The organism is Marinobacter flavimaris (assembly GCF_002933295.1).
Lineage (GTDB): Bacteria > Pseudomonadota > Gammaproteobacteria > Pseudomonadales > Oleiphilaceae > Marinobacter > Marinobacter flavimaris.
The window spans coordinates 1-109,987 of sequence record NZ_PSSW01000001.1 but is presented as its reverse complement, the minus strand read 5'-3'; the positions used below and the strand labels follow the sequence as shown (position 1 = coordinate 109,987).

At 58.0% G+C, this 109,987-nt stretch carries 111 protein-coding genes and 4 pseudogenes (1 of these 115 cut by a window edge); 64 read left to right on the top strand and 51 right to left on the bottom strand.

Annotated elements, in window-relative coordinates; translation table 11 throughout:
• The 8 genes from MDHKLMBL_RS00570 to MDHKLMBL_RS00535 form a co-directional block, all read left to right on the top strand.
• Positions 1 to 237, top strand: the 3' portion of a protein-coding gene (locus tag MDHKLMBL_RS00570; protein WP_041645418.1) for a Na+/H+ antiporter subunit B. The gene continues 189 nt to the left of window position 1, outside the view; only the last 237 of its 426 coding nucleotides appear in the window; the start codon falls outside the window, past its left edge; it ends in the stop codon at positions 235 to 237.
• 34 nt (positions 238 to 271) lie between these two features.
• On the top strand, positions 272 to 619 hold the full coding sequence (locus MDHKLMBL_RS00565; RefSeq protein ID WP_014577872.1) for a Na+/H+ antiporter subunit C: 348 nt from the start codon (positions 272 to 274) through the stop codon (positions 617 to 619).
• The gene (locus MDHKLMBL_RS00560; protein WP_014577873.1) at positions 616 to 2,130 is read left to right on the top strand and encodes a Na+/H+ antiporter subunit D; all 1,515 of its coding nucleotides are present in this window, start codon (positions 616 to 618) and stop codon (positions 2,128 to 2,130) included. Before MDHKLMBL_RS00565 ends, MDHKLMBL_RS00560 begins: the two co-directional genes overlap by 4 nt.
• Entirely contained in the window at positions 2,127 to 2,600 is a 474-nt protein-coding gene (locus MDHKLMBL_RS00555; RefSeq protein WP_014577874.1) for a Na+/H+ antiporter subunit E, read from the top strand. Before MDHKLMBL_RS00560 ends, MDHKLMBL_RS00555 begins: the two co-directional genes overlap by 4 nt.
• Before the next feature lie 9 nt (positions 2,601 to 2,609).
• Positions 2,610 to 2,882, top strand: a complete 273-nt coding sequence (locus MDHKLMBL_RS00550) for an MrpF/PhaF family protein (protein ID WP_014577875.1) — start codon at positions 2,610 to 2,612, stop codon at positions 2,880 to 2,882.
• Complete coding sequence (gene mnhG, locus MDHKLMBL_RS00545; RefSeq protein ID WP_014577876.1) at positions 2,875 to 3,282, top strand: monovalent cation/H(+) antiporter subunit G; 408 nt, start codon at positions 2,875 to 2,877, stop codon at positions 3,280 to 3,282. The genes MDHKLMBL_RS00550 and mnhG overlap by 8 nt, the downstream gene beginning before the upstream one ends.
• Before the next feature lie 70 nt (positions 3,283 to 3,352).
• The gene (gene ppnP, locus MDHKLMBL_RS00540; RefSeq protein WP_088827498.1) at positions 3,353 to 3,634 is read left to right on the top strand and encodes a pyrimidine/purine nucleoside phosphorylase; all 282 of its coding nucleotides are present in this window, start codon (positions 3,353 to 3,355) and stop codon (positions 3,632 to 3,634) included.
• A gap of 187 nt (positions 3,635 to 3,821) precedes the next feature.
• Entirely contained in the window at positions 3,822 to 5,465 is a 1,644-nt protein-coding gene (locus MDHKLMBL_RS00535) for a fatty acid--CoA ligase (RefSeq protein ID WP_092033635.1), read from the top strand.
• A gap of 53 nt (positions 5,466 to 5,518) precedes the next feature.
• Here the strand turns inward: MDHKLMBL_RS00535 and MDHKLMBL_RS00530 are convergent, their stop codons facing one another.
• The 4 genes from MDHKLMBL_RS00530 to MDHKLMBL_RS00515 all read right to left on the bottom strand — a co-directional run bounded on the left by MDHKLMBL_RS00530 (position 5,519) and on the right by MDHKLMBL_RS00515 (position 8,521).
• Positions 5,519 to 6,772 (bottom strand): D-amino acid dehydrogenase, encoded by a 1,254-nt coding sequence (locus MDHKLMBL_RS00530; protein ID WP_104269876.1) that lies wholly within the window; start codon positions 6,770 to 6,772, stop codon positions 5,519 to 5,521.
• A gap of 143 nt (positions 6,773 to 6,915) precedes the next feature.
• Complete coding sequence (locus MDHKLMBL_RS00525; RefSeq protein WP_104269875.1) at positions 6,916 to 7,272, bottom strand: translation initiation factor Sui1; 357 nt, start codon at positions 7,270 to 7,272, stop codon at positions 6,916 to 6,918.
• A gap of 34 nt (positions 7,273 to 7,306) precedes the next feature.
• Positions 7,307 to 7,834: a DUF4136 domain-containing protein gene (locus MDHKLMBL_RS00520; RefSeq protein WP_169702224.1), complete on the bottom strand. Its 528-nt coding sequence runs from the start codon at positions 7,832 to 7,834 to the stop codon at positions 7,307 to 7,309.
• 81 nt (positions 7,835 to 7,915) lie between these two features.
• Positions 7,916 to 8,521: a YigZ family protein gene (locus MDHKLMBL_RS00515; RefSeq protein WP_008173946.1), complete on the bottom strand. Its 606-nt coding sequence runs from the start codon at positions 8,519 to 8,521 to the stop codon at positions 7,916 to 7,918.
• A 12-nt stretch (positions 8,522 to 8,533) separates the two neighbouring features.
• On the opposite strand from MDHKLMBL_RS00515, the gene MDHKLMBL_RS00510 reads away from it, so the two are divergent.
• Positions 8,534 to 8,734: a hypothetical protein gene (locus MDHKLMBL_RS00510; protein ID WP_008173944.1), complete on the top strand. Its 201-nt coding sequence runs from the start codon at positions 8,534 to 8,536 to the stop codon at positions 8,732 to 8,734.
• Here MDHKLMBL_RS00510 and MDHKLMBL_RS00505 read toward each other — a convergent pair.
• Positions 8,690 to 10,012 (bottom strand): sensor histidine kinase, encoded by a 1,323-nt coding sequence (locus tag MDHKLMBL_RS00505; protein WP_104269874.1) that lies wholly within the window; start codon positions 10,010 to 10,012, stop codon positions 8,690 to 8,692. The two genes, MDHKLMBL_RS00510 and MDHKLMBL_RS00505, sit on opposite strands and share 45 nt — an antisense overlap.
• Complete coding sequence (locus MDHKLMBL_RS00500) at positions 10,009 to 10,695, bottom strand: response regulator transcription factor (protein ID WP_104269873.1); 687 nt, start codon at positions 10,693 to 10,695, stop codon at positions 10,009 to 10,011. The genes MDHKLMBL_RS00505 and MDHKLMBL_RS00500 overlap by 4 nt, the downstream gene beginning before the upstream one ends.
• 139 nt (positions 10,696 to 10,834) lie before the next feature.
• Between MDHKLMBL_RS00500 and MDHKLMBL_RS00495 the strand changes: the two genes are divergently transcribed.
• Genes MDHKLMBL_RS00495 through MDHKLMBL_RS00485 form a run of 3 tightly spaced genes read left to right on the top strand, consistent with a single transcriptional unit; the run spans position 10,835 to position 13,175 of the window.
• Entirely contained in the window at positions 10,835 to 11,239 is a 405-nt protein-coding gene (locus MDHKLMBL_RS00495) for a hypothetical protein (protein ID WP_104269872.1), read from the top strand.
• A gap of 56 nt (positions 11,240 to 11,295) precedes the next feature.
• Positions 11,296 to 12,462 carry a GNAT family N-acetyltransferase gene (locus tag MDHKLMBL_RS00490; RefSeq protein WP_104269871.1) on the top strand — a complete coding sequence of 389 codons (1,167 nt, stop codon included), beginning with the start codon at positions 11,296 to 11,298 and terminating at the stop codon, positions 12,460 to 12,462.
• Positions 12,463 to 12,509: 47 nt separating this feature from the next.
• Positions 12,510 to 13,175: a hypothetical protein gene (locus MDHKLMBL_RS00485; protein ID WP_104269870.1), complete on the top strand. Its 666-nt coding sequence runs from the start codon at positions 12,510 to 12,512 to the stop codon at positions 13,173 to 13,175.
• 11 nt (positions 13,176 to 13,186) lie between these two features.
• On the opposite strand, the gene MDHKLMBL_RS00480 is transcribed toward MDHKLMBL_RS00485, so the two are convergent.
• A complete protein-coding gene (locus MDHKLMBL_RS00480) occupies positions 13,187 to 13,402 on the bottom strand; it encodes a dodecin (RefSeq protein WP_008173934.1) in 216 nt (71 codons plus the stop codon).
• A 192-nt stretch (positions 13,403 to 13,594) separates the two neighbouring features.
• Here MDHKLMBL_RS00480 and MDHKLMBL_RS00475 point away from each other — a divergent pair, with 192 nt between their 5' ends.
• Positions 13,595 to 14,368, top strand: coding sequence for a DUF3750 domain-containing protein (locus MDHKLMBL_RS00475; protein ID WP_104269869.1), 774 nt, complete (start codon positions 13,595 to 13,597; stop codon positions 14,366 to 14,368).
• 134 nt (positions 14,369 to 14,502) lie between these two features.
• On the opposite strand, the gene MDHKLMBL_RS00470 is transcribed toward MDHKLMBL_RS00475, so the two are convergent.
• From MDHKLMBL_RS00470 to MDHKLMBL_RS00460, 3 genes are all read right to left on the bottom strand, one after another.
• Positions 14,503 to 15,819: an SPM autocatalytic domain-containing protein gene (locus tag MDHKLMBL_RS00470; protein WP_104269868.1), complete on the bottom strand. Its 1,317-nt coding sequence runs from the start codon at positions 15,817 to 15,819 to the stop codon at positions 14,503 to 14,505.
• Between the two features lie 88 nt (positions 15,820 to 15,907).
• Entirely contained in the window at positions 15,908 to 16,219 is a 312-nt protein-coding gene (locus MDHKLMBL_RS00465; protein ID WP_008173928.1) for an AzlD family protein, read from the bottom strand.
• Complete coding sequence (locus MDHKLMBL_RS00460) at positions 16,209 to 16,955, bottom strand: AzlC family ABC transporter permease (RefSeq protein ID WP_104269867.1); 747 nt, start codon at positions 16,953 to 16,955, stop codon at positions 16,209 to 16,211. Before MDHKLMBL_RS00460 ends, MDHKLMBL_RS00465 begins: the two co-directional genes overlap by 11 nt.
• A 371-nt stretch (positions 16,956 to 17,326) precedes the next feature.
• Between MDHKLMBL_RS00460 and MDHKLMBL_RS00455 the strand changes: the two genes are divergently transcribed.
• Together MDHKLMBL_RS00455 and MDHKLMBL_RS00450 are read left to right on the top strand one after the other, a co-directional pair.
• The gene (locus MDHKLMBL_RS00455; protein WP_104269866.1) at positions 17,327 to 18,424 is read left to right on the top strand and encodes a Glu/Leu/Phe/Val family dehydrogenase; all 1,098 of its coding nucleotides are present in this window, start codon (positions 17,327 to 17,329) and stop codon (positions 18,422 to 18,424) included.
• A gap of 90 nt (positions 18,425 to 18,514) precedes the next feature.
• Positions 18,515 to 19,927, top strand: a complete 1,413-nt coding sequence (locus MDHKLMBL_RS00450; protein WP_104269865.1) for a sodium-dependent transporter — start codon at positions 18,515 to 18,517, stop codon at positions 19,925 to 19,927.
• 7 nt (positions 19,928 to 19,934) lie between these two features.
• Here MDHKLMBL_RS00450 and MDHKLMBL_RS00445 read toward each other — a convergent pair whose 3' ends face one another.
• The 4 genes from MDHKLMBL_RS00445 to MDHKLMBL_RS00430 form a co-directional block, all read right to left on the bottom strand.
• On the bottom strand, positions 19,935 to 20,837 hold the full coding sequence (locus MDHKLMBL_RS00445; RefSeq protein ID WP_014577903.1) for an NAD-dependent protein deacetylase: 903 nt from the start codon (positions 20,835 to 20,837) through the stop codon (positions 19,935 to 19,937).
• A 15-nt stretch (positions 20,838 to 20,852) separates the two neighbouring features.
• Positions 20,853 to 21,584: a polyamine aminopropyltransferase gene (locus tag MDHKLMBL_RS00440; RefSeq protein ID WP_104269864.1), complete on the bottom strand. Its 732-nt coding sequence runs from the start codon at positions 21,582 to 21,584 to the stop codon at positions 20,853 to 20,855.
• 4 nt (positions 21,585 to 21,588) lie between these two features.
• Positions 21,589 to 22,149: a DUF1415 domain-containing protein gene (locus tag MDHKLMBL_RS00435; RefSeq protein WP_104269863.1), complete on the bottom strand. Its 561-nt coding sequence runs from the start codon at positions 22,147 to 22,149 to the stop codon at positions 21,589 to 21,591.
• A 180-nt stretch (positions 22,150 to 22,329) separates the two neighbouring features.
• Entirely contained in the window at positions 22,330 to 23,916 is a 1,587-nt protein-coding gene (locus tag MDHKLMBL_RS00430; protein ID WP_008173914.1) for an ABC-F family ATPase, read from the bottom strand.
• Between the two features lie 183 nt (positions 23,917 to 24,099).
• On the opposite strand from MDHKLMBL_RS00430, the gene MDHKLMBL_RS00425 reads away from it, so the two are divergent.
• Together MDHKLMBL_RS00425 and MDHKLMBL_RS00420 are read left to right on the top strand one after the other, a co-directional pair.
• Complete coding sequence (locus MDHKLMBL_RS00425; RefSeq protein ID WP_104269862.1) at positions 24,100 to 24,378, top strand: peptidylprolyl isomerase; 279 nt, start codon at positions 24,100 to 24,102, stop codon at positions 24,376 to 24,378.
• Positions 24,378 to 25,328 (top strand): succinyl-CoA synthetase subunit beta, encoded by a 951-nt coding sequence (locus tag MDHKLMBL_RS00420; protein ID WP_104269861.1) that lies wholly within the window; start codon positions 24,378 to 24,380, stop codon positions 25,326 to 25,328. Before MDHKLMBL_RS00425 ends, MDHKLMBL_RS00420 begins: the two co-directional genes overlap by 1 nt.
• Here the strand turns inward: MDHKLMBL_RS00420 and MDHKLMBL_RS00415 are convergent.
• Positions 25,325 to 26,506, bottom strand: coding sequence for a M24 family metallopeptidase (locus MDHKLMBL_RS00415; protein WP_104269860.1), 1,182 nt, complete (start codon positions 26,504 to 26,506; stop codon positions 25,325 to 25,327). The genes MDHKLMBL_RS00420 and MDHKLMBL_RS00415 overlap by 4 nt on opposite strands.
• A gap of 97 nt (positions 26,507 to 26,603) precedes the next feature.
• Between MDHKLMBL_RS00415 and MDHKLMBL_RS00410 the strand changes: the two genes are divergently transcribed.
• Positions 26,604 to 27,683, top strand: a complete 1,080-nt coding sequence (locus MDHKLMBL_RS00410; RefSeq protein ID WP_104269859.1) for an MBL fold metallo-hydrolase — start codon at positions 26,604 to 26,606, stop codon at positions 27,681 to 27,683.
• Here MDHKLMBL_RS00410 and MDHKLMBL_RS00405 read toward each other — a convergent pair.
• On the bottom strand, positions 27,655 to 28,485 hold the full coding sequence (locus MDHKLMBL_RS00405; protein WP_104269858.1) for a DUF2059 domain-containing protein: 831 nt from the start codon (positions 28,483 to 28,485) through the stop codon (positions 27,655 to 27,657). The two genes, MDHKLMBL_RS00410 and MDHKLMBL_RS00405, sit on opposite strands and share 29 nt — an antisense overlap.
• A gap of 99 nt (positions 28,486 to 28,584) precedes the next feature.
• On the opposite strand from MDHKLMBL_RS00405, the gene MDHKLMBL_RS00400 reads away from it, so the two are divergent.
• Positions 28,585 to 29,292, top strand: a complete 708-nt coding sequence (locus tag MDHKLMBL_RS00400) for a transglycosylase SLT domain-containing protein (RefSeq protein WP_104269857.1) — start codon at positions 28,585 to 28,587, stop codon at positions 29,290 to 29,292.
• Between the two features lie 6 nt (positions 29,293 to 29,298).
• Here the strand turns inward: MDHKLMBL_RS00400 and MDHKLMBL_RS00395 are convergent, their stop codons facing one another.
• The gene (locus MDHKLMBL_RS00395; RefSeq protein WP_014577912.1) at positions 29,299 to 30,198 is read right to left on the bottom strand and encodes a LysR family transcriptional regulator; all 900 of its coding nucleotides are present in this window, start codon (positions 30,196 to 30,198) and stop codon (positions 29,299 to 29,301) included.
• A 148-nt stretch (positions 30,199 to 30,346) separates the two neighbouring features.
• On the opposite strand from MDHKLMBL_RS00395, the gene MDHKLMBL_RS00390 reads away from it, so the two are divergent.
• A complete protein-coding gene (locus tag MDHKLMBL_RS00390; protein WP_039882018.1) occupies positions 30,347 to 30,541 on the top strand; it encodes a hypothetical protein in 195 nt (64 codons plus the stop codon).
• 117 nt (positions 30,542 to 30,658) lie between these two features.
• Here the strand turns inward: MDHKLMBL_RS00390 and MDHKLMBL_RS00385 are convergent, their stop codons facing one another.
• Together MDHKLMBL_RS00385 and MDHKLMBL_RS00380 are read right to left on the bottom strand one after the other, a co-directional pair.
• On the bottom strand, positions 30,659 to 32,341 hold the full coding sequence (locus tag MDHKLMBL_RS00385) for an AMP-binding protein (protein WP_104269856.1): 1,683 nt from the start codon (positions 32,339 to 32,341) through the stop codon (positions 30,659 to 30,661).
• A 341-nt stretch (positions 32,342 to 32,682) separates the two neighbouring features.
• On the bottom strand, positions 32,683 to 33,111 hold the full coding sequence (locus MDHKLMBL_RS00380; RefSeq protein WP_014577916.1) for an Lrp/AsnC family transcriptional regulator: 429 nt from the start codon (positions 33,109 to 33,111) through the stop codon (positions 32,683 to 32,685).
• A gap of 118 nt (positions 33,112 to 33,229) precedes the next feature.
• Here MDHKLMBL_RS00380 and MDHKLMBL_RS00375 point away from each other — a divergent pair, with 118 nt between their 5' ends.
• Both MDHKLMBL_RS00375 and MDHKLMBL_RS00370 read left to right on the top strand, forming a co-directional pair.
• The gene (locus MDHKLMBL_RS00375; RefSeq protein WP_241956149.1) at positions 33,230 to 34,351 is read left to right on the top strand and encodes an arginine N-succinyltransferase; all 1,122 of its coding nucleotides are present in this window, start codon (positions 33,230 to 33,232) and stop codon (positions 34,349 to 34,351) included.
• Positions 34,341 to 35,147, top strand: a complete 807-nt coding sequence (locus MDHKLMBL_RS00370; protein WP_014577918.1) for a DUF1338 domain-containing protein — start codon at positions 34,341 to 34,343, stop codon at positions 35,145 to 35,147. The genes MDHKLMBL_RS00375 and MDHKLMBL_RS00370 overlap by 11 nt, the downstream gene beginning before the upstream one ends.
• A 22-nt stretch (positions 35,148 to 35,169) precedes the next feature.
• On the opposite strand, the gene MDHKLMBL_RS00365 is transcribed toward MDHKLMBL_RS00370, so the two are convergent.
• Entirely contained in the window at positions 35,170 to 35,826 is a 657-nt protein-coding gene (locus tag MDHKLMBL_RS00365; RefSeq protein ID WP_053112769.1) for a protein-L-isoaspartate(D-aspartate) O-methyltransferase, read from the bottom strand.
• 190 nt (positions 35,827 to 36,016) lie between these two features.
• Between MDHKLMBL_RS00365 and MDHKLMBL_RS00360 the strand changes: the two genes are divergently transcribed.
• On the top strand, positions 36,017 to 36,682 hold the full coding sequence (locus MDHKLMBL_RS00360; protein WP_008173893.1) for an AbiTii domain-containing protein: 666 nt from the start codon (positions 36,017 to 36,019) through the stop codon (positions 36,680 to 36,682).
• A 17-nt stretch (positions 36,683 to 36,699) separates the two neighbouring features.
• Here the strand turns inward: MDHKLMBL_RS00360 and MDHKLMBL_RS00355 are convergent, their stop codons facing one another.
• Complete coding sequence (locus MDHKLMBL_RS00355) at positions 36,700 to 37,476, bottom strand: TSUP family transporter (protein WP_053112770.1); 777 nt, start codon at positions 37,474 to 37,476, stop codon at positions 36,700 to 36,702.
• Positions 37,477 to 37,572: 96 nt separating this feature from the next.
• Here MDHKLMBL_RS00355 and MDHKLMBL_RS00350 point away from each other — a divergent pair, with 96 nt between their 5' ends.
• From MDHKLMBL_RS00350 to MDHKLMBL_RS00315, 8 genes are all read left to right on the top strand, one after another.
• Positions 37,573 to 39,450 (top strand): methyl-accepting chemotaxis protein, encoded by a 1,878-nt coding sequence (locus MDHKLMBL_RS00350; protein ID WP_008173889.1) that lies wholly within the window; start codon positions 37,573 to 37,575, stop codon positions 39,448 to 39,450.
• Positions 39,451 to 39,535: 85 nt separating this feature from the next.
• Complete coding sequence (locus MDHKLMBL_RS00345; protein WP_104270127.1) at positions 39,536 to 40,597, top strand: PA0069 family radical SAM protein; 1,062 nt, start codon at positions 39,536 to 39,538, stop codon at positions 40,595 to 40,597.
• Between the two features lie 63 nt (positions 40,598 to 40,660).
• Positions 40,661 to 42,349: a L,D-transpeptidase family protein gene (locus tag MDHKLMBL_RS00340; RefSeq protein WP_104269854.1), complete on the top strand. Its 1,689-nt coding sequence runs from the start codon at positions 40,661 to 40,663 to the stop codon at positions 42,347 to 42,349.
• Positions 42,350 to 42,381: 32 nt separating this feature from the next.
• A complete protein-coding gene (locus MDHKLMBL_RS00335; RefSeq protein WP_104269853.1) occupies positions 42,382 to 42,834 on the top strand; it encodes a hypothetical protein in 453 nt (150 codons plus the stop codon).
• Positions 42,821 to 43,756, top strand: coding sequence for an alpha/beta fold hydrolase (locus tag MDHKLMBL_RS00330; RefSeq protein ID WP_104269852.1), 936 nt, complete (start codon positions 42,821 to 42,823; stop codon positions 43,754 to 43,756). The genes MDHKLMBL_RS00335 and MDHKLMBL_RS00330 overlap by 14 nt, the downstream gene beginning before the upstream one ends.
• Entirely contained in the window at positions 43,753 to 44,043 is a 291-nt protein-coding gene (locus MDHKLMBL_RS00325) for an Rdx family protein (protein ID WP_008173882.1), read from the top strand. The genes MDHKLMBL_RS00330 and MDHKLMBL_RS00325 overlap by 4 nt, the downstream gene beginning before the upstream one ends.
• A gap of 105 nt (positions 44,044 to 44,148) precedes the next feature.
• Positions 44,149 to 45,249: an oxidoreductase gene (locus tag MDHKLMBL_RS00320; protein ID WP_008173879.1), complete on the top strand. Its 1,101-nt coding sequence runs from the start codon at positions 44,149 to 44,151 to the stop codon at positions 45,247 to 45,249.
• 105 nt (positions 45,250 to 45,354) lie between these two features.
• The gene (locus tag MDHKLMBL_RS00315) at positions 45,355 to 46,140 is read left to right on the top strand and encodes a ZIP family metal transporter (RefSeq protein ID WP_008173877.1); all 786 of its coding nucleotides are present in this window, start codon (positions 45,355 to 45,357) and stop codon (positions 46,138 to 46,140) included.
• On the opposite strand, the gene MDHKLMBL_RS00310 is transcribed toward MDHKLMBL_RS00315, so the two are convergent.
• A complete protein-coding gene (locus MDHKLMBL_RS00310) occupies positions 46,127 to 47,035 on the bottom strand; it encodes a LysR family transcriptional regulator (RefSeq protein WP_014577928.1) in 909 nt (302 codons plus the stop codon). The genes MDHKLMBL_RS00315 and MDHKLMBL_RS00310 overlap by 14 nt on opposite strands.
• Positions 47,036 to 47,221: 186 nt before the next feature.
• On the opposite strand from MDHKLMBL_RS00310, the gene MDHKLMBL_RS00305 reads away from it, so the two are divergent.
• From MDHKLMBL_RS00305 to MDHKLMBL_RS00295, 3 genes are all read left to right on the top strand, one after another.
• Positions 47,222 to 48,733: a CoA-acylating methylmalonate-semialdehyde dehydrogenase gene (locus MDHKLMBL_RS00305; RefSeq protein ID WP_062781598.1), complete on the top strand. Its 1,512-nt coding sequence runs from the start codon at positions 47,222 to 47,224 to the stop codon at positions 48,731 to 48,733.
• Positions 48,734 to 48,761: 28 nt separating this feature from the next.
• Positions 48,762 to 50,432 (top strand): GMC family oxidoreductase, encoded by a 1,671-nt coding sequence (locus MDHKLMBL_RS00300; protein ID WP_104269851.1) that lies wholly within the window; start codon positions 48,762 to 48,764, stop codon positions 50,430 to 50,432.
• Positions 50,433 to 50,522: 90 nt separating this feature from the next.
• Positions 50,523 to 51,143 carry a LysE family translocator gene (locus MDHKLMBL_RS00295; protein ID WP_104269850.1) on the top strand — a complete coding sequence of 207 codons (621 nt, stop codon included), beginning with the start codon at positions 50,523 to 50,525 and terminating at the stop codon, positions 51,141 to 51,143.
• A 5-nt stretch (positions 51,144 to 51,148) separates the two neighbouring features.
• Here MDHKLMBL_RS00295 and MDHKLMBL_RS00290 read toward each other — a convergent pair whose 3' ends face one another.
• A complete protein-coding gene (locus MDHKLMBL_RS00290; protein WP_104269849.1) occupies positions 51,149 to 51,820 on the bottom strand; it encodes an NAD(P)H-binding protein in 672 nt (223 codons plus the stop codon).
• A gap of 137 nt (positions 51,821 to 51,957) precedes the next feature.
• Here MDHKLMBL_RS00290 and MDHKLMBL_RS00285 point away from each other — a divergent pair, with 137 nt between their 5' ends.
• Positions 51,958 to 52,749 carry a M48 family metallopeptidase gene (locus tag MDHKLMBL_RS00285; RefSeq protein WP_104269848.1) on the top strand — a complete coding sequence of 264 codons (792 nt, stop codon included), beginning with the start codon at positions 51,958 to 51,960 and terminating at the stop codon, positions 52,747 to 52,749.
• A 69-nt stretch (positions 52,750 to 52,818) separates the two neighbouring features.
• Positions 52,819 to 53,331, top strand: a complete 513-nt coding sequence (locus tag MDHKLMBL_RS00280; protein WP_104269847.1) for a DUF2244 domain-containing protein — start codon at positions 52,819 to 52,821, stop codon at positions 53,329 to 53,331.
• Positions 53,332 to 53,354: 23 nt separating this feature from the next.
• Here the strand turns inward: MDHKLMBL_RS00280 and MDHKLMBL_RS00275 are convergent, their stop codons facing one another.
• Both MDHKLMBL_RS00275 and MDHKLMBL_RS00270 read right to left on the bottom strand, forming a co-directional pair.
• A complete protein-coding gene (locus MDHKLMBL_RS00275; protein ID WP_053112779.1) occupies positions 53,355 to 54,137 on the bottom strand; it encodes a substrate-binding periplasmic protein in 783 nt (260 codons plus the stop codon).
• A gap of 211 nt (positions 54,138 to 54,348) precedes the next feature.
• Positions 54,349 to 55,257 carry a diacylglycerol/lipid kinase family protein gene (locus MDHKLMBL_RS00270; RefSeq protein WP_053112780.1) on the bottom strand — a complete coding sequence of 303 codons (909 nt, stop codon included), beginning with the start codon at positions 55,255 to 55,257 and terminating at the stop codon, positions 54,349 to 54,351.
• Between the two features lie 79 nt (positions 55,258 to 55,336).
• On the opposite strand from MDHKLMBL_RS00270, the gene MDHKLMBL_RS00265 reads away from it, so the two are divergent.
• Positions 55,337 to 56,227: a haloalkane dehalogenase gene (locus MDHKLMBL_RS00265; protein WP_039882028.1), complete on the top strand. Its 891-nt coding sequence runs from the start codon at positions 55,337 to 55,339 to the stop codon at positions 56,225 to 56,227.
• 26 nt (positions 56,228 to 56,253) lie between these two features.
• On the opposite strand, the gene rarD is transcribed toward MDHKLMBL_RS00265, so the two are convergent.
• The 5 genes from rarD to MDHKLMBL_RS00240 form a co-directional block, all read right to left on the bottom strand.
• Positions 56,254 to 57,144 carry an EamA family transporter RarD gene (rarD, locus tag MDHKLMBL_RS00260; RefSeq protein ID WP_104269846.1) on the bottom strand — a complete coding sequence of 297 codons (891 nt, stop codon included), beginning with the start codon at positions 57,142 to 57,144 and terminating at the stop codon, positions 56,254 to 56,256.
• 26 nt (positions 57,145 to 57,170) lie between these two features.
• Positions 57,171 to 58,058, bottom strand: a complete 888-nt coding sequence (locus tag MDHKLMBL_RS00255) for a DMT family transporter (protein WP_053112783.1) — start codon at positions 58,056 to 58,058, stop codon at positions 57,171 to 57,173.
• Positions 58,059 to 58,161: 103 nt separating this feature from the next.
• Complete coding sequence (locus tag MDHKLMBL_RS00250; protein ID WP_104269845.1) at positions 58,162 to 60,357, bottom strand: hypothetical protein; 2,196 nt, start codon at positions 60,355 to 60,357, stop codon at positions 58,162 to 58,164.
• Positions 60,354 to 61,088 carry a TVP38/TMEM64 family protein gene (locus MDHKLMBL_RS00245; protein ID WP_008173851.1) on the bottom strand — a complete coding sequence of 245 codons (735 nt, stop codon included), beginning with the start codon at positions 61,086 to 61,088 and terminating at the stop codon, positions 60,354 to 60,356. The genes MDHKLMBL_RS00250 and MDHKLMBL_RS00245 overlap by 4 nt, the downstream gene beginning before the upstream one ends.
• A 59-nt stretch (positions 61,089 to 61,147) precedes the next feature.
• Positions 61,148 to 61,387, bottom strand: a complete 240-nt coding sequence (locus tag MDHKLMBL_RS00240; RefSeq protein ID WP_008173849.1) for a TIGR02647 family protein — start codon at positions 61,385 to 61,387, stop codon at positions 61,148 to 61,150.
• 55 nt (positions 61,388 to 61,442) lie between these two features.
• Between MDHKLMBL_RS00240 and MDHKLMBL_RS00235 the strand changes: the two genes are divergently transcribed.
• Positions 61,443 to 62,141 carry a pseudouridine synthase gene (locus MDHKLMBL_RS00235; RefSeq protein ID WP_008173846.1) on the top strand — a complete coding sequence of 233 codons (699 nt, stop codon included), beginning with the start codon at positions 61,443 to 61,445 and terminating at the stop codon, positions 62,139 to 62,141.
• Between the two features lie 77 nt (positions 62,142 to 62,218).
• Entirely contained in the window at positions 62,219 to 63,568 is a 1,350-nt protein-coding gene (locus MDHKLMBL_RS00230) for a dicarboxylate/amino acid:cation symporter (RefSeq protein WP_104269844.1), read from the top strand.
• Positions 63,569 to 63,603: 35 nt separating this feature from the next.
• On the opposite strand, the gene MDHKLMBL_RS00225 is transcribed toward MDHKLMBL_RS00230, so the two are convergent.
• On the bottom strand, positions 63,604 to 64,080 hold the full coding sequence (locus tag MDHKLMBL_RS00225) for a hypothetical protein (protein WP_088556610.1): 477 nt from the start codon (positions 64,078 to 64,080) through the stop codon (positions 63,604 to 63,606).
• A gap of 78 nt (positions 64,081 to 64,158) precedes the next feature.
• A complete protein-coding gene (locus MDHKLMBL_RS00220) occupies positions 64,159 to 64,683 on the bottom strand; it encodes a shikimate kinase (RefSeq protein WP_104269843.1) in 525 nt (174 codons plus the stop codon).
• A gap of 179 nt (positions 64,684 to 64,862) precedes the next feature.
• Between MDHKLMBL_RS00220 and MDHKLMBL_RS00215 the strand changes: the two genes are divergently transcribed.
• From MDHKLMBL_RS00215 to MDHKLMBL_RS00175, 9 genes are all read left to right on the top strand, one after another.
• Positions 64,863 to 65,564, top strand: a complete 702-nt coding sequence (locus MDHKLMBL_RS00215) for a lytic transglycosylase domain-containing protein (protein WP_104269842.1) — start codon at positions 64,863 to 64,865, stop codon at positions 65,562 to 65,564.
• A 23-nt stretch (positions 65,565 to 65,587) separates the two neighbouring features.
• Positions 65,588 to 66,520: a LysR family transcriptional regulator gene (locus MDHKLMBL_RS00210; RefSeq protein WP_104269841.1), complete on the top strand. Its 933-nt coding sequence runs from the start codon at positions 65,588 to 65,590 to the stop codon at positions 66,518 to 66,520.
• 68 nt (positions 66,521 to 66,588) lie between these two features.
• Positions 66,589 to 67,404, top strand: a complete 816-nt coding sequence (locus MDHKLMBL_RS00205; protein ID WP_008173834.1) for a putative hydro-lyase — start codon at positions 66,589 to 66,591, stop codon at positions 67,402 to 67,404.
• Positions 67,405 to 67,454: 50 nt separating this feature from the next.
• Positions 67,455 to 68,420, top strand: coding sequence for a TRAP transporter substrate-binding protein (locus MDHKLMBL_RS00200; RefSeq protein WP_104269840.1), 966 nt, complete (start codon positions 67,455 to 67,457; stop codon positions 68,418 to 68,420).
• 59 nt (positions 68,421 to 68,479) lie between these two features.
• Positions 68,480 to 68,998, top strand: coding sequence for a TRAP transporter small permease (locus MDHKLMBL_RS00195; RefSeq protein WP_008173829.1), 519 nt, complete (start codon positions 68,480 to 68,482; stop codon positions 68,996 to 68,998).
• Positions 68,998 to 70,305: a TRAP transporter large permease gene (locus MDHKLMBL_RS00190; RefSeq protein WP_104269839.1), complete on the top strand. Its 1,308-nt coding sequence runs from the start codon at positions 68,998 to 69,000 to the stop codon at positions 70,303 to 70,305. Before MDHKLMBL_RS00195 ends, MDHKLMBL_RS00190 begins: the two co-directional genes overlap by 1 nt.
• 31 nt (positions 70,306 to 70,336) lie before the next feature.
• Positions 70,337 to 71,071 (top strand): 5-oxoprolinase subunit PxpA, encoded by a 735-nt coding sequence (locus tag MDHKLMBL_RS00185; RefSeq protein ID WP_008173825.1) that lies wholly within the window; start codon positions 70,337 to 70,339, stop codon positions 71,069 to 71,071.
• Positions 71,068 to 71,760 (top strand): 5-oxoprolinase subunit PxpB, encoded by a 693-nt coding sequence (gene pxpB / locus MDHKLMBL_RS00180; RefSeq protein ID WP_104269838.1) that lies wholly within the window; start codon positions 71,068 to 71,070, stop codon positions 71,758 to 71,760. Before MDHKLMBL_RS00185 ends, pxpB begins: the two co-directional genes overlap by 4 nt.
• Positions 71,750 to 72,688 carry a 5-oxoprolinase subunit C family protein gene (locus tag MDHKLMBL_RS00175; protein ID WP_008173820.1) on the top strand — a complete coding sequence of 313 codons (939 nt, stop codon included), beginning with the start codon at positions 71,750 to 71,752 and terminating at the stop codon, positions 72,686 to 72,688. The genes pxpB and MDHKLMBL_RS00175 overlap by 11 nt, the downstream gene beginning before the upstream one ends.
• A gap of 38 nt (positions 72,689 to 72,726) precedes the next feature.
• Here the strand turns inward: MDHKLMBL_RS00175 and putA are convergent, their stop codons facing one another.
• Together putA and MDHKLMBL_RS00165 are read right to left on the bottom strand one after the other, a co-directional pair.
• Positions 72,727 to 76,356 carry a bifunctional proline dehydrogenase/L-glutamate gamma-semialdehyde dehydrogenase PutA gene (gene putA, locus MDHKLMBL_RS00170; protein WP_104269837.1) on the bottom strand — a complete coding sequence of 1,210 codons (3,630 nt, stop codon included), beginning with the start codon at positions 76,354 to 76,356 and terminating at the stop codon, positions 72,727 to 72,729.
• A gap of 170 nt (positions 76,357 to 76,526) precedes the next feature.
• Positions 76,527 to 80,021: an NAD-glutamate dehydrogenase gene (locus MDHKLMBL_RS00165; RefSeq protein ID WP_104269836.1), complete on the bottom strand. Its 3,495-nt coding sequence runs from the start codon at positions 80,019 to 80,021 to the stop codon at positions 76,527 to 76,529.
• A 159-nt stretch (positions 80,022 to 80,180) separates the two neighbouring features.
• On the opposite strand from MDHKLMBL_RS00165, the gene MDHKLMBL_RS00160 reads away from it, so the two are divergent.
• A complete protein-coding gene (locus tag MDHKLMBL_RS00160; RefSeq protein WP_008173814.1) occupies positions 80,181 to 80,633 on the top strand; it encodes an Lrp/AsnC ligand binding domain-containing protein in 453 nt (150 codons plus the stop codon).
• A 32-nt stretch (positions 80,634 to 80,665) separates the two neighbouring features.
• On the opposite strand, the gene paaY is transcribed toward MDHKLMBL_RS00160, so the two are convergent.
• The gene (paaY, locus tag MDHKLMBL_RS00155) at positions 80,666 to 81,265 is read right to left on the bottom strand and encodes a phenylacetic acid degradation protein PaaY (protein ID WP_104270126.1); all 600 of its coding nucleotides are present in this window, start codon (positions 81,263 to 81,265) and stop codon (positions 80,666 to 80,668) included.
• Positions 81,266 to 81,649: 384 nt separating this feature from the next.
• On the opposite strand from paaY, the gene paaG reads away from it, so the two are divergent.
• From paaG to paaZ, 11 genes are all read left to right on the top strand, one after another.
• The gene (paaG, locus tag MDHKLMBL_RS00150) at positions 81,650 to 82,441 is read left to right on the top strand and encodes a 2-(1,2-epoxy-1,2-dihydrophenyl)acetyl-CoA isomerase PaaG (protein WP_008173811.1); all 792 of its coding nucleotides are present in this window, start codon (positions 81,650 to 81,652) and stop codon (positions 82,439 to 82,441) included.
• A gap of 3 nt (positions 82,442 to 82,444) precedes the next feature.
• The gene (paaH, locus tag MDHKLMBL_RS00145) at positions 82,445 to 83,965 is read left to right on the top strand and encodes a 3-hydroxyacyl-CoA dehydrogenase PaaH (RefSeq protein WP_092033845.1); all 1,521 of its coding nucleotides are present in this window, start codon (positions 82,445 to 82,447) and stop codon (positions 83,963 to 83,965) included.
• Positions 83,962 to 84,408: a hydroxyphenylacetyl-CoA thioesterase PaaI gene (gene paaI, locus MDHKLMBL_RS00140; protein ID WP_104269835.1), complete on the top strand. Its 447-nt coding sequence runs from the start codon at positions 83,962 to 83,964 to the stop codon at positions 84,406 to 84,408. The genes paaH and paaI overlap by 4 nt, the downstream gene beginning before the upstream one ends.
• Complete coding sequence (gene pcaF, locus MDHKLMBL_RS00135) at positions 84,405 to 85,652, top strand: 3-oxoadipyl-CoA thiolase (RefSeq protein WP_273045465.1); 1,248 nt, start codon at positions 84,405 to 84,407, stop codon at positions 85,650 to 85,652. Before paaI ends, pcaF begins: the two co-directional genes overlap by 4 nt.
• A 59-nt stretch (positions 85,653 to 85,711) precedes the next feature.
• On the top strand, positions 85,712 to 87,022 hold the full coding sequence (gene paaK / locus MDHKLMBL_RS00130) for a phenylacetate--CoA ligase PaaK (RefSeq protein ID WP_014577966.1): 1,311 nt from the start codon (positions 85,712 to 85,714) through the stop codon (positions 87,020 to 87,022).
• A gap of 327 nt (positions 87,023 to 87,349) precedes the next feature.
• Positions 87,350 to 88,342 (top strand): 1,2-phenylacetyl-CoA epoxidase subunit PaaA, encoded by a 993-nt coding sequence (gene paaA / locus MDHKLMBL_RS00125; RefSeq protein ID WP_008173802.1) that lies wholly within the window; start codon positions 87,350 to 87,352, stop codon positions 88,340 to 88,342.
• 17 nt (positions 88,343 to 88,359) lie between these two features.
• Positions 88,360 to 88,641, top strand: a complete 282-nt coding sequence (paaB, locus tag MDHKLMBL_RS00120; protein ID WP_014577967.1) for a 1,2-phenylacetyl-CoA epoxidase subunit PaaB — start codon at positions 88,360 to 88,362, stop codon at positions 88,639 to 88,641.
• A gap of 12 nt (positions 88,642 to 88,653) precedes the next feature.
• Entirely contained in the window at positions 88,654 to 89,418 is a 765-nt protein-coding gene (gene paaC / locus MDHKLMBL_RS00115) for a 1,2-phenylacetyl-CoA epoxidase subunit PaaC (RefSeq protein ID WP_008173798.1), read from the top strand.
• Positions 89,402 to 89,971, top strand: a complete 570-nt coding sequence (paaD, locus tag MDHKLMBL_RS00110; protein ID WP_008173796.1) for a 1,2-phenylacetyl-CoA epoxidase subunit PaaD — start codon at positions 89,402 to 89,404, stop codon at positions 89,969 to 89,971. The genes paaC and paaD overlap by 17 nt, the downstream gene beginning before the upstream one ends.
• 13 nt (positions 89,972 to 89,984) lie before the next feature.
• Entirely contained in the window at positions 89,985 to 91,064 is a 1,080-nt protein-coding gene (gene paaE, locus MDHKLMBL_RS00105) for a 1,2-phenylacetyl-CoA epoxidase subunit PaaE (protein WP_104269834.1), read from the top strand.
• An 87-nt stretch (positions 91,065 to 91,151) separates the two neighbouring features.
• Positions 91,152 to 93,197, top strand: a complete 2,046-nt coding sequence (paaZ, locus tag MDHKLMBL_RS00100; protein ID WP_104269833.1) for a phenylacetic acid degradation bifunctional protein PaaZ — start codon at positions 91,152 to 91,154, stop codon at positions 93,195 to 93,197.
• Positions 93,198 to 93,317: 120 nt separating this feature from the next.
• Here paaZ and MDHKLMBL_RS21100 read toward each other — a convergent pair whose 3' ends face one another.
• From MDHKLMBL_RS21100 to MDHKLMBL_RS00075, 6 genes and pseudogenes are all read right to left on the bottom strand, one after another.
• On the bottom strand, positions 93,318 to 94,022 hold the full coding sequence (locus MDHKLMBL_RS21100; RefSeq protein WP_041646303.1) for an ABC transporter ATP-binding protein: 705 nt from the start codon (positions 94,020 to 94,022) through the stop codon (positions 93,318 to 93,320).
• Positions 94,023 to 94,232: 210 nt separating this feature from the next.
• Positions 94,233 to 94,661: pseudogene (locus MDHKLMBL_RS21095) on the bottom strand (hemerythrin domain-containing protein); the annotation flags it as partial.
• 38 nt (positions 94,662 to 94,699) lie between these two features.
• Positions 94,700 to 95,458 carry an ABC transporter ATP-binding protein gene (locus MDHKLMBL_RS00090; protein WP_008173788.1) on the bottom strand — a complete coding sequence of 253 codons (759 nt, stop codon included), beginning with the start codon at positions 95,456 to 95,458 and terminating at the stop codon, positions 94,700 to 94,702.
• Positions 95,455 to 96,462, bottom strand: coding sequence for a branched-chain amino acid ABC transporter permease (locus MDHKLMBL_RS00085; protein WP_014577971.1), 1,008 nt, complete (start codon positions 96,460 to 96,462; stop codon positions 95,455 to 95,457). Before MDHKLMBL_RS00085 ends, MDHKLMBL_RS00090 begins: the two co-directional genes overlap by 4 nt.
• Positions 96,462 to 97,337: a branched-chain amino acid ABC transporter permease gene (locus MDHKLMBL_RS00080; protein WP_014577972.1), complete on the bottom strand. Its 876-nt coding sequence runs from the start codon at positions 97,335 to 97,337 to the stop codon at positions 96,462 to 96,464. The genes MDHKLMBL_RS00085 and MDHKLMBL_RS00080 overlap by 1 nt, the downstream gene beginning before the upstream one ends.
• An 82-nt stretch (positions 97,338 to 97,419) precedes the next feature.
• The gene (locus MDHKLMBL_RS00075; protein ID WP_053112794.1) at positions 97,420 to 98,577 is read right to left on the bottom strand and encodes an ABC transporter substrate-binding protein; all 1,158 of its coding nucleotides are present in this window, start codon (positions 98,575 to 98,577) and stop codon (positions 97,420 to 97,422) included.
• Between the two features lie 273 nt (positions 98,578 to 98,850).
• Between MDHKLMBL_RS00075 and paaX the strand changes: the two genes are divergently transcribed.
• On the top strand, positions 98,851 to 99,819 hold the full coding sequence (gene paaX / locus MDHKLMBL_RS00070; RefSeq protein ID WP_008173782.1) for a phenylacetic acid degradation operon negative regulatory protein PaaX: 969 nt from the start codon (positions 98,851 to 98,853) through the stop codon (positions 99,817 to 99,819).
• A gap of 8 nt (positions 99,820 to 99,827) precedes the next feature.
• Here the strand turns inward: paaX and MDHKLMBL_RS00065 are convergent, their stop codons facing one another.
• The 4 genes from MDHKLMBL_RS00065 to MDHKLMBL_RS00050 all read right to left on the bottom strand — a co-directional run bounded on the left by MDHKLMBL_RS00065 (position 99,828) and on the right by MDHKLMBL_RS00050 (position 103,322).
• Positions 99,828 to 100,337 (bottom strand): acyl-CoA thioesterase, encoded by a 510-nt coding sequence (locus tag MDHKLMBL_RS00065; RefSeq protein WP_008173781.1) that lies wholly within the window; start codon positions 100,335 to 100,337, stop codon positions 99,828 to 99,830.
• A 43-nt stretch (positions 100,338 to 100,380) separates the two neighbouring features.
• On the bottom strand, positions 100,381 to 101,565 hold the full coding sequence (locus tag MDHKLMBL_RS00060; protein WP_053112795.1) for a YbfB/YjiJ family MFS transporter: 1,185 nt from the start codon (positions 101,563 to 101,565) through the stop codon (positions 100,381 to 100,383).
• Between the two features lie 30 nt (positions 101,566 to 101,595).
• Positions 101,596 to 102,162 (bottom strand): elongation factor P-like protein EfpL, encoded by a 567-nt coding sequence (gene efpL, locus MDHKLMBL_RS00055; protein WP_008173777.1) that lies wholly within the window; start codon positions 102,160 to 102,162, stop codon positions 101,596 to 101,598.
• 74 nt (positions 102,163 to 102,236) lie between these two features.
• The gene (locus MDHKLMBL_RS00050; protein WP_227507924.1) at positions 102,237 to 103,322 is read right to left on the bottom strand and encodes a threonine aldolase family protein; all 1,086 of its coding nucleotides are present in this window, start codon (positions 103,320 to 103,322) and stop codon (positions 102,237 to 102,239) included.
• Between the two features lie 196 nt (positions 103,323 to 103,518).
• Between MDHKLMBL_RS00050 and MDHKLMBL_RS00045 the strand changes: the two genes are divergently transcribed.
• The gene (locus tag MDHKLMBL_RS00045) at positions 103,519 to 105,156 is read left to right on the top strand and encodes a LemA family protein (RefSeq protein ID WP_241956148.1); all 1,638 of its coding nucleotides are present in this window, start codon (positions 103,519 to 103,521) and stop codon (positions 105,154 to 105,156) included.
• A gap of 1 nt (position 105,157) precedes the next feature.
• Here the strand turns inward: MDHKLMBL_RS00045 and MDHKLMBL_RS00040 are convergent, their stop codons facing one another.
• Together MDHKLMBL_RS00040 and MDHKLMBL_RS00035 are read right to left on the bottom strand one after the other, a co-directional pair.
• The gene (locus MDHKLMBL_RS00040; protein ID WP_008173771.1) at positions 105,158 to 105,856 is read right to left on the bottom strand and encodes a crotonase/enoyl-CoA hydratase family protein; all 699 of its coding nucleotides are present in this window, start codon (positions 105,854 to 105,856) and stop codon (positions 105,158 to 105,160) included.
• Between the two features lie 127 nt (positions 105,857 to 105,983).
• Positions 105,984 to 106,217, bottom strand: coding sequence for a hypothetical protein (locus tag MDHKLMBL_RS00035; RefSeq protein ID WP_008173769.1), 234 nt, complete (start codon positions 106,215 to 106,217; stop codon positions 105,984 to 105,986).
• A gap of 151 nt (positions 106,218 to 106,368) precedes the next feature.
• On the opposite strand from MDHKLMBL_RS00035, the gene MDHKLMBL_RS00030 reads away from it, so the two are divergent.
• Together MDHKLMBL_RS00030 and vapC are read left to right on the top strand one after the other, a co-directional pair.
• A complete protein-coding gene (locus tag MDHKLMBL_RS00030; RefSeq protein ID WP_008173767.1) occupies positions 106,369 to 106,563 on the top strand; it encodes a type II toxin-antitoxin system VapB family antitoxin in 195 nt (64 codons plus the stop codon).
• On the top strand, positions 106,560 to 106,961 hold the full coding sequence (gene vapC / locus MDHKLMBL_RS00025) for a type II toxin-antitoxin system VapC family toxin (protein WP_008173765.1): 402 nt from the start codon (positions 106,560 to 106,562) through the stop codon (positions 106,959 to 106,961). Before MDHKLMBL_RS00030 ends, vapC begins: the two co-directional genes overlap by 4 nt.
• Positions 106,962 to 107,517: 556 nt before the next feature.
• On the opposite strand, the pseudogene MDHKLMBL_RS00020 reads toward vapC, so the two are convergent.
• From MDHKLMBL_RS00020 to lspA, 4 genes and pseudogenes are all read right to left on the bottom strand, one after another.
• Positions 107,518 to 108,128, bottom strand: a pseudogene (locus tag MDHKLMBL_RS00020) (transposase); the annotation flags it as partial.
• Positions 108,107 to 108,475 (bottom strand): annotated as a pseudogene (locus MDHKLMBL_RS21090) (heme lyase NrfEFG subunit NrfE); the annotation flags it as partial. The pseudogenes MDHKLMBL_RS21090 and MDHKLMBL_RS00020, both read right to left, overlap by 22 nt.
• A 108-nt stretch (positions 108,476 to 108,583) precedes the next feature.
• A pseudogene (locus MDHKLMBL_RS00010) lies at positions 108,584 to 109,221 on the bottom strand (peroxiredoxin).
• Between the two features lie 99 nt (positions 109,222 to 109,320).
• Complete coding sequence (gene lspA / locus MDHKLMBL_RS00005; protein WP_008173757.1) at positions 109,321 to 109,833, bottom strand: signal peptidase II; 513 nt, start codon at positions 109,831 to 109,833, stop codon at positions 109,321 to 109,323.
• Between the last annotated feature and the right edge of the window lie 154 nt (positions 109,834 to 109,987).

The window sequence follows — 109,987 nt, the reverse complement described above, 5'->3', positions numbered from 1 at the left end:
CTGCGTGTCAGCCCCCGGGATATTCTGGCGGCCGGGTTGCTCTTCGGTCTCGCCTCAACAATCCCTGCCTTCTGGACTGGCCAGGCCATGCTTACCGCACTCTGGTGGGAGGTTCCACTCCCCGGTGAAGGCTACCTGAAACTATCAACCGTTCTGATTTTCGACATTGGCGTGTACCTGGCCGTACTGGGCACGCTGATGACCTTTGTGATCAGCCTGATGGAGTCGGACGAATGAACCGTGCATTCATTGCCAGGGAGGGGGCTCAGTTATGGAAACCTTGATGGCCTATGTCGTTGGGCTGCTGTTTACAGCCAGCATATACATGATGCTGCGCCGCTCTATCGTCAAACTCGTCATTGGCCTGATCATTCTGAGCAACGCGGCCAACCTTCTGATTTTCGTGGTCGCGGGTTTGACCCGGGGCGCACCACCGCTGATTCCCGAGGGGGCGAGTGAAGTCGTTGGAGCAGTGGCCGATCCCCTGCCGCAGGCCCTTATTCTCACCGCCATTGTGATTGCTTTCAGCGTCCTGGCGTTCGCCGTGGTTCTGATCCGTCGTGCCTACGAAGTGGTTGGAACCGATGACCTGGACAAGATGAAGGATACGGATACTTGAACCCGGAACTCGTTCTCCCGATCCTGATACCCCTGACAGCCGGAGCTCTGTCCCTGGCATTCTGGCGCTCCATCACGCTTCAGCGGGTCCTTGCAGTTGTTGCCACCGGGCTGTTGCTGGCAGCCGGCATCTGGCTCATGAGTTCAACCATTGAGCAGGGTTTTCTGGTGGTTGAAATGGGCAGTTGGCCTGCGCCCTTCAGCATCGTGCTGGTGTCCGATGTTCTTGGCGCCATCATGATTGTGCTAACCGGCATTATCGGCCTTGCCATCGCAATCTATTCGCTGGCCTCAACACCGAAAGGTCATGAAAAATTCGGTTATTACCCCCTGATGCACCTGCTGCTCGCCGGCGTAGCCGGAGCCTTTCTGACTGGCGATATATTCAACCTGTTCGTCTGGTTCGAGGTGATGCTGCTGGCATCGTTTGCCCTCCTGACCCTGGGCGGAGAGCGAGCCCAGATGGAAGGCGCCATCAAGTACGTGACCCTGAACCTGTTCTCGTCGGCCATTTTCCTCTCCGCCGTGGGCCTGCTCTACGGGATGGTGGGCACCCTGAACATGGCGGACATCGCCCAGAAACTGAACAGCGTGGAAGACCCTGGCATGGTGACGGTGGTCTCGCTGATGTTCATGGTATCGTTCGGCATCAAGGCGGCGGCGTTTCCCCTGTTTTTCTGGCTCCCTGCCTCCTATCACACGCCGCAAGTCGCCGTCTCAGCGCTGTTTGCAGGGCTGCTGACCAAGGTAGGGGTCTACGCACTCTATCGGGTATTCACGCTGATCTTCACGCAGGACGTCGCCTACACACACACCATATTGCTCTGGGCCGCGGCCCTGACAATGCTGACCGGCGTTCTCGGCGCGGCGGCGCAGTTCGAATTCCGGCGAATCCTTTCTTTCCACATTGTCAGCCAGATCGGCTACATGCTGCTCGGGCTGGCGCTGTTCACGCCTCTGGCCCTGATTGGCGGCGTGTTTTACATCATGCACCACATCATTGTGAAGACGAATCTGTTCCTGGTGAGCGGTATCACCTACCGTCTGCTTGGGAGCTATGAGCTGAAGAACCTGGGCGGTGTTTACCGTCAGCGCCCGTACCTCGCTCTGTTGTTTTTGATTCCGGCGCTCTCGCTCGCCGGTATTCCGCCTTTGTCCGGTTTTTTCGCCAAGTTCATTGTGGTGAAAGCCAGCCTGGAGGCCAGTGAATATGTGATCTCTGCCATCGCTCTGCTGGTTGGCTTGCTGACCCTGTACTCAATGATCAAGATCTGGGCGGAAGTCTTCTGGAAAAAGGTTCCCGACCATGTGACCGATGTCGGCAGGCTCAACGGCGAGATTAAAAATACGCACAACTGGGCCTACTATGTGCCGGTGGTCGGGCTTGCGGCTTGCACGCTCATTATTGGCCTTTACGGCCAGCCAATTTACGTTCTGGCCGAGACGGCCGCAGACCAGTTGATGAACCCGCAGCTATACATAGAAGCGGTTCTTGGAGGGACGCCGAAATGATTGGCCTGTTCTGGAACCTGCTGCTTGCAATTGCCTGGGTGGTTCTCAGTGGCAGCGTCACTGCCATGAACCTACTGGCCGGCTTCTGCTTTGGCTACATTGCGCTCATGGTTCTGCAAAACCAGGTGCCCGCTTTGAAGGGCTACTCCCGGAGAATTCCGAGATTAATCGCCTTCCTGGCCTTTTTCCTGAAAGAGCTGGTGAAATCCAACCTGCGGGTTGCCTACGATGTCGCCACGCCGGTTTGGCACATGAAGCCCGGTGTGATCGCATTTCCGCTACAGGCACGTACCGATATGGAGATCATGTTCGTCAGTAGTGTGATCTCACTGACACCGGGGACCCTCAGCCTGGATGTTTCCGATGATCGACGGGTGCTTTTCATCCACGCCATGTTTCTTCAGGACGAGGAACAGCTGAGAAATGACCTGAGAGAACTGGAACACCGAATCCTCAAGGTTATGCGCTAGGAGCCCACCATGCTTGGAATCGCCATTAATATTGTGTATCTCATGCTGTCCCTGGCGTTACTTTTTGCCTTCATCCGTTTAACCCGGGGCCCTTCCCTGGCGGACCGCGTGGTTGCACTTGAGCTGATTGCTTCCGTGGTGGTTGGCTACGTTGGGGTTCATGCCATTGATACCGGTGTCTCCAGTTTTCTTGATGTGGCGATCGTGATATCCCTCACCGCTTTCCTCGCGGCAATAGGGTTCGCCAGGTTCCTGGAGCGTGGAGGCGTCAAGGATGAGTGAAATTTTCGTTTCCATCCTGTTGCTGGCAGGGGCCTCATTCATGGTGCTTGCGGCCATCGGCATCGTAAGACTGCCAGACCTGCCAACACGCATGCACGCATCCACCAAAGCAGGCGCGATGGGCGCGATACTCACGATGGCCGGGGTAGCACTGCACTTTTCAGACAGCGCGGTCGCGGCAAGGGCAATCGCCTTCATCGTGTTTATACTTCTGACCGCTCCCATCGCTGCTCATGTCATTGGACGGGCAGGTTACTTCACCGGAATTTCGCTCTGGAGCGGTACCACCAAGGACGAACTGCGGGAACGATACGATCCGGACACCCACAAGCTTTACAGCGGACTTGAAACCAAGACAGACCGAGCAGTGCCCGACAATAACAAGGACGGCTCAGGCTGATTATTTTGTCATTGGAAGTGCACGAAATTCCCGTATAGTAGGCTGCCCACAACATTCGAGGAGCCAGCATATGCTGCAAGTAAATGAATATTTCGACGGCCAGGCCAAGTCCATTTCCTTCCAGACCTCGACTCTGCCAGCCACCGTTGGCGTGATCAGCCCGGGCGAGTACGAGTTTGGTACCAGCAAGAAAGAAACCATGACCGTCATCAGCGGCGCCCTCACTGTGCTGCTCCCCGGCATGGAAGAGTGGATGACCTACGGTGCCGGCGAGAGTTTTGACGTAGCGGGTCAGGCCAGCTTCAAGGCAAAGACCGACATCGACACGGCTTACCTCTGCACCTACGAGTAATTCCGCACCTACGAGTAATATCGCTGCCCCTGAGGGGCGCGTCCGCAGAGCGAAACGGATTTCGCACCTAAGCCACCGTTCGCTCTGCATTTTTTCACCCTTTTCGGTTCCTGTTTCAGCCAATCTGTGTCAGATTTATTCCTGTTTCTCGCGATAACACCAACAACTGGGAAAGAGGACACACGTAATGGCACAGACACGCATTCTACCCCCGGCTGAAAACGCCTATGAGTACCCGCTGCTGATCAAACGACTCCTGCTCTCGGGCCCCAGGTACAATCCAGACCAGGAAATTGTCTACTCCAACCGCAGCAAGTACACCTATACGGATCTCGTCGAGCGCATTCACCGTCTGGCAAACGCATTGACCGATGCCGGCGTGAAACCGGGCGATACCGTTGCGGTCATGGACTGGGATACCCCCCGGTACCTGGAGTGCTTCTTTGCCATTCCGATGATTGGCGCCATTCTGCACACCGTCAACATCCGGTTGTCCCCGGACCAGATCGTTTACACCATGAATCACGCCGAAGACGATGTGGTTCTGGTTCACGACGATTTCCTCCCGATCATCGAGGCCGTCAAAGACGAGATCAAAACGGTCAAGACCTGGATCCAGCTCACCGACAGCGATGCCGCACAACAGGCACCTGTTGAGGCTGTCGGGGAGTATGAGGACCTTCTCGCCAGGGCCAATGACAAGTTCGACTTCCCCGATTTCGACGAAAACAGTGTAGCGACCACCTTCTACACCACGGGCACCACCGGCAATCCCAAAGGTGTCTACTTCAGCCACCGCCAGCTGGTACTGCACACGCTGGCCATGACGGGCACCGTGGCGTCATTCGACGAGATGCCGCTGATGCGTTCCTCGTCGGTCTACATGCCAGTGACGCCAATGTTCCATGTGCATGCCTGGGGCGTGCCCTATGCCGCCACCATGATGGGCATCAAACAGGTATATCCGGGCCGCTATGAGCCTGAGCTGCTGGTGGATCTGCTCAAGGAACACAAAGTGACTTTCTCTCACTGCGTGCCCACCATCATGCAGATGATGATGGCCACCGAATCCATCAAGACGGCCGACCTGAGCAACTGGCACGTCTTGATCGGCGGCAGCGCACTCACCAAAGGGCTTTGCGACGCCGGGGCCAAGCTCGGCATCAAACTTTACACCGCCTACGGCATGTCTGAGACCTGTCCGCTGCTCTGCGCGTCGCACCTGAAGCCCGAAGACCTGGAACTGCCTCTTGAGCAGCAAACTGCGATCCGGGTGAAGACCGGTATTGCGACGCCCATGGTTGAGCTGGAAATTGTGGACCCCGAAGGCAATCCGGTCCCCCATGATGGCGAGGCCAAAGGAGAGATCGTGGCCCGCGCGCCATGGCTGACCCAGGGTTACTTCAAGGAGCCCGAGAAAGGCGAGCAGCTCTGGGAAGGTGGCTGGCTTCACACCGGCGACGTAGCTTCCATGGAGCCGGACAACACAATCACCATCAAGGATCGCATCAAGGACGTGATCAAGACCGGTGGTGAGTGGCTGTCTTCACTGGATCTGGAAAACCTGATCAGCCAGCATTCCGCTGTCGCCGGTGCTGCGGTGGTGGGCGTGCCCGATGAGAAATGGGGCGAACGCCCGCATGCTCTGGTCACCCTGAAGCCGGGCGAGCAAGCCAGTGCCGAGGATATCCAGAACCATCTGAAGCAGTTTGTGGAAAGCGGCGAGATCAATAAATGGGCGATCCCGGAGCATATTGATTTCGTGGAAGATATTCCGAAGACCAGTGTTGGCAAGATCAACAAGAAACTGATTCGGGATCAGTTGCAGTAATCAGTGAGGCGTTTGGGAAGGGGCCAGATGACACACCTCATCTGGCCCCTTTTTTATAGGCCGGAAAACGTAAAATCCACCTCAGGCTTGCGGCCGTCAATAATGTCCGCAAGGGCCGCGGCGGAACCACAGGAATGGGTCCATCCAAGGGTGCCGTGTCCGGTATTCAGGTAGAGGTTGGCGAAGTGGCTTTTTCCGATGTACGGCACGTTGGAGGGCGTCGCAGGCCGTAAACCGGTCCAGAATTCCGCCTGATCCCAGTAACCTGCTTCGGGCATGACTTCCGCTGTGCGGCGCACGATAGCGCGGCAGCGGGTATAGTTCAGTTTCCGGCTGTAGCCGTTCAGTTCGGCCGTGCCCGCCACGCGCATGCGATCACCCAGGCGGGAATAAACCAGCTTGTACTCGTCGTCAGTGAGGCTGACATTGAACGCCGCCTCCTCGTTCTTCACCGGTACCGTAATCGAATAGCCTTTGGCCGGATAGATGTTGAGGAAAATACCGAGCTGACTGGCAAGCGCTGCACTGAAGCTGCCCATGCTCAGCACGTAGGCATCCGCGCGCAGCGTCTCATGATGGCCCTCCCGGAGCGTCTGGATACCGAGTACCCGCTCGCCGGCGCGTTCGAAGCTCAGGATTTCAGTGCCGTACCGGAACTCTACGCCGGCCTCCGCGCAGCGTTTTGCGAGGTTCTGGGTAAACATCCGGGCATCACCGGATTCGTCTTCCGAGGTGTAGGTTGCCCCGGCAATCCGGTTGCGGATCGGCTTGAGTGCCGGCTCCAGCTCTACCGCCCGGTCTGCATCGATAATCTGACGGTCACACCCCAGATCCTGCATGATCCGGGTCGGCTCCATGGCACCGTCAAACTCCGCAGGATTGGTGTAGAAGTGCAGGATACCCTTCTCGAGATGGTTGTACTCGATGCCCGCTTCCATACGCAGGGCCTGCAACTGGCTGCGGCTGTAGGTGCCGAGATTTACCATCTGGCGGATGTTGTGGGCAGCCCGGGCCGAGGTGCACTGCCCCAGAAAAGAGAGCGCCCAGCGCCACTGGGCGGGATCCAGTCTTGGCCGGAACAGCAGGGGCGCGTCGGGCTGGAACAGCCATTTCATGACTTTCAGAGGGGCGGACGGGTTGGCCCACGGCTCCGCATGGGAAACGGAGATCTGACCGCCGTTGGCATAACTGGTTTCCAGGCCGGCCTGGTTCTGGCGATCAACCACAGTTACCTGGTGCCCCTGCTTCTGCAGATACCAGGCCGTGGTAGTACCCACAACGCCTGCGCCCAAAACCAGTATATGCATGCTTGCCTCCGGTCGAACAGAATCCGCCATCCAACGGCATAATTGCAGGGATTTCTGGGCAGATTCCGGTTGGTATGAAAGTCGGGATTTGTTAACGCGGGCTCTATTGTAACGTGAGCGTGGGGGATTTGCGTGTTATACCATCAGCCACCGGCGCGCTTCACCGTCCACCCCTTTTGCTCAAGCAGCGGAACCAGAAGATCCCGCTGGTCGCCCTGGATTTCGACCACACCATCTTTTACTGTGCCACCGGTGCCGCATTTGGCTTTCAACACCTTGGCATAGGCTTTCAGTTCTTTGTCGTCCAGTGGAATGCCGGTAATCAGGGTGACACCCTTACCCTTGCGGCCCTTGGTCTCCCGGCTTACTCTGACAATGCCATCCCCGGCAGGCCGTGATGATGTACCGCAGGTACATTCATTCACGGGGTTACGGCAATCCGGGCACATACGCCCCTGCTCGGTCGAAAAAACCAGACCGCCCTCAGATCGCTTCTTCATTCTGTCTCCGTGCTATTCCTGTCTTGTAACGCCTTCAATCGAGACCAGGAGGATACTTGGTAAACATTTCGGCCACGACCTCGTCGATCAGTTCTCTTCGGGTCTCGGGTGACTGGTTTTCATTGAGATAGCGCCGACTGGCGGCGCGCCAGACAACTTCTTTCGACTTGCTGTCTGCCAGCTCTACAACCAGCTTTCCCTCTTCAATTTCACGTACCGGTGGCGGCGCAGACAGGGCCCATCCGAAATTCCCGCTGCCAAAACCAAATCCGAGTCCCAGCCCCGTCTGCTCAAGACGCTCCTCGGGCACGATCTGCCAGCTTACCAGCAAGTCGGCCTCTGCTTCAGGGACCTGTTTCAGCGCTTTGCGATTCAGCTCTCGCTCGACGGCACTGCGCACCCGAGTGCCGTCGAGTGAGGTAAAGGAAGACGAATCGGTGCCACCGGCAAACGCCCAGGAGGAATAATTACCGAAAACCACGGAAGAGTTGTAGTCGGTCACCACGTTGCTGGCACAACCGGTCATGGCCAGTGCAACAACCGCTAACATCAGAAAACGCATCATGATTCCTGTCCTCGATTGAGACTCAGATTTACAAACAGTATACGCCTCGCAGACGCACAACGATGCCCCCGGGATCCGTCACCTTTCTAAACTGTAATCCAGTTTATGGGCATCGCAGAAGGCTCCGAATGCCTCGACCTGATCCTCGGGAACCAGAACACCAGCCCGTACCGAGGCCCCGTAATCCACCGATTCCACCGATGCCCCGTTCATCTCACACCAGTGCCGCAGCGGTTGCTCGTCAGCAAAAGACAGGAGCACCAGCACGTCCACCATGGGCTTCTGGACCACCCGGTCAACAGCCGACAGCACGCTCTCTGCAGCTCCGGCATAGGCTCGCACCAGGCCACCGGCACCCAGTTTGATGCCACCAAAGTACCGCACCACCATCACCAGCACATCTCCCATATCCTTGTGCTGAATCACGTTGAGAATCGGCTTCCCGGCCGTTCCAGACGGTTCACCATCATCGTTCATACCAGCTTCGGCGGCAGACCCGGGACGCCCGATCTGGTAGGCCCAGCAGATATGCCGGGCGTCCGGATGGTCCTGGTGAGCCTGTTCCAGCCAGTCCTTCACCTCCTCCCGCGAACTCACCGGGGCTACCCGGGCAATGAACCGGCTTTTCTTCACTTCCGTTTCACGCTCAAGGTATCCTGCGGGAACGGGGTAATCTTTTTTCATGGACAACGACCTATGGCCTCTGAAGACGAATACAACAACCCGGGCACGGCAAAGCCCGCGAAGATTCGGAAAGCGGCCTGCGGAATCCGCTTTGACGAAGACGAGCTGCAGGAGGGTATCGACTTTTCCGGCGCCGAAAAACTGAAACCTTCCGACCCGGAGCCGGAGTCAGCCGCCCCCGAAAAACACCGGAAGGCGAAGCGTCACCCGTAAGCCGCCAGTTTCTCCCGCTGCTGCCCCGATCACGCCATCGTGGGCCGCTACGATGTCTCTGGCAATGGCCAGGCCAAGCCCCCAGCCCGTGCCCCCGCGAGACTTGTCTGCGCGGAAGAACGGCTCGAAAAGCTGGCCGATCAGCTCATCCGGAACGCCCGGCCCCTCGTCATCAACCGTTAGCATCAACCAGTCATCGGCCACCGTCACGGCCAGATGAACAGCCCTGCCAGGTGGCGTGTGGTCGAGGGCATTCTGCAGGATGTTGTCGATGGCTCGCTGTAAAAGCCCTTCATCACCCAGCACCGACGCCCTTGAACTTTCCGGCGACACCACGAGTTTGCAGTCCACACCCTGGTGCTCGGCATAGTCCGCTGCATCCTTGAGGACCTGATTGATCACATGCACCAGCCGGAGGGGCTCGCGCTCGATATCGCCGCCGGCTTCGGTAACCCGGTATAACGTCAGTATCTGACCGGTCATGGTTTCAAGCCGTTCGTTCTGGCGCAGAATGCTGGCCATCAGCTCTTCATCTGCACCGGCCTCGTTTGCCAGCTCAATGGCGATACGCTGGCGGGTGAGCGGCGTTCGCAAATCGTGGGAAATATCCCGAAGCAGATGTTTCTGGCGTTCCAGCAGACTGCAGAGCTGTTCGGTCATGGCATTGAAAGCCGTGGCCAGTTGCCCCACCTCATCCCGGCGTTGGGCGATCTTTTCGCTGACTCTCAGAGAATTATCACCGGCCGCAATCGCCTGGGCGGTGCTTTCCATGTGTTTCAACGGTCGCGATACCAGGCGGGCGATCCACCAGCACGCCAGTGAAATCATCAGCAGGGCCAGCCCGAGCTCGATGGCCCTGAAGAATCTCGGGTTGAGCCAGCCGGCGCCCTGCACCCGTGGCCAGGCCACCAACCGGTAACCGCCGCCAACGTCCAGTACCGCGGGTTTCTGCGGGTACCAGCCGGATTTCATGCGGTCGCGGATGAACGAGGGCAGCTTGCCATCGTTTTCATCCTGTTCGAGCAACACCAGAAACAGTTCAAGACGCTCGCCTTCATCCCGCAGAAAGCGCCACGCTTCGCCACGGTTACCAGCCTCACGGATTGCGATGGCTTCTTCCGCCAGATCCCTCAGACCTGCCTGGCGCTCAATCACTTCCCGCTCCCGGTCCAGAAGCATCCCGGTTGCAAGGCTACTGGCCACCACGGTGACCGCCATGGCCAGCCAGATCGACAGGAAGATCCGCCAAAACAGAGGGAACATGGGCCGCTGTTTCATTCTGGCACCCGATAGCTGTACCCCAGCCCCCTAACGGTTTCGATACGGGGCGGGTCGTCGTTGCCCAGTTTTTTGCGAAGGTTACTGATGTGCATATCAAGGGTGCGGTCGTAAGCTTCAAGGCGCCGGCCCAGCGCCCATTGCATGAGATCGGTTTTGCGGACCACGCTGCCTGCATGTACCAGAAGAACCTGCAGAACCTCGTACTCGGTGGCGGTCAGCTCCATCGCCACATCATTCTGGTAAATTCGGCGATGGCCCGGCTCGACACGGAGGTCGCCATAGGTCCGGGCCGCATTGACTTCGGTTTTCTGGTCCCAGGCAATCCGCCGCAACAACGCCTGCAAGCGCGCCACCAGCTCCCGTGGATTGCAGGGTTTGGGAATATAGTCATCGGCACCGACTTCAAATCCCACGATCCTGTCAGTTTCATCACCCCGGGCCGTCAGCAGCACAACCGGCAGGTGAGTCTCTGCCCTCAACTCCCGCAACACCTCAAGGCCACTGATGTCCGGCAGCATGATGTCGAGCACGACGATATCGCAGTCCTGACCAAGAGCCAGGGCCAGCCCGTCCCGACCGTTTGCCGCCTCGCGCACGGTAAACCCCTGATTGGTCAGGTAGCGGGCAAGCAGTTCCCGCAATTCATCATCATCCTCAACCAGTAGAACCCTGTTCTGCATACCGACTATCCACCCTCTGGGCTGACCAACATTTCTGTTTGCAGTCTAACACGCTCCTCACAAGCCGCTGATTCAGGGAGATTTCCTTTGCAGAACCTTTACAAACCACTGACGCTCGTTGACGAAAGACACCGGTACTATGGCAACCGTGAACTCAACCACTGTCAACACAGTCAATATCGGAGAAAACCTTATGAAAAGCCGTACACGTTCGTTTCTGGCAACCGGCGCTCTCGTGTCTGCTCTGTTCATGGCCAGCCCATACCTCATGGCTGACGAGCATCACAAGAAACATCATGGCGACCGAAAGGACATCGCAGAAATGTGCGAAGACTTCAAAGCAGGCAAGGGCCGCTTTGATAAACAAGAGCGCCGCGAAAAAATGCAAGAGCATCAAGCAGAACTGGCTGACCGCCTGAAGCTTGATGATGAGCAACGCGAAATCTGGAAACAAATCCACGACGAGCGTCGGGAGAAGCATGAGAAGCGTGCCGCGAAGTTTCATGAGAAACTGGAAAAGCGCTGCGCCGAACAGGAAGGGTGATCAAAAGCCGGGTTCTGACGTATGGTAACGGGTAGATCAAGGAGTACTACCCGACCATGCCAGAATCCGCGCTGTCCGACCTCACCCTGGAGACCTGCACCAGCATTGCCGATATCGACCGGAATGACTGGCGCAGGCTGGCTGGACTCAGCAACCCGTTCCTCCGCTATGAATTTTTCCAGGCGCTCGAGACTTCAAAATGCACGACGGAGGTGACCGGCTGGGCTCCAAGTCACCTGGTTTTCCGGAAAGCTGGCAGAGTCGTTGGCATTGCGCCGGCTTTCCTTAAAAACCACTCCATGGGCGAATATGTTTTCGACTGGGCCTGGGCCGATGCCTATCAACGCCATGGTCTTGATTACTATCCGAAACTGTTGATCGCCATACCCTTCACACCCTCTGCGGGTCCCCGACTTTTGCTGGAACCGGAGCTACGACAACAGCTGACGCCAGAGCAGATTCATGGCCTCCTGGACACCCTGACCGAGAAACTCGGCGCTCACTCCTGGCACCTCCTGTTTCCCGACAGCAACGACCAAAAACTGCTCCAACATGACCACGAGTTGCATCGACTCGGATGCCAGTTCCACTGGCACAACCACGGTTACCAGAACTTCGAGGATTTTCTGGCAGCGCTTAATTCCCGCAAGCGCAAGTCCATCCGCAAGGAGCGCCGGCAGGTGGCAGAGCAAGGCATTTCATTTGCCCGCTTTCACGGCCGAGACATTTCCGACCATGTCCTTTCCGCCTTCTACGTGTTCTACCAGGCAACCTACCTGAAGCGCGGCCAGCGCCCATACCTGAACAAGCAGTTCTTTGAATGGCTTCTGGAACAGCTACCGGAGCATGTGCACATCGTTATGGCGGTCCGCGAAGGCGAGATGATTGCCGGCGCCCTGTTCCTGGCCGGCGAAGACACTCTTTACGGCCGCTACTGGGGATGCCTTGATGAATACAATCACCTGCACTTCGAAACCTGTTATTACCAGGGCATCGAGCTGGCCATGGACCTGGGGCTGAGCCATATCGACGCCGGCGCCCAGGGTGAACACAAACTGGTACGTGGCTTTGAGCCGGTAATTACCCATTCATGGCATGGAATTCGGCACCCCGGCTTCCGCGAGGCCATCGAGAACTTCACCCACGAAGAAGCGGAACACGTCCTCGGTTATTTCGAAGACGCCAAATCCGTTCTGCCCTTCCGTCAGCAGGAGCAGGATTAGCTTCTATACTGAATTACCATACAGGATTTGCGCGGGGGTCAGAGATTATGGATACAGACCCAATATGGAACATATTATCGGCAGATAGTCTGCCGCTTCTGCTTTCGGTGGGGGCCTTCGGGCTGGCACTCATTGCTCTGTTTATCGGATCAGGGGCTCGACGCCGTAGCCAGGACCAGCTAGCAGCATTACGGGAACGTTCCGATACGCTGTGGCGGGAAGTGGACGACATACGGGTCGCGCAATTCAACCGTCCCGGCGAGGCAGGCAACGGCGTGTCAGGCTCACCGGTGGAGGAAGCCCGCTACCACACAGAAGTGGAAGCCTACAGCAAGATCTGGCCCCAGATATGGCACCTCCATGAACGCCTGGGCATGTTCCTGAGGGCTGTTGAAGCGGGTGAGGCCGCGGGCGAACTCCGTCTGGAAGCTCGCAATGCGGCCCTGGAGGCCCGAGAGCTGCTTAACCGGAACCGCCCCTTCTGCACAGAGTCCGTCGATGAACTGGTTACCCGGCTGATTGATGCCGAGATCAAGGCGCACCTTGCGGCCTGCCAGTATCTGGACCTGCTAAAAGATGTCCCCAGTGACTCATCCAATCACGACCGCCGGGTCTTGCAGGACAAATGCCACAGCCTGCACGAGGGCGAAGCCCGGGAGCTGATGAACCAGTTGGTCTCGTCCATTCGGCACCGGGCGATTCGCAGTAACTAGGGAGCGCCTGTTCAGCTGTTGGCGATACGGAAACCGACTTTCATTACGACCTGATAATGGCCCACCTTGCCATCAACGATATGGCCGCGGGTTTCGGTTACCTCAAACCACTCCATGTTGCGAACGCTTTTACCACATTCCTCAAGTGCATTCTCGATGGCGTCTTCAATGCTTTTCTTGGAAGACCCGACAATTTCCACTTTTTTATACACGTGATGGTCAGACATTAAAGCCTCCTGGGAGTTGCGATTTGTATTTCTGAGCCTAGAAGACAAGCGTCCTCACGGCAAACCACAGCCCGGTACAAGCCTCATCCGCCAACCCACGGCTGGCGTATCTGTCCCCTATAATCCAGGTAGTCGTGCGGAACTTTCTGTGCCTCAGAGGGTCCCGTCTACCCCACGCTTCGGACTGAGTTCATGAAACGATTTTTCAGATACACCGGCTGGTTCTTCGGCGCCGTGCTCCTGCTGCTGGCTGGCCCGATTCTGCTTGCCACCAGTGGCAGCCTGCAGGGAGCCGAGAGCTGGCAAACAGCCACCCGGGAAAGCGCCCGGATTGCCCCTCTGCCAGAACAGGCCGAGGAAGCCATCGTTCAGGTATATGGCGCCCGGGCCTGGAGTTGGCGAGGTTACTTTGCTGTCCATACCTGGATAGCCACCAAGGAAAAAGGGGCCAGCCATTATCGGGTTCATGAAGTGACCGGCTGGCGCAGCTACGTGGTCAATTCCCGGCCCGGTGAGCCCGACAGACACTGGTACGGTGCAAAGCCGAACCTCTATGCCGATATCCGCGGCGAAGAAGCCGAAAAGCTGATTCCCGACATCTACCAGGCAGTGGCGTCCTACCCCTACCCGACCGAATACGAAGCCTGGCCCGGCCCCAACAGCAACACTTTCGTGGCCTGGGTAATCAGGGAGGTTGAGGGTCTCGATGTGGCTCTGCCGAACCACGCGATCGGCAAGGACTACCTCGGCGACCGTATTATCGCAGAGGTTCCGGGTGGCGCGGGTTATCAGGTCTCGCTGGGCGGGTATTTTGGCGTATTGGCAGGCATTCGCGAGGGACTGGAATTGAACCTTCTAGGCCTCTCTTTCGGTATTAACCCGTTGGCGTTGGGGGTAAAACTACCCGGCATTGGAGAGCTGGCCCTGATAAATACCAATCCAATGACCAAGCCCTCCATGGAGTAAACAGACGGCCCGGCCGGGGGCAAGGCTCCCAAAAAACGCTGTGAATACGTCCGTGTACGCTTGGCTCCGCCATCCCTGGCTCCGCACATTTTTGGGAGCCTTGCCCCCGACCGGACCTGCCTCGGAGTCAATCCCTACAAGCTGGCAAACTCCAGATACCGGCTCGCCGCCTGCTTCTTCTCATCCTGGCTGTTCAGCATCTCCAAGCGCATCTTGTCGATCAGTTTCAGGTAATCGACGATGGGAGATTCCGGCTTACCGGAATCCTTTGACTCTTCGATAAATGCCTTCTGCTTCTCGCGGATTTCATTGAGCTTCTCAAGCGCGGAGCGGATCGCTTCCACCCGGGCCTCAACCAGACCGTTACCACCGCGATCCGGCGAGCCACTGTCGCGACTCAGTACCGTCTCGGCGGCCGGCGCGTCGGCGGTGTTCTGCTCGGCAAGATCAATTTCTTCCAGGGTGCGAACCTCACCGTCGGTCGTCAGATAGATTCCCGAACCCTTGATCTGGCCCAGCGGCACACCCTGACTGTTGGCCAGCGTGAAGCGGTCTTCTACATTGTCCACATAAAGCGCCTGAACGCCGACTTCTGAGAGAGATTTCAGAGCCTGTGAGCCGTCTGCGGCCTGGACCCACACGGACAACGACGCGAAGATCTCATCGTTGGCGTCAATCCAGCGGTTACCGTCGTCATCAAAACTGGCCAGCTCGCCAAAGCCGGAGCCGCTCCGGGGACCAAACAGTTCGGAGCCGTCGTCCACCTTGCCGTTGCCATTTCGGTCCAGCACCAGGTAGCCGCTACCGCTGCCCAGGGTGGCAAACTGCCCGGTTTCACCGTTACCGTTCAGGTCGAACTCGAAGAGGGTATCGGTCAGGCGGGCTGTGGCAGAGCCGAAGTTGATCACCAGAGGGTCGGTGAGTGGCCGTTCCTGAATCTGCACCAGTTCCGAGTACTCGTAGGTCCGGGACTGGGACTCTCGCAGTGACAGGGTGAAGTCGATGGTCTCACCATTCTCCAATGCGATGGTGCCAGTGGAGGCAAAGCTTCTGGATTCGCTCTCCGAGTAAAACATATAGCGTCCGGCAGAAACCGAGACACTGCCCCGACCCTCAACACCCGCATCACCACCGAGCGCGGCACGGCTAACGCTCAGTGCCTGCTGGCCCATCAGAAACAACTCTGAGGTTTTCTCGGCAAGCTGCGCACTGGTAAAGACGCTCTGCTGACCACCATCCGTCACGGTGCTGCTGCCGCTGAAGGCGAGCTGCTCCTGGCTGCTGTAACGATAGGCAGCCTGGCGCATGAGCGTTAACTCTGAGCCAACCGCGTTCTCATTGGCCTGCGGCGCAGCGGCAGATTGCCGGTTGATGCGAAGCTGCGTGCTGTCGAAAGCCGATACCTGGCGGGAACTGTCCTGGAAAAGCGAAATCTGGCTGGAGGAAATCATGGCTTTGGGCACCTGTAATTACTACACAGGCATATCGGCCGCAGACCCCCGGACTTGAGCACTTTTTAATCACTTCAGATTCGAGAGGTTAGGCCAGAAACCGCACGATTCCGGCAGCGGCAATCCCGGCGGCAATGGCCGGGAGAGGTTTACGCAACGCCAGCATGGTAACCGCCGTCGTGGTCAGGGCCGCCAGCGCACCAGCGTCCCCCGTCACGGCCATGGGCACAATGATGGCAATCAGGACCGAGCTGGCCATGGTGTTGATAAAGCTCTCGATACGAGGATTGATCTTCACGAACGACATGATGAACACGCCGCCAAAACGGGTTACCAGTGTAACGGCGGTCATGATCGCAATCAGGAACAGAATACCGGCTGTGGTGGTCTCAACGGTCATGGGTGCTGTCCTCCGCGTCAGAAGCGGGCGCAGGCTTTCGCTCGAGCCAGAAGAACCCGATCGCACCACCGGCGAGCGCGCCCACGACGACGTGGGTATTCGCCGGCAACCATTTCCAGGCCGCCAATGAAGCCAGCGCTGTAACGGTCCAGGCCACGAGCACTCTCGGGGATTTCTTGCCGCCCAGCGCCATGGCCAGCAGGAAACAGCCGAGAACCATGTCCAGGCCCAGGGATTTGGGATCCTGCAGAAGGCCACCAAAATAGACGCCCAGACCGGTCCCGATGATCCAGGCCAGCCAAAGAGCCAACCCGCCACCAAGGATAACCTCCAGGTTTCGTCGGCCACTCTGGTATTCCTGGGCCGAAACCGCCCAGTTGGCATCGGTCAGCAACAGCAAGAGACCATAGCGCTTGCCCGGCGAGACTTCTCTCAGCATCGGGTACAGCGAAGCGCCCATAAGCAGATGGCGGGAATTGATGGCAAAGACCACCGCGATCATCGGAAGTACAGATACCTCGGTGCCCCACATATCGACGGCGGCAAACTGGGAGGCGCCGGCAAACACCGTCGCACTCATCAGCACCGCCTGAAGCGGCTCAAGGCCTTTCTGGGTAGCTGCCAATCCAAAGGCAGCGCCAAACGCCACCACGAATAACGAGATGGGAAGCAGCCGGAAAAACTCCACCCGTACCCGGGCCGGCTGTAGCTGATAAGAATAGGAAGCGACAGACATCCGGGGAAACTAGGTCAGTTTCACCGATCCGCGTATAGGTAGTTTCCGCAGAAAGGGGCACATCTGCGACTAATGGACCAGATCCGCGCAACGCATGAGGGCATTTAACCTCATGATTGCCTCAAATGTTTACCGGGGAGGCGCCTGAAACCGGGGATGAGCCTTGTATCGGATAGTTCACTTCCGCATGTTGACGTTAACGTCAATTGCCGCTAGTTTGTTTTTCGTCCAGCCCCAAAAGGGCACTTTCGGTGGGCCACCCCCCAGCGGATATACCGGACACCTGAAATCGGAACGCCGGCCACAAGCCGGCAGACAAGAACAAGATACCCGCTCATGCCGAGATCCGGCCGGTGGGAGAGGATTTCACAATGCTATTCAGCCATCCCGAGTTCGATAATCACGAACATCTGTCCTTTTTCTGCGATCCCGAAACCGGCCTGAAGGCCATCGTTGCCATCCATAACACTTCCCGCGGCCCCGCATTGGGAGGCTGCCGAATGTTTCCCTATGCCTCCGATGAAGAGGCGGTTCGCGATGTCTTGCGGCTTTCGCGGGGCATGACCTACAAATCGGCCCTCGCCAACCTGGATCTGGGTGGCGGCAAGTCAGTGATTATTGGCGACCCGCGCAAACAGAAAACCGAAGCGCTGATGGAGGCCATGGGCCGCCATCTGGAAAGTCTTGGCGGGCAGTACATTGCGGCGGAAGACTCGGGCACCAGCGTACCCGACCTCAAGGTCATGGGCCGACACACCAGCCACGTTGCGGGAATTGCCTCGCGCACCGGCTTCGACGGCAACCCAAGCAACGGCGACCCGTCACCGGCGACAGCCTACGGCACCTTTATCGGCCTCAAAGCAGCAGTAAAACACAAACTTGGGCGCGACGACCTCAACGGTTTGAAGGTAGCCATTCAGGGCATCGGAAATGTCGGTTTCCGGTTGGCCAGACACCTGAAGGACGCCGGCGCTGATCTCTGGGTCTATGACATCCATGACGACAATATGCGGCGGGCCGTGGATCAGCTGGGAGCCAAGCCAGCGGCTGCCGAAGACATATTGTCACTGCCTGTGGACGTGGTAGCGCCCTGTGCCATGGGGGCAGTACTGAACGATGACAGCATTCCCCAACTGAAGGCCCGGATCGTCGCCGGCGCCGCCAACAATCTGCTGGAACACCCTGAGCACGATGCCATGCTGCGGGACCGGGGCGTTCTCTATGCACCGGACTTTGCCATCAATGCAGGTGGCATCATCGATGTGTTCTACGAGCGCGCCGGCGCCACACCGGAAACCGTTCGCGCCCACGTCGATACTATCGGCGATACCCTGACCGAAATCTTCAACCGTTCCGACCGCTCGGGGCGCCCCACCGGGGAGATTGCCAACGAGCTTGCCGAGGAACGGTTCAAAAAGCACATCGCCGGAGCCGGACAGGCGTCCGAGCGGTTGGCCCGCACCGGCTGAGCTGACACCGGCGCACCCCCAGGAAGCTGCGGATAGCTGCGGCTTCCCTCTTAAACCCTGATACAAAAACAAATACTTCGGGAGATAGTTATGTCCGTCACTTCTTCAGATTCCGCCGCTTATTCCGGGGCGCTTGAAGGTTCAAACGCCCAACGCGGGCTCTGGTCATCACGTCTGGCCTTTATTCTTGCCGCTACCGGCTCTGCCGTGGGCCTGGGCAATATCTGGAAATTTCCTTATGTCACCGGTGAGAACGGTGGCGGCGCCTTCGTGCTGGTGTATCTGCTGTGCATCGCGGTCGTCGGGATTCCTATCATGATGGCGGAAGTCATGATCGGTCGTCGCGGTGGCAGGAGCCCCGTCAAGAGTCTGAGCCTGATCGCCGAGCATGACCGACTCAAGCCGGCCTGGAAGCTGGTCGGTGCCATCGGCATTCTGGCGGGTTTTCTGATTCTGTCGTTCTACTCGGTCATCGGCGGCTGGGCCATTTCCTACGTAGGCACAACCGCCAGCGGCCAGCTTGCCGGGCAGTCTGCCGATGCCGTAGGCGCGATATTCTCGGGCCTTCTAAGCGATCCCACCAAACTGCTGGCCTGGCATACCCTGTTCATGGCTATGGTGATGGTTGTGGTAGTGCGAGGCGTTCGCTCGGGGCTTGAGCGGGCTGTCAGCATTCTCATGCCGGCCCTGTTCGTACTGCTGCTGATCGTGGTCGGCTATGCAATGACAACCGGGCACTTCGGGCAAGCCGCCGCATTCCTGTTCCAGCCCGATTTCTCCAAGCTCACAACATCCGGAATACTGGTCGCCCTGGGGCACGCGTTCTTCACCCTGAGCCTTGGTATGGCGGTCATGATGGCTTATGGCTCTTACCTGCCCAAGAACATTTCCATTGCCAAGACCTCGATCACCGTATCGGTCATCGACACCGGCGTGGCGCTGCTCGCAGGCCTGGCCATCTTCCCGATTGTGTTCGCCAACGGCCTTGAGCCGGGAGCGGGGCCGGGGCTGATCTTCCAGACCCTGCCGCTGGCCTTCGGCCAGATGCCCATGGGCTCCCTGTTCGGCACCCTGTTCTTTGTACTTCTGATCTTTGCCGCCTGGACGTCGGGGATTTCGCTGTTGGAGCCGATTGTGGAGTGGCTGGAAGAGCGTAAAGGCATGAACCGCACCGTCAGCACACTGGGCGCCGGTTTTGTCTGCTGGGGACTGGGCATTGCCTCGATTCTGTCCCTGAACCTCTGGTCCGACTTCGCACCGCTTGGCTTTGTCCCCATGCTGGAAGGCAAGACCATTTTCGACCTGCTGGACTTCTTCACCGCCAACATCATGCTGCCCCTGGGCGGACTGCTGGTGGCCCTGTTCGCGGGCTGGGTGATGTCACGTCAGGCCATGGAGCGTGAACTGGCACTGTCACCGGCCATGTTTAACCTGTGGCTGATCACCGTGCGTTTCATCACGCCGGTTGCCGTGGCAGTGGTGTTTATCTACAACCTGATGTAACCCACCGCTAAAGCTGATCGAGGGAGGCCTTCAGGGTCTCCCCGATCCTCGCGTTCAACTTCAAATCTACCAGATCTTCAGCCCGCGTCCGCCCCAGGTTCAGGGTGGCAATGGGCTTGTTCCATTCGTTGGCGTACCGGCAGAAACGGAACCCGGAATACACCATCAACGACGAACCGATTACCAAGAGGCCATCACTGGCCTTCAGCGTATCCAGGGCCGAATACACCCGGTCTTTTGGAACATAGTCACCAAAGAACACCACATCCGGCTTCAGAATCCCTTCGCACTTCGGACAATCCGCCAGCCGGAAATCCTCGAAATCCACATCCAGATCGGCATCGCCATCCGGCGCTGTCTCGGCGGTGTATTTCTGGAACCCCGGGTTCAGATCGGCGCAACGGTCGTGCACCTCATCCCGCGGGCAACGGTAGCCGCAACTCATGCACACCACCTCATCGGCCCGCCCGTGCAGGTCCGTCACCGCCCGGGTGCCTGCCTTCTGGTGCAACCGATCCACGTTCTGGGTAACCACCAGACTGCTGTGGTTGAGCAGTTCCAGGTCAGAGATGTAATGGTGGGAAGGATTGGGTCTGGCATTACGCATGACCGGCCAGCCAATCAGGCTCCGGCCCCAGTAGCGCTGGCGGGTGTAGACGTCTTCCATGAACGCCTTGTGCTGAACCGGCTGCTTGCGCTTCCAGGCGCCATCGCCGTCCCGGTAGTCCGGGATGCCCGAATCGGTACTGACCCCTGCGCCAGTCAGGATCAGCAAGCGAGGATGGCGCTGGATAAACTCCGCCAGCAACGCCCCGGCCTCCTCCGGCTCATGCAACACCGGCGGCTGCTCCGGCTCGGGCAGGCGCTGGCTGGAGCTGAAAGGTCGGCTGCGGTGCGTGGTTAAAGACATACAGGCTCCGGTTTCTCAGCCCGGCTTACGGGCCACATACACGGTGTTGAACGATTCCCTGTTCTGAAATGGATTGAAGAAGGATACGACATGGCAGGCCACATCGGTGAACACCTCGTTGAGAACGGCCATGAACTCGTCATCTTCGCCCTCGTTCGACCACATGGCAAACACCCCTCGGGGCTTCAGTTGTCGGGCCATCAGCCGCAGATTGTTGGCGGTGTAGAAGCTTGCACTGGAATCGTGCAGAAGCGCCCGGGGGGAATGGTCGATGTCCAAGAGGATGGCATCAAATTGTTTGCCGGGGCTCTCAGGATCAAAACCACCAACCTCAGGATCCGCAACCGCAAGGTCGAAGAAGCTGCCATGCACGTAACGGTTTCGCGGATCGCCGTTCAGGTCTTTTCCCAGAGGCACCAGCTCCTGCTGATGCCAGCCGATGACCGGTTCCAGGTATTCAACCACCAACAACTCGGCAACCCGCTCGTGCCTGAGCGCCGCCACCGCGGTGTAACCCAGGCCCAGGCCACCGACAACCACCCGGAGATCATCGCCCTCGGTTTCACCCAGCCCGATATCAGAGAGAGCCACTTCGGCATCCACGAACATGCTGGACATCAAGAATTCCTCGCCCAGCTTCACCTCGTAAATATCCCGGTCACCAATGGCCGGAATCCGGCGTCTGCGAAGCGTAATCTCACCAATCACCGAAGGCTGGCTGTCAATTTGCTCGAAAAGCAGTCCCATCTGTTCAGACCTTGCGAGTGGATTCATCAAGACAGGAACGCAGAATACTCCGCATCTTCTCCGAGCCCAGCTCGTTCATCAGTTCAATGTTTCTCTGCGGGATCCCATCCACATCGGGATAACTGTCAATCGCCGCTTCCAGACTGCCTTCCCGCAAAAGGTGCAGCATGGGAAATGGCGACCGATTGGTGTAGTTCTCCGCCGCATCGGGCTCGGTGCCCGCAAACCGGTAATCCGGGTGGAAACTGGCGATTTGGTAAACGCCTTCCATATCCAGATACGCCAGCAAACCATCAGCCGCATCAAGGAATTCATTGTAGGGCCCGAAGTCCTGCAATACACCCGGATGGATCAACAGCGAGGTTTCAATCTCCGGCTCATCTTCCAGACGCTGGAGCTCCGAATGCAGGGCCTGCAGCAGCTCGTCTTCCGTTTCGGCTTCAGAAACCACAAACCGTACCCGGTTCCGCACCAGTTCCCGTTTGGCGAACGGGCACAAGTTGTAGCCGACCACGACGTCTTCAACCCATTTGCGGGTAGCACTAATGACTTCAGTCTCGCCCATTTTTCCGTATCCGTTGTTTTGTTTGAGGCTCACTCACAGGTTAGAGCGGGCGTGTGGGACTGGCTTTCCTAAACTGTGCGGAGCCAGGGATGGCGGAGCCCAAGCGCCCCATGGATGGGCTGCAAGGAGCGTGTTTTGGAAAGCCAGTCCCACATGACCGCCTGCACCCAACCCTGAGCCTTAGAAGTACCCCTGGCTCCGAAGATAATCATCATAAGAGCCACTGAAATCAGTCACCCCATCAGCCTTAAGCTCAATAATTCGCGTAGCCAGCGAAGACACAAACTCCCGATCATGGCTGACGAAAATCAGTGTACCCGGATAGTTCTCCAGCGCCAGGTTCAATGCCTCGATGGACTCCATATCCAGGTGGTTCGTGGGCTCATCCATCAGCATCACATTGGGCTTCTGCAGAATCAGCTTGCCGAACAGCATCCTGCCCTGCTCGCCGCCCGAGATCACCCGCACCGATTTCCCGATATCGTCACCGGAGAACAGCATGCGGCCCAGAGTACCGCGCACCAGCTGTTCGCCACCCTTGGTCCACTGGGCCATCCAGTCGGTCAGGGTTTCATCCTCGGCAAAGTCCGCCGTGTGGTCCTGGGCGAAATACCCCACTTCCGCACTGTCGGTCCACTTCACCTCGCCACTGTCGGGCGTATAGGCCCCTGACATGCACTGCAGAAGCGTGGTTTTGCCGATGCCGTTGGGACCGATGATGGCGATTCGCTCGCCGGCTTCGACCTGCAGGTTCAGATTCTTGAACAGGGGCTTATCATCAAAGCCCTTGGTCATGTTTTTCAGGGTCACCGCCTGGCGGTGAAGTTTCTTGCCCTGTTCGAAACGGATAAACGGGCTCACCCGGCTTGACGGCTTCACCTCTTCCAGCTGGATCTTGTCGATCTGGCGGGCACGGGAGGTAGCCTGCTTGGCCTTGGAGGCGTTGGCCGAAAAGCGGCTGACGAACTGCTGCAGCTCGGCAATCTGCGCCTTTTTCTTGGCGTTGTCCGACAGCATACGCTCGCGGGCCTGGGTGGCGGCGGTCATGTATTCGTCGTAGTTGCCCGGGAACAAGCGCAGTTCGCCATAGTCCAGATCCGCCATGTGGGTGCACACGCTGTTCAGGAAGTGGCGGTCGTGGGAAATGATAATCATGGTGCTGTTACGGGCCACCAGTATGTTTTCCAGCCAGCGGATGGTGTTGATGTCCAGGTGGTTGGTGGGCTCGTCCAACAGCAACACATCGGGATCGGAGAACAGCGCCTGGGCCAGCAACACCCGCAGCTTCCAGCCCGGTGCCAGCGCGCTCATTGGGCCGTTGTGCTGTTCCAGCGGAATATCCAGGCCAAGCAACAGCTCGCCGGCGCGGGCATCGGCGGTATAGCCGTCCATTTCAGCGAACTGGACTTCCAGGTCCGCGACCGCCATCCCGTCTTCTTCGCTCATCTCGGGCAGGGAATAGATCCGATCACGCTCTTTCTTGACGTTCCAGAGTTCCTCATGGCCCATGATCACGGTATCGATCACAGAGCAATCCTCATAGGCAAACTGGTCCTGGCGCAGTTTACCCAGACGGACATTGGGCTCCAGCATGACCTGGCCGGCGGAGGGCTCGAGATCGCCACCCAGGATTTTCATCAGCGTGGACTTGCCACAGCCGTTGGCCCCGATCAGGCCATAGCGATTACCGTTACCAAATTTGGCGGAGACGTTTTCAAACAGGGGTTTAGCCCCGAATTGCATGGTGATATTGGCGGTGGAGATCAAGAAACAAACCTGTCGATGTGGGGCCGGGCGTGCGCCGGCGAAAAGAAAGCCGGCATTGTACAGGTTTGCCCGGTGGACTGTGAGGCCGCAGAAACACGGATAAAAAGGGCTTGCCTCTGACGAGCTCTGCGGGCAGCATTCCGGTTCTGATGTATACATTCATCCGACACAAGGACATTGATCATGGCACAGGCTACAGCGCGCCACATTCTGGTAGACAGCGAAGCGAAATGCGAAGAACTGAAAAAGGCGATTGAAGACGGACAGGACTTTGCCGAAGTGGCAAAGCAGCATTCCTCCTGCCCCTCCGGTCGCAACGGCGGAGATCTTGGCTCCTTTGGCCCGGGCCAGATGGTTCCCGAGTTCGACAAGGCGGTTTTCAACGGTGAAGTAAACACCGTTATCGGTCCGGTCAAGACCCAGTTTGGTTATCACCTGCTGGAAGTGACCAGCCGCAGCTGATGATTCCTGGTTCCATACCGGGACTGCAAACCACCGGCCGGCGGCTACCGCTGCTGGCCGGTGCCGCTTCTCTGCTCATCGCGCCTTTGCTGTTTGTCGGCGGGCCTGACTGGGCCTCGGGGCCACTCCTCAAATCGGCCTGGAACCTTGGCCACATCCTTCTGTTTGCACTACTCACTCTGGCGGTCAGACCCTGGCAGTGGTTGAGTGGCTGGCATCTCTGGCTCGCGGTTACCGTCGTCTTGCTGGTGCTCGGAATTGGTATCGAGTTGCTCCAGGGCGGACACAATCGCGACATGGATGGGCGGGACCTCCTGCGCAACCTGATTGGCAGTTGGCTCGTTATCGCATGGCGCCCCTTGCTTACATCAGAGCGGCGAAACTCTCTCGGCGAAGGCCTGGTGGCCGCATCCGTTGCGCTGCTACTGTGTTTTGAGCTGGGAGCTACCGGCATGGTGGCTGCCCGGCAATGGCAGGTACACCAACAACTTCCTCTGCTATACGATTTCACCCATCAGGATCCCGGCGCATTCTGGACCGGCAGGCTCACGGTCTCTGCCGACCACTCGCTGAATAATGCGCAGAGCCTGAAACTTGATCTGGGCACTGAAACCTACTCGGGGGTCTCACTCAACAATCTCCCGGCCGATTGGCGTGATTACGAGACACTGAGCATTACCCTGTTCAATCCCTCGACCGCTCCCCTGACGCTGACGCTTCGAATCAATGACGTAGCCCATGACCGCAGCGATCATGCCTACAACGACCGCTACAACACCCGCCTGACCCTGGGTCCTGGTGCCAATACCTTCACCCGGAAACTGGCCGACATCGAAAACGCTCCCGATGGCCGGTCCATGGATATGTCCCAAGTCAGAAGAATGGGGCTTTTTGCGGTTCGCCTGCCCGAGCCACGCACTGTTTATCTGTTGGATCTGAGACTGGACTAACCGAGCGTCCAGGGATTATCGGTTATCGGTTCGGCGCCAGCGTCGGTAACCAGAATCGTTTCACTACACCCAATGCCCCATTGCCCGGGAATACGCAAACAGATGGGCAGGTGGAAAACCATGCCCGGTCGGAATTCCACATTGCCACCCCTGGCGATGAAGCCCGAGCCCTCCACCCAGGATGGCGGGAACTGCGCGCCCACCGTGTAGCCAAATACCCCGGAGAAAAATACTTTTCCGGCCAATGGCTGAAGCGCCTTCTCGGCGTTCTGGGCGGCCTGGTCGAAAGTGACTCCCGGGCGGATCGACGTCAGCAGGGTATCCACAATCCGACGGCAGCCGTCATGGACCCGACGCATTTCAGCCGATGGCTCGCCACCAGCAACCACGGTCTGCATCATGGGTGCGGTGTAGCGGTTCCAGGCCGAGCCGAATTCGAGAAAAACAGGGTCGCCTTTCTGCACCACCGTACGTTTGTGATTGCAGTGGATCACGCTGCTGCGACGGCCGGTAACAACAATTGGCTGCATGCTCATGAATTCACTGCCGGCCGCCAGCAGCGCCCTCGCGCCTTCGGCGGCAATGTCATTATCAGTGACGCCCGGCTGGACCGCGGCCAAGGCCGCCCTGAAACCTTCGGCTGTTATCCGGGCGCTTTCACGCAGGCACCGGATTTCGGCATCGGACTTGACGATCCGGATCTGCTTCAACAGACCGCCGTTATTCAGAAATCTTACTCCGGGCATCCGAGCTTGCAGGCCTTCCAGCACGCCCTGGCGCAGAGAGCCATGCCAGGCATCAATACCCACGGTCTCCACGCCGTCGTTCAGGGCCTGAACCAGTGGTTCCAATACCTCGCCGATGCCTTCCCACCGGTATCCGCTGACCCGGGCGACCCGGGTTGTCATCATCGCAGGCCCCATCTCGATGGACGGCACCTGCAAAAGCAGGTCCTCCTGGGTAACCACCAGGGCCACGTGAACGGATACTTCAAAAGTGCTATAGCCGGTCAGGTAAAAAATATCCGAAGGATCGGTCAACAGCAGGGCGCCAAAATCCTCCCGGGCCATCCCATTCCGGACACGAGCAAGACGCTCGTCGAACTCCTGCTCCGGAAACGGACACTCCAGCCCCCTCAGTTGTGAGGACAAGGCTTCCTGATAGGCATTGAAATCCATAACGACACTCCTCACTCGCATATACTAGGGAGATTGGACCCTATTCTGGCTTTGCACAAATCGCACTCACCAAATAATTCAACAATCGGGAGAGCCTATGGACCGCGAGCAACAGGGTAACGGTGCCGTCCAGGTCAGTGTTGAATTGGGAGCGCTGACCAGCGTTGCCAACGACCCGCAAGTGGCAGTCCGTGTCGGCCCCGTGGTTGCCTCCCTGGTGAACGGTGTGTGTGGCGACCCGTTGTTGCAGCTCCGGCTTCTGCACCAATCCCGCAGCCTGCTGTTTGATCTGGGAGATACCGGTCGGATGCCGCTCAGGTCCGCGCATCAGGTGACCGACATTTTCATCACCCATTGCCACGCCGATCACATTGGCGGTTTCATGTGGTTCCTGCGCAGCAGGATCGGCTACTTTCCGCCCTGCCGGCTGTTCGGCCCGCCCGGCCTGATGCGGCACATTGCCGGAATGATCAGTGGCATCCTGTGGGATCGTGTGGAAGACCGTGGCCCCAGATTCGTGGTGCACGAATGCCATGGCGACCACCTGAAACGCTGGAAAATCACCGCTGGCGACACTGCTCCCACGCCTCTGGAAGACCAGGCCACACCAGACGGGGTTTTGCTCCGGGAACCGGACTTCCAGATTCGTGCAGCCATGCTCGACCACGGCACGCCTGTTCTCGCTTTCGCCTGGGAACCCTTTGGCAAGCTTCAGGTTCGCAACGACCAGTTGCAGGCTGAGGGCCTGAAACCCGGCGCCTGGCTGCACGATTTGAAAATGGCTGTGCTGCGCCAGCGGCCGGACGAACTGATCTCGCCGGACGCAGGGCGCACGCTGCGCGCCGAAGACCTGGCCAGGAAGCTGCTGATTCAGGCGCCGGGGGAAAAGGTGGTCTACGGAACGGATTTCGCCGATACGCCAGAGAACATCCGAAAAATGACGGAATTGGCGGAAGGTGCCCACACGCTGTTCTGCGAGGCCTCATTCATGGCTGCAGATGAAGCGCAGGCCCGGCACACCCACCACCTGACCACGAGGGCCTGCGCGCGCATCGCTGAAGCGGGACAGGTTCGGCAACTGATTGCCTTCCACTTCTCACATCGCTATGACCGGAGGCGGGACGAAGTATACCTGGAACTTAAGGGATTCACTGACCGCCTGGTGATTCCGGACTGAGAAACCGCGACATCTGCTTGCCTATGCTTTCCACCGGCTCGGTAATCGCCTGCTGGATGCTGTTGGTTACAACTTTCGAGAAAGCCGAGCCGGCAGAGCTCTCCAGGAACTCCAGATAGAGATCCATCTCCTGGGCACCGATGTTCTGGTAGGTATACAGATAGCTGTCGTAAACCTGCTGACCCACCACGCCTCTGAGCATGCTGCGCTGGCTTTCAATGCGTTGGCGCAGCTGCTCGTAGTTGGCCGAATCATTGCTGAACGCCGCCATTGCCGTTGCCAGGCCGAGCTGCACTGCGATCGTTGTATCCACCGCGCTTTCTGTGGCCCGCGCAGCCCGATCAAACCGATCGAACATTTCCGCTTTGCGCGTGCCCTTGTACCGGCTGTTCAATTCCATGGCACTGGATTGGATTTTCGCCCAGGCCGAGGGTTCCGAAGCTGCAATCTCGGCCGAAGAAATCTTTCTGGCCACAGGGGTTCCGTACCAGTCATGGACTGCCTGGAGCTGCGAATCCGTGAGTTTGGCTTGCAGATCGTTAATGATCTGCTGCTCGATATCCACGGAATTGAAACCGCTGCTCACGATGTTCCCGATGGTATTGGCCATCATTGGAGGAAGCTGACCATTCTGTTTGAGTCCTTCCCGGATTCCCTGGCTCATCATGGCGGGGTAACGGGCCACGATATCGTCAACAGGCGATACTTCCAGCACCTGGCGGGCATCCGGCGCTGCCTGTGCAGTACCAGTAACAAGAAGTGCTGTGATTAAAAGAGGTTTAATTATGGGAAATCGCATCATTTACCTATCATCCCGAGTGAATCATTGATTCCCTTATGCCACGGGTTCGAGGCAGGCAGCAAGCAATCCCGCGGCCCTGGAGATGACGGTTTGGTAGGAATGCGAAAGAAACGTACCCGCAAGACCAAAAGTCGGCAACTGGCTCTGGAAACCTGGAAAAGCCGGACAAGATGGTATGGGCTTCCAATGCTGGGGCTGCTGATGGGTCTCTGGGCAATGCTCCGCTTCAGCCTGTTGGCACCGGATCCTCCGGCAAACCCGGAGAACATCTGTGAAATCTTCCGGGAACACCCGGTGTGGTATGACTACGCCAACGACTCCAGGCAACGCTGGGGCACACCCATCGCCACCCAGTTAGCGTTTGTCTATTACGAGTCGTCATTCCGCAGCCATGCGCGCCCACCACGCACACTGCTCTGGGGCTTTATTCCCTGGACCAGGCCCACAACCGCATACGGTTATGCCCAGGCCCTCGACCCGGCCTGGCGGGAATACCTGCAGGCCAATGGCGAAGGCTGGTTCACCGTTCGCACCGACATGGAACACGCGCTGGATTTCGTGGGCTGGTACAACCAGCTAAGCCACCGGCAGCTTGGCATTCCCTTCTCGGCGCCCAGAAAGCTGTACCTTGCCTACCACGAAGGCCGGGGCGGATATGCCCGCAGAAGCTTCGAAGAGAAACCGGACGTGATGGATCTGGCCGCCCGGGTACAGACCCGGGCTTTCCGATACGACAATCAGCTGAAAACCTGCGAGCAGGAATTCCAGTGCTGGCGCTGGTACCAGTTTTGGCCGTTCTGCGGCTGACGCTCGTCAGAAAGCGGAAGAAATCTCCATCTGGGACTCCAGTGACTGCAGGCGCTCCACCAGATACTCCATAACGATACGGACCCGGGCCATTTGCTGGGTATCCTGGTTTACATGCAGCCAGAGATCCACGCTCTCACCCTCCAGAGGGTCCGACAGGCGGCGGAGTTCACGAGTGCTCTCCCCCAGGTAGCAGGGCAAAACCGCCAGGCCGGCACCGGCTTTCGCCAGCGCGTGCATGGATTGCAGGCTGTTGCAGCGAATGAAAGAGGTAACGTTCTTCAACTGTTTTCTGTACCACCGGCCCGTCGCCAGATGGCTGAAGGTTTCATCCGGTATGATCCAGAGGCAACCTTCCGGACGGTTTTCCACATCCATGTCACGATGCCGCCGGCAATAGCGGGCCGACCCGTAAACGGCGGATTCGATGGAGGCGATTCGCTCGCCTTCCAGAGTTGCCTGCGGCTTGTTCTCGGGCCGCAAGGTGAGATCCGCTTCCCGATGGCTGAGGTTCGCCACATCGTTATCAGTAAGCGTCTCCAGCTCGATATCCGGGAACTCCCGAACCAGCTCGGCCAGGATCGGGCTGAGCAGCGCGCTCATCATTGCGTCTTCCGCCGCCAGCCTGACTTTACCCACCGGCGCCGAATCCTGCCCGACCAGTTTGCGCTCGAGATTTTCCATCTCGATGGCCAGCCGATCCGCCTCCCGGAACGCGGTCTCCCCCACGGGAGTGAGCTGAAGTCCATCCCGGCTGCGTTCAAAAAACTGTACACCCATCGACTCTTCCATCTGGTCGAGTCGCCGTAAAACTGTGGTTTGGTGCACACCCAGTAATTCGCCGGCCTTGGCTAGCGTTCCGCCTATTGCCAGCGCACGTATATATCGAAGATAATCCCAATCCATAGTTACTGCATATTTGCAACGTGAGTACGGATTTTAACGTATTCAAACTGCAAATAAGAACCCTTAGAATCGCTTTTAAATTAAAGGTAGATCCCTAACTAACCTACCTACCAAAATCAATACACTCATTAAAAAGGAGGAAGGCGCTATGACTCAGAACCATATCGCAACCGTAAACCCGCTGCCGTCCAGTATCCTCCACAACAGTGCTGAGGTCAGGCGCCAGTATACCCGTGCTGCGGCAAAGCAGGCGGTACAGTTTTTCAGTCGCAAGATGCGGAGCTTCAACCGGAAAGCAGCAAACGTTGCTCCGGACATGAGCCAGATGCAGGGCGGCCACTAAAACGGCAGCAGAATCTGGCATGAGCGGGGAGATCGCTCAGGCTGAGAACAGAAAGAACATAAGGATTTGAAAACGCCGTTGGCTCCCAGGGAACCAACGGCGTTTTACGTTAGCGGATCAGAATTCCCAAACGACTTTTTTCTTCTGGCTGAACCAGTCGTCCATCTTCTGGTTGTAGAAATCTTCTATCACATTCCGCTTGATCTTCATGGTCGGCGTCAGCATGCCGTTTTCCATAGTCCAGGGCTCCCGAACCACCACGACAAAAGCTACCTTCTCGTGGGACTCGCACTCCGCGTTCACCGCCTCCAGTTCGGCCGCAAGTTCCTGCTCGAGCTCACCGCGATCCATTCCGGTCTCCAGTTCATCCCTGGCCTCTTCCGACAGCAGGACCATCAGGCAAGGCTGCGGCTGGTTGGCACCGGCCACACAGACCACTTCGGCCTTTGGATGATTAAACCGGTTTTCGATGGGCACCGGCACCACGTATTTGCCTTTGGAGGTTTTGAACAGATCCTTTACCCGGCCTGTGATACGGAGGGTGCCGTCCCGATCGATCTCGCCCATATCTCCGGTTTTCAGGAAGCCATCCTCGGTGAGGTCCTCCTTGGTTTTCTCCTCATTCTTGTAGTAACCCAGCATCTGGCCCGGGCTTTTCACCTGGACTTCTCCGCCCTCTCCGATGCGGTGCTCGACCCCTGGATTCGCCATACCTACCGAACCGGCGCGAGCCTGGCCTGGTCGGTTGGCGTGGGAATAGCCGAAGTTTTCCGACATCCCGTACACTTCCAGCAGCTCGAGCCCAAGGTTGCGATACCAGTTAACGATGTCCGCTGACAGCGGCGCTGCGCCGGTCAGGGCTGCCCGACAATAATCCAGCCCCAGCTGTTTCAAGACCTTCTTCTTCACAAGGCCGCTGATAATGGGGAGACTGAAGAGCAACTTCTGCTTTTTGGGCGGCAGTTTGGCGTTTACACCAAGATAGAACTTCATCCACAGGCGCGGGACCGAGAAAAACAGCGTCGGCCTTGCCCGCTGCAGGTCCTCCTGGAAGGTATCCAGGGAATTCGCAAAATAGAGATGAAAGCCATAGTAGAGGGACTGCGTTTCGACGGCTGCCCGCTCGGCCACGTGAGCCAGGGGCAGGTAAGAAAGCATGCGCTCGTCAGAGGAAACCGGGAACAACTGCTGCAGGCCATCAGCTACTGAAATCATGGTCCGGAAGCTATGCATGACGCCCTTGGGGCGACCAGTGCTGCCGGAGGTATAGACAATCGTGGCCAGGTTATCCGGATCCGGCAGCTTGGGCTGCGCAGGCGACCGTTCGGCCACAATATCCGACCACTTCGGAGTATCATCCCGTGGCGACAAGGGCAGGGAAATGAGCGGCAAATCTGCCGGAATGTGGTTCTTGATGTCGTTCCAGCCGTCCGCGGTCCCGTCCAGTTTTCCGAGGAACAGGAGCTTTGCCTCACTGTGCTCGAGAACGTAGGCAGCAGTATCTCCGTTGAGCGTGGGATAAAGTGGCACCGACACATGGCCTGCCGCCCAGATCGCCAGATCGGCCAGGATCCAGTGCGCGCTGTTTTTGCCGAGGATACTGATATTGCTAGGTTCCGGAAGCTTCAGGCTGTCCAGGTAAGCCGCCATGCGGGATACCTGATCGGCTGCTTCTCTCCAGGTAATATCTTCCACCCGGCCATCCGGGTAAGGCTGAGTAAGGTAAACGTTGTCGGGGGTTTCCTCTGCCCAGTAATACAGGCAATGGAGTGAGGTCTGCTTCCGGGGGTCTACCGCCATAAACGGCTCCTTTTTGTTATTGTCCTTCGTGTTTAGGTCATGCCATTGCGATTCATACTAGCGTCATTTCAGACCCGCTCAATAGCAATTAGTGCCCGCGCCATTGGCAAATTAATCCTCGCCCGAGAACTGTTACTCAAAATTTTTCGTAACATTTGTCAAGTTTGAGCTAGTGTGAAGGGTGTACACCCTCCTTTTCGAGCAAATTGGATGTAGCCATGAGCAAACCAAAACGTTCGTTTTTAATCTTTCCGGCCTGGGGCATCATTCTTCTGGGTTCCGGTGCCTTTTTCTACAGCGCCTATGCGGGCATGCTGGGCACCTGACCCGGGAAAACCGGTTTAACGCCGAAACCGGGTTTCGAGGACAACGGCAGAGTTGGTCCTCTCAACTCCCTCAAGGTTGCCAATGTCATCCAGTACGGCGCTCAGTTCCTCCAGGGACTGAGCTTGAACAATGGCAATTAGGTCGTACTCCCCACTGACGGAAAACAGCTGCGATACCTGGCTGATTTGCTCCAGGGCAGCATTGGTTCTGCCGGTGAGCTTCTGGAACACTTTGATCGATACGTGAGCCTCCACCTGGCTCGCCGAAAACTCACCCCCCAACTGAACCGAGTAACCACGGATGACACCGCTGGCCTCCAGCCGCGCGATACGGTTCTGCACCGTCGACCGTGACACATGCATGGCTTTGGCGAGCTCGGTGACACTGGCCCGGGCATTCTGCCGCAGCAGCATTAGCAGTTTCTGGTCCCGTGAACTGATCATATTGCCAAACCTACTTTACAGTTTGCATCCATTGTAGATCATTTCGATCATTCTGCAGCTGCATTATGGCCCTGACGGCTTTCATACTGGGCCCAAAACAATGCCCAGGAAGATCGCCATGATAATTCGACCGATTACCCCCAAGGATCTTGACGCCCTGATGCAGATCGCAGTGGAATCCGGCCCCGGCTTCACCTCGCTGATGCCGGATCGCGATGCCCTGAGCCGCAAGATCGATCATTCGGTTGAGAGCTTTGCACGGACTGTGACCACTCCCGGCGATGAGCATTATCTTTTTGTGCTTGAAGACAGTGCGACCGGCCAGATTATGGGGACCACCGGCATAGAAGCTGCTGCAGGCTTATCCCGCCCGCTCGTGCATTTCCGCCGTAACGCGGTTATCCATCACGAGGAAGATCCCCGGAAACGTCACGCCGAGGAAAGCCTTACCCGATGCCAGCATTACACCGGTTGCACCGAGGTATGCTCGCTGTATCTTCGGCCCGGATTTCGCCGGGCCAATGCGGGCAAGCTCCTGTCCCGGGTTCGATTTCTGTTCATGGCACTGCACCCGGAGCGTTTTGCGGACACCGTTATTGCAGAAATGCGCGGCGTTTCAGACCATGCCGGCCGATCCCCGTTCTGGGACTGGCTCAAACATCACGTAGCAGATCTTGATTTCATGTCTGCCACACAGCTGGCCTGCTGTGGCCAGAGCGGTTTTGTTGAACGCTTTATCCCCGCAACGCCATTGTTCACCCGGCAGATGACCGATGCAGCCAGGGCGGTTATCGGCCAGGTCCATGAAGATACGCGCCCTGCCCGACACATGCTGGAGCGCGAAGGTTTTCGCCACCGGGGCTTCGTGGATCTTCTGGATGGAGGGCCAACACTGGAGTGCGCCAGATCGGACATCGCCAGCGTGCGCGATACCCTTCTTACCCGCGCAAGGCTACAGAAAGGCAACCGGAGTTCCTGGAATATTGCTGGAAACACCGTTGGATCCGCTATAGTTGCCAATGCTGGCTGTTCAGGCTTCAGGGCTACGGTAACCGAGCAGGTCCTGCCGAACCCCGATGCCAATAGCCTGTCAGTGCCAGAGCAACTGGCGAACGAACTGAACCTTGGCGGATATAGCCTGGCCTGCTATCTGCCACTGAGCCAGTCCAGGGAAGAGTCACGGGGGCGTCAACAGCCCTGCCAAAAACCGGTTACTGAGGAGATTCGCTATGCACACTGATCCGGACACCCTGTTTGCGAGACTCTGGGAGTCCTACCGCCAGGTAACCCCTTCGGCCGATCGCATACATAAAATCCTGGGCGCCGAAGAGGGGCAGGCCATCGTCAACGACCACATTGCGCTTCGCACCTTCAACCTCGACCCTGTTCGGCTGGACGCTCTGGCAGAGCACTTTCTCAGTCTCGGCTATGAAGAAGGCGGCGAATACCACTTCGAGGCCAAAAAGCTTTATGCCCGCCACTATGAGCACCCCTCCCGGGAACTGCCCAAGGTGTTTATTTCCGAGCTGCTTGTAGAGCAATGCTCGCCGGAGCTGCAATCGGTGGTTAAAAGTCTTGTCGGCCAGGTAAAGCCGGAGGCGGTTACTGCTGATGATTTTCTCTATTCGGGACGCCATTGGGAGGTCGACTACGACACCTACCGCCAGCTGATGAAGGAAAGCGAGTACGCCGCCTGGATGGCCGCCTGGGGCTACCGCGCAAACCATTTCACGGTCAGCATCAACCATCTGGAACAGTTCGGTTCGGTTCCGGAAATCAATCAGTTGCTGAAAGATCATGGCTATACGGTGAATTCATCCGGCGGTGAAGTAAAAGGCTCCCCGGAAGACTTGCTGGAGCAGTCCTCAACCATGGCCGACCGGGTGCCGGTTACCTTTACCGACGAGACGGTAACCATACCCAGTTGTTTCTACGAATTTGCCCTGCGTTATCCGAAACCGGATGGCCGGCTCTACTCGGGCTTCGTAGCGGCATCGGCCGACAAGATCTTCGAGAGCACGAACGCCGGCAGCTGAGTCTGCGTGCAAAGACTCGCGGTCACGACCACCCCTGTTCACCGATCAGGGGAACGAACCGGACTGCGCCGAGGTCCTCGGTCCGGAATTCGTTCTCTGTCAGCCGGGTAATACGTTCCAGCGACTGAACCGAATGCTCCGACCCCACCGGTATGACCAGGTGCCCGCCAACCGCCAGCTGATGCTTCAATGATTCCGGCACCGATGGCGCACCGGCAGCCACGATGATGCCATCGAAAGGCTGGTGCTCGGACCAACCTATTGTGCCATCGCCACAGCGAACCCGGACATTGTCAAAACCCTCGGCGGCCAGCGTTCGGGCTGCGCGATCGGCCAGTTCCCGAACCCGTTCGATGCTGAACACCTCGCTTGCAATACAGCCCAGAACGGCAGCCGCGTAACCCGAACCTGTGCCGATATCCAGAACCCTTTCTCCACCCTCCAGATCCAGTGCTTCCGTCATCAACGCCACGATGTAAGGCTGTGAAATGGTCTGCCCCGCACCGATCGGAAGAGGACCATCATCGTAGGCGCAGTCCTTCATACGTTCTGGAATGAAGCGCTCACGCGGCACCCGACCCATGGCCTCCAGCACCAGCGGCGACCCGATTCCACGGGCTCGAAGCTGATAATCCACCATGGACGCTCTCTGCAACTCGAAGCCATTGTCCTGATTCATGACGCTCTTCCTGCCCCTGGTCTGGCTGCTTACCGGCCGTTACAAAGCAGTAACTTTTTTACAACGGCGCGCTTGAGATTATCTGTCTACTTTTTAGACATCGGTAATGACACATACAACCACCGAATGCCAAAAACAACAAACGGACAACGGGTCCACGAACCGGCCAACCCGTTGCCGAGGAGGAGAAATGTCGACATCCGTAAACCACCTCGACGAACGCACGCGGGACTCCGCAGAGCTGCTCGAAGAGATCATGCCCTCTGCCATTACCCTGGCCATGATGCTTCGTCACCGTAAAATGGCGGCCTGGCTACGCACCGAATTTGATGGATATCAGGATGTTGCTGCCGCACCGCCTTATCGTAGGCAGCTACACGGGCACATTGTTGCCAAATCCCCCCAGTATGGTTGGATCCCCGCTCCAGTAGATGATCAGCAAAAAGAGGAGTTTGGCTACATGGATCTGCTCGAGGGCGTGAAAGCTCTTGAGAAAACCTGTGTGAGTTGCAAAAAGGGCAACGGCAACCGGGTTTTGCTGGAAAAAGACGAGATGGCCGTGTTGCAGAAGCAGATCAACCTGACCGCCGAGCTGGCCATCAACCTGAGTCGCGACGTTTATTGCCGGCTCCTCAGGACCGTTCGGGCTGCAATCTACCTCTGGACCCAGGAACTGATGGCCGAGGGCATTGCCGGGGAGCACAACCACTACAGTCCGGACGAGCGCGCCAAAGTTGCGCATCTGGACGACCCCGAGAAGTTCTGGCGACGGGCCATGGACGAAGTCGACAGCCTGCCAATACCAGACGTGCGGGTGACCGGTTTCTTTGAACGGGTATTCGGGCGCGCAGGCTGAGCCTCGCGCCCTGGCTGCTACCAGAGCACGCTAACAATACCGACGCTGCTCACCAGCAGCAACACGGTTCCCAGCAGACGGAAGAACACCGGAGTCTCCGCCTGGAGAATACGGTCATGGGCGTAGAGCCCGATTACATGGCCGACGGCTGCGCATGGCAGCAGCCAGAGGTGATGGATAAGTTGCAGATCGATGCCGGCCCAGACGAAAGCGGCCATCTTGATCAGCACCAGAATGAACCAGAGCGCGAACAAGGTATCCCGCAGTTTTTCTTTGGGCAGGTGCTGGGCTGCCACGGCAATGATCAGGGGCGCACCGATCAGGGAAGTGCCACTGATGTATCCGCCCACCATGAGGAATATCGCGTCGACCGTTTTGCTGCCACTGCGAAAAGGTCGGTTGATGATGTAGGAAACAGAATAAAGCGCCACGATAACGAAAATGATGGCACTCAGGATGTCACTGGGCATGGTAATCAACCCGAATACACCAATTAGCTTGGGCACAATCATGATGGCGAGGATCCGCCACAGGTATTGCCAGTCGACAGTGCCCGAGCCCGCCTCACGTTGCTTGCCTGCCCCGGTGCGATTGTTCATCCAGATTGTCAGGGATGAAAACACCAGAAGGTGGACCGCAATGATCGGCAGAAAGACGAGCGGTTGATCAAGAACCAGCAACAGAAATGGCAGGGACAGAACGGCGCCACCGAATCCCAGCCCGGAGCGGACAAAACCACTCCAGACGAAAATCAGGGCAATCAGCAGATATTGGTAAATCGCGAGATCAGACATGGATTCCCGGTTGTCGTCAAAAGGGCCGTCGTTTATCCGGAACTGGTCTAAGCTCAGTTAGTTGCGAAGAAAAACAACATTCCCCGGAGGATGTGAATGGCCCTGTCATGGAAACAGAAGTTCCTGCTGTTGATTGTTGCAACGCTGATTGGTCTGGCGATTGCCACTCTGGCCTCCCTGAGCGGGCTCGGCAAGGTATCTGACGCTTATGAGGCCCGAAGCGAAGCAAGAGCCTATGAATCCGCGTCCCTGACCCTGCTGAACGACTGGCTGGCACTCGAGAGAACGAGTGAGAATCTGGAACCGAACCAGGTTGAGAACTATCAGGAGAGACTGGCGTCGCTCGCGGTCCAGTCGTCGGCGCTCAGTGAATCCGCCGGAACCCTGCCGGGTGACGCGGTAAAGACCACTGCACAACAAATCCAGGAGCAGGTTGCGGAGTATACCCGACTTCGCACCGAATGGCTGGCCCTGAATCAACAGCTGGGCCTCACTCCGTCCAGCGGTCTGAGAGCAACAATGTCCGAAGCCATAAACGACAGGCTTCGGCAAATCAGCATTTCCATCTTCAACGACGACATCAACACCATCGCCTCCACCTACCGCGACTACCTGTCTACCTTCGATGCGACCTACGCCGAGTCAACCCGTGAGGCCCTGGCGCGGATGCAGACCACCGTCACCGAGATGGACTGGCAGGAAATTGACATCGGCCAGGCTGTCCAGGCGTTCGCCAATGCCTTTTCCGATGCCGAATCGCTCATCGCCAACCTGTCTGCCATTGAGAACCAACTGTCAGCCACCGGCACCCGTATTCGCGATCTGATTGCCGAGCAGAACACCCTCCTCCGCCAGGACATTATTGTGGCAACCAGCCAGCAGGCCGAAGAGGCCCGCGCCGCCTCAACCTGGCTGATCATTGCAACCGCTGCTGCGGTGGTGATTATCCTTATCCTGACCCTGACGACCGCCTCAAGAACACTGGTGAAACGACTCAATGAGACCGTAAACCTTCTCACCCGGGTCGCCGGCGGTGACCTCAGTCAGCGCCTTGAGCCAGGCAGGAATCCGAACGATGAATTTAATCGCCTGGGCGAAGCGGCCAACAAGATGCTGGACGATGTCTCGGACGTTATCGGGCAAGTCGTCGAGGGTAACCGCACGCTGTCATCGCTTCAGGTTGAACTGGATGCTCTGGTAGAGCAGATGGGCAGAAACGGCGAGCAAGTTGAAGACGAGACCGAGCAGACCGCCACTGCGGTTCAGGAAATCTCCCACACGGCGGTCGATATTGCCCAGTACACCCAGTCAGTCAATGACGCTGTTCAGAGCGCCAACGGTGCCGCCCATTCCGGTGCCGAGGTGGTCAGGCAAAGCGCGAAAACCATGACCGAACTGGCCGAAAGAATCCAGAAAACCCACGATCAGGTCAGCCAGCTGAGCAAAACCGGCGAGAAGGTCAATTCCATCGTTGGCGTAATCAACGGCCTGGCTGAACAGACTAACCTGCTGGCCTTGAATGCTGCGATTGAGGCGGCAAGAGCCGGCGAGGCCGGACGCGGTTTCTCGGTTGTTGCCGACGAAGTTCGGTCCCTCGCAGAGAAGACCGTATCGGCAACCAACGGGATTGCCGAGATCGTGGAATCCCTCAACCGTGAAACCCAGGCCATTTCCAGACTGATGAAAGAGGGCCTGACTTCCGCAGGTGAGGGAGAGGAAAGCTCGAGAGAGGCGGCGCACTCGATCGAACAGATCACCGGCTCGATACAACAACTGGCTGGCGACATGAATCAGGTGGTGTCCTCTGTTGAGGGGATATCAACGACCACCGAGGAAATCGCCCAGAAGGTGGAGCAGATCCACGGGCACACCCGGGAAACCTCGGATATCCGCCAGAAGCTCAACGCCCATATCGGACGACTATCATCCCAGGTAACCACCCTGACCCAGGCCTCACAGGGCTTCCGTCTGTAACAGCGGGCCCTGGACAGGTTGCACGGCAGGGTTCCAGGCGTTAGCATGCTCGATACTGTACATTTAAACAGTATCGAGCATGCCCATGAAAACTCGCGCCACGGCCCTGAATCCCCACAACCGGTTCCAGCCCATTGTCACTGACCGGGAGGCAGACCATGACTGGTATCACGACCCCGAAGACGACCTGAACCCCGATACGCTCGCTACGGAAGTCGTCCTTGAGACCGCAAAATCCATAATCAGTCGAAATACGTCACCGGACGTACCGTTCGACCAGTCGATCAACCCATACCGTGGCTGCGAGCATGCCTGCATTTACTGTTTCGCCCGCCCTACCCATGCCTATTGGGACATGTCACCGGGGCTGGATTTCGAAACCCGGCTGATCGCCAAACCCAACGCCGCCGCCCGCCTGAGAGAAGAGCTCGACAGGCCCGGCTACCGGGTGTCGCCCATCGCCCTGGGCGTCAATACGGATGCCTACCAGCCACTGGAGCGGGACCAGAGGATCACCCGCCAGGTGCTGGAAGTTCTGGCCGAGTATCGCCACCCGGTGTCGATCATTACCAAGGGCGCGCTCATCCTCAGAGACCTTGATCTGCTCCGCGAAATGGCTTCTGATGGGCTCTGCTCTGTGCGGATCAGCCTCACCAGCCTGAGCAACGATCTGAAACGACGCATGGAGCCGAGGACGGCCGCACCGGCCACCCGCCTCAAGATGATCAGGCAGCTCTCGGAGGCCGGCATTCCGACCGGTATCATCCTCGGGCCGGTAATCCCCTTCATCAACGATCACGAAATCGAGTCAATTCTGGAAGCCGCGGCAGAGGCGGGCGCCACCCGTGCCAGCTGGATTATGCTGCGGTTACCCCATGAACTGGACGAGCTGTTCCAGGACTGGCTGCAGAGGCACTTCCCGCAAAGGGCGGAGCATGTGATGAACCGAATGCGCGACCTCAGGGGCGGCAAGAGTTATGACGCCACCTTCGGCCGCAGAATGACGGGCACGGGCCCCTACTCGGACCTGATTCGCCAGCGCTTCACCAAAAAAGCACGGCGTTTGGGGCTGAACCTCCATGCAGAAGAACCGTTGCGGGGTGATCTTTTCCGGCGGCCAGGTGGGGAACAAATGCCGCTGTGGTAGCATCAGACTGTTGCACCTTACCACCGCGAATAAGGCCTCTCAGGGATGAGGTGGAGAACACCCATGCATGGAATCAGACGTTTTTCCCTCGCCACAACATTGTGCGCCCTGATGGGCACCCTCTGGCACCCCGTTTGCCTGGCAGCCGATGAAGCCATTGTTGCCAGGATTGAGGCCATGGAGGCCGGCTTCCCGGTTCAGGTGCTCGGAAGCCGGTTAATGGCCCACCAGGCACTGTCAGCCTTTTACGGGGCCAACGGATACCAGCCAGCATGGAAATCGGCTGAGCTTCGCCGGCAGTTGATTGATTCGGTTGAACAAGCCAGTCATGACGGTCTAAACCCGGCTGACTATCACGCGGATATTCTCTCGGGCCTGGCACTCAGACCCATGAGCGATTTCTCTGAAGACCTGAGGGCCGATCTGGATCTGCTGTTCTCTGATGCTTTTCTAATGCTCAGCTCACACATGCTGGTCGGCAAGGTCAACCCGCAGACGGTTCACGCCGAATGGACCGCCAACAGGCGCCAGCGCCAGATGGAATCCGTTTTAAAGGATGCGTTGCAGCGCTCGGATATCACCGGCACGCTGGATTCGCTGCGTCCCGCCGATCCCGCTTACCGAAAGTTGATGGCTGCAAGGCAGGACCTGACCAGACTGCTGGGCCAGCCCTGGTTACCGCTGGCCTTGCGCCCGACCATTCGGCCCGGCGACAGGGATGAGCGGCTCAATGAGATCCGCCGACGACTTTCTCTATTGGGAGAGCTTGCAGAATTACCGGCAACAGTCACAGATCCGCGTGACTACGACGCAGAGCTGGAATCTGCGGTCGTGCGCTTCCAGGCCCGACATGGGCTTGAAGCCGATGGCCTTATCGGGAAGGACACCCTGACAGCACTGAACCTGATACCGGTGGAACGCCTGCGCCACATTGACGCCACGCTCGAACGATGGCGGTGGCTGCCGGAATCCCTCGGCGACACCTATGTCCTGGTCAATATCGCCGGATTTGAACTGAAAATGGTGGAAAACGGCGAAGAAGTACTGCGCAAACGAGTGATCGTCGGCCAGCCCTTCCGCCAAACGCCGGTGTTCTCCGATCGCATCCGGTATCTGGTGTTCAATCCCACCTGGACCGTACCGCGAACGCTGATGATTCAGGATCAATTGCCCCGGATTCTCCGCGATCCGGACTATCTCTCCCGACTCAATATCAGCGTTTACCGTGGCTGGGGCGCTGACCGGGAAAGAGTGGACCCGCTGGAGGTTAACTGGCCGTCACTGAATCGGAACAACTTCCCGTACCAGTTGGTGCAGGAACCCGGCCCTCAGAATGCCCTGGGTCAGATCAAGTTCATGTTTCCGAACCAGTACGATGTTTACCTGCACGATACGCCGGGGCGCGGCCTGTTTTCCCGGGCCGAGCGTTCATTCAGCTCTGGCTGCATCCGGGTTGAGCAACCTTTTGATCTTGCAGAGCGACTTCTGGCGTCGGCGCCCGACTGGTCCCGGGAAAAGATTGACCGGGTGGTTTCCGAGGCACAACCCCAGACTGTCGTGCTCCCGGAGCCGGTGCCTGTGCACATCCAATACTGGCCCTCCTGGGTAGATAACGAGGGCAGGCTGCAGTTCCGCAATGATTTATACAACCGCGATGCCCGCCTGATTGATCAGCTCCGTGGAACCGCCGAGGGGGATACGCGCTACAATACTCCGGTAGCCGGCTCGGGCCCGGCACAGGACAAGCTCTGAAACAGGATACGCACATCAGTTGAGGAGATATCATGAAACAGACCCTGCTATTGGTTTTCGGGATACTCTTACTGCAGGGATGTCAGTCGCTGCCGCCCGCCGAAGACGAAATTGACGGAGACACCGTTTTCGTCAGCGCCAACCATTGTCTCAACGAATACCTGGATGATCTTGAGAAGGTTCATTACGGTCCGTGTCTCAAGGTCATTTCGATAAATGGCAATGAGCCGGCTGTAAGAGAAGACGGATTCATTGAACTACCGGCAGCGACAGCGCTGACCATTGGCGTGAGCTGCGTTTATCGCCACGCCGACGGCTCGCCTATTCCGGCAACCATGGAAAACGTAGACTTTGACGTGAGCAAAAACACGTTCGCAAAAGCCGGCCAACGCTGGTATCTCCACGCTCACAAACAGGCCCGCAGAGTTGTCGGCTGTGAGCCCACCCTGTCGCGCTCGGTCTACCCCACGAATGACACAAATTAGTGCCGATGCGCGGTGGGACCGGTTTCTAACGCTTTCAGATGGCAGGACCCTGGCGTTCACGGACGTTGGCGACCCCCTCGGCTACCCGATTGTCTTTGGGCACGGTATGCCGGGCAGCCGTCTGGAAGGCCGCTTCTTTGATCAAAAAGCCAGGGAGCACGGGTTTCGCATCCTGACCCCCGACCGCCCCGGTATCGGCAACTCCGATTTCCAGCCAGGGCGCAAGCTGCTTGATTACCCGGCCGATATCGAACAGCTTGCCGATTTCCTGGAATTGGCAAGCTTCAGCCATATCGGCTGGTCCAGCGGCGGTTCCCGGACCCTGGCCTGCTGTTACCGACTCGCGGATCGGGTCGATCTCGGGGTCTGCCTTTCCGGGCTCACCCATTTTGCGGAATATCCGGGCTCCGGCGGACTGGTTCAGGCCACACGATGGCCGGGCCCGCAACTGGTCAGGCTCAGTCCCCGATTGACCCGGCTGGCCGTCACATTGATTGCCTGGCTATCCAGGCGTCACCCGGGACTTTATCTCAAAGGTGCCGAGGAAATGGCCAGCAGGCATGACCGCCAGCTATTGAGGAAGCTATTGAGCGACGGCGAATTCCAGCGTGATCAGCTCATGTGTCTCAACAGTGGCGGACGAGCCATTACCACCGATTTACTGACCGAACTTGGAAACTGGGGGTTCAGTCTTCGCGATATCCGGACCCCGGTATTCATCTACCAGGGCGAGGAGGATCCATTCGTGCCCATGGACTACGCTCGCCACCTCGCCAAAAATCTACCAGTCGCAGAGCTGACCCCGATGCCCGGCCTCGGTCATCTGTACCCGCTTTGCCGGGACTTTCAGGATCAGCTTTTTCAACGTCTTACTCTGCAACTGGACCGCCATCAAACAAAGGAGTCACAGACACCATCATGACCAACAAAATCGATATCCACTATTGCACCGGTTGCCGCTGGCTTCTGCGCTCGGCCTGGATGGCGCAGGAGCTGCTGACAACCTTCGAAGGCGAGATCAGTGAATTGAGCCTGCACCCCGGCACTGGCGGTATTTTCGAGGTGTGGGTCAATGGCAAGCGGGTCTGGTCCCGCAAGCAAGACGGCGGCTTCCCGGAAATTACCAAACTCAAGCAATTGGTTCGCGACCAGGTTGCACCGGAACGCTCCCTTGGCCATTCCGACAGCAAAACCGGCACCTCAGAATAATCATTCAAAAATACTGACAGGCTGTGTCGATATTCTTCGCTTTTAGAGAAGGCGCTGCGCCCCGATAGTATCCCTCGTCCAATTCAACAACATGAAAGGGTATCTATGAGCGACGTGATGCAATCCATCAAATTCAACACCATCGAGGTACCTAATCGATTCGCCCTGGCACCAATGACACGCACCAGTGCGGAGCCGGACGGCACCCCGAATGCCCTGATGGCAGACCATTACGAACGCTACGCGAGGGGCGGCTTTGGTCTGGTGATCACCGAGGGAACCTATACCGATGGCAAGGCAAGCCAGGGCTATGCCAACCAGCCCGGCATCATCAACGAAGCGCAGATAGATGGCTGGAAGACCATTGTCGAACGGGTACACGCCGCAGGCAGCAAGATCATCGTTCAGTTGATGCACGCCGGCGCGCAGTTCCAGGCCAACCGTTTCACCGACCAGCCACAGGCGCCCAGCGAAGTTACCCCAAAAGGCGCCCCGCTTGGTTTCTATGGCGACCAGACTGAGTGGCAAACGCCCAGCGCCATGACCAGGACCGACATTCAGGCGGCGGTTGAAGGTTTTGCACATTCCGCCGCCAATGCGAAAGCCGCCGGCTTCGATGGCATTGAGATTCACGGGGCCAACGGCTATCTGTTGAATCAGTTCCTGAGCACCTACTTTAACCAACGCGACGATGAGTACGGTGGTTCACTGGAAAACCGGCTGCGCCTGGTGGTTGAAGTGGTCCGTGCGATTCGCGAGGCCGTTGGCGAGGACTTCACCGTAGGCATCCGCCTGTCTCAGGGCACGGTCACTGATCCAGACCACCAGCTGCCGGAGGGTGAAGCCGGATTCCGTCAGATTGTGGAAGCGGTCCGCGATGCAGGTGCCGATTTCGTCCATACAACCGACGGTGACGTTAACCGGAAGCATTTTGTAGAGGGTGATGAGAGCCTGGCTGGCGTGGCCGCCAGCGTTGAAGGGATCGGTCTTATCCTCAATGGCAACATTGATGAAACCAACTGCCAGGATGTGGCCAACCAGTTCCCGGACGCGTTGCTTGCGGTGGGCAAGAAGGCGCTCGCAAACCCGGACTTCGTGCAGCGCCTCAAAGACGGCAAAGAGATTGCAGACATCGATTTCGCGATGCTGCAACCGAAGGCCACCATTTCCAACGAGCTGGCCTGGCGCGAGCAGAACGCCGCCTGATCGCTTTTCTCTCCCGAGAAATGCAGCCGGAGGAACCCACAGCGGGGCCTCCGGCGTAGCTACTTCAAGCTGCTATGCTGACATTACAAGTCAACGGGAGACTGAATGACTTCTGACATCAGTATTGTCTGGCTGGGAACCATTGCCAGCCTGCTGGCGGGCCTTGCCAGTGGCGTGGGCGCCCTGGGTGTGTTTCTTGTCCGTACCCTCACCCATAAACTGCAGGACGGTATGCTGGCTTCAGCCGCAGGCGTGATGTTGGCGGCGTCATTTTTTTCTCTGTTACTACCTGGCCTCGAGTACGGCGAACAGATTACTGGCGAAACCTGGACCGCCGCGCTGATTGTCATTTTCGGCCTGCTCTCCGGTGCCGCTGCCCTCTACTTTGTGCACCAGAAGCTGCCGCATCAGCACTTCGAACTGGGCCGGGAAGGATCGGACGCTTCTTACATCCGCGGCATTTGGCTCTTTATTGTCGCTATAACCCTCCACAACTTCCCCGAAGGCATGGCGGTGGGCGTCGGTTTCGCCGGCGGCGATGTCAATAATGGCTATGTTCTTGCCACCGGTATCGGACTCCAGAACATTCCGGAGGGGCTGGCCGTCGCTTTTTCGCTATTGGCCATCAACTACTCGCGAATCAAGGCCTTCAGCATTGCCCTGATGACTGGATTGGCCGAGCCACTGGGTGGTCTCTTCGGAGCGACGCTTGTCTGGCTTGCCGAGCCAATAATGCCCTGGACCCTTGGCTTCGCAGCAGGCGCCATGCTGTTCATCATCAGCAATGAAATTATCCCCGAAACCCATCACCGGCAATGGAAAATCATGTCCACCTTCTGCCTGATGGGCGGTTTTGCCGTAATGATGTTCCTGGATGCTACGTTGGGCTAACCGCCCAGACACCCGCCAGGGCTTCCAGAGCCTCCGCGATCAGAGGCTCGCCCTGTCGGTCCTGGTGCCATACGAAACTGAGCGCGCAAGGCAACTGCAACCCGTCAACAATTTCCAGGCCGGTTTCCTGGCGCTCAGCCATCGCCAATGCATCCCGCGCGAGACTCAAACCCACACCTGCCCTGACCAGGTCCAGCATGCACGCCTCCTGATCGACCTGGGCTACGCCCCGCGGCATTAACCCCATGGGTTCCAGAGTGCCTTTAAGCAGCCGGTGATGAACGGAGTCTTCTGGGGTCACAATCCAGGGCATAGCTGCCAAGTCGGACCACTGGGCCGACCGAAGCCTCGGCCCCCAACCCGCCGGCGCAACCACATAGTAGTGAAACCGGGTCAGCTCACGGTGAACCACATCCGGCGCCAGTGCACCCGGCCCGACGCCGGGCGGCGCCAGAAAAAAACCGACATCGAGGCGGCCATCCCTGACCTGTTCCAACACGCTGCCACTCATACCCTGACGCAGCTCGGTCTCCAGTTGTGGCGCCCGTTCCACCAGGCGGTGCAGAAACGCCCCGAGACGGATAAATTCCGGATCCACGATGGTACCAATCCGCAACCGCCCTCGAAGGGTGTTATGCAATGCCCGGGCGCTCTGCTCAAACGCTGCCATGGCAGCGAGTGCTTTTTCAGCCGAAGGCAAGAGAGCCTGACCATCGGGGGTCAACACCAGACCCTGGGGCTTGCGCAGGAACAGTTTGAGTTCCAGTTCGTCCTGCAGTTGCTTGAGCTTGAGGCTGACGGCGGGCTGAGTCAGATGGAGGCGAGTGGCGGCGCGGCTTACACTGCCCTCACGGGCGACAGTAACGAACGCCCGAAGGCTCTGAAGGGGGTACATAAGCGTCTCGCCTCAGGTTCTCGATATAAGATTACTTTATATCTGGCTTTTGAAAATCTCAATTGCTTTCCCCCTTTGCCACACCTAACCTGTACGGTCAGAAATTACCCAAAGCTCCTTAAGGGCCCTTAGCAGAATGCATTTCTGCCATTTCGAGCGGCCAATCGCGAAAAGACAGAGGCATCCATGACCAACGCAACCATCCAGCATTATATCAATGGCGAAATATCTCTCGGCACATCCAGCCAGTCCCAGGACGTGTTCAATCCGGCCACCGGACAGGTCACAGGCCGCGTAGCTCTGGCCGGCCGTGAGGACGTAGACGCCGCTGTTGCTGCCGCCGATGCTGCATTCCCCGCCTGGGCCGACACACCGCCCATTCGCCGGGCCAGGGTCATGTTCAAGTTTCTGGAACTGTTGAACACCCACAAGGATGACCTGGCCCGCGCCATCACCGCGGAGCATGGCAAGGTATTCACGGACGCCCAGGGCGAAGTAGCCCGGGGCATCGACATCGTCGAGTTCGCCTGCGGCATTCCCCAGCTTCTGAAAGGCGATTACACCGAGCAGGTCAGCACGGGTATCGATAACTGGACCACCCGCCAGCCCCTGGGCGTGGTCGCCGGCGTTACCCCGTTCAACTTCCCGGCGATGGTGCCCATGTGGATGTTTCCGGTAGCCATCGCGGCAGGCAATACCTTTGTCCTGAAGCCCAGCCCCCTGGACCCGAGTGCTTCCCTGATGATCGCCGACCTGCTGAAACAGGCCGGACTGCCCGATGGCGTATTTAACGTGGTGCAGGGTGACAAGGACGCGGTGAACGCCCTGATCGAGCATCCGGATGTCCAGGCCCTGAGTTTTGTCGGATCCACTCCGATTGCCAACCTGCTGTACGAGAAAGGCGCCAAACACGGCAAGCGCATTCAGGCCCTCGGCGGCGCCAAGAACCATATGGTGGTAATGCCGGACGCCGATCTCGACAAAGCGGTCGATGCCCTGATCGGTGCCGCCTACGGCAGTGCCGGCGAGCGCTGCATGGCCATCAGTGTGGCGGTGCTTGTCGGGGATGTTGCGGACAAGATCGTGCCAAGACTGGCCGAGCGGGCCCGAAGCCTGAAAGTGAAAAACGGCGAACAGCTGGATGCCGAGATGGGCCCGATTGTTACCGCCGCCGCACACCAGCGCATTACCGGCTACATTGACAAGGGTGTGGCGGAAGGTGCCGAGCTGGTCGTGGATGGCCGGGAGTTCGATGCCTCGAACACCGGCGATGGCTGCGCCGAGGGTTTCTGGATGGGCGGTTCACTGTTTGATCACGTCACGCCCGATATGACGATCTATCGTGAAGAAATCTTCGGACCGGTTCTGGCCTGTGTCCGGGTACCCGATATCGCCACGGCGATTCGTCTGATCAACGACCACGAATTCGGCAACGGTGTCAGCTGCTTCACCGAGAGCGGCAGCGTGGCCCGGGAATTTGGCCGCCGAATCCAGGTCGGCATGGTCGGGATTAACGTACCCATTCCCGTACCCATGGCGTGGCACGGCTTTGGCGGCTGGAAGCGCTCGATGTTTGGCGACACCCACGCCTACGGCGAAGAGGGCGTGAAATTCTACACGCGCCAGAAATCCATCATGCAGCGCTGGTCCGATTCCATTGATGCCGGTGCGGAATTTGTTATGCCGACCGCCAAGTAACTACAGAACCAGCAGCGGAGAAAACGCCATGTCCGACAACAACAATGCGACGGGACATCAGGAGTTCGATTACATCATTATCGGCGCCGGCACTGCCGGCTGCCTGCTGGCCAACCGGCTGAGCGCAAACCCGGAGAATCGGGTGCTACTGATCGAGGCTGGCGGACGGGATAACTATCACTGGATTCATATCCCGGTGGGCTACCTGTACTGCATCGACAATCCGCGAACAGACTGGCGTTTCCGTACCGAGCCCGATCCTGGCCTGAACGGCCGATCCCTCATCTACCCCCGCGGCAAGACTCTGGGTGGCTGCTCCAGCATCAACGGGATGCTCTATATTCGTGGTCAGGCCCGTGATTACCAGCAGTGGGCCGAAATTACCGGCGAGGACGCCTGGAACTGGGACAACTGTCTTCCCGATTTCATGCGCCATGAAGATCACTACCGCCTTGATGAGGGCGGCGATGCCGATCCGGAGCACCGCAAGTACCACGGTCACGGCGGGGAATGGCGTGTGGAGCATCAGCGCCTGAAGTGGAAAGTGCTGGAGGACTTTGCCACTGCCTGCGTCGAGGCGGGCATACCCCGGACCCGGGATTTCAACCGCGGCGACAACGAGGGCGTGGATTACTTTGAGGTGAACCAGCGCTCCGGCTGGCGCTGGAATACGTCCAAAGCGTTCCTGCGGGACGCGGAAAAGCGTTCCAACCTGACCCTATGGCACTCAACCCATGTATTAGGGCTCGAGACAGAAAACGCCGGTTCCGGACCTCGCTGTGTCGGCGCTCGGGTCGAGCGGTCTGGCGGAGATGACGTTATCGCCCGGGCAAAACGGGAAGTTATCCTGTCCGCTGGCGCCATTGGCTCCCCGCAATTGCTCCAACTCTCGGGCATTGGTCCCGCCGACCTCCTTAAGGAACACGGCATTGATGTGGTTGCCGACCTGCCCGGCGTTGGCGAGAACCTCCAGGATCACCTGCAGATCCGGTCTGTGTACAAGGTAAAAGGGGCCACAACGCTGAACACCATGGCCAACTCCCTGATCGGCAAGGCCAGAATCGGCCTGGAATACCTGCTTACACGCTCGGGGCCGATGAGTATGGCGCCCTCACAGCTGTGTCTGTTTACCCGCAGTTCCGAGGAATACGATTACGCCAACATCGAATACCATGTGCAGCCCCTTAGCCTGGACGCCTTCGGGCAGCCGCTTCACAATTTCCCGGCCATCACCGCCAGCGTTTGCAATCTGAACCCCACCAGCCGGGGCACGGTGCGTATCCGCAGCAACGATCCAAAACAGGCACCGGCGATATCCCCCAATTACCTAAGCACGCCGGAAGACCGGAAAGTTGCGGCAGACTCGTTGCGGGTGACGCGCCGTATTGCCGAACAGCCGGCCTTCATGCAGTACCAGCCGGAGGAATTCAAACCCGGACTTGAGTACCAGACCGACGACGAACTGGCGAAGCTGGCGGGCGACATCGGCACCACGATCTTTCACCCGGTGGGCACTACCCGTATGGGGCGAGCCGATGATGAACAGGCAGTGGTGGACCCACACCTGAGGGTCCGGGGTGTGGCGGGATTGCGCGTGGTGGATGCCGGGATAATGCCTACCATCACCAGCGGCAACACCAATTCGCCAACCCTGATGATTGCCGAGAAGGCCGCAAGGTGGATTCTGGCGGGTGATTGAGCATTGAACTGATTGCAGTTTCCAGGTTTTTACCGGCGGACAGGCTGCTAGACTCGGCAGCCTGTTTCAATTGCAAAGGACTGACCCACCATGACGCTTGCAACCTGGCTGACCGTGGTCACCATCTGCATTCTGGGCGCTATGTCCCCGGGACCCTCGCTGGCACTGGTGCTCAAGCAGACGCTCACCGGTGGTCGGCGCAACGGCATCATCACCGCCCTTAGCCATGGCATCGGTGTCGGCATCTATGCCTTTCTGAGCATCCTCGGGCTCGCCGCCATCATCACCGCCTCGCCAACGGCGTTTTCAATTCTGCAATGGGGCGGCGCCCTGTACCTGGCCTGGCTGGGCGTGAAAGGACTGATGGCAAAGCGGCAGGCGGATGACGAACTGCCCGAGCCGCCCACCACCAAAAGTGCGGCCCGTGACGGTTTTCTGATTGCCTTCTTCAACCCGAAAATCGCGGTATTCTTCCTGGCCCTGTTCAGTCAGGTGGTGGGCACCGACACCAGCCTGATGGCCAAGTTCGGCTATGCCGCAACCGCCCTTGTCATTGATACCAGCTGGTACCTGATCGTTGCCTGGCTGTTCTCCAACCCGAAATGGCTGACCCTGCTCAGACAGAAAGCCGTGTGGTTCGAGCGTATCTTCGGGGCCATTCTGCTTGGCCTGGCTGGCCGTCTGGTTGTCGGGATTCTGAACGGGAAATAACCGGCTCAGCCCGCCAGCTGGACGATCTCATCGTACTCGCGCGTCTGGACCACCTGCTCGGCGGCGGGTTCTGCCGCCAGATGGCAGGCCTCATTGACCATGGCACTGGCCACTGTTTGCGCCTCAATGCCGCGGTACTTATCCAGGGGACCGATCAGCAGACGGTTCACCAGCGGCATCGCTTTTATGCCAAGGGCCTCGGCGGTGCGCTGTTCTTTGCGATCGCCCAACAACAGACTCGGGTGATAGATGGACAGGTAGGGATAGTCGAGATCTCTCAGGGCGTCTTCAAGCTCGCCCTTTACCCGGTTATAGAAAATAGTCGACGACGACGAGGCTCCAATCGCAGACATCAGGATGAACGCTCGCACTCCACGGGAGCGGCCCAGCTCACCCGCTTTCATCGGGTAGCCCAGATCCACCTTCCGGAACTGATCCTGTGAGCCCGCTTTTTTGATGGTGGTGCCCAGGCAGCAGATAATCACATCTACGTCGAACAGTTCGGCGTGATCCTCCAAGCGATCGAAATCGACTTCATGCTGTGCCAGTTTGTCATGCAGCGTCGGCAGCTTGTGTCTCACCAGCGCCACCACCTGCGAAACTTCCTCCCTTCCCAGCAAACCCTGTAGCACTTTGCCACCAGTCAGGCCGGTAGCGCCCAGCAACATCACCCTCATAATCGTCTTTCCCCCATAACCGACTTACCATCCTACCAAAGACCCGCAACAAACGCTGACAGGATGGCGTAAGTCTCCCCGACCGCGGATACTAACGATAGAATCAGAGTTTTACTTTACGGGTAACGGAGACCTGCTTGAAATCGCTTTTGCTTATCCTCGTGACTGTCATCTTCCTTACCGGCTGCCAGGAATCCCCTACCGGCAGGAACCGCCTGGCCCTGGTTCCCGACGCTGTTCTGGCGGACATGGGCCAGGACAGTTTTGAGCAGATGAAGCAGCAGAATGCCGTAATCACAAGGCCTGACATCAACCGCTTAGTACAGTGCATTACGGAAGCTCTGGTCAGCGCCGCCCACACCCGATATCCGGACGCTCCAATGCCCCAGTCCTGGGAGATTGCCGTCTTTGAAAATGCCACACCCAACGCTTTTGCCCTCCCCGGAGGCAAGATCGGCGTGCATTCAGGGCTACTTGAACTGGCCGAAAACCAGGCCCAGCTGGCCACGGTCATTGGTCACGAAATAGCCCATGTTCTTGCCGACCACGGCAATGAACGCCTGACCCAGGAACTGGGCCTGCAAGCAGGAATGCTGCTGGTGGGCCTGTTCACCGAAAGTGAAATTGCGGAGAACCAGATACAGCAGGCTCTGGGCATTGGCGCCCAACTGGGTATTACGCTGCCGTTCAGTCGTGCCCATGAGGAAGAGGCCGATTTGATGGGCCTGGAAATCATGGCCCGGGCCGGTTTTGAACCGGGCCAGAGTGTCAGGCTTTGGCAGAACATGGCGCAGGCTTCGGGCGCACAACCGCTGGAATTTCTGTCCACCCATCCGAATCACGACACCCGCATTGCCTCCCTGCAAAATCAGCTGGAGACTGCCCGCTCGGTTTTTGAAACGGTTCCTCCAGCCGACTGTCAGATCTGATCAAGTCGCACTCACCGTATAATTGACTATCATCAAGTCTAGCGGCGCGTTAAAACTGAGGCAGATTCCATGGTGGAACGCTTGCCACATCCGGATGGTTTCCGGCTGGTCCTGACACCCAACCGTTCCCTCAGCTGGCATGGCAATGTCCGGATCTGGGCCGCCCTGTTCGTGCTTTCAGCCCTTATCGCAACGGGCTTTACGCTTATGGGCGCCTGGGTGATTATTCCGTTTGCCGGGCTGGAGCTGATTGCGCTCGCTTGCGGCATCTACCTGACCTCGCGGGAGTGCCAGCGGCAGGAGGTGCTGTCCATCGACGATGAGGACATTCATCTGGAGAAAGGCAGAAAGCGCAAGCAGGCCGAGTGGACCCTTCCCACCCGTTATGCGCGGCTCAGGGTTGCCTCACCGCCGCACCCGTTCACACCGGCTAAGCTCTCTCTGACCCATCGGGATACCGAAGTATCAATTGGCGGCTTCCTGAACATCGAGGATACCGAAAAGCTCATTTGCATGCTTGAGAAGAACGGGTTGCTGATCGAACGCAAAGAGCCCGATCCGCAGATCGGGCTCTGGTTCTGAAAATTCCGCCCATCCCTGATTGCTTATTCGTAGCTGGCAGCGATTCTTTCGATCTCTCCAGCCTCACGAGCCTCGTCCAGAGCCTGCTGGAGATCCTCGATCACAGCCGGATCGGTATTGTTGCTGAATGCCAGATACATGGGCGTCTCCCGGAATACCAGCACCGGCTGCAGCCCGGTGATACCGTGCTCTTCCTCTGCCATCAGGGGGCCCACCAGGCCGTCGGTAACCCACAGGTCGGCCTGGCCGAGGGTAAGGCGACGAGTGTTCACATCACCTGAAACCCCCATCACCACGTTGAATCCCTGATCAACCAGGTACTCGGACATCACATCGCCCTTGTACCCGGCGATTCTCAGGTCTTTGGCTTCTTCCAGGGAGTCCAGAGTGATATCGGAGTCTGGCGCGGCGAACAACGTCCACTTGATTGATGCCAGAGGACCTACCCATTGAAACTGATCTTCCCGCTCGTCGGTGCGCGCGGTGCAGAACAGACCATGATTTTCGCGATCCTGTACCCAGTTGTAGGCGTAACTCCAGTCCCGCATTTTCATCACGTAGTCATAGTCGACCCGGGACAGCATCGCCTTGACCATATCCGCACAGATGCCGGTTATGTCGTCTTCATTGTGGGCGAACCCTTTTCCGGTTTCAGAGGCATTATAGGGAGGGTAGTTTTCCGTAAAGATATACAGGCGCTCGGCCGCAAGGACCGGGAGGCCAATGGCCGACAGGGTCAACGCGATGAGGCCGGTTTTAATGCCTGTGATTAACTTCGAGGAGACCGGTGCAGTTTCTGTGGGCATTCTCTAGTCCTTTTCGACGATTCAGCTGGAACGGAAGCCAGGCGGCCGCATTGAGTGGCCATAAACCAGGGACATGATTGCAAAAGCGACATACTGGCATTTAATGTCAGCCTTTCTGGTTGATTATGCCAGCAAAACCCATGATTGCGCTTCCTGCGGAAAAAGTCAGTGACAAAACGTATCTGGAAAACCTGCCATCTTTCTGTGGAGCTCAGGTGCCACCAGAGATAACGTCTCCTGCGTCACCGTCGGCAGTGCTGACAATCCTGTCACCAATCACGCGCAGGCAGCCGCTCTTGCAGACTACGTTGAGAGGCGTTCTGGAGACCACATCCCCGTCGGCCGTAACGGTCTTAGGTTTGCCGGTGTGTACCAGGCAGCGTTGGCTCCTGATATGGACCAGCGTACTGGTGCGCCGAGGAGTTTGCCGGTTCAGGCGAACCATCAGAAACGTGAACAAAAGCTGAAGAATGGGGCGTGGCCGGACCGCGACAATAGCCAGCTGGCCATCGCTGACGGATGCCTCGGGAATCTCGTTGCCACCGCCAAAAAAAGCGCCATTGGCCACCGCGATGGAAAGCCACCGGCCCTTCACGACGCCCCGATCGCAACGGATGGTTGCCCTGAAGCCTCGCTTCGCATTCAGCCGGCGTAATAATTCGACCACATAGCTGAAACGCCCGAAGAGCTTTTTTTCGGTACTGCGGGATTCTCGTGCAGGGAGGGTTCCCATGCCGACATGGGCAACGTTCAAAAACATACCGTCACCATAATCCGCGACATCCACCATTTGCGTTCGGCCGCTGGCAATCAACTTACACAGCGCTCCCGGCTGGTGGGGAAGCCCCAGATTCCGGGCAAAGTCGTTGGCTGTACCAGACGGCAGGACAGCAAGGGTGGCCCCCTTCTCCCGGCAAACGGCGGCGGCCCGGCTTACCGAACCGTCTCCGCCCGCGACTATAAGCGTGTCCCGGTCGTCGAGCCTGGTGCTCCAGTCGGATTCCTCAAAGTCACGGCATAGAGGATCGTGGATACCGGCAGTTGCCAGGTGCTCCAGCCAGAAGTCCCGGCCTCGCTCACCATCGCCAGCACCGGAATTGCATATCAGCCAATAAGCCATGGCGCTTGTCTCTACTCCCCTGCTCCATCACAATCCTTTAGACCATTCCCTCACAATAATGAACAACAAGGCAAGCTCGATGGATTTTGTCAGAACCCCGGAAAAACGCTTTGAACGACTCCTGGATTACCCGTTTGAGCCCCACTACGTGGAGGTAGACGGGCTGCGTATGCACTACTTGGACGAAGGGCCGGCCAACGAAAGTCCCGTTCTGATGATGCATGGCGAACCTTCCTGGTCCTACCTCTACCGGCATATGATTCCGATCTGCGCGGCGGCCGGCCACCGGGTTATCGCCCCGGACCTGATCGGTTTCGGCAAGTCCGACAAACCCACGTCCCTTGACGACTATTCCTACCAGCAGCACATGGACTGGATGCAATCGTTCCTCGATCAGCTCGGACTCACCAACATCACTCTGGTATGCCAGGATTGGGGCTCATTGCTTGGGCTGCGGCTGGCGGCAGAGAATCCCGAGCGGTTCCGGGCCATTGTGGTGGGCAACGGCATGTTACCTACCGGCGATCAGACAGCCCCGCCGGCCTTCAAGATCTGGAAGAATTTTGCCCTGCACAGTCCCTGGTTTCCCATTGCACGGATCATCAACACCGGCTCTTTCCGCAAGCTGGGCCCCGATGAAATGCGGGCCTACGACGCGCCCTTCCCTGGCAAAAAGTACAAAGCCGGCGCCCGGGCCTTCCCCAGACTGGTGCCGATGCACCCGGACGATCCCGCCAGTGAGGCTAACCGGAACGCCTGGAAAGTGCTCGAACGTTGGGAAAAGCCGTTTCTGACCACCTTCAGCAATGGCGATCCGATCACCCGGGGCGGCGACGCCTATATGCAGAAGCGGATTCCAGGTGCAAAAGACCAGCCCCACGTAACCCTCAAGGGCGGTCATTTTCTTCAGGAAGATTCACCCGTGCCCTTCGCCCGGGCCATCAATGATCTGCTCGCGACACTCTCCTGAGCGGTGTAGTCCCGAGCGTGGCAAACTCAATCCTGGCCCACCGGCACCCGCGGCCGGTAGTGCCAGGAAGACCAGCTGTACAGGCCCAGTGCAATCCAGATCACCAGAAAGCTCGTCAGTTGGGCATCACTCAAAGGCTCGCCGAACACGAGCAGGGCAATAAAGAACTGCAGGGTGGGATTGATGTACATCAGGAAGCCGACGGTCGCCAACCGCAGGCGCCGGGCGGCACCGGCAAAAAGTAGCAGCGGAATGGCTGTCACAATGCCGCTGGCCATCAGCAGGCTGCCAATGTAGGCACTGTCGGCGAAGTGCGACATTCCCTCGCTCGCCAGCCATCCAAAGGTCAGCAGGCCGACCGGCAACAGCAGCATGGTTTCAACGAACAGGCCGGAAAGCCCATCGAGCACCACCTGTTTTCGAACGAGGCCATAAGTACCGAAACTCATGGCAAGGGCGAGTGAAATCCACGGCAGTTCACCAAGCATCGCAAGCTGGATCAGAATACCAACGCCTGCGAGCATCACCGCAGCCATCTGCCACGGCCCCATGCGTTCGCGAAGCACGAGCATGCCCAGGGCGACATTCACCAGTGGCGTCAGGAAATAGCCCAGGCTGGCCTGGAGAACATGGCGGGTTTCCACGGAATAAATGTAGATGCCCCAGTTGGCGGCAATGAGCAGCGCACAGGCAAGAACGCGCCAGAGCTGCTTCGGATTCGCCAATGCCGCTCTCACAGCAGGCCAGCGACGGAGGCCACTTATGACCACAGCGAGAAAAACACAGGACCAGATGATCCGGTGAATCAAGATTTCAAAGGCCGGCACACCCTCAAACAGGGCAAAGAACAGAGGAAAACAGCCCCAGATCGTGTAGGCACTCAGGCCATACCAGACCCCTTTGGTCGCATCCGTCATGTATTAGCCACTCCCGGACACCCTTCCTAGGCTGGTTTTTTCTGGGTGGCAACCAGAGCCACACCAACGATAGCGACGAGCCCGCCTGTCATTGCCAGTCCTCCAAGGCGCTCATCGAACAGCAGATACGCTTCCAGCGCGGTAACCGGAGGCACCAGGTAGAACAGACTGGCCACCTGGGAAGCAGCACCCTGGCGTATCAGCCACATCAGAAGAAGGACGGCGCCGGTGGATAACCCAATCACAAGCCAGGCCATGGACAACTGCAACTGCAGGCTCCACTCAACCTCGCGGGTTTCGAGGGCGAAGGCTCCAATGGCAAACAGGGCGGCCGCTGCCGCAAATTGGATCAGCGTGCCGGCCACCAGATCCGCGCTGGCGCCGAAGCGCTTCTGGTAGACCGTGCCCATGGAAATTCCAGCGAGGGCAAAACCCGCCCAAAGCAGGCTCCAGGGAGAAAAGCCGGAGGCCTGACCACTCATACCGAACTTCTCGAGGAGGACAAGCGCGACACCGACCAGCCCCAGTATAAGTCCAATCCACTGACGTCCGCTGACTGTTTCCTTGAGGATTGCCACCGCCGCCGCAGCCGTCACCAGGGGTTGCAGCCCCACAATCAGGGAAACAATTCCGGACGCCATGCCATCCTGAATCGCGTAGTAGACACCGCCCAGATAGCAGCCATGCACCAACATCCCGGTAACCGCAAGGTGTCCGGCACCTCGCCAGCCCGGCCAGCGGGTTTTCATGACCCAGGCCAGGGCTCCAAGCACCACCAGTGTCAGCAGCATGCGGATCAGCAGCAGCGTAAACGGCTCCGCAAAGGGCAGACCGTACTTGGCGCCGATAAAACCAGTACTCCACAGCCAGACGAACAGCGCGGGCACGAAAAACGAGTAAAACAGTGAGCGCATGAAACTCAACCGGATTCGATGTATTTGTCAGTCAGCTTACTTTATAAGTTAGCAGGCAAACAAAACAGATACAGAAATCCGGTTTCGTGACCAGTACAGTTTGTCAGGCACGGGTCTCCGGCAGCCTTACTTCGATAGCCGGCTCGGAATCGTGCCAGTTACCCTCCCAGGTGACTTCGGGTGCTGCGCCCGGCCGGGGCGTAATGGTGACGGACACGGATCCGAAACTGGTCGGTGCCGGCCCGAAGCGGATTGGTTTGTCCTGCTCCAGCCACCGGGGAGGGATACCAGCTCCGAGAATGAGACGATCTCCCTCCTCCCGGACAAAGCAGTTGCGGACCATCAACACCCACTCGGCCGACGCCCAGACATGGTGACCATCGCCCATACAGCCGCCCTCGGTCGCCGGATGTATGGCTTCCGGCCATTGCCCGGTGGGCGATGCGAGGCCGGCCACCGCATCCACCAGATCCAGGAATCGAGCATCGCCCGCACGCAGGAGAACCTGAGCCACGTGCAGGGTGAGGTAGGCGTTAAGACCCGAGTGAATCATGTCCTGATAGAACGCCCCTTTCACAAAGCATTTTTCGAGGAGGAATTCGGCACAGTCCAGCAACCTGGGATCATCCGGCTCACACAGCTGGGTCGGATAACCCATCGCCAGTGAGCCTATGGCGCCCGCATCCAGGCGGCGATAGGGCGAGGCCGGCATTCCCGGTCGTTTGAGTCGCTGCTCGCAGGTTGCCAGGCTGCGATCCACCGTCTGACTGAACTCCCGGGCACCGGCGCCAAAATGCTCGCCGGTTTCCCGGTCGATCGGGGCAAACAATGATTCGGCGGCCTTCAGGCCGGCGATGCCCCAGAAGTCGTCCCAGTAGTAATAGTCATTGGGCCCCAGGTGCTCGGCACTGAATCCGGCGGGCAAAAGGCCAGCGTGAGGCCCTTCGATATTTTCACTCAGGCGTTTATTCTCGATCCAGCAAGCGCCCTTGCGCACCGGCTCCTGCCACTCCGGGTGCAGAGGTCGACCCGTAAGCTCATGGAACCGCCTCAGAATCCAGAGCACTTCTCCATTGGCATCCCATTCCCCTTCCTGGGAGCGGAAATAGCCGTTTTTCAGTTGCCGCGCCGGGAACTGGTAGAGCGCCCGCTCAGCGCGATCTGTCAGACCTGCACAGAGCAAGGCATGGATAATGAACGCGGCATCGCGAAACCAGAAACGCTTGTAGGTATAGGGCCCGGGGTACACATCTTCCGGAGAGTGCAGCACCAGGGAATTCAGGGCGGCGTCATAGAGGAACTGCCAGTTTTCGTCGGGGCACTCCAGGCGGGCATGGCCATGAAGGGCGGCCGCCCAGCCGTCAGATCGAATGACTGGCGCCGACTCATCCTGCAGCGGCACCCTGAGCCTGAGCTCCGACTCCTCACCTGCTTCGACCCGGAACAGGGCCGCTGCGGTGACCATGCCGACGTCGCACTGCCCTTCGCACTGGTCTTCCTTGTCCTGCAGATGAATCCGAACATCACCCTCGCGATAGTTCGACACATGATGACGCTCTGCCGGGCGACTGAAAAACACCGCCTGCTTGCCATCTATGGTCCAGGCGTCTCTCTGCTCGGACAGCCGGACCTTGTTGATAAAGCTGATTCCTTCAGGATTGGCGGGGCGCAAGGATATGACCAGAGAGCCGGAAGTCTCGGCCCGGGCCTTCACGACCATTTCGCAAACCGCCCGGCCGTTCTCGACCACCACCCGGGAACGACTGGTCAGGGCCAGCCCGTCCAGTTCGGACTCTGTGACCACGCAGGGACCATCCTCAAGTTCCTGGCGTTGCCGGGCCGTTTTGCAACGAGAGGGCAGAAGGCACCGGCCATCGTCCGCCAGCAGCCACGCATCCAGTGACCAGCCGTCATGGAACGGTGTCAGCAACCCCCGGGGATCCACCACGGGCAACTCATCCACATCCGGCTGGCCGATGGCCGTCCAGTTACGGTTACTGAGATTGATGTGGGTAATCGAGAATGCCCGGGGAATGAAGGCAATGTCTTCGGGGTCGAACTGGCGCTCCACCCAGTAAGGCCAGACCCAATCGAGGTTGTGCTGGATGACCCGACTGTTGATCAGCCCCCGCGCATGGAAAACCACGCCGGCCCGGAGCAGTTCGATGGGCTCGCCGACTTCCGAAGGCTGGGCAAAACTGTGAAGTTTCCCGAGCAGCGCGATCGGATCGAGGAAACCATGGCGGTGGGCCACGCGTTTTACCAGGTAACGCCAGGGCAGCCACTTCATCCAGCTCATTCGTTTGCCTCCTGTTCTGTTGGCTCAGTCTCGACCTTGTAACGGGCGAGTGCCCGCCGGGCGAGACGATTGAGAAACACCACGGCCATTACCGTGCCTACGAAACCGGCACCGTAAATGGCCCACTCCAGGGGTGAACGGCCGGTTTCCCGCACACCCAGAGTTGACAGGTCGGCGGCAAGCGAGCCGAGATACACGTTATGCAGGGAAAAGGGAATCACACCGAAAAAGGTGCCGACAACGAAACCGCCAAACGAGAAGTTGGTGAGACCGAACAGAAAATTGGACAGCTTGCCGGGGAAGAAAGGGATCAGACGGGTCAGGAGTACGATTTTCCAGCCGTGAGGCGCCATTTCGTTGCTGACGACAGACAATCGCGCGCGGCTGCGAATGTACACACGGGCGTGCTCACCCAGAAAATGCCGGGCAACCAGAAAGGCAATGGCCGAGCCCAACGTAGTGCCCACCACCACGTAGGCTGTGCCTTCCAACACGCCGAACACGAAACCCGCTCCGGTGGTCAACAACACCCCGGGCAGAAGCAGCACCATGGCCAGCACCATGATGCCGACAAAGAGGAGAGCCGCCCAGGCCCCCTGGGTATCAAACCAGCGCAGAAGCTCAACGACCTGCTGATGCACACCGAAGGCGTAAAGCAGACCGACTATCAGCCCAACGGCGGCAATGCTCCCGCCCATCCAGAGGACGGGCGACTTCTTCCAGTTGCTCATGGCCTCACCCTAACGCGGGAGGGCACCGGGTCTCAAAGGCCGGACAGGTCATCCGCGCTTTATGAGCTACTGAGAATCGACTGGAGCTTCTGGGTCAGATCCACTGCCTCTGCCCCCAACGGCGTGAGGTAGCCGCCATCTTTCTGGCTGATCAGCCCCTTGGCATGCAGGTTTTCGGCGGCCTTCACCGTTTCCGGAGCCGCCGAATGGGCATGAACCTTGAGCCCTTCCTGAGTCGAGGTGGAAGGAAATTGGCCCAGCAAATTGAGTTCGGCAAGGTGATCAACAGAGAATGGCATGGCATTTCCTCGTATTATTATCGGGGGTTTACATTCAGCATAGCCGATTCACACCATGAAGCTTTCACGAATTCTCAGCAACCGGAATGACATCAGTCGCCGTCAGGCCAATTTTCTGATTGCTTCCGGTCGGGTGGCCGTAAATGACGTCACCTGCCGCGATGCTGCTGCCGAGGTGGATCGGTTTTCATGCGTACGGATGGACGGCGATATCATTCAAGAGGCTGAAGCCTGCCATTACCTCATGCTCCACAAACCTGCAGGTTTTCTGAGTGCAACGCTCGACGACACCCATCGGACCGTGATGGAGCTGATCTCGCCAGAACTGCGCGAGGATCTGCACATTGCCGGACGACTCGACCGCGCCAGCACGGGCCTGCTGATTCTCACCAATGATGGCCGCTGGTCACGCCAGCTTACCGAGCCCCGAATCAAGATCCCGAAAGTCTACCGGGTCAGCACCGCCTATCCGATTTCTCCAGAGACCCCTCATCGATTCGCGGAGGGCATCTGGTTTGAGTTCGAGCAACTCACCACCTCACCTGCTGACCTGGATCTTCTGAGCCCCTGTGAAGCCAGAGTGACCATTTACGAAGGCCGTTACCATCAGGTGAAGCGCATGTTCCATGCCGTCGGTAATCGCGTAACGGCCCTGCATCGGGAACGGATGGGAAATATCCTGTTGGACGATGACCTGGCGGCCGGCGAATACCGCTCACTGACTGCCGAAGAAATCAACCTGATGCCGGATTGATCTGCCTCACAAACGCAGAGCCAGCATGGGCTATGCTTTCAGGGTAGCTCCAACAGAAACAGGGAAGATTCAAGGCAATGCCAAACCAGACGAGCGATTTTTACCCACGGCCACTGCGTCATCTCAGCAGCTACCTCTCGGGGCTGGTGCAGGGAAAGCTCTGGCTGAAGGTGCTCATTGGCATGTTCCTCGGGTTGATTACAGGCACGCTCCTGGGACCGTCGGTGGGACTCGTGGAACCGGAAACCGGGACGTTGATCGGTAACTGGCTGGCTTTCCCGGGGCAACTGTTTCTGGCCACCATCCAGATGATCGTAATCCCCCTGGTAATTGCCTCGGTGGTTCGCGGGCTCGCCGCCAGCGAAGACCTTGAACAGTTGCGAAAGCTGGGCCTGAGGGTAACCGGCTTTTTCGTAATCACGACGGCCATGGCAGCATCGATAGGTCTCTGGATCGGCGACCTGATCAACCCCGGCAGAATGATGGCAGGGCTCGGCACTCCCGTTGAGGCCGGGGAAAACAGTGTGCCTGTTGCCTCCATGCCGGGTGTGGATGAGCTGCCCAAGACCCTGATCGGGCTGCTACCGGGCAACCCGCTCGATGCCATGGTTGAAGGCCAGATGCTCCAGGTGGTGATCTTCTCCATCATTGTCGGCATTGCCCTGGTGAGCATGGCCCCGGAAAAATCCAGGCCCATGCTGGACCTGCTCGATTCCCTCCAGCAAATCTGCATGACGGTCGTACGCTGGGCAATGCGCCTTGCCCCCATTGCCGTGTTCGGCCTGATGGCCCAACTCACAACCACCCTGGGATTCCGGGCAATGCTGGGCATGGCATCTTACGTCGCAACCGTCATTGCGGGCTTGCTGGTACTTCTGGGCGTTTACATGCTGATCCTGAAGCTGCTCGCCGGCCAATCCCCCGTCCGGTTCCTGAAAGACACCCGGGATGTCCTGTTGCTGGCCTTTTCCACATCCAGCTCGGCGGCCGTCATGCCGCTCTCCATAAGAACCGCCGAAGACAAGCTCGGTGTCCGGCCGTCGGTTTCCCAGTTCGTGATTCCCCTGGGCGCCACCATCAACATGAACGGCACGGCACTCTACCAGGCCGTTGCTACCATCTTTCTTGCACAGGTCTACGGCATTGATCTCAGCATGGGCAGTATGGCGCTCGTGGTCGCCATGGCTGTGGGCGCGTCCATCGGCTCACCGGCCACGCCCGGGGTAGGCATCGTGATCCTTGCCATGGTGCTGCAAACCGTGGGCATCCCTCCCAGCGGCATCGCACTGATCATGGGCGTGGATCGAATCCTGGATATGTGCCGGACGGCCATCAACGTGACGGGCGACCTGGTGACCTGCCGGCTGATGGAGAATCTAGCGGGAAAGAGACTGCCGCCCGAACCAGTACCGGAAGAAACGTCTTGATCGGGCGGAGTTGACTTGACCAGCGCGGGGCCAGCTCAGATGCTGTCGGAGCGTTTTTCCGAGTCCTGCAACTCCTCCTCGGTGTTGTTCCATTGCTCTGAAAGCGCTTCATAGGCATCGGAAAATCCCTTTCGAGCCTTCTCCCAGGCGGATGCCGAGCTGTCTTTCAGTTCCTGATACCAGTTTTGGACACGAGCCCTCTGTTCCCGCAACGACTCGAGGCTCTTCTGGGACCGCTCCCGGGCGGTATCGCTCATATCGTCCCAGTTTTTCGAGAGTTGTTGCTCAAGCTCCTGGATGCGTTTATCCAGGGCCGACAATGTTTTGTTGATCGAATCCTCGGCCTGCTCTTTCTGATCAGAACCATACTCCTGAAGCGCCTCACCCAACTCACGGGTTTCCTGCTTAAGCGACTCCACGGAAGAATCCTCGGGTGATGTTTCAGCCAGAGCCGTTCCTGAAAACAGTCCAGCAAAAACGATCGCAAGTGCGTAAGTCCAGTTCTTCATCATTAAGTCCTCCCAACACATCATGGGACTGTAGCAGCGAGGTCTGTCTGGATGCACCTTAACTTGAGCTAATACTGAAGTTCAGTATTGCGGCGAAATAAGGCTCTCGACCACCGCCTCACAGACCTGATCCTGATTGAGACCCTCCCCTTTCACCGTCACGTCCGCATACCGGGAATACAGTTCAAAACGCTCTTCGAACAGGGCGTCCAAAGATTGATCCGGCCTCCGGGAAATGCCCCGCATGCTGTGATCGCCGATTCGCTCGATAACCAGTTCAAGCGGGATGTCGAGAAACACGACGGTGCCGTTGCTTTTGAGATGTTCCATGGCACGTTCACTGTAGACGGCGCTGCCTCCCGTGCTGATAACCTTGTGCCGGACATCCAGTTTGAGAAGCACCTGTTCTTCTATTCGACGCAGGGCTATGTAGCCATCCTGGTCTACAATTGCCTGGAGAGTACGACCGGCTTCTTCCTGAATGAGCAAATCGGTATCGACAAACCCGAAACCCAGACGTTTGGCCAGCAGCACACCCACCGTGCTCTTGCCGCTGCCGGGCATGCCGATGAGAACGAGGTTGCGTGTGTCGGTCGGGTTAACCATGATGCTCTGGAGGGACCTCTCCATAGAATGAGAACTGGCCGGCATTAAACGCAGAACGTAACATTTTTACGACACAGCGCGCGCTTTATTCCGACCCGCAAGCCCGTATAATTCAGCCAACGGCGGTATTCAAAGAATACCTGAAGCCGGCCACAGACGGCATCTTTCGCGAGTGAGTAATGAACATCGGCAGATCTCTTCTGATCCCATCCATCGCAGCTCTTGTGCTTGCCCTGTCCGCATCCGCCCTGGCGGACGGCATCAAGCGTATCGTGCACCCGGATGGCACCGTCGAATTCACCAACGTAAAAAGTGCCGGCCAGCCCAGAGCCTCCAGCGGTAACGACACCGTCTACCGCTATACGGATGACAACGGCGTGGTTGCCTACAGCAGTATTCAGCCGGCTGCTGCCGAGTTCGACGTTATCCGTTTCCACTGCTACGCCTGCGACCCGGAATCCAGCGTCGACTGGCGCAAAACGCCGCTGTTCACCAAACCCTTCAATTCAGAAATCCAGACCGCGGCACAGGAGTTCGGAGTTGATCCCGCGCTGGTCCGCGCTGTGATTCACGCCGAATCGGCCTTCAATGAAAAAGCCCTCTCCCCGGTGGGAGCCCAGGGGCTGATGCAACTCATGCCCGGCACGGCTGAAGAACTGGGTGTACGGAACGCGTTGGCGGCGGCCGAGAACATCCGTGGCGGGGTGCATTATTTGGCCAAGATGCTCAACCGGTTCAATGGGGACATCCGGCTAGCCACCGCCGCCTACAACGCAGGGCCCGGTGCCGTGAGCCGCTACCAGGGCGTACCGCCCTACGCCGAAACAAAGGCCTATGTTGAACGGGTTGGCATCCTTCACGAGCGCTATGCTGCGCTGTAGGCCCCTCTGAGGTCCGGGAATCAATGAACTTCAAGCGTCTGGAGACCTTTATCTGGGTTGCCACGCTGGGTAGCTTTCGCAAGGCTGCCGAGCACCAGCACACCACCCAGCCGGCCATTTCCAACCGTATCGCAGCTCTTGAAGACGAGCTTGGCGTCAGGCTGTTCGAGCGCGAGTCCGGGCACAGCAAACTTACGAGCAAGGGGCAGGAGCTACTGCCCTATGCCGAGAAAATTGTCTTCATGGCCCAGCAACTGCGCAAGCGCGCAGACCGGGGAGCCTCGCTCTCCGGCATTCTCCGGCTCGGGGTTTCCGAAACCATTGTGCACTCCTGGCTGCCGCGTTTTTTCCGGGAACTGCACGAAACGGCCCCCAATCTGGATGTGGAAATCACGGTGGATGTCTCCGGCAACCTCCGATCCGGCTTGCTGGATCGCAGCCTGGATCTGGCCTTCCTGATGGGCCCCGTATCTGAGCCGAAAATTGAGAATCGGTCGCTCTGCAGTTTCCCGCTGATCTGGGTAGCCAGCCCGGAGCTGAATCTTCCAGACAAGCTTCTGGAACTAAAAGAGCTCGCCGAGTGGCCCGTCATTACCTATGCCCGAAATACCAAACCCTTTGCTGAAATCAGCCAGAAATTCAGTGAGTTGGACGACCTTCCAGCGCGCTTCTATTCGTCAAGTTCACTGGCAGCCTGCCGGCAGCTGACCCTTGATGGCATTGGTATTTCAACGCTTCCACTAAGCGTGATCAAGCACGAACTGCAAAGCGGCCGCCTGGTCCAGCTCAATACCTCATGGACGCCCTCAGAACTCGCCTTCACAGCCTCCTATTCCGGGGCACCCTTCAACCCGATTGCAGAGTTGGCAGCGAACCTTGGAGTGATGGTCTCCGACGAATACGACCGGACCACACATCACGAAAAGTTATCGCAAGACCTAAAAAACGATAATTAGACTTTTTCACCAGCCGGTATACCCTGAAATTTAGTTGTAAAAGACAATTTCAATCAGGGGTTACCGTCATGCACACCGGTGCGTATTCCGATTTCAAGAACAACCTGCTTGATCAGGCCTCAGAATTACGCGCTCGCATTCGTTCGGGCGACCACACAGCGCCTACAAGTGGCCAGGCCAACAGCCTGCTTCAGGGGAACGTGGTCATCCTGCCGTCCGAATGGGCCGGCGATTTTCTCCTATACTGTCAGAATAACCCGGTTGCCTGCCCCCTGATCGGCATGTCTCAACCCGGAGATCCGGCCCTTCCCGACCTTGGACACGATCTGGATATCCGGACCGATGTACCTGAATACCAGGTATTCCGGAATGGCGAGCGGGCGGAGAAAGTCACGGATCTCAAAAGCCTCTGGCAGGACGACCTGGTGACCTTTGTCCTGGGTTGCTCGTTCTCGTTTGAAGATGCCCTGATCAGGGCCGGCCTCTCAGTCCGGAACGTGGACGAAGGGCGGAACGTTTCCATGTTCCGCTCGAACATCGCTACCCGGCCCGCGGGCCGGTTCAGCGGCAACATGGTGGTTTCCATGCGCCCGTTCAACGGTGCGGATGCCATCCGCGCGATACAGATCACGACCCGCCTGCCAAAGGCCCACGGTGCACCGGTTCACATCGGCGATCCGGCGCTCATTGGCATCCAGGACGTTAACCAGCCTGATTTTGGAGATCCGGTAACGATCAGGCCGGGCGAGCTTCCGCTGTTCTGGGCCTGCGGGGTTACCCCGCAACTGGCCCTCGAGAACGCGCGCCTGCCTTTCGCAATAACCCACGTACCGGGAAAAATGCTGCTTACCGAGCGGCTGAATGAAGAACTGGCGGTACTCTGAAGCCCCAGTTCCCTTTAAACGATAAAAAACAGAAAAACGGGAGATTCACTATGTTCAAAAAACTCGCCACAGCCACCCTGGTTACCGGGGCGCTGCTTACCTCAGCCGTTCAGGCCGATCAATGGCACATGCCAACGCCCTACGGCGACGCCAACCTGCCTACCCAGATCGCCTACGGTTTTGCCGAGGACATCAAGAACGGCACCGATGGTGACATCACCATCACCGTTCACTCCGGTGCATCCCTGGTAAAACACCCGGAAATTCCCCGGGCCGTAAGAACCGGCCAGGTGCAGCTGGGTGAAATCTTCATCGGCATCATGGGCAACACCCATCCGGTGTTCAAACACGACAATATTCCGTTCCTGGCAACCAGCTTCGAAGATGCCAAAAGACTCTGGGAAGCCGCCAAGCCCCAGATCGAGAAGCAGCTGGACAAGGAAGGCATGACCCTGCTGTATACCGTGCCCTGGCCGGCACAGAGCCTGTATACCAAAGCCCCGGTTAACACGCTGGAAGATCTGGAAGGTCTGAAGATGCGGGCTTACAGCCCTTCTACGTCGCGTCTGGCTGACCTGATGAACACCACCCCGACAACGGTTCAGGTACCTGAGATTCCCCAGGCGTTCAGCACGGGCATCATCGACGCCATGATCACCTCGCCGTCCACGGGCGCGAACGGGCAGGCCTGGGATTACCTTTCCCACTACACCGACATCAAGGCCTGGATTCCCAAGAACGTCGTAGTCGTCAACAAGCGCGCCTTCCGTCGCCTGAGCGATGAGCAGCAGCAGGTTATCCTGGATGCGGCCGCCGCTGCCGAGGCCAAAGGCTGGGAAGGCGTTCGCAAGACCGCGGCAGAGGACACTGCCACCCTGGCGGAAAATGGCATCACGGTCTCCGAACCGTCTGATGAACTGATGGCCGAGCTCCAGAAGATCGGCGACATCATGGTGAAAGAGTGGGAACAGGAAGCACCGGAGGAAGTCGGCGCTATCCTCTCCAACTACCGCTAAAAGTTCACTCAACGGAAGCCTCCTGAGTGTTCAGGAGGCTGTTCCGGGAGGCATCCGTTATGAACTCTCTTCGAGAGAAATTTTATCTGGCATCCGGTTACGCTGCTGGTTTCTGCATCGCCCTGATCATGGTCGTCATCCTGGCGCAGATCGTGGGCCGCCTGTTCGGCTTTATCATTCCCTCAGCGGAAGACGTGTCCGGCTGGGCTCTTGCCGCCTCCACCTTCTTCGGTCTTGCCTACACCTTTCATAACGGCGGCCATATCCGGGTGACCCTGGTTATCCAGAAGTGGTCGGCACGGCCAAGGTTCTGGCAGGAGCTTGTCGTCCTCATTTTCGGGTTCGGGCTCGCCTGCTACATGACGTTCTATGGCTGGCACATGGTGTGGGAATCCTACATCTTCGAGGAGGTGTCCCACGGCTATATCCCGATCCCCATCTGGATACCGCAGGTTCCGGTTGCACTGGGAATGACGGCACTCAACATTGCCATCCTGGACGACCTGGTTGCCGTGATTCGCAAGCGCACTCCTTCCTACCAGCAGCATGAAGACGAGATCAATCTGGAGGAAGTGTAATGGATATCGCATTTCTCTCGATTGTCCTGGCAGTTGCGATGATCCTGATGCTCGCCGTAGGCGTGTGGGTCTCCCTGACCCTGGTTGGGGTCGGCATTCTGGGCCTGCTGCTCTCCGGAAACGATCAGATCGGCCTGCTGTTCGCCACGTCCAGTTGGGGCGCCAGTACCAGTTGGTCTCTGACGGCCCTGCCCATGTTCATCTGGATGGGGGAGGTTCTGTTCCGTACACGACTGTCCGAGGATTTGTTCAAAGGGCTGGCCCCCTGGATGGGCGGGCTGCCGGGCAAGCTTCTCCATGTAAACATTCTGAGTTGTGGCATTTTTGCGGCGGTTTCCGGCTCTTCCGCAGCCACTGCCGCAACAATTGGCCGCATGACTCTGCCAGAACTGAAAGCCCAGGGTTACAGCGACAAGATGGCGGTGGGCACCCTGGCCGGCTCCGGTACGCTTGGGCTGTTGATTCCGCCCTCCATTATTCTGATTGTTTATGGCGTGGCCGCCGAGGTTTCCATTGGCCGCCTGTTTATCGCCGGCGCCCTGCCCGGCCTGATGCTGGTCGCCATGTTTATGGGTTACACCATGATCTGGGCCAAGCTCAACAAGGACCAGCTGCCGACCACCAAAAAGGAAAACCTCACGTTCTCGGTCAAGATCAAGGCACTCCGTATGCTGCTCCCGATCGTTGGCCTGATCATTTTCGTACTGGGTTCGATCTATACCGGCTTCGCTACACCAACAGAGGCTGCCGCCCTGGGCGTTTTTGGTGCCCTTATCATTGCGGCCGCAACCGGTTCACTGAGCATTCAGAGCTTCAAGGACAGCCTGTTGGGAGCCGTGAAAAGTTCCTGCATGATCGGCCTGATTCTGGTTGGTGCCCACTTTCTGACCCTGGCCATGGGCTTCCTGGGTATTCCGCGGGAACTGGCCGCCTGGATCGGCAGCATGTCCCTGTCACCGTTCGAACTTCTGGTTGGCCTGACAGTGCTGTTCGTCCTCCTCGGCTGTTTCCTGGACGGGATTTCGGTTGTGGTTCTGACCGTGGCGGTTGTCATGCCGATGGTTCAGCAGGCCGGCATCGACTTGCTCTGGTTCGGGATCTTTATTGTGCTGGTGGTAGAGATGGCACAGATTACGCCCCCGGTGGGCTTCAACCTGTTTGTCATCCAGGCTCTGACAGGTAAAGACATACTGTACGTGGCCCGGGCAGCCCTGCCGTTCTTCCTGCTGATCATGGCAGCACTTTTCCTGATCGGCTGGTTCCCGGAGATTGTCACCTACCTGCCCCAGACCATGAGCCAGGGGTAATGCAGGACACAACGTTTTTCGGAGGTACACAATGAAACTCAACTGCGACATGGGCGAGAGCTTTGGCACCTGGACCAAGGGCATGGATGCCGAAGTCATGCCCTACATTGATATGGCCAGTATTGCCTGCGGGTTTCATGCATCCGACCCGCTGACCATGGACCACACGGTCAAACTGGCTCTGGCCCAGAACGTGACCATTGGCGCCCACCCGGGCTACCCGGACCTGCTGGGGTTTGGCCGTCGGGACATGGACTGCCGCCCGGACGAGCTCAAGGCTATCCTGGTTTACCAGATGGCGGCGCTCAACGGCATCTGCCAGGTACATGGCACTTCCATCTCCTACGTGAAGCCCCACGGCGCCCTGTATAACCGGATGATGGTCGATAACACCACCTTGTCCGTGGTTATGTCCGCCGTTCGCTCCTACGCACCAAAGTGCCCCCTGGTGGTCATGGCAACGCCGGACTGGCAACAGGTCAAGGATCGCGCAGACGAATACGGCATCGAGGTCTGGTTCGAGGCGTTCTCTGATCGCGCCTACAGCGACGAGGGCAGACTGGTAAAACGGTCGGTTCGCGGTGCCGTGCACGAGACAACCGAAGCCATTGAGGCGCAGGTCACCCAGATTATCCGCGAAGGAACGGTCACCTCGATCTCGGGCAAACCTATTCCGATCAAGGCGGACACCATCTGTATTCACGGCGACAGCTACCATGCCGTCGACGCCGCACGGCATATGCGACAGGTCGTGGAAGCGCTATGAGGATCGAGTCGGTCAACGAAAACACCTGCATGGTGTATTTTGGCGACCAGATCGGTGCGGAATCCGCAGGACTGGTCAAGCGGGCCACGGACCGGCTGCGGCGCGACATGTCCGACCTCATTGTTGACCTGGTCCCCTCATACACCTCAATTCTGGTGACCTGGGATCTGGAACAGGCTGACCGGTTTGCCATCGTTCGCAGGGTGCGCGCAGCGATCGACTCCGAGGATGATGGCTCCACCGGGGGCGACTCTGCCCGCATCGTCGAGCTGCCCGTCTACTATGATCGCGAAGTGGGTCTGGACCTGGAGGATGTCTGCGAGCATGCCGGCCTGTCCCGGGACGAGGTCGTTCGCATTCACAGTGAACAGCTTTATCAGGTCTACGCCATCGGCTTCGCTCCGGGGTTTGCCTACCTGGGAAGTACCGACGAACGGATTGCCATTCCGCGGAAATCCACGCCCCGACTGAAAGTCCCTACCGGCAGCGTCGGTATCGCAGGCACCCAAACCGCAATCTACCCGAGCTGCACACCGGGTGGCTGGCAAATCATTGGCCGCACGCCGCAGAAAATGGTGGATTGGGACAGCGACTCTCTGGCCCTGGTACAGGTCGGCGATCAGGTGCGCTTTCGCGCCATAAGCCGGGACGAATTCCTGGAGCTGGGAGGCAACCTCGATGAGCTTTGAAGTCCTCGAACCCGGAATGCTGGCCCTTGTTCAGGATGCCGGCCGCCACGGCTACCAGCATATGGGCGTGACCACCGGCGGCCCCATGGACGAGTTTGCATTTTTCTGGGCGAACCGCCTGCTGGGCAATGATCTCGATGCCCCACAGATCGAAATCACCTTTGGCAGGTTCAGCCTGAAGGCGAACCATGAGGCCTGCATTGCCATTACCGGCGGCGATCTGGGCGCCCGTATCAACGATCAGGCCATTGCGCCCTGGCGCACCCATCACATCAATAAGGGCGACAGACTGGACTTCACCACGCCTGTGAGCGGCTTGCGGGCCTACCTGGCGGTCAGCGGCGGATTCAAGCCAGCCATGAAGCTTGGCAGTTGCGCCACCGTGGCACGCGAGGGCCTGGGCGGCCTGGATGGCAAAGGCGCGAAACTGGCCAAGGGCGATACGCTGGAGTTTGAGAAAAACGCATCGTTTGTTGAAGCTTTTCTTCCCGAGCCGGAAGTCCCCGATTATCAACAACACCTGCGCCTGGGGGTTATTCCCGGCTATCAGTATCGGAGCTTCTCTATAGTTCAGCGGGAGAAGTTTTTCTCGTGCGATTACGAAATCAGCCAGAATATTGATCGCATGGGCTATCGCCTGAAGGGCGATGCGATTCATTCGGATCTGGACGGGATTATTTCGGAAGGGATTGCCTACGGAGCTATTCAGGTGCCCAAAGATGGCCAGCCAATCGTTCTGATGAAAGACCGGCAAACCATCGGCGGCTACCCGAAAATCGGCTGCCTGAGCGCGCTGGATGCAGGCCTTCTGGCCCAGCGTGGGCCGGGATCATCGGTGAGCTTCTTCCTCTCGGACGTTGCCGAGGCCGAAGGCCGCCGAATGCTGTTTAACCAGAGACTGAAAACAGGCGCGCCCGGCGTCAGGTAGACCTGACGCCGGGCGCGTTTTGCACCGATTGTCGCCGCTTATTCCGAGGCGGCAATCAGACTGGCGTTACCGCCCGCGGCCGTTGTGTCGACACATAGGTGGCGTTCGATCACAAATCGCTGATCCAGCGTGTGCTCAGTGATCAGCGGTAGCAACGCACCATCACGCTTGGCCAGTGCCTCGCGATAGGCTTTCAGCAGGGGCTGATCGCCACAGCTGACTACCGCCTCGAAGCCATCGATGGTTGCCAGTGCTTCCGGCTCCAACAGACCCTCGGCGCCAACAATCGGCAGCCCGGCCTTATTCGCTTGATCGACCACATCCTGGGTGCCCGGTGCAATCACCACCACCTTGTTGCCCTGTGACAACGCGGTACCCGCCTGCTCCAGAGCGGTTTCCTTGTCCGGTCCCAGACACAGCACCACGCCACGGGCATGGTTGGACAGGCGGTTGGTCTCACCCGTTGGCCCGGGTAGCGCTTCCACGTGAGCGTCCAGTGGCTCTGGAACATTGCCAAAGATGGGCCGGATTGCGTCCATACGAGCTTCAGGCCTGGACGCCTTCAGTTTGTCCAGCTGCCCGATGAGCTTCTGCAACTGCTTGGCATCCACCTTCCTGGCGTTCGAATCCGCCTCGCGCTCGACCGTTTCACCTTTCAGGAAACGACGGACGTACTGCGGACCACCGGCCTTTGGACCGGTGCCAGACAGGCCTTCACCACCGAATGGCTGGGAGCCCACGATGGCACCGATCTGGTTGCGGTTCACATAGGTGTTACCCACCTTGATCCGGCTGGTAATACGCTCAACGCGGCGATCAACACGGCTGTGGATGCCAAACGTCAGGCCGTAGCCCTTGGCGTTGATGTCGTCCACCACCTTGTCGATGTTCTTCGCCTCGAACGTGGCCACGTGCAGGACTGGCCCGAAGATTTCTTCTTCCAGCTCCTCAATACCACTGACGCTGAGAACTGCCGGCGAAACGAACAGGCCTTTCTCGGGGACTTTCATTTTCTTCAGCAACTTGCCGTTGCGCTCGAACTTCTCGCAGTGGTCCACGATCTTCTTGCGGGCGTTCTCGTCGATCACCGGGCCCACATCCGTGGACAGCAGCCAGGGATCGCCGATGCCGAGCTCTTCCATTGCACCGTAGAGCATTTCCAGAAGGCCATCGGCAATGTCTCTCTGCACATAGAGCATACGCAGGGCGGAACACCGCTGACCGGCACTCTGGAACGAGGACGCCAGCACGTCACGGACAACCTGCTCCGGCAATGCCGTGGAGTCCACGATCATCGCGTTCAGGCCACCGGTCTCTGCCACCAGCGGCGCGTCCGGCGCCATGTTCTCGGTCATGACCTTGTTAATGCGCTGGGCAGTAGCGGTAGAACCGGTAAAGCACACGCCGCTCACCCGCGAATCGGAGGTCAGGGCTGCACCCACGGTTGCGCCGGTACCCGGCACCAACTGGATGGCATCCTTCGGGATACCCGCCTGATGCATCAGTTCCACGGCGCGAATAGCCAGCAGGGATGTCTGCTCAGCCGGCTTCGCCACCACGGTGTTACCTGCCGCGAGGTTGGCCAGAATCTGCCCGGTGAAGATCGCCAGCGGGAAGTTCCAGGGCGAAATACAACACATCACGCCGCGGGCATCGCCGCTGTCTTTATAGCGGATGGCCTCGTTGGCGTAGTACTGTGAGAAATCGACCGCTTCACGGATCTCAGCAACCGCATCCAGCAGGGATTTGCCCGCTTCACGGGTAGTGAGCGCGAACAACTCGGCGTAGTTCTCCTCGTACAGGTCGCCCACCTTGCGAACGCAGGCAGCACGCTCTTCAGCCGATTTGGCGGACCAGCTCTCGAACGCGGCCGCCGCTGAGGTAATCGCGGTGTCTACATCAGCATCGGAGGCCTGGGTGACGTGGCCAACCAGATCATCCGGATCGGCCGGGTTACGTACCACCTGGATTTCGGTACCGGCCACCTCACCCGCAATCAGCGGACCACCTTTCCAGCGATAGTCTTTGTAGGCTCCGCGACCTTTCTCGATCTCGTTAACCGTGACCGGATCGGTAATATCCCAGCCTTTGGAGTTGCGACGCTGATCGCCAAACAGCTTGAACGGGTGCACGATCGCCTTGCTGGAAATGTTATTGCCCATCTCCTCAACACTGACAATCGGGTCCTTGGCGATCTCTTCCGGTGTGATGCGCTTGTCCACAATCTGGTTCACGAAGGAGCTGTTGGCACCGTTCTCCAACAAACGACGCACCAGGTACGCCAGAAGATCCTTGTGCGGGCCAACCGGCGCATAAATGCGACAGGGCACGCCACTGACCTTCAGAACCTCATTGTGCAGGGATTCGCCCATGCCGTGGAGGCGCTGGAATTCGTAGTTGTCCACACCCTTGGTCTTGGCCATTTCGAGAATAGCAGATACCGAATGCGCGTTGTGGGTGGCGAACTGTGGGTAAATCCGGTTCGTCATGTTCAACAGCTTGGTGGCGCAGGACAGGAACGAGACGTCACTGCAGGCCTTGCGGGTAAACACCGGGAACCCGTTCAGCCCCATAACCTGGGCACGCTTGATTTCAGCATCCCAGTAGGCACCTTTCACCAGACGCACCATGAACTTGCGGTCGTACTTCTCGGCCAGTCCGTAGAGCCAGTCGAGGACGAAAGAGGAGCGCTTGCCATAGGCCTGAACAACCACGCCAAAGCCATCCCAGCCTGCAAGCTCGGGATCCGCCACCAGCTCCTCAATCACATCCAGCGACAGATCCAGACGATCCTGCTCCTCGGCATCGATATTGAAGCCCATATTCGCAGCCGCGGCCTTTTTCACAAGTTCGCGGGCCCGGGGCAGCAACTCGTTCATGACCCGCTCTTTGTTGCCGTACTCGTAACGGGCCAGCAGGGCGGAGAGCTTGACCGAGATGCCCGGGTTCTTGCGGACATCGCCCTTGCTCGCCTTGGCAATGCTGTCGATGGCGTTGGAGTAGGAGTCGTAATAACGCTTGGCGTCATCATCGGTGCGGGCAGCTTCGCCCAGCATGTCGTAGGAATAGGTGTAACCCTTGGCCATGTATTCCTTGGCCTCATCCTGGGCTTCATCGATATCGCGACCCAGAACGAACTGTCGACCCATCTCTTTCATCGCCTGACCGGCCACCGTACGGATAACCGGCTCGCCGAAGCGCTTGAGCAGCTTGCGCAGGGTTTCACCCACGGTGTTGCGCTCGGAATCCTTGAGCAGGTTGCTGGTCATCAGCAGGGCAACGGTGGCGGTGTTGATCAGCCCAGAGGACGCCTTGCCCACGTGGGTGCCCCAGGCACCGGAGGTGATCTTGTCTTCGATCAGCTCGTGGATGGTTGTGTTGTCAGGCACGCGCAACAGCGCCTCGGCCAGACACATCAGGGCAACGCCTTCCTTGGTCGTCAGGCCATACTCCGCCAGGAATTTTTCCATGATGGTGGACTTGGCATTCTTGCGAACGCTGCGTACCAGTTCAGCCGCACGAGCGGAAATGGCGTCGCGCTCGGCCTGGGACAACTGGGCACCGGCAATCATCTCGTGGATAACCTTGTGCTCGTCAGCGAGATAATAATCACGAATCGCCTGCCGGCTATCGACAAGCTCGGGCGTCTGTGATTGCTGCGGTCTCATAGTTGTACCCTCTTAGTTGTTTGTCTCTCCGGCATTCTACCGAGATCGACAAAGACTATTTCGCTATAAATTCAAGGCAAGCGTGCCATTACGTCTTTAATACATCACAAAAAATTAATAATTTTCTCCAAAAAACGTGATTATCGGTCACTTTGCCTGCCGTAGTCCTGCTACGCGGCTTTCAATGCCAGCTCTCTGAGCACTCCATGAGCCACCGAGAAAACGGCACAATCCACATCATTGGCGGCTTGCATGTCGTTCAGCATCCGCTCCCAGCGGGCGAGTAACATCCTCTTGTTCCCCCGCCACGCCTCAATCCGCTTCTCCGGCGCTCCATCGCCATCAACGGGCTCGGAAAACACGCTGAGCGTGAGATTCCGTAACTGATGGTCCAGCTCGTCCCTGAAATGAATGGTCGCCAACACTTGCCAGTGGCCATTTGCCCGGAAGGCCCGCATTTGCCGGTCCAACCAGGTCAGGTTCAGGCTTTCACCGAGGGTGAAATACACCCAGGCCACCGACTCCAGCTTTTCGTCCAGCTGACGGGCGATCTCGACCATGTCCATCAGCCAGTAGCGGCTTTCCGCGGAAGCGCACCAGGCGGAAAGATCTTCCGGAACCATCCGCTCACAGTATTCAGCATAGCGTTCATACCAGCGACTTGCAGGAATCACCGATTCAAGTCGGCTTTTCGAGGCCAGCACATCCGCCATGGGAGCCCGGTAATGGTCGATACAGGAAACCGGGTCCAGCGCCTGCCGGCGGTTCTGCAAGAGCCAGCTGGTGCTTCGGGTCACCAACCGGATGGCATCGGCGAACAGGTCTGCCTGAACGCCGGCGTCAATTTTTCCATCCAGTGATTCCATACTCTCCCAATGGGCGTCTACGTCATGTATTCGCAGGGAGATCAGGTAGGCCGAGGCAATCCGTCCAGCATCAGCCCCGGTAGCGCTGCGTATCCGGTCAAACCAGGTGATCCCCATGCGATTTACCATGTCGTTGGCAATCTGGGTGGCCGAGATTTCTGCACGCAGGGGATGGGCCCCCACCGCTTCCGGGAAGGCGGCCAGCAGAGAGGCCGGGAAAGCCGAGTGCAGCGCAGAATTGAATCGCGGGTCATGGACGATCGGTGATGCGACCAGGGCCTGCTTGAGTTCAATTTTTGCGTAGGAAACCAGTACCGCCAGTTCAGGGCGTGTCAGGCCGCCGCCGTGCTCACGGCGAGCCTGCAATTCTTCATCCGACGGAAGAAATTCGAGACTGCGGTCCAGTTTGCATTCTGTCTCCAGCCTGCGCATCAGCCGTTCGTACTGGTCTGCGGTGGCAACTGCAGGGTTCTGGGCAAGACTCAGCGCCATCGCCTGTCTGTAATTGTTGCGCAGCACCAGTTCGGCCACCTCAGACGTCATGGCCCTGAGCATCCGGTTTCGCTCCGGAAGCGACATCAGCTGTCGGTGCACCAGGTCATTCAGCAGAATCTTGATGTTCACCTCATGGTCCGAGCAGTCGACGCCACCGGCGTTATCGATAAAATCACTGTTCACGGAGCCGCCACGACGGGCGAAGTCGATCCGGGCCTTCTGGGTAACACCCAGGTTCCCGCCCTCTCCCAATGCCTTGCATCGCAGTTCGTTACTGTCTATTCGAAGCGCATCGTTGGTCTTGTCGCCCACATCCTCATGGGACTCCGAAGGCGCCTTCACGTAGGTCCCGATACCACCGTTCCACAGCATGTCTACCGGCGCTTTCAACAAAGCGCTGATCAGATCCGCAGGCGACAGGCTGCGTGCCTTGATGCCCAACACCTTGCGCATCTGCGACGACACAGGAATAGACTTCATGGACCGGGAGAAAACACCGCCCCCGTCGCTGATCAGCTGGGTGTCGTAATCGGCCCAGGATGAACCGGACAGTTTGAAAAGCCGCTCTCGCTCGCGAAACGAGACCGCGGCATCCGGATCCGGGTCGACAAAAATATGCTGGTGATTGAATGCACCGATAAGTCGAATTTGGTCCGAAAGCAGCATGCCGTTGCCGAACACATCGCCACCCATATCGCCGATACCGACCACGGTGAACTCATCGCTCTGGGTATCGGTGCCTTTTTCCAGGAAGTGCCGTTTCACCGACTCCCAGGCGCCCCGGGCGGTGATACCCATTTTCTTGTGGTCGTAGCCCTCACTGCCCCCGGAGGCAAAGGCATCGCCCAGCCAGAAGTTGTACTCTGCCGCCAGTGCGTTGGCGATATCGGAAAACGTGGCTGTGCCCTTGTCGGCGGCGACCACCAGATAGGTGTCATCGCTGTCATAGCGAACGACATTGGCAGGAGGGACTACCTGGCCGTCATCAAGGTTATCAGTGATATCCAGCAGCCCCCTTATGAAGGTCTGATAGCAGGCAACCCCTTCTTCGCGAACGGCCTCCCGAGAGCCATCCCTGGGCGGCTGCTTCACCACGAAGCCACCCTTGGCGCCTGCAGGCACGATCACCGAGTTCTTGACCTGCTGGGCCTTCACCAGGCCAAGGATCTCCGTACGGTAATCCTCAATCCGGTCGGACCAGCGAAGGCCACCCCGCGCCACTGGCCCGGCACGCAGATGAACGCCTTCAATTCGGGGCGAGTACACAAAAATCTCGAACTTTGGCCTTGGGCGCGGTATGTCAGGAATCGACGACGGGTCCAGCTTGAGCGATAGATAGGACGGAAACCCGCCATCCTCCCGGACCTGGAAATAGTTGGTTCTCAGCGTTGCCCGAATGAGCATGAAGAAACGCCGCAGAATGCGGTCGTCATCGAGGCTCGCCACCGCTTCCAGCGAATCCCGCAGCTCTGCCTCAAGCTTTTCTGTCCTGGACTTACGTCCTTTTACCCCGGGCTCGAACCGATTGAAAAAGAACGCCACAAGCCGCGACGTGATATCCGGATGCCGGGCCAGGGTTTCTGCAATGAACGGCTGGCTGAACCCGAATCGCAGTTGTTTCACGTAACGGGCATAGGCTCGGATCAGCGCCACTTCCCGCCAGCTCAGGCCGCAGAGCATGATCAGCTGGTTGAAATCGTCGTTTTCTGCAAAGCCGTTCCAGATCTCCCGGAACGCCGACTGGATCAGCGGCCTTGCAGTACTCAGGTCGGCTTGCCGGCACCGGTCGTGGAGTTCGACGGTAAAATCACTGACGCCGAAATTTTCGCCATCCCGTCGACGAACCCGGTATGGGTGCTCGCCCAGAACCCGCATACCCAGGTTCTCCAGAATCGGAATCACATCTGACAGGATAACCGGCTGGCCTTCGCTGTAGAGCTTGAAGTGGAATCCGGTTTCGGAAGGATCTCTGGGTTGGTAGAACCGCATGGGCACATCGGTGCTGACGGCAATGGACTGGATCTGCTCAATATCGGCAAGTGCCTCTGACACCGGAAACCTCGCCCGGTAGGCCGAAGGGAACCCGCCACTGAACACCTGGGCATAGCGCCCGCCAATCGAGTCGCCGAAACTCCGGACCAGTTCGCCGTGGAGGTCGTCATCCCAGGATCGGGACTCCTCCACCATCCGGGCCACGATCTCCCGGAGTTCAAGGGAGTCGTCGTTATCGGACGCCTGGTTCTGGAGGACATCGGCAAGCTGTTCCAGCAGGGTTTGTTTTTGTAATGCGCGGGAATCGGTCATCGAAACTCTCCGGACTTGGTAAACGTTCTTACTGGGCTGATGAACCTACCAGTATACGCAAGGCCGGAAAGTCACTTAGACCATATAGTTTCGGATTAGAGGAGTTTCGATTATATTTGCCATATGATTTAGCCGTTAATTTAACCTGGAACAGACAACATGGCCGAATTGGATCGAATAGACCAATCCATTATTCGCGAGCTACAGAAGAACTCCCGAATCACGGTAACCGAGCTTGCGTCCCGGGTGGGCCTTTCCAAAACTCCGTGCCAGGTGCGGATGCGCCGGCTTGAGGAGCACGGTTATATCACCGGTTATACGGCCCTGGTTAACCAGACCAAGCTTGGTCTCAGCCACATTGCTTTCGCCCAGGTCACCCTGAACGACACCAGCAGCGGCGCCCTGACCGCCTTTAACAAAGCTGTTCAGAGCGTCTCGGCGGTGGAGCAGTGCCACATGATTGCCGGCAACTTCGACTACCTGTTAAAAGTCCGAACCCGCAACATGCAGGAATACCGGCAGGTTCTTGGGGAGGAAATCTCGGCCCTGCCCCACGTGCTGCAAACCAGCACGTTTGTGGTTATGGAGAACGTCAAGGACGCCGGACTCTAAGAGCGATTTACCCGCATCCGGCGCCAAACCATCTATTCGGACTGCTCGTACTTGGGCTTGTAACCGCTGGCGTCTACCCGGGGCCGATCCGTCTCGGCTTCTGACAGTGGCTGGACCTCCTCGAGGCTTGCCAGAGAACGAAGCGTGAGTCGCTGGTACTCTTCTGTACCCTTTCTCTTCCAGGCGATTTCCTTGTCGCTCAGCATGCGCATAACCTTGGCCGGCGAGCCAACAATCAGCGATCCCGGCTCACAGGTAAACTTTGCCTTAACAAACGCGCAGGCGCCAACAATGGAGCGGGGTGCAATGTGCGCCTCATCCATCACCACCGCATTCATGCCCACCATGGCATCTTCTCCGACAACGCAGCCGTGCAGGATTGCGCCATGGCCGACGTGTCCGTTTTTCTCGACAACCGTATCCATCCCGGGAAAGGCATGCATGACACACGTGTCCTGAACATTCGCCCCCTGTTTCAGAATGATCCGCCCGAAATCTGCACGCAGCGAAGCCGCAGGCCCCACGTAGCAATCCGGTCCGATCCAGACATCCCCAATGAGAACGGCGGTTGGATGCACATAGGCGGACGGATGAACAACAGGAACAACGCCTTCTATACTGTAGCTGGGCATAACGATCTCCTTCGCGGACGGGCCTGGCAGCGCTCCGCCAAACGACAGGCGGAACGTGGGACCCGAAAAGTCATTGTGATTCATTTTCTGTATCACATTATCCTTTTCCGGGAGATTTTTCATACCTTGGCGCCTGTTTTGAGACGAGAATCGACCGCTGCAATGGCTCAAACCTGAGAGCGCTGATGAATTTTTACCGGATATTCAGCAATATAGACAAAGCAGGCGATTACCTCCGACCAACGTGATACAGAACCAAGCCAGCACAATCCTTGACGAGTATCAATTCTAAGATATACTCATTTTCCACATTCGATAGCAGTGTGCCGATTTAACACACCTTTCGCGCTATCACCCCTACAACAAACAACAGGACATACCGCCATGACTCAGCCGAGCATTCTTCTTGAAATCGATCAGGGCGTGGCTCTGCTTACCCTGAACCGTCCGGACAACCTGAACAGTTTCAACGTTGAAATGCATGAGCGTATGCGCGATGCCATCAGCACCGTGCGCAAGGATGAGTCTGTCCGTGTACTGGTCATCACCGGCTCCGGCCGGGGTTTTTGTGCGGGGCAGGATCTTTCCGACCGCAGCGTCTCACCAGATCAGGAAATGCCTGACTTGGGCGCCTCTCTGGAGAACTATTACAACCCGCTGATGCGGAGCCTCCGGGATCTGCCGATGCCCGTGCTCTGTGCGGTTAACGGGGTGGCCGCTGGCGCCGGCGCCAACATTGCCCTGGCCTGCGACATAACCCTGGCAGCCCGTTCTGCGAATTTCGTTCAGGCCTTCTGCAAACTGGGGCTGGTACCTGATTCCGGCGGCACCTGGACTCTGCCCCGGGTAGCGGGCATGGCCAGAGCCAAAGGCATGGCACTTCTGGGCGACAAGATCAGCGCCGAGCAGGCCGAGAACTGGGGCATGATCTGGCGTTGCGTTGATAACGAGCAACTCATGGAAGAGACCATGAAACTTGCCCGCCATTTCGCGACCCAACCGACCAAGGGCCTTGCACTGATCAAGCGGGCACTGCACGCCAGCGCCAGCAACACCTTTGAAGAGCAGATCAATCTGGAGCGCGATCTGCAGCGCATGGCGGGACAGACCGAAGACTACCGTGAGGGCGTTGCCGCCTTCATGGAAAAACGCACGCCGAACTTCAAGGGGAAATAAGCCATGCCGGCACTGGATACTCAAACCAAAGTTGCCGTCGTCGGCGCCGGCGCCATGGGCTCCGGCATTGCCCAGGTGGCCGCCCAGGCAGGCCACCAGGTTTACCTGCACGACCAGAGAGAGGGTGCCGCCGAGGCGGGCCGTGACGGTATCGCGAAGCAGCTTCAGCGTCGTGTCGACAAAGGCAAGATGCAGCAGCAGGAGCTGGACGATGTGATCGGCCGGATTCACCCGGTTGCAAAGCTTGATGACGTCGCAGACGCCGGGCTGGTGATCGAGGCCATCATCGAAGACCTCCAGATCAAACGTCAGCTGCTGGCGAGCCTTGAAGACCTGTGTACCGCCGATACGATCCTCGCCACCAACACCTCCTCCATCTCTGTTACCGCCCTCGGTGCTGACATGAGCAAACCGGAGCGTCTGGTGGGCATGCACTTCTTCAACCCGGCACCGCTGATGGCGCTGGTCGAAGTGGTCATGGGGCTGGCGACCAGCAAGACCGTTGCCGATACCGTCCATGCCACGGCCACCGCCTGGGGCAAGAAGCCGGTGTATGCAACGTCGACTCCGGGCTTCATCGTGAACCGCGTGGCCCGTCCGTTTTACGCGGAGAGCCTTCGCCTCCTTCAGGAGCAGGCCACCGATGCCGCCACCCTGGATGCGATTATCCGCGAAGCTGGCCAGTTCCGCATGGGCGCATTCGAGCTGACCGACCTGATCGGACACGACGTCAATTATGCGGTTACCAGCTCTGTCTTTAATTCCTATTATCAGGACCCCCGCTTTCTACCGTCGCTGATCCAGAAAGAACTGGTGGAAGCCGGTCGCCTGGGACGCAAGAGCGGCCAGGGGTTCTATCCCTATGGCGAGAGTGCGGAAAAGCCTCAGCCAAAGACCGAGCCGGCACATCAATCCGATGAGTCCGTGGTCATTGCCGAAGGCAATCCCGGCGTAGCCGCACCGTTGCTGGAGCGACTGAAGGCAGCCGGCCTGACCATTATCGAGCGCGACGGCCCGGGCCAGATTCGCTTCGGCGATGCGGTACTGGCACTTACCGACGGCCGGATGGCTACCGAGCGTGCCGCCTGTGAGGGCCTCGCCAATCTGGTGCTGTTTGACCTTGCCTTTGACTACAGCAAAGCAAGCCGGCTTGCCCTGGCGCCTGCCGATCAGGCGTCCGACGCAGCGGTTTCCTGTGCCTGTGCTTTACTGCAAAAAGCGGGTATCGAAGTCAGCCTGATCGCGGACCGGCCGGGGCTGGTCATCATGCGTACCGTCGCCATGCTGGCGAATGAAGCGGCCGATGCGGCTCTTCACGGTGTTGCAACGGTCGCGGATATCGATCTGGCAATGAAAGCGGGCCTGAACTATCCCGACGGCCCCCTGAGCTGGAGCGACCGCCTGGGCGCGGGCCACGTGTTCAAGGTGCTCACCAACATCCAGACCAGCTACGCAGAGGACCGCTATCGCCCTGCCCTGCTGCTCCGGAAGAACGCATTTGCACAGAAGGGGTTTTATTCATGAGCGAGATGGATCCGCAAGTACTCGCCGAAGAATGCGCCAAGGCCATGTTCGCGCGGGACCGCGCCAGCCAGAAACTGGGCATGAACATCGAGTCCGTTGCCCCGGGCAAGGCAGTGCTCACCATGACGGTCACCTGCGACATGATCCAGGGCCACGGCTCCTGCCACGGCGGTTACCTGTTCACCCTGGCCGATTCGGCGTTTGCGTTTGCCTGTAACAGCTACGACCGCGCCACCGTGGCCTCCGGTTGCAGCATTGATTACATGTACGGGGCCAAAGAGGGCGACCGGCTGACCGCCACCGCCGAAGAGCAGGCCCGAGGCGGCCGCACCGGCGTTTACGACATCACACTAACCAATCAGGACGGCCGCAAGGTTGCCCTGTTCCGGGGCCGCTCCTATGAGGTTCGTGGCACCGTACGCAATTCGGAGGAAACTGCATGAGCGCCGACAATATCCTGAAAGACGCCTACATCGTCGATGCCATCCGCACCCCCATCGGTCGATACGGCGGTGCTCTCTCCGCCGTGCGGGCAGATGACCTGGGCGCTATTCCTATCAAGGCCCTGGCAGAGCGCCATCCGGATCTGGACTGGTCGAAAATTGACGACGTTCTTTATGGCTGCGCCAACCAGGCCGGTGAAGACAATCGCGACGTTGCCCGCATGTCCCTGCTACTGGCTGGCCTTCCGGTGGACGTACCGGGCAGCACCATCAACCGTCTGTGCGGTTCCGGTATGGATGCAGTCGGCAGCGCCGCCCGGGCCATCCGTACCGGCGAAACACAGCTGATGATTGCCGGCGGCGTCGAATCCATGTCCCGTGCTCCCTTCGTTATGGGCAAGGCCGACTCTGCATTCAGTCGCAAGGCGGAGATTTTTGACACCACCATCGGCTGGCGCTTTGTAAACCCGGTACTGAAAAAGCAGTACGGCATTGATTCCATGCCCGAGACGGCGGAAAACGTTGCGGCCGACTTCGGCATTTCCCGGGAAGACCAGGACGCGTTCGCCCTGCGCAGTCAGCAGCGGACCGCGGCTGCCCAGAAAGAAGGCCGCCTGGCCGCTGAGATCACACCGGTCACGATTCCCCGCCGCAAGCAGGACCCGCTGGTGGTGGACACCGACGAGCATCCCCGGGAAACCAGCCTGGAAAAACTCGCCTCTCTGCCAACCCCGTTCCGTGAAAACGGCACGGTGACTGCGGGCAATGCGTCCGGCGTGAACGACGGTGCCTGCGCACTGCTTCTGGCGGGAGCCGATGCCCTCAAACAGTACAACCTCAAACCCCGCGCCCGGGTAGTTGCCATGGCAACGGCTGGCGTAGAGCCACGGATCATGGGCTTTGGCCCGGCACCGGCCACCCGAAAGGTTCTGGCCACCGCCGGTCTGGAGCTGGCAGATATAGATGTTATCGAGCTGAACGAGGCATTTGCTGCGCAGGCCCTGGCGGTTACCCGTGATCTCGGCCTGCCAGATGATGCCGAGCACGTAAATCCGAACGGTGGCGCCATTGCCCTCGGCCACCCCCTGGGCATGAGCGGCGCCCGGCTGGTAACCACTGCCCTGAATGAACTGGAGCGTCGCCACGCCGCGGGCCAGAAAGCCCGGTATGCCCTCTGCACCATGTGCATCGGCGTTGGCCAGGGCATCGCACTGATCATTGAACGGATGGATGCGGTGGCCTGAAGCCACCCGCCAACAAGAACAAAGACCCTTATTCGACAAGAACAACGCAGGACAGAACCATGACCTTACCACTGCAAAAACTTGGCAAACTTGACCGCATGGAAACCGCCAGCATTGATGAGCTGCGCCACGAACAGCTGCAGCGCCTGCGCTGGAGCGTTGTCCATGCCTACACCAACGTGCCGTTCTACCGCAAAGCGTTTGATGACCAGGGTCTGAAGCCCATGGACATCAACTCGCTGGAAGACCTGGCCAAGGTGCCATTCACCACCAAGGCGGATCTGCGGGACAACTACCCGTTCGGCATGTTTGCCACCCCCATGTCCGACGTGGTGCGGGTGCACGCCTCCAGTGGTACCACCGGCAAGCCAACCGTCGTCGGTTACACCCAGAGTGATATCAACACCTGGGCCGACATTGTGGCACGGTCCATCCGGGCCGGCGGCGGCTCCCGTGGCGACAAGGTTCATGTAGCCTATGGCTATGGCCTGTTCACCGGCGGTCTGGGCGCCCACTATGGCGCCGAACGCCTTGGCTGCACGGTTATTCCGATGTCCGGCGGCCAGACCGAGAAGCAGGTTCAGCTGATCAAGGATTTCGAACCGGACATCATCATGGTGACGCCGTCCTACATGCTGAACATTGCCGATGAAATGGAGCGTCAGGGCATTGATCCCCATAAACTGCCCCTGCGGCTCGGCATTTTCGGCGCAGAACCGTGGACCAACGCCATGCGATCCGAGATCGAGGAGCGCCTCGGCATCGAGGCTCTTGATATCTATGGTCTGTCGGAAGTCATGGGGCCGGGCGTGGGCATGGAATGTATTGAAACCAAAGACGGCCCGACCATCTGGGAGGATCACTTCTATCCGGAAATCATCAACCCGGAAACCGGTGAAGTGCTGCCTGATGGTGAATACGGTGAGCTGGTCTTCACGTCATTGACCAAGGTGGCCCTGCCGATTCTGCGTTACCGCACCCGAGACCTCACCCGCCTGCTTCCGGGTACAGCGCGCCCGATGCGCCGGATTGACAAAATTACCGGCCGCAGCGACGACATGCTGATCATTCGCGGCGTCAACGTGTTCCCGAGCCAGATCGAGGAGCAGGTGCTCAAGTGCGAGGCTCTGGCACCGCACTACGAGATCGAGGTTTACAAGGAAGGCAACCTGGACTGCGTGGATATCCGGACCGAACTGAAACCCGGCGTAACCGACACCCCCGAAAGTCGTGCTGCGGCGGCCAAGGAACTGGCGCACCACATCAAGTCCTACATCGGCATCAGCACCCGTGTCGAGGTGGTGGAAACCAACCGTCTGGCACGCTCGGAAGGCAAGGCCAAGCGCGTATTTGATCGCCGTAACCAGTAAATCCGACCGACCAGCAGAGAGTCAGCACGCAGCGGATGCCGCTGACTCTCGCTGCTTTTCCCACCACCAGGCCCCGCAATCACCGATTTAAAATTGCTTTCCGTTTTCTGATCTCAATAGCATTTGCTCACGTATCACTTTTTTTATTATGCAAATCAGCACTATAAGATCTCATAAGGAAGCTTTTAAATATAACATGACACACAAAGACTGTTCTTGATATTTATTCAGTATCATATAATATGGAGTCATTGACCCTCAGTTGTTATTGAGGGTTCTCTGTTCACGGACAACAGAACAACAAGCCCGATCCGGAGGTATTTGTTTATGTACGCCCAGCTCGTTGAAACCGGCGCCAAGCGCCTTAAGACCAAAGAAGAGATGTCGCCCGAAGAGCGCGACTTTCAGGAAAAGGTCGACGCCGAAACCAAAATCGAACCCAAAAACTGGATGCCGGAAGGCTACCGGAAGACCCTGATTCGCCAGATTTCCCAGCACGCCCACTCTGAAGTGGTCGGCATGCTGCCGGAAGGCAACTGGGTTACCCGCGCGCCTACGCTCAAGCGTAAGCTCCAGCTGATGGCCAAGATTCAGGACGAAGCGGGCCACGGCCTGTACCTGTATAGCGCCATGGAAACCCTGGGTGCTGACCGTGACGAAGAGATCGAAAAGCTGCACCAGGGAAAAGCCAAGTATTCCAGCATCTTCAACTACCCGACCCTGAACTGGGCGGACATGGGTGCTGTTGGCTGGCTGGTAGACGGCGCCGCCATTGTTAACCAGGTGGTGCTGCAGCGTACCTCCTATGGTCCCTATTCCCGCGCCATGATCCGCATCTGCAAGGAAGAAAGCTTCCACCAGCGTCAGGGTTACCAGATCCTGCTGGACATGATGCGCGAAGGCACCGAGGAACAGAAAGCCATGGTGCAGGACGCCATTAACCGTCTGTGGTGGCCGGCACTGATGATGTTCGGACCGCATGACGACGAGTCCCCGAACTCCCAGCAGTCCATGGCCTGGAAGATCAAGCGCAAGAGCAACGACGAACTGCGCCAGATGTTTATTGACCAGACCGTGCCGCAGCTCGAATTCCTTGGCTGCACTGCACCGGATCCGGACCTGAAGTGGAACGAAGAAACCGGCCATTACGATTTCGGCGAAATCAACTGGCAGGAGTTCTACGACGTCCTCAAGGGCAACGGTCCCTGCAACCGCGAGCGCATCAAGACTCGCAAGAACGCTATTGACGAAGGTGCCTGGGTCCGTGAAGCGGCCGTCGCCTACGCCGAAAAACAAAAACAGCGCGCACAAGCCGCCTGATACCGGAGGAATACAACATGTCTGAATGGCGCCTTTACGAAGTCTTTGTACGGTCCAAGCACGGCCTGAACCACAAACACGTGGGCAGCGTGCATGCCGCAGACGCCGAGATGGCCATGGAAAACGCCCGTGACCTTTACACACGCCGTAACGAAGGCGTAAGCATCTGGGTGGTTCCCTCCGACGCGATCACGGCGTCCGCGTCCGACGAGAAGGAAGTGCTTTTCGATCCGTCGGAAGACAAGGTTTACCGGCACGCTTCCTTCTACAAGCTGCCCGATGAAGTCGGACACATGTAAGGAGCGGTACCCATGACACAAACAGAAGCATTAAAGGAATACCTGCTGCGCCTGGCAGATTCCGACATGATCCTCGGCCAGCGCCTTTGCGAGCTGTGTGGCAAGGCCCCGGCGCTTGAGGAAGAGATGGCACTGATGAACGTTGCCCTCGACCTCGTCGGCCAGGCTCGCAACTGGTACGAGTATGCAGCCGAGCTGATCGACGATGGCCGCGATGCTGACAAGCTGGCCTTCCGCCGGGACGCTCACGAGTATCGCAACCTGCTGATGACCGAGCAGCCCAACGAGGACTACGCCGTCACCATGGGCCGTCAGTTCTTCTTCGACGTGTACCACTACTTCACGCTCAAGAGCCTGACCGAATCCAGCGACGAGCGCATTGCCGGCATCGCTGCCAAGGCGCTGAAAGAGGTGACCTACCACCTGCGCCGCTCCTCGGAGTGGGTGAAGCGTTTTGGTGATGGCACTGAAGAAAGCCACCGCCGCATGCAGGACGCCGTCGACATCCTCTGGCGTTTTACCGGCGAGCTTATCACGCCGGACGACACCGATCGTGTGATGGCCGAGGCGGGCATTGGCCCGGATACTGACCAGCTGGCCAAAGACTGGCGCGGCATGGTCAACGAGGTGCTCACCCAGGCAACCCTGACTCCTGGCGCGGAAGACGCCTGGATGTACATGGGTGGCAAGCACGGCGAGCACACCGAACACCTCGGTTTCATCCTGGCAGAAATGCAGTTCCTGCAGAGGGCCTATCCCGATGCCACAACATGGTGATTCAGACAGCCGGTCAGCTGTCGACATTCTGATTGCCAGTGATCGGGTGCCGGCCAACGCCCGCCCCGATCTGCTGACAGAGGACGACATCTGGGCACTTCTTGAAGAGGTCAAAGACCCTGAAGTGCCGGCAGTCAGTGTCGTGGAGCTCGGCATTGTCCGGGCGGTTCACTGGGACGGTAAAGAACTGTCCATTGACGTGACCCCGACCTACTCCGGGTGCCCGGCAACCGAACTGATTGAGGAGCTGATCGCCGAGGCGCTGCGCGCCGCTGGCTTCCGCGATCCGAAAATCAAACAGGTTCTGACCCCTGCCTGGACCACCGACTGGATCACAGACGAAGGCAAAGAAAAGCTTCGGGCGTTCGGTATCGCGCCACCCGAGGGCAGCTCCAGCAAAATGAGCCTGCTCGGAGAACCGGAGGTCATTGCCTGCCCTCATTGCGGCAGCAAAGACACCGAACGGGTCAGCGAGTTCGGATCCACCGCCTGCAAAGCCCTTTATCGTTGCAAGGAATGCCTCGAGCCCTTCGACTATTTCAAATGCATCTAGAGCCGATACGATCATGAACAAATTTTACTCACTGACCCTCAAAGAGGTCAGACCTGAAACAAGAAACGCCGTATCACTTGCTTTTGACGTGCCGGAAGATCTGGCAGACAAGTTTCACTACCAGCAGGGCCAGCACCTGATCGTGCGCACCAAGCTGGATGGCGAGGAAGTTCGCCGCTCCTACTCGATCTGCCGCAGTGTCAACGACCAGGAGCTTCGCATCGCCGTCAAACAGGTTCCGGGCGGTCGCTTCTCCACCTTTGCCAACGAGCAACTCAAGCCCGGCCAGACTCTGGAAGTCATGCCGCCGCAGGGCCATTTCTCGGTTGATCTGGACCCCGAGCGTGAAGGCAACTACCTGGCGGTAGCCGCCGGCAGTGGTATTACTCCGATCCTCTCGATCGTGAAGACCACCCTGGAAACCGAGCCCAAGAGCGAGGTCACCCTGTTCTACGGCAACAAGGCCACCAGCAGCACCATGTTCCGTGACGAGCTGCAGGACCTGAAAAACGAGTACATGTCCCGCCTTAACCTGGTGTACATCTTCACCCGTGAAGAACAGGACATAGACCTTTACAACGGTCGTATCGACCACGAGAAGTGCGACAAGCTGTTCGACCACTGGATCAATGCCAAAGAGCTCACTGCTGCGTTTATCTGTGGCCCTCAGCTGATGACCGAGACCGTGCGGGACTCGCTGCTGAATCATGGCATGGAAAAAAGCAAAATCCATTTTGAACTCTTCACCCCGGCCGGTGGCGTGCCTCAGGCCCGGAAAGACCGCGATCCTGCCCACGTGGATCCGCAGTCTGTCAGCGAAGTAACCGTTATTGCCGATGGCCGCTCCCTGACCTTCCCACTGGTACGCGACACCAAGAGCATCCTGGATGCCGGGAATGAGGAAGGCGCTGATCTGCCTTACTCGTGCAAGGCCGGTGTCTGCTCGACATGCCGCGCCAAGGTGGTGGAAGGCGAAGTGGAGATGGACCAGAACTTTGCTCTGGAAGACTACGAGGTGGAAGCCGGTTACGTGCTTTCCTGCCAGTGCTACCCGATCAGCGACAAGGTGGTTCTGGACTACGACGAAATGTAGTTTCCGCCCCCAAAACAAGACAAGAGCAAGGCAAGTCCCGCAGCAACGGGGCTTGCCTTCGCGTTTCAGAAACGAATGGAGTTTCCCATGTCAGTCCTGAAAAGTTTCATTGCCGGCCAGTGGGTCGGCGAAAAGCCCGCCAAGGCTCTGCCAAGCGCCGTTAACGGCGAGATCGTCGCCCATACCCACGACGACACCCTCGATTTCAAGAACGCTGTTGAGTATGGCCGCAAGGTTGGCGGCAAAAACCTCATGGCGATGGATTTCCAGGAGCGCGCCCTGGCCCTGAAGGCCATGGCCCTGTACCTCCAGGAGCACAAAAAAGAACTCTACGCCCTGTCGATGCATACCGGTTCCACCAAGGGCGACAACGGCATCGATATCGACGGTGGTTTCGGTACGCTGTTTTCCTACGCCAGCATGGGCCGCCGCGAACTTCCCTCGGGCAACGTGGTTCACGAAGGCCCGGTGACTCCGCTGGGCAAGAACAACCACTTTGCAGGCACCCATATCCTGGTGCCCCGCGGCGGCGTTGCGGTTCACATTGACGCCTACAACTTCCCGGTATGGGGCATGCTCGAAAAGTTTGCACCCACCTTCCTGGCAGGCATGCCGTCCATCGTGAAGCCGGCCACCTCAACCTGCTACGTGACCGAACTCGCCGTCCGCCTGATGCAGGAATCCGGCGCGCTTCCGGAAGGCAGCCTGCAGTTGATCATTGGCAGCACCGGCGACCTGTTTGACCATCTGGAAGAGCAGGATGTGGTGACCTTCACAGGCTCGGCCGCAACGGCACGGAAGCTCAGGAACCACCCGAACATCATCAATCGTTCGATTCCGTTCAACGCTGAGGCCGATTCACTGAACAGTGCTATTCTGGCGCCGGACGTCACCCCGGAGCACGAAGAATTCGAGGTCTTCGTGAAGGAAATCCGCCGCGAGATGACTGCCAAGGCCGGTCAGAAATGTACCGCCATTCGTCGTATCTTCGTACCGAAAGATCAGGTAAACGCGGTCTGCGACAAGCTGAAAGAGCAGCTCTCCAAGATCACCGTGGGTGATCCCTCTGTCGAAGGCGTCCGCATGGGCGCATTGGCCTCCGTCGACCAACTGGAAGATGTGAAAGCCAACATCCAGGAATTGCTCAAGACCAGTGAGCTGGTTGTGGGTGGCGAAGGCAACTTCAAGGCTACCGGCGATGGCACCGAGAAGGGCGCGTTCATCGAACCGCACCTGCTGCTCTGCCGGAACCCGGAGAACGGCTGTGGTGCCCACGATATCGAGGCATTCGGCCCGGTTGCTACCGTCATTCCTTACGACACCATCGAGGACGCGGTTGAGCTTTGCTCCAGGGGCCGCGGCTCCCTGGTCACCACTCTGACCACCCGTGATCCCGCCATTGCTGGCAGGGTCGCCCCGCTGCTTGCCGCGTTCCATGGCCGCCTGCACCTGCTGGATGCCGAAGCCGCAAAAGAATCCACAGGCCACGGTTCGCCCCTGCCCATGCTGAAGCATGGCGGCCCCGGTCGCGCCGGTGGTGGTGAGGAACTGGGGGGTATCCGCGCGGTTCACCACTACCTGCAGCGCACCGCAATCCAGGGCTCGCCCAGCATGCTGGCTGCGGTTACCCGCGAGTATGTACGCGGTGCCGATCTGATCGAAACCGACGTGCACCCGTTCCGTCGCCACTTCGAAGACCTGCAGATCAACGAATCGCTGCTGACTCACCGACGCACCGTTACCGAAGCCGACATCGTCAACTTTGGCTGCCTGTCCGGTGATCACTTCTACATGCACTTTGATGAAATCGCAGCGCGGGACTCCCAGTTCGGCAAGCGTATTGCCCACGGTTATTTCGTGCTTTCCGCTGCTGCCGGCCTGTTTGTCTATCCGGGCGAGGGCCCCGTGCTGGCTAACTATGGTCTGGACACACTGCGCTTCATTGAACCGGTTGCCCCGGGAGACACCATCCGGGCACGACTGACCTGCAAGCGCAAGATTGATCAGGGTCGGACATCTCCGGACGGACATCCTCAGGGTGTGGTGGTCTGGGACGTCCAGGTTCACAACCAGAACGACGAAATGGTTGCGAGCTACGACATCCTGACACTGGTTGCCAAGAAGCCCGAGTAACACCGGGCTTTCCTGTTTTCTCCCTGTCCTGGACCCCAGGGAGAAAGCGTCAGGCAAATAAAAGGGGGACAGGTCGCAAGACCTGTCCCCCTTTTATTGGTGCAAGAAAAACCCGGGCGCTTACATGCCCAGATAGGCTTCCCGCACCTTCTCATTGCTGAGCAGCTCACGGCCGGTCCCTTCGATCACTACCTTGCCGGTTTCCAGCACGTAGCCGCGATCCGCCAGAGCCAGCGCCTGGGAAGCATTCTGCTCTACCAGGAAGATGGTAATACCCTCTTCCTTGAGTTCCTTGACGATGTTGAAGATCTCCTCGATGATCAACGGCGCCAGACCCATGCTGGGCTCATCCAGCAGCAGCAGTCTTGGCTTGGCCATCAGGGCACGGCCCATCGCAAGCATCTGTTGCTGGCCACCGGAGAGCTCGCCTGCCAGGTTATGGCGCTTCTGTCGCAGAATCGGAAACTTGGTGTACATCCGTTCCAGATCGTCCATTACCTCGGGGGTTTTGCCACGGGTATAGGCGCCCAGAAGCAGGTTGTCATGAACGCTCAAGTCCTTGAACACCTGCCGGCCTTCAGGCACCTGGACGATGCCATCAGCTACCCTCTGATCGGCAGTGATCTTTGAGAGATCCTTGCCTTCAAAGGTGATGGCACCCCGGTCTGTGGGCTGAAGACCCGAGATAGTCATCAACAGTGTGGATTTGCCAGCACCATTGGCGCCTACCAGTGACACGATCTCACCACTGTTGATGTGGATGTCCACATCATGCAGGACTTCAATCTGGCCGTAGGAGGTCACCAGTCCCTTGATGGACAGCATCTCTTCTTTGGCATGAGGCGCCGTCACCCGGTCTGCGTGCTTCAGGCCAAGACCACCGAATTTCTCGGGTGTATAGCTGACAATCTGGTGCCGCAATTCCCGGAATTCCTCCCGGACGCGCTCACCGAACAGCGGATCGTTTTCCACGTCCCGCGCTTCAATGATCTGCTGCCAGTCTTCCTCGGTCAGGAGTTTACGGGCCCGTGGAATAACCACGCCCTCTTCCTTGCGAATGTGTTTGCGCAAGGCTTCCGTGAAACGGGCCAGAGCATGGCTGAACTCTTCGCGACCTTCCGGCCAGCCTTTTTCGCACTCCGCCAACAACTGGCGCAACTCCACCAGCTTTTCGTGACCGATGACATAGCCCCTGGCCAGCTTCTCCAGCAGAGGCGCTGTCTCGGGGGACTTCTCACTGAGCCGTTTGTAGAGCTCAATGTCCGTGGGCGTGCTATGCACCCGCTGGGAGAAGTGCTGGATGTAATCAAAAATAGTCTTCAGCAGCCGCTCATCCGGGCGCTGATCGTTAAGGTTCATATCACTCAGCAACTGATCCAGCAGATCCAGAATCCGCCACAGCGCCTGGTGCTCATGAACAATAATCCGTACGGCCTGCTCACTGCGTGACTGGGCAGGCGCCATTTCAGTATTTTGCTCGCTCATGTGAAATGTCTCCTTGCTCAGCCACCCAGATAGGCGGCGATAACATCCGGGTTCTGGCGAATTTCCTCAGGGGTCCCTTCCGCCAGAACACGGCCATAGTTAAGCACCAGCAACCGGTCGGATATCCCCATCACCAGTTTCATGTCGTGCTCAACCAGCATTACCGTGGTGCCCTGATCCGCAATTTTCCGGATCAGATCCTCCAGGGCAGCGGTTTCAACCGCGTTCAAACCGGCGGCGGGCTCGTCCAGGAGGATTACCTTTGGTTCAGCGGCCAATGCCCGGGCAATCTCCAGGCGCTTCAGCGCGCCATAGGACATCGCCGATGCTTCGGCATCCAGGTAGTCACCGCATCCCACATACTCCATCAGCTCGGCGGCGCGCTTACGGGCCGCGGCCTCGTTGCGGCGCAAGGAAGGCAAACGGAACAGGGTCGTAAACAGGCTGCTTTTGAGCTGCAGATGCCGACCCAGCATCACGTTTTCGATGGCGGTCATGTTCATGCAGATCTGCATCTGCTGGAACGTGCGGCACATGCCCCGCTCTGCCAGTTCATTGGGCTCCAGCTTGGCGGTGCTCTCACCGTTCAGCAGGATCTCGCCTTTGGTCGGCGTATAGAGCCCTGTGATCAGGTTAAACAGCGTTGTCTTGCCGGCACCATTGGGGCCGATAACAGAATAGACCTGTCCGGCTTCAACCGAAAAGCTGACGCCTTCCACCGCATGGACACCACCAAAGGCTTTATCCAGTCCCTTTACTTCGACCAGTGCTGTCATGCCTCACCTCCCGCTTTCTTGCGCATTTTCTTGGAAACAAACGCGGTCAGTGTGGGCAGCAGCCCTTTTGGCATGAAAATCATGGTGAGCATCAGGATCAGGCCGAACATGACATGTTCCAGCTCCTGGAAATCTGCCAGAACCTGGGGCAAAAGCTTCAGCACCACGGCGCCAAGAATGACACCGAAGGTCGAGCCCATGCCACCCAGAACAACCATGGTGATGAACAGGATGGAGAATTCGAAGCTTGCTACCGCAGGCGTAATGAAGCCCTGGAAGTGGGCATAAAGACTGCCCATCAGGCTGGCGTAGATCGCCGAGATCACGAACACCAGGCTTTTGTATTTCGCGGTGTTCACACCGACAACGCTGGCAGCCACTTCCGAGCCGTGAACCGAACGCAGCGCCCGGCCAATCGGCGATTCAATCAGGTTCAGGGCAAACCACACCGCTACCAGAAGCACCACGCTGGCGAAGATATACCAGGCCTGGAAGCCTTCGATCGTGATACCGAACAGCGAATAGCGACCAAACGCGCTCAGCTCCCAGCCAAATATTTCGAAGGCCGGCACCGGCATACCGTCTGGCCCGCCGGTCAGTGCACGCTCGTTGTTCAGGATGATGGCAATGATAAAACCAACGGCAAGGGTCGCCATGGAAAGGTAGTGGCCTTTCAGACGCAGAATCGGACGGCCGACAATCCAGGCAATCGCGCCCACAACGATGGCTCCAACCACCAGAGCAGGTACCGATGACCAGCCATAAGTACCGGTTGCGATGCCGGTAAAATAAGCGCCGAGGCCAAAGAAGCCGGCATGTCCCAGGCTGATCTGGCCGGCAAAACCTACCAGAAGGTTCAGGCCAACAACCGTAGCGGCAATGATCGCCATCTGGGTAACCAGTTCGTAGTGGAACGGGTTGCCCAGAAACGCGGGCAGAATGACAAGAATGAGGGCGAGGATCACCAGTCCCCGCAGGCGCGACTGCATAAACGTGTTCAACATCAGACGCGCTCCACTACCTTGGCACCGAACAATCCGCGGGGCATGAAGAACAGCACCAGCAGGATCATGGAGAATGCCACGGCATCCTTGTAGTCCGATGAAATGTAGCCGGCCGCCATGGCCTCAACGATGCCCAGCGAGAGACCACCAACCACCGCGCCAACGCCGCTACCCAGGCCGCCAATGGCAGCCGCCACAAAGCCTTTCAGCCCGAGAATGATACCGATGTCGTAGGACGTGAACGTGATCGGGGCAACAACAATACCGGCCACAGAGCCCAGTAATGCCGAAACCATGAATGCCAGCATCAGAACCATCTGAGTCCGGATACCGACAAGGCGCGCAGCCTCCTTGTTCATGGATGTCGCCAGGATAGCCTTGCCAATCAGTGTCTTGGTAAAGAACAGCACCAGGCCGACCACCAGGATCGCGCCAATACCGAGAACCCAGAGGCTCTGGCTATTCAATACCGCTCCGAAAACTTCAATAGGCTGGTCTGTGCTGAAATTCTGCATCACGTGGTATTCCTTGCCCCAGACAACCTGGGCAATACCACGGATAAAGATCGACGCACCGATGGTGATAATGATCAGGGTAACAACATCGGCCTGCTTGGCAGGTGCAATCGCGAACCGCTGCAGGGCGACGCCAAGAATACCGGCCAGAATGACCGCCAACACGACTGCCAGGATCATGGGCACGCCCATGGCCGTAAGCGAAACCGTAGCCATGCCTCCAATCATCAGAAACTCGCCCTGGGCGAAGTTGATGACGTGACTGGCGTTGTAGATGAGGGTAAAGCCGAGGGCTATCAGGGCGTAAGTCGCACCGATAGTAATCCCGGTGAACAGGTACTGTAAGAATTCTGCGAGCATAGCGGTGGTTCCGGTCGAACATCGGCTGGCGACTTACCCTGAATAGGGGTCGTCGCCAGCCGCGAGACAGGTTAAAGGGGTATCAGTCGATCAGTTTCCATTCGCCATTCTGGACTTCCAGAATGCGGAAGGAGTCTGGATCAAGGCCGTTGTGGTCTTCCGGTGACATGTTGAATACACCGGTTACGCCGACATAGCCCTGGATATTCTCCAGTGCGTTACGAACGGCTTCCGGATCGGTCGAGCCGGCTTCTTCCATAGCGCGGACCGCCAGCATCAGGCCATCGTAGGCGTAGGCACCGAAGGTGGACACCTTGGAATCCCAACGGGCTTCGTATTCAGCCTTGTAGTTCTGAACCACTTCTTTCTGGGGATCGTCGTTCGGCAGGGAATCCGGCACCAGCAGCGGAGACGCTGGCAGGCGAAGGCCTTCTGCAGACGAACCGGCGAGCTCGAGGAAGCTGTCGGATGCAACACCGTGGGACTGATAGAACGGGAGTTCCATGCCCAACTGAGCATAGTTGCGGGTTACGATGGCCGGGCCCTGACCGAAACCGAAGTTCAGCACCGCTTCCACACCACTTGTGTTACGGATATTGGTCAGCTGGGCGGTCATGTCTGTATCAGATCCGCTGTAGGTAACGTCGGCTACAACCTCCATTCCCATCGCTTCGGCCACTTCCAGAGTCTGGGTACGACCCGAGCTTCCGAAACCACCGGTACCGGAAATCAGACCAAACTTGGTAATGCCGCGATCCTTCATGTCGGTCAGAATACGCTCTGCCGCCATGCGGTCGGTTTGAGGAGTCTTGAATACCCACTTTTTGACCGGGTTGGTGATAACCACAGCACCGGCCAGGGAGATGAACGGCACTTCTGCCTGCTCAATCAGCGGTACCGCCGCCATGGTAGCGCCGGTAGTACTGCCGCCAACGATGATATCAACCTGGTCCGAGCGGATCAGGCGACTGGCAAAGTTACGGGCAGAGGAAGCGTTGCCAACGTCGTCATAGTGGATCAGCTCCAGTTGACGACCAAGGACACCACCTTCTTCATTAATTTTTTCAACGTACATCTCGAGCGTTTTCAGCTCGGGATCACCAAGGAACGATGCCGGGCCTGTCACTGACAGGAACGAACCGATCTTGATGGGTTCAGCTGCCTGAGCGCTCATCATCATGAGACCGGCGGCTGCAACGGCTGCGCATTTGCCTGCGCGACGAATCACTGTTTTAAACATTGTTTTTGTTCTCCCGTTTTTTGCAGGGGCTTGAGTTTTTGTTTCTTCGCTCCCGGTATGATTCGATACCATTGACGAATATCAAATGAAGTTATTGTATCATAACGCTCGTGTCAACTGATTTCCGGGAGTGCCAACGCGGCTCTGTCAGTAAAGCCGACACTGGCAGAACACGCCAGCACCGCTGATCGAAAGACAAACCTTTACCTGACACGTAAGAACCGCATAATACGTACAACGTGTTTCATTGATTCTTATTTGCGAACTCAGGCCATGACTGCAAAAAGCCAGCTAGAACTGCTCGTCAAGAACTTCCAGAAAAAGCGACCCCTTCGGGCCGGCTCACTCATCATCACCATCTATGGCGATGCCATCGTTCCCCGCGGCGGCAATGTCTGGCTGGGAAGCCTGATGAAACTGGTAGAGCCCATGGGCATCAGCCAGCGACTGGTTCGCACCTCGGTGTATCGTCTGGTTCAGGAATCCTGGCTGCAGACCGAAAAGGTGGGCCGTTGCAGTTATTACAGCCTCACCGGCCCGGGCCTGCGGCGGTTCGAGCAGGCTTTTCAGCACGTCTATAACCTGGGCGCCGAAGAATGGAGTGGAAGCTGGTGCCTGGTCTACCTGAACCAGCTTTCCCCGGAACTCAGGCAAAAAGTCCGGGAGGAACTCAAGTGGCTCAGTTTTGGCAGCATGGCACCCGGGCTGATGGAACACCCACGCTTCACTCGCAGCGAACTGATTCCAATGCTTCAGGAATGGGGTGCTCTCGAAGACACCATCGTGATGCAGACCATGCCCATGGAGCAGAAGAGCCCAAGAGCCCTGAGACTGCAGGTTCGCGAAAGCTGGAACCTTGAGGAACTGGGCGGCCGCTACCGACGCTTCCTGACCCAGTTCCGGCCCCTGTGGCGTGAACTCCAGTCTGAGGACACTCTCAGCCCCGCGGAGTGCCTGATACTCCGGATCCTGCTGATCCACGAGTACCGCAAAATTCTTCTGAGGGACCCGCTGCTGCCCGATGAACTGCTACCCGGTGACTGGGAAGGCCGCAGCGCCAAACAGCTGTGTCGGAACCTGTATCGTCAAATCTATGTGCGGGCCGAGCAGTGGCTGGACGAGAACCTCGAAAACGCCTCCGGCCCCCTTCCAGGTCCGGGTGAGAAGTTTTACAAGCGGTTCGGTGGATTGCGGGATACTGCCATCCAGACAGATCCGACAACAGAACCAGAGGTTCTCTAGGCACCCGCTCAGTCAGTTGCCGAGCGGGACGAGGATGCCAGTTGTTCCCGGGTTTTCAGGCGCCCTTCCCGGCGAATCTCGGCATTGTCGTACCGGCGCTGTTGCTCGTCCGTTTCCGGTATCACTTCCGGGACATCCACCGGCCGGTCATTCTCGTCCAGAGCAACAAAGGTGAAAAAGGCCGAGAGAATGTGCCGCGTATCGCCGGTGTAACTGTTTTCGGCCTCTACCCTGGCACCGATTTCCATGGACGAGCCCCAGCTCCGGTTCAGCGACAGGCTGAACAGCAGCGTATCGTTACCCTTCGCCGGTGCCCTGAAATGGATTGAATCCACGGCAGCCGTCACACAAACATGGGCGGAATGCCGCTCTGCCACGACCAGCGCCAGCCGGTCGCATTTTGCCATGATCATGCCGCCGAACACGGTATTGTGGGAATTCATGTCGTTTGGAAACACCTTGTAGACGTGCTTCTCAATCGCAGATGCTGATACGGGTTTTGAAGGCTTTCCTGGCATGATCTGCTTTCCTCTTCGAGTGACATTCGATTGCGGAATCAATTCAACCCGCTGTCGCGGCTTCGCCCTGACGCTGCTGCGCCCGCCTTGCCAGGTGAAGCATCAAAACGCCTAACGCCATCACCACCAGGGTCAGCCAGAGGCCGTTGGTGTAATTACCTTCCACATCCGCGAGATAGCCAACCACCGCGGGTGCGATCATCTGGGCGATACCGTAGCTGAAGGTCAACCGGCTCATGGGCCGGGAAGGGTTCTCGGGGAAAACCCGCCCTACCATTGCCAGCATCATGCTGACGATACCGATAAAGCTGGCGCCATAAATCACGGAGCTGAGCATCACGCTGGCGAAGCTGGTGTTCACGATCAGCATCAGGATGCTCACGGAGTTCAGGGTGTAGGCCAGATAAAGCGCCAGCCACTGGCCCCAACGCCGGGAAAACACATCCCACAGCCAGCAGGCCGGCGTTGCAGCAAGACCTGCAATCAGCCAGACCAGCCAGCCCTGCCCCTGAAGCTCGGGCATGGATTCCGCAATTGCTACGAGGAAGGTGGCTGTCACCACATAGCCCACACCGGCGCAGAAATACGCCAGCTGGAGGATCCGTATGAACCGGCTTCGCTCGTCACCTGCCTTGGCCGCACCTGTTTTCGGCAAGGCACAGGCCCGGTAGTCCGGCATCCAACGCCAGGCGGGCAACAGAAGCCCAAGGGCCACCAGCCCGTAAATCACCCATTGCTGATCCCAGGTGAACGGATCCTTGATCAGCTCCGCCACCACAGCGGTGAGTACAATCCCGAGCCCGATACCGGAAAAGAACACGCCGAGCTCGGACTTCTGGTTGTTCTTGATCAACCAGCTCATCAAAAGACCGGCACCCAGCAACATACCCGCTGAGGTGCTCAGACCTGAGATAAAACGCAGAATGGACCACACCCACACATTGGTGGTGTACCCCATGAGAACCGTTGAAACCACGGCAACCACCAGGCCAAGCTGGTAGAGCCTTACCTTGAGACCAAGATCGCTGATCCGGGTAATCAGCACTGCGCCGGTCAGGTAGCCTGCGTAGTTCACGGTTGCCAGCATGCCGACAACGGATTTGCTCAGCCCCAGTGCCGCGACCATTTCCGGGATCATCGGCGTGTAGGAAAACCGGGCAATACCCACCATGACCACAACAGCAATCACGCTGGCGACCAGCACTTTTATTGTTTCTATTGGCTTCACAGGGTGTCCTTACTTCGGAACGACTTTAACTCAGGCGCGGCCCAGGAACTTGCGCTCCTCCACGTTAATGCGGATACGATCTCCGGTGGAGATGTGCTCGGGAACCTGAACAACCAGGCCAGTGGCAAACCGGGCGGGCTTGGTTCTAGCCGTCGCAGAGCCACCCTTTACAGACGGGTCCGTCTCCTCAATTACCAGCTCCACCGTAGGCGGAAGAGCCAGCGAAACCGGCGAATCCTTCAACAGGATGACCATGACACCCTGAGTATCTTCGGAAATGAACAGCAGCTCTTCGGCAATGGCCTCGCGGTTCAGGCTGTACTGAGTAAAGTCCTCGGTATCCATGAACACGTACTCATCGCCATCGGCGTAGGAAAAGGTGGCTTCCCGGCGGGTAAGGTCGGCCAGGTTGAGCATGTCCGAATCCTTGAAGGTCTCGTCCAGCTTCTGGTTGGTCACCACATCGTACATGCGCATGCGGTAAAGACTGCCGCCAGCCCGGCCCTGGGGCACGGAACGCTCGATGTCCTTTACAAAATACACCCGACCATCATATTCAACGGCGGAATTCTTTTTGATTTCACTGGCTCTGGGCATGTCTTCTGTTTCCGTAAAATTTGGGGTTTTGGGGCTGCTGATATACCACGACTTCGCCCCGGAATCGATAGATCTTAACTAACCAGGGCACGAACATCCGACAGGAAGCGGTCTACCTGCTCATTGGTCGTTGCCCAGGAGCACATCAAGCGGGCACTGCCACCGATAAAGTTGTAAAATCGCCAGCCTTTGGCCCGCAGTGCCGCCTGCAAAGGCTCCGGCATCTCCACGAAAACGCCGTTCACCTGTCTCGGGTAGCGTAGCTGGATACCTGGAAGACCTTCCAGCCCCTCGGCAAGACGCTGGGCACAGGCATTGGCATGGCGGGCATTCTCCAACCACACATCGCCTTCGAGAAGCCCGCACCAGGGTGCCGAGATATAACGCATCTTGGAGGCCAGCTGGCCCGCCTGCTTACAGCGCCACTCGAAATCCTCCGCCAGAGACCGGTTGAAGAACACCACCGCCTCACCAAGCGCCAGGCCGTTCTTGGTGCCGGAAAAACAAAGAACATCGACACCGGCTTTCCAGGTAATTTCCGACGGATGTACATCCAGCGCAGCCACCGCATTGGCGAAGCGGGCGCCATCCATATGGATATTGAGCTTATGGTGATCGGCGACCGCCCGAATAACCCTGAGCTCCTCGGGTGTGTAGACCGTCCCAACCTCTGTGGCCTGGGTCAGGCTTAGCGCCTTGGGCTTGGGGTAGTGAATATCGGTTCGCTTGGTTACCAGGTGCTCAATGCTCTCCGGTGTCAGCTTGCCGTTCTCGCCCTGCCCCAGAAGCAGCTTGGCGCCGTTGGAGGCGTACTCCGGGCCGCCGCATTCATCGGTTTCAATATGGGCCAGCTCGTGGCAGATCACGCTGTGAAACGACTGACCGATCGAGGCCAGGGCCAGAGAATTGGCGGCAGTGCCATTGAACACGAAGTAAACGTCACAGTCGGTATCGAACAGCGTCCTCAGGCCATCCGCCGCCTTTTGCGTCCAGCTGTCCTCGCCGTAGGCTGGTTCATCCATCCGGTTGGCCGCCTCCATGGCTTTCCAGGCCTGCGGGCACACACCGCTGTAGTTGTCGCTGGCAAATTGCTCGGACTGGGACACAACGCGCTCCTGAATTCTGAAAGGAAAGCCTTTAACGTTATAGGAACCACCCATCATTGCCAACTTGCGTTCCATCCCAATTCGGGTGAGGCCGGGGGAATGACAAAGCCCGATACTTTATACTCTTGCCCCTGAAAGCCAGCAGACCAAGGACTCTCCCGCCATGGGGCGCTTCAATATCGCCAGTATTCCCGGCCGGATTATCACCGCCATTATCGCAGTCGCCTGCCTGGCAGGCAGCTAATATGCGATGACGACCGGGCTCAGCCAGCTCACCGAAGCACGGCAACTGGAACGCCTACCAGAAATGCCCGTCGGCGCTTTGACCACAGGCCCCTATGTGATCGCAGGCAAGGTCACGGATCAGTTGGGAACTCTCGAAACGCCCTATTCCAACACCGAGGCGGTCTACTATCGCTACAAACTCGAGGAGGAATATCGCGACTCCGACGGTGATCTGCGTATCCGCACCCTGGATTCCGGCGCCCGCGGCGGCGACTTCCAGCTCAGGGACCAGACCGGCTCAGTCATTGTAGCTCCGGGCAGCGATCTGGAAGAGGTCGAATGGAATCTGGAGCGAACCTATCGCAATCAGTCCGGCCGCAGAATCTACTCGGAGTGGGCGCTCATTCCCGGACACACGGCGCGGGTAATCGGCCAGTACAGCAGCGAAATCGGGGCAGTTACCTTTTATGGCCTCGAAGACTTCAGCCTTCCGGCCATGGTTTCCCGGAACACGCTGACCGTGGACAGTGGCGACCGGTTCTTCGAGGCAGCCATCCGCATTTCCATCGCAACTGGCTTTCTGGCTCTGGGTATCGCGCTGTCCCTTCCGTTGATCAAAGTTCACCGGTTCTGGGTCTATGTTCTGGTAATGGCCATTGCGGTGTCCGGTACGCTCTCGGTGCTTGGCATCAACAAGCTCCGTCAGGAATGGTCTGCCATCGCCGATTTGTATGAGGGCCGATACCAGCACGCCTGGACCAGCCGCCGACTCGCCGCAGCCAGCATTATTGCTGCCCTGTTGCTCTTGTGGTTGTCGATCCGGACCGTCAAGTTCAAGCGCCTGATCGAAGCGGTACCTACCAGCAGCACCCGGGGACTCAGTTTTGGCGTCTCGGAGCTCAAGGCAATTGTGGATGTCGATGAAGACCATCCCCCGCTCAGGGATCCACTAAAAAACGAGAAATGCGTGGCCTTCGACTACAAGGTTGAAGAAAAGCGGGGTTCCGGAAAAAACGAAAAATGGCGGGTTATTGAGCATCGGGAAGAACTAGCGCCTTTCTGGCTGGAGGACAGCGAGGGAAAGGTTCTCGTCCAGCCAGACGGTGCGAAGATCGAATACCCGCAGTACCATTCGGAGCGCCGGGGCGACAGGCGTTACACCGTCCGCTTTCTCGAAACCTTCGTGAACGTCTACTGCCTGGGTTTTGCCGGCCTGGATCGGGGGCAAGGGGCTTTGCGGGCATCGGCCAATATCGACACCATTCTCCAGCAACGCCATGAGCTGTGGCCCAACCTGGAGAAAATCGTAAAGGCGTCTCTGGCCCACGAAAAACAGCTGCTGAAAGCCATTGCCCAGCTACGCAGTGCGGACCCTGTCGAGATGAGTTCGAAGGGCCAGGCCGACAAGCTTATCCAGTTTGAACAGAACGTAACCAATGCCCTCCAGGCCCGGATCGAGGGATATCCGGACCTGAAGAACAATGAGGACATTCAGAAGTTCATGTCGATCATGGCAGAGACGGAAAACTACCTTTCGCTCTTGCGAAACAGCTACACCGAGAGCGCCATGATCTACAACACCCGGATCCAGTCTTTCCCTGACGTGATCCTGGCAAAACTGTTCCGTTTCCGCGAAGCACCGCAGTTCAGTTCGGAAACGTGAGCTAGCCGTTCAGGCCAAGGTGCTCGGCATCCTGCTCGATGCAACGATCCAGCAGCGCCAGATAGTCCGCTTTGGCCTTCAGCTTGGTTTCACGATGGGCGCGCATGTTCAGGGTTTTGAAATGCTGCGCCAGCTCGGTGGCCCGCTCAACCAGCTTGTCCTGGGCAACCACCTCATCCAGGAACCCCGCCTCTACTGCCCCTTCCGGGTTGTATATCTCAGCGTTCACGACCGAACGGTAAAAGTGGGCGGGCGCCAGTCGATGGCGGGCAATTTCAATCCCGGCGTGGTGCATGGTCATGCCGATTGCCACCTCGTTCAAGCCAAGCTTGAAGGGCCCCTCAATACCAATGCGGTGATCCACTGACAGCAGAATGAACGCGCCCTTGGCAATGGCATGGCCGCTACAGGCACCAATAATCGGCAACGGGAATGCGGCCAGACGCCGGGTAAAGCTGGAGCCGGTTTTTACCAGCGCGGCTGCTTCTTTCGGCCCCTTCTGCATTTCTTTCAAGTCGTACCCGGCAGAGAACACGCCTGGCTGGCCGGTCAGAATCACAACCGCCTTGCCCTGCTCCGCCCGATCCAGCGCCGCGTTGAGCCCCTCGAACACTTCCTGGCTCAGGGCGTTGGCCTTGCCATTGCTGATGGCAATCGTTGCTACACCATCTTTCAATTCATAACTAACCAGCTCAGTCACCTGTTCTACCTCTCTACCGCAATTAAAGTGAGCGTTTGTTTACTTCGCTGGACATGATTGTGGGTTAGGCGCGTCAGAGATTCAATATCCATTGGTCATGTCGCCCAAACCTGGTCGAAATTTGAGATCACCATCGCTTATCTACCAAAACACTGCCTTCAGCATCTTTCTGGACAAGTGTTTGCGTTCTTTTAAAGCCTTTGATGGCTGTGTGATCGGAGTGCACAACTGAACCTACGACTTCTCCTGCCTTGTTGATGACGGAGTATGTGTCGATTTCTGTTTCACCCAAAGGTCCTTTAGTTCTGCTGCCCTCGAGTTTCAGTTCTTCACCCGGATTAAGTCTTACTCTATCTCTCATGGACGGGTATTTCCTTTACAACGCCCGGCTCACGCGCCGGTTTGTAGCCGCGGAGGCGGCGGAAAATCGGTCGCTGTGCAGCCGATTGTTATGTTCTCCTTGAGATGCTAGATTGTGTATAAAAGTCGAAAAGCATACACATAGGTGCATCATGAGAACTAACATAGTCATTGACGACCAGTTAATGGCCGAAGCCCTCAAAGCCTCCGGTTACGAAACCAAAAAAGAGGCCGTCGAGCAAGGCCTTAGACTTCTAGTCCAGCTTAGCAAGCAGCAGGAAATTCGAAAGTTACGTGGCAAGATCAAGTGGGAAGGCGATTTGGGCGAAATGCGAGCTGCCCGATGATCCTGGTAGACACCAGCGTCTGGATCGACTATTTCAATGGGGTCGACAACCCGCAAACTGATCTGCTGGATGCCTCGATAGTTCAAGGTTCGGTTGCTATTGGAGACCTCATATTTTTGGAAATCCTCCAAGGCATCCGCAACGACAAACAGTATCGCCAAACCAAGCAAAGCCTGCTCGCTCTGGATCAGTATGAAATGTTTGGCAAAGAAATGGCAATTAAGTGCGCCGACAACTATCGGGCACTACGAAAAAAAGGCATCACGATCAGAAAAACTGCCGACGTGATCATCGCGACATTCTGTATAGAAAAAGAGTTGCCCCTGCTGTTTTTGGATCGCGACTTCATCCCCTTTGTTGATCACCTTGGACTTGAGCCTGCTCTGAGAGAAACATAACAGCAATTAGGCAGCGCGCTTTATCATTGCAGAAATTTGACTGTGTCACTATTACTGACTTTGAAACATCAATAACGCTGCACTTAAATCGATAAAACAGGAGCTTAGCCGAGCATGGTCATCTCTGCCACGTAATCATTCAGCGTCTGCAATTTGCTCCGCCAATCATACTGGATGAAATGGCTGTGATTTGCTTGGAGGCTCTGACGTAAATCCCTCACTCGAACGTTCGCTTTTGTTTACGACTGGAGAAACCTGATCGAAACCCCAGGGTGATCCTCGACTGGAGCTGACAGCGTCTGCGGCATCCAGGAACCAAGGAGTCTAGTTACGCATCTAACCCGAACATTTCATAAACACCCCAAGCAGCAGCCACGAAATTTTCTCGGTTAGCCCATTACGCCCAGATATGAGAATTATTAGTGTAGTATGCGCGCCAATGTCGCTCTGATGTCATCCAGTCACCGGCCTTAAGTGTTTATTATTTGATCAATTCCAGCGTCCGGGCGAGGGAAGGCCTCCCGAGCCCGAGATGGAGGTGAGCGCCGACAGCGGCTCAGCCGGTGTTTAACCTGGGCCGAGGCAGGCGATATAACCGTTCGGTGACTGTGTGCAGAAGGGCCTTGACCGGGCAGCTACCTGGCAGGTGGAGCTTGATGCGGTCTTTGTACTGCACCACCCGTACGGCCAGCTTGAACAGCTTGATGATGACCGTCGAGGGCTGGGCCTGAGACAACTCGGTGCCTTGCAACAGTTCGGCGCGCAATACAGCTCGGCGTACAGTATTTCCGGGGTTGACTCTTCCAGGGAGGTGACGACGAAGCGGGGGTTATCGCCGAGGGCCATGGTTTCGGCTTTCAGGACAGTGCGAAACGCCTGTGGCCAGGAACGGGCCTGATAATCGATCTCGTGGAAGGTGCGCGAGCGTTGCGGCGGGGCCTGTTCCGCGAGGCGAGCGTTATGGCAGCGGGTATCGTGCAGCCGCCGGGTGGATTGCAGGTGTGGCTCGGCCAGTTTTTTCAGACGGCTGTTGCCGGCCAGGCCGAACAGAAAATCGGTGTACGGATCGTCGAGCGCCAGTTGCATCAATTCCACGTTGGCGAAATGAGCATCACCACGCAGCAGGATGCGGGTCTCGGGATATCCCGTGGCAACTGGCGGGAAAACAGACTGACGGCAAAGCCCCAGCCACTGAGAATCAGACTCCATAACAGCACCGAGCCTTCATGAGAGCCCCAGACGGCGGTGAACTTGTAGTACCATGGCAGCATCGAGTTGGAATTACGGGCCACATAATCCACGCTGAAATCATCCAGAAGAAAACTGGCGGTCAGGCTGGCATAAGAAATCAGTAGAAAAACAAATTGCCCCCATGCCATAGGCTCTGCAAATGCCATCCACAACGGGCGCCGGGTGGCGGCTCCCAGCAAGGGCACGGTCGCCTGAAGCAGCGACAGGCAAAGTGCAATCAACAACGCGAAGAGACCAACTTCAGGGATTGTCAGGGTAAGCATTTCGGGGCCGTGTTCGGTTAAGGGTTCGGCGATGACCGAACCTATCGGTGAGGGGTTCTCAGGTATCGCTTCGTCAGCCAGCCGCCCGGCTGGCTGACGAACTCCCTGTTACTTCCGACCAGGTTGGCGGGTAACGCGCAGATACGGTGTCTGCTCATCCCATCCGTCAGGGAAACGCTCTTTGGCCTCTTCGTTGGAGAGCGACGGAACGATGATCACATCCTCGCCATTCTTCCAGTCCACCGGCGTGGCCACTTTGTGGTTGTCGGTCAGCTGGAGCGAATCAATGACGCGCAGGATCTCGTCCAGATTGCGCCCGGTACTAGGGGGATACGTCAGCATCAGACGGATTTTCTTCGCGGAATCGATAATAAATACCGTTCGAACAGTCACCTTGGGGTCGGCTTTTGGATGGATCATTCCGTACAGGTCGGCAACCACCTGATCCTTGTCTGCCAGCAGGGGAAAATTGAGCCCGGTGCCCTGGGTTTTCTCGATATCCTTCACCCAGTCGTTATGAGAGTCGAGCGGGTCGACAGATACCCCGATCAGCTTCACACCGCGACTGGCGAACTCGTCCTTACGCTTCGCGAAGGCACCGAGCTCTGTGGTACAGACGGGGTGTAGTCGGCGGGGTGTGAAAACAGCACGGCCCAGTCGTCTCCCAGCCACTCATGAAACTGAATGTTTCCCTCGGTGGATGCGACGGTGAAATCGGGAGCGGTTTCTCCAAGTTGCAATGTCATCGTTTCATTCTCCTTTGCTTTGGCTGTCGTTCTCGGTTTGTCAGTACAGACGGTATCCTTAAAGTCAACTTTAAGGTCAAGGCGTTTGTCAGATGTTTTTTAGCCTGATCCATCGAGCTCGACGTTCGTGCCCGATTTTTCGGGTATGAAACTGACATAGAGGAAAAGCACGGTGCCCAGCACAATGGCGATATCGGCAAGGTTAAAGGCTGGCCAGTGCCAGGATTGCCAATAGACATCAAAGGAATCCACAACATAGCCACGAAATATACGGTCAATCAGGTTGCCCATGGCACCGCCAAGAATAAGGCTGTACGCGATGGCTTCTCCCCTGCGGCGGCACTGAACAATCAGCCCGATCAGTACAATCGAGACAACTACCGCGACTGTGATAAGAAAGTATCGCTGCCAACCTCCGCCATCGGCAAACAGGCTGAATGCGGCGCCGGTGTTCCAGACATGCACCCAGTTAAAGAACGGGGTCACCGGAATCGACTCGCCATACGCCATTGACTGCTGGACCAGCCATTTTACAACCTGATCAGACGCCGCAATCAGGCCCGAAATCGCCAGCAGGCCATACGGCAAGTGTTTTTTGGCAACGATGGACATTATTTAACCCTTAAGCGCCAGGATGCGCCTGGTGCATATTCCGGCCCATCGTGACCACCCATTCCGTTTGAACGTGACCGCCTGTTCCGGGCGATCGTGACCGCTCATTCCGTTTTATCGTGACCGATTTCGGGCGTTTTTCCGGAATCGCCGG

Coding starts and splice junctions, on each gene's coding strand:
- MDHKLMBL_RS00250 (WP_104269845.1), bottom strand. CDS start 60,357: ATGAGCTGGATGAAGTGGCTGCCCTGGCGTTACCTGGTAAAACGCGTG.
- mnhG (WP_014577876.1), top strand. CDS start 2,875: ATGAGTGAAATTTTCGTTTCCATCCTGTTGCTGGCAGGGGCCTCATTC.
- paaE (WP_104269834.1), top strand. CDS start 89,985: ATGAACAAATTTTACTCACTGACCCTCAAAGAGGTCAGACCTGAAACA.
- MDHKLMBL_RS00230 (WP_104269844.1), top strand. CDS start 62,219: ATGCCAAACCAGACGAGCGATTTTTACCCACGGCCACTGCGTCATCTC.
- MDHKLMBL_RS21100 (WP_041646303.1), bottom strand. CDS start 94,022: ATGCTGTCCATCAAGGGACTGGTGACCTCCTACGGCCAGATTGAAGTC.
- ppnP (WP_088827498.1), top strand. CDS start 3,353: ATGCTGCAAGTAAATGAATATTTCGACGGCCAGGCCAAGTCCATTTCC.
- MDHKLMBL_RS00380 (WP_014577916.1), bottom strand. CDS start 33,111: ATGATCAGTTCACGGGACCAGAAACTGCTAATGCTGCTGCGGCAGAAT.
- paaB (WP_014577967.1), top strand. CDS start 88,360: ATGTCTGAATGGCGCCTTTACGAAGTCTTTGTACGGTCCAAGCACGGC.
- MDHKLMBL_RS00505 (WP_104269874.1), bottom strand. CDS start 10,012: ATGAAACAGCGGCCCATGTTCCCTCTGTTTTGGCGGATCTTCCTGTCG.
- MDHKLMBL_RS00460 (WP_104269867.1), bottom strand. CDS start 16,955: ATGTCTGTCGCTTCCTATTCTTATCAGCTACAGCCGGCCCGGGTACGG.
- MDHKLMBL_RS00415 (WP_104269860.1), bottom strand. CDS start 26,506: ATGGATTTCAATGCCTATCAGGAAGCCTTGTCCTCACAACTGAGGGGG.
- MDHKLMBL_RS00565 (WP_014577872.1), top strand. CDS start 272: ATGGAAACCTTGATGGCCTATGTCGTTGGGCTGCTGTTTACAGCCAGC.
- MDHKLMBL_RS00325 (WP_008173882.1), top strand. CDS start 43,753: ATGACCAACAAAATCGATATCCACTATTGCACCGGTTGCCGCTGGCTT.
- MDHKLMBL_RS00535 (WP_092033635.1), top strand. CDS start 3,822: ATGGCACAGACACGCATTCTACCCCCGGCTGAAAACGCCTATGAGTAC.
- MDHKLMBL_RS00390 (WP_039882018.1), top strand. CDS start 30,347: ATGACTCAGAACCATATCGCAACCGTAAACCCGCTGCCGTCCAGTATC.
- MDHKLMBL_RS00075 (WP_053112794.1), bottom strand. CDS start 98,577: ATGTTTAAAACAGTGATTCGTCGCGCAGGCAAATGCGCAGCCGTTGCA.
- MDHKLMBL_RS00305 (WP_062781598.1), top strand. CDS start 47,222: ATGACCAACGCAACCATCCAGCATTATATCAATGGCGAAATATCTCTC.
- putA (WP_104269837.1), bottom strand. CDS start 76,356: ATGAGACCGCAGCAATCACAGACGCCCGAGCTTGTCGATAGCCGGCAG.
- MDHKLMBL_RS00225 (WP_088556610.1), bottom strand. CDS start 64,080: ATGATGAAGAACTGGACTTACGCACTTGCGATCGTTTTTGCTGGACTG.
- MDHKLMBL_RS00330 (WP_104269852.1), top strand. CDS start 42,821: ATGACACAAATTAGTGCCGATGCGCGGTGGGACCGGTTTCTAACGCTT.
- MDHKLMBL_RS00480 (WP_008173934.1), bottom strand. CDS start 13,402: ATGTCTGACCATCACGTGTATAAAAAAGTGGAAATTGTCGGGTCTTCC.
- paaY (WP_104270126.1), bottom strand. CDS start 81,265: ATGCCCAGCTACAGTATAGAAGGCGTTGTTCCTGTTGTTCATCCGTCC.
- MDHKLMBL_RS00490 (WP_104269871.1), top strand. CDS start 11,296: ATGCCAGAATCCGCGCTGTCCGACCTCACCCTGGAGACCTGCACCAGC.
- MDHKLMBL_RS00235 (WP_008173846.1), top strand. CDS start 61,443: ATGAAGCTTTCACGAATTCTCAGCAACCGGAATGACATCAGTCGCCGT.
- MDHKLMBL_RS00405 (WP_104269858.1), bottom strand. CDS start 28,485: ATGATGCGATTTCCCATAATTAAACCTCTTTTAATCACAGCACTTCTT.
- paaC (WP_008173798.1), top strand. CDS start 88,654: ATGACACAAACAGAAGCATTAAAGGAATACCTGCTGCGCCTGGCAGAT.
- MDHKLMBL_RS00555 (WP_014577874.1), top strand. CDS start 2,127: ATGATTGGCCTGTTCTGGAACCTGCTGCTTGCAATTGCCTGGGTGGTT.
- MDHKLMBL_RS00035 (WP_008173769.1), bottom strand. CDS start 106,217: ATGAGAGATAGAGTAAGACTTAATCCGGGTGAAGAACTGAAACTCGAG.
- MDHKLMBL_RS00295 (WP_104269850.1), top strand. CDS start 50,523: ATGACGCTTGCAACCTGGCTGACCGTGGTCACCATCTGCATTCTGGGC.
- MDHKLMBL_RS00420 (WP_104269861.1), top strand. CDS start 24,378: ATGATTCCTGGTTCCATACCGGGACTGCAAACCACCGGCCGGCGGCTA.
- MDHKLMBL_RS00300 (WP_104269851.1), top strand. CDS start 48,762: ATGTCCGACAACAACAATGCGACGGGACATCAGGAGTTCGATTACATC.
- paaZ (WP_104269833.1), top strand. CDS start 91,152: ATGTCAGTCCTGAAAAGTTTCATTGCCGGCCAGTGGGTCGGCGAAAAG.
- MDHKLMBL_RS00290 (WP_104269849.1), bottom strand. CDS start 51,820: ATGAGGGTGATGTTGCTGGGCGCTACCGGCCTGACTGGTGGCAAAGTG.
- paaK (WP_014577966.1), top strand. CDS start 85,712: ATGACCTTACCACTGCAAAAACTTGGCAAACTTGACCGCATGGAAACC.
- MDHKLMBL_RS00080 (WP_014577972.1), bottom strand. CDS start 97,337: ATGCTCGCAGAATTCTTACAGTACCTGTTCACCGGGATTACTATCGGT.
- MDHKLMBL_RS00345 (WP_104270127.1), top strand. CDS start 39,536: ATGAAAACTCGCGCCACGGCCCTGAATCCCCACAACCGGTTCCAGCCC.
- paaX (WP_008173782.1), top strand. CDS start 98,851: ATGACTGCAAAAAGCCAGCTAGAACTGCTCGTCAAGAACTTCCAGAAA.
- MDHKLMBL_RS00440 (WP_104269864.1), bottom strand. CDS start 21,584: ATGGGACTGCTTTTCGAGCAAATTGACAGCCAGCCTTCGGTGATTGGT.
- MDHKLMBL_RS00030 (WP_008173767.1), top strand. CDS start 106,369: ATGAGAACTAACATAGTCATTGACGACCAGTTAATGGCCGAAGCCCTC.
- MDHKLMBL_RS00275 (WP_053112779.1), bottom strand. CDS start 54,137: ATGCCCACAGAAACTGCACCGGTCTCCTCGAAGTTAATCACAGGCATT.
- MDHKLMBL_RS00365 (WP_053112769.1), bottom strand. CDS start 35,826: ATGAATCAGGACAATGGCTTCGAGTTGCAGAGAGCGTCCATGGTGGAT.
- MDHKLMBL_RS00175 (WP_008173820.1), top strand. CDS start 71,750: ATGAGCTTTGAAGTCCTCGAACCCGGAATGCTGGCCCTTGTTCAGGAT.
- MDHKLMBL_RS00245 (WP_008173851.1), bottom strand. CDS start 61,088: ATGAGCAACTGGAAGAAGTCGCCCGTCCTCTGGATGGGCGGGAGCATT.
- MDHKLMBL_RS00495 (WP_104269872.1), top strand. CDS start 10,835: ATGGCAACCGTGAACTCAACCACTGTCAACACAGTCAATATCGGAGAA.
- vapC (WP_008173765.1), top strand. CDS start 106,560: ATGATCCTGGTAGACACCAGCGTCTGGATCGACTATTTCAATGGGGTC.
- MDHKLMBL_RS00485 (WP_104269870.1), top strand. CDS start 12,510: ATGGATACAGACCCAATATGGAACATATTATCGGCAGATAGTCTGCCG.
- MDHKLMBL_RS00310 (WP_014577928.1), bottom strand. CDS start 47,035: ATGTACCCCCTTCAGAGCCTTCGGGCGTTCGTTACTGTCGCCCGTGAG.
- paaH (WP_092033845.1), top strand. CDS start 82,445: ATGCCGGCACTGGATACTCAAACCAAAGTTGCCGTCGTCGGCGCCGGC.
- pxpB (WP_104269838.1), top strand. CDS start 71,068: ATGAGGATCGAGTCGGTCAACGAAAACACCTGCATGGTGTATTTTGGC.
- rarD (WP_104269846.1), bottom strand. CDS start 57,144: ATGACGGATGCGACCAAAGGGGTCTGGTATGGCCTGAGTGCCTACACG.
- MDHKLMBL_RS00085 (WP_014577971.1), bottom strand. CDS start 96,462: ATGTTGAACACGTTTATGCAGTCGCGCCTGCGGGGACTGGTGATCCTC.
- pcaF (WP_273045465.1), top strand. CDS start 84,405: ATGAGCGCCGACAATATCCTGAAAGACGCCTACATCGTCGATGCCATC.
- MDHKLMBL_RS00315 (WP_008173877.1), top strand. CDS start 45,355: ATGACTTCTGACATCAGTATTGTCTGGCTGGGAACCATTGCCAGCCTG.
- efpL (WP_008173777.1), bottom strand. CDS start 102,162: ATGCCCAGAGCCAGTGAAATCAAAAAGAATTCCGCCGTTGAATATGAT.
- MDHKLMBL_RS00375 (WP_241956149.1), top strand. CDS start 33,230: ATGATAATTCGACCGATTACCCCCAAGGATCTTGACGCCCTGATGCAG.
- MDHKLMBL_RS00320 (WP_008173879.1), top strand. CDS start 44,149: ATGAGCGACGTGATGCAATCCATCAAATTCAACACCATCGAGGTACCT.
- paaG (WP_008173811.1), top strand. CDS start 81,650: ATGACTCAGCCGAGCATTCTTCTTGAAATCGATCAGGGCGTGGCTCTG.
- MDHKLMBL_RS00200 (WP_104269840.1), top strand. CDS start 67,455: ATGTTCAAAAAACTCGCCACAGCCACCCTGGTTACCGGGGCGCTGCTT.
- MDHKLMBL_RS00335 (WP_104269853.1), top strand. CDS start 42,382: ATGAAACAGACCCTGCTATTGGTTTTCGGGATACTCTTACTGCAGGGA.
- MDHKLMBL_RS00425 (WP_104269862.1), top strand. CDS start 24,100: ATGGCACAGGCTACAGCGCGCCACATTCTGGTAGACAGCGAAGCGAAA.
- MDHKLMBL_RS00215 (WP_104269842.1), top strand. CDS start 64,863: ATGAACATCGGCAGATCTCTTCTGATCCCATCCATCGCAGCTCTTGTG.
- MDHKLMBL_RS00510 (WP_008173944.1), top strand. CDS start 8,534: ATGGCCTCTGAAGACGAATACAACAACCCGGGCACGGCAAAGCCCGCG.
- MDHKLMBL_RS00470 (WP_104269868.1), bottom strand. CDS start 15,819: ATGATTTCCTCCAGCCAGATTTCGCTTTTCCAGGACAGTTCCCGCCAG.
- MDHKLMBL_RS00385 (WP_104269856.1), bottom strand. CDS start 32,341: ATGGCGGTAGACCCCCGGAAGCAGACCTCACTCCATTGCCTGTATTAC.
- MDHKLMBL_RS00360 (WP_008173893.1), top strand. CDS start 36,017: ATGTCGACATCCGTAAACCACCTCGACGAACGCACGCGGGACTCCGCA.
- MDHKLMBL_RS00340 (WP_104269854.1), top strand. CDS start 40,661: ATGCATGGAATCAGACGTTTTTCCCTCGCCACAACATTGTGCGCCCTG.
- MDHKLMBL_RS00265 (WP_039882028.1), top strand. CDS start 55,337: ATGGATTTTGTCAGAACCCCGGAAAAACGCTTTGAACGACTCCTGGAT.
- paaD (WP_008173796.1), top strand. CDS start 89,402: ATGCCACAACATGGTGATTCAGACAGCCGGTCAGCTGTCGACATTCTG.
- MDHKLMBL_RS00160 (WP_008173814.1), top strand. CDS start 80,181: ATGGCCGAATTGGATCGAATAGACCAATCCATTATTCGCGAGCTACAG.
- MDHKLMBL_RS00165 (WP_104269836.1), bottom strand. CDS start 80,021: ATGACCGATTCCCGCGCATTACAAAAACAAACCCTGCTGGAACAGCTT.
- MDHKLMBL_RS00530 (WP_104269876.1), bottom strand. CDS start 6,772: ATGCATATACTGGTTTTGGGCGCAGGCGTTGTGGGTACTACCACGGCC.
- paaA (WP_008173802.1), top strand. CDS start 87,350: ATGTACGCCCAGCTCGTTGAAACCGGCGCCAAGCGCCTTAAGACCAAA.
- MDHKLMBL_RS00185 (WP_008173825.1), top strand. CDS start 70,337: ATGAAACTCAACTGCGACATGGGCGAGAGCTTTGGCACCTGGACCAAG.
- MDHKLMBL_RS00210 (WP_104269841.1), top strand. CDS start 65,588: ATGAACTTCAAGCGTCTGGAGACCTTTATCTGGGTTGCCACGCTGGGT.
- MDHKLMBL_RS00065 (WP_008173781.1), bottom strand. CDS start 100,337: ATGCCAGGAAAGCCTTCAAAACCCGTATCAGCATCTGCGATTGAGAAG.
- MDHKLMBL_RS00370 (WP_014577918.1), top strand. CDS start 34,341: ATGCACACTGATCCGGACACCCTGTTTGCGAGACTCTGGGAGTCCTAC.
- MDHKLMBL_RS00195 (WP_008173829.1), top strand. CDS start 68,480: ATGAACTCTCTTCGAGAGAAATTTTATCTGGCATCCGGTTACGCTGCT.
- paaI (WP_104269835.1), top strand. CDS start 83,962: ATGAGCGAGATGGATCCGCAAGTACTCGCCGAAGAATGCGCCAAGGCC.
- MDHKLMBL_RS00045 (WP_241956148.1), top strand. CDS start 103,519: ATGACGACCGGGCTCAGCCAGCTCACCGAAGCACGGCAACTGGAACGC.
- MDHKLMBL_RS00500 (WP_104269873.1), bottom strand. CDS start 10,695: ATGCAGAACAGGGTTCTACTGGTTGAGGATGATGATGAATTGCGGGAA.
- MDHKLMBL_RS00525 (WP_104269875.1), bottom strand. CDS start 7,272: ATGAAGAAGCGATCTGAGGGCGGTCTGGTTTTTTCGACCGAGCAGGGG.
- MDHKLMBL_RS00515 (WP_008173946.1), bottom strand. CDS start 8,521: ATGAAAAAAGATTACCCCGTTCCCGCAGGATACCTTGAGCGTGAAACG.
- MDHKLMBL_RS00090 (WP_008173788.1), bottom strand. CDS start 95,458: ATGACAGCACTGGTCGAAGTAAAGGGACTGGATAAAGCCTTTGGTGGT.
- MDHKLMBL_RS00270 (WP_053112780.1), bottom strand. CDS start 55,257: ATGGCTTATTGGCTGATATGCAATTCCGGTGCTGGCGATGGTGAGCGA.
- MDHKLMBL_RS00465 (WP_008173928.1), bottom strand. CDS start 16,219: ATGACCGTTGAGACCACCACAGCCGGTATTCTGTTCCTGATTGCGATC.
- MDHKLMBL_RS00520 (WP_169702224.1), bottom strand. CDS start 7,834: ATGCGTTTTCTGATGTTAGCGGTTGTTGCACTGGCCATGACCGGTTGT.
- MDHKLMBL_RS00450 (WP_104269865.1), top strand. CDS start 18,515: ATGTCCGTCACTTCTTCAGATTCCGCCGCTTATTCCGGGGCGCTTGAA.
- MDHKLMBL_RS00400 (WP_104269857.1), top strand. CDS start 28,585: ATGCGAAAGAAACGTACCCGCAAGACCAAAAGTCGGCAACTGGCTCTG.
- MDHKLMBL_RS00205 (WP_008173834.1), top strand. CDS start 66,589: ATGCACACCGGTGCGTATTCCGATTTCAAGAACAACCTGCTTGATCAG.
- MDHKLMBL_RS00455 (WP_104269866.1), top strand. CDS start 17,327: ATGCTATTCAGCCATCCCGAGTTCGATAATCACGAACATCTGTCCTTT.
- MDHKLMBL_RS00550 (WP_014577875.1), top strand. CDS start 2,610: ATGCTTGGAATCGCCATTAATATTGTGTATCTCATGCTGTCCCTGGCG.
- MDHKLMBL_RS00350 (WP_008173889.1), top strand. CDS start 37,573: ATGGCCCTGTCATGGAAACAGAAGTTCCTGCTGTTGATTGTTGCAACG.
- MDHKLMBL_RS00050 (WP_227507924.1), bottom strand. CDS start 103,322: ATGGGTGGTTCCTATAACGTTAAAGGCTTTCCTTTCAGAATTCAGGAG.
- MDHKLMBL_RS00435 (WP_104269863.1), bottom strand. CDS start 22,149: ATGGGCGAGACTGAAGTCATTAGTGCTACCCGCAAATGGGTTGAAGAC.
- MDHKLMBL_RS00240 (WP_008173849.1), bottom strand. CDS start 61,387: ATGCCATTCTCTGTTGATCACCTTGCCGAACTCAATTTGCTGGGCCAA.
- lspA (WP_008173757.1), bottom strand. CDS start 109,833: ATGTCCATCGTTGCCAAAAAACACTTGCCGTATGGCCTGCTGGCGATT.
- MDHKLMBL_RS00445 (WP_014577903.1), bottom strand. CDS start 20,837: ATGTCTTTAACCACGCACCGCAGCCGACCTTTCAGCTCCAGCCAGCGC.
- MDHKLMBL_RS00255 (WP_053112783.1), bottom strand. CDS start 58,058: ATGCGCTCACTGTTTTACTCGTTTTTCGTGCCCGCGCTGTTCGTCTGG.
- MDHKLMBL_RS00220 (WP_104269843.1), bottom strand. CDS start 64,683: ATGGTTAACCCGACCGACACACGCAACCTCGTTCTCATCGGCATGCCC.
- MDHKLMBL_RS00190 (WP_104269839.1), top strand. CDS start 68,998: ATGGATATCGCATTTCTCTCGATTGTCCTGGCAGTTGCGATGATCCTG.
- MDHKLMBL_RS00395 (WP_014577912.1), bottom strand. CDS start 30,198: ATGGATTGGGATTATCTTCGATATATACGTGCGCTGGCAATAGGCGGA.
- MDHKLMBL_RS00355 (WP_053112770.1), bottom strand. CDS start 37,476: ATGTCTGATCTCGCGATTTACCAATATCTGCTGATTGCCCTGATTTTC.
- MDHKLMBL_RS00410 (WP_104269859.1), top strand. CDS start 26,604: ATGGACCGCGAGCAACAGGGTAACGGTGCCGTCCAGGTCAGTGTTGAA.
- MDHKLMBL_RS00475 (WP_104269869.1), top strand. CDS start 13,595: ATGAAACGATTTTTCAGATACACCGGCTGGTTCTTCGGCGCCGTGCTC.
- MDHKLMBL_RS00280 (WP_104269847.1), top strand. CDS start 52,819: ATGGTGGAACGCTTGCCACATCCGGATGGTTTCCGGCTGGTCCTGACA.